We start from the raw sequence: 114754 nt of genomic DNA, 5'->3' as shown, positions 1-114754 counted from the left end.
CGCTCGGATTGTCAAATAGGAGTTGGAAGCTCCAAACATGATGCCCGTCTATTTTTCCAGACAGTTCGAAGTTTGTACCAGGAACGACAATACCCGCATCGCGTAGCCTTCTTGCATTTATGGAAATGAAATTCTGTATTGCGGAACTTCCTGTTTTGTTTGCTCCGATGTGAACTACTATCCTCTTTTTATTCAAAAGCCGCCTCCAGAATTGAAGAATATAGTGATGAATAATCATCTGCAATATTTTCTATCTTATATGATTTCGCAGCCTTGATGGCGGATGCGGAGTATTCTATTCTCGATTCTTCAGGCAGCATCAGTTCCATTGCGTTCTCTAGCGACTTGGTGAATCGCGCAGTATCGCGGACTGGCTCCAGTAGTATGCCAGTGGGGCGAGTATTTGGCGGCTCGATCATAGACGCAATCTCGCCGATGCGGGTCGAGATCACAGGGGTTCCGGTTTGCAGCGCTTGGATCACACAAAGTGGAAATGACTCGCCGGCGAAGCGTGTTGGGACAATTGCGACGTCACTTAGTCGGTAGAGACCATGAATATGCGACTGGTAACCGAGAAATGTAATGTTTGGGTCGGTGCCATGAATTTCCTTGTGGCGATCAGCCTGTTCACCCTCGCCGCACAGCAATAGATGGAGCTTGTGTTCTGGATGCCTGTCTCTCAGCTGCGCGAATGCGTTGATCGATGCCCTCCAGCCTTTTCGGGGAATGCCCCGAGCGACCAGAGTGAAGACGATCGCATCCTTTGGGATGCCCATTTGGGCTCGTGTCTGCGGGAAAGGCCTGTGGTCGATTGGCATGCCATTCTTAAGTTTGGTGCGATTTCCCTCCGGGAGTGGAACGGATTCGATTGGCGTCAAGTTCTTGTCGGCCGTGTACACCCAGTGTGTTACCCTTTGGACGATCTTCGACAGGCGCACCTTCTCCAAGCTACCAGACTCATAGGAGCCGTGCAGAGTAACAAGATAAGGAATCCTCGTCTGCATTCGGCATTGTTCAAACAAGAAAATCTCCAAAGAAACCATGTGCGAATGAATGAGTGATATTCCAGCCTCGGACAGGAAGCGGTCTGCACCGATCTCAGCGACCCAGGACGCATCGTAAACGGCGATTGCTGGGTTTAACGATTCCAGCATGTCGCGGTTCACATGACTCATGTCGAGGGCCAGCATGGAGACCTGGTGGCCCTTGGCGTATAATTCGTTCGCAAGATTGATCGGAAATACTTCGCCTCCACCGGAATGAAAGCCAAGAAAGGCCATAAGAATATGTGGCCTCTGGCGATCGATCGTCAGCAGCTTGTCTTTGTCGAGGTATTGTCTGAGCGGCCCCAGCTTCTTCTCCAGTTTGAAGTGCCGGTACTGAGTTTCGACCTTGGAGACAAACTTCTCGACGGTTGCGGCCGGCACACCCCAAGTGCTGCGAAGCAGGGCCATCAGCCGGTAGTGTTCCTCATAGTATTGCGGTGTAACGAAGGATGAAACCGAGGTGTTGGAGCCGTGCTGACGGAAATAGGCGATTGCGGCGGGGTCGAAGACAATCTGCCCCCCCTGCGCCAAATGGCAATACAAGAACCAATCACCGACAACGGAAAAAGTCTCGGCTTCCTCCCACACGGATGAAGGGAGGTCCTGGCGGCGCCAGATGCAGCCGCCGACATTGGCGATGACGTTATTAACACCAAACCCACCCACAAACCACCGATGCGCTGGTCTCACGAGGGGTTCGTTCCATATGCCGCCTTCAGCGCCTTCGCGGTATTGGTCGAGTCCGGCTTGTGGTTTCCCTTCGCTGTTGCAGAACTGAATACATCCAAAGGCAATATTCACGCTTCTATCGCGAAAATAGGGAACCAGATTTGCAAGAAAATCTGGTTCGCAGAAATCGTCGCTTTCGCAAATCCAAGCGAGGTCACCTTCGCTGTTCTCGACTCCTTTACGCCACTGGCGAAAGACATTTCCAGAATTCTTCTCGTTGAAGATCGCCCTGATCAGATTCGGAAATCTGGTGCGATAGCTTTCTATTATGTTCCGACTATCGTCACTCGAACAATCATCGAGAATGATGATCTCAAAATTGCGGTAACTCTGAGCAAGTATCGAGTCGATACGCCTTTCAAGAAAACGCGCATGATTGAAGTTTGGAACGATGACTGAAATTTTCGGCTGGAATTCCATTCTCTCCAGCCGCTTTTGATGCGGCAATGGAGAACGTTTTTCCCGCTGGCCGTGCAGAATATAGTGGACGAAAGGGTTTGTTCCAGCGCGCGCGATATCGGGATAGCGGCGCAGATAGAACAAGACCGAAAAATTTGTAGAAGGGTCTCGTCCTTCCCGCCAGCCCTGACACATGAAGTGCTCAAAAGGGTCAATCTTAGCTTGTGCTACGTCCGGATTGTTTTGGAGATAGTATTCGGAATCGAATGCGTTGCGTACACGATCGGCTTCTATTGGAGAGTAGGATTCCAGCATCTCCGCGAGACTGCTTGGATTGGAGAGCCTACCTTCGCGCAGCAGAGCGGGAAGACGCGTAATGCCTCTACGCATCGTTGATACAGTCAGTTGCCTTTCCCGAAACAGGTTCAAGGCTACAGCTGTTGCGGTGCGCAACTGGGTAGTCGTTTGTCTAATCGTCCGCATTGGTCGTGTTACGCGCCACGAGGCACTTGTCTGGATCGCTGACAGGGCTTGACGTGCATTGTCGCGCTCCAATGCAGCCTGCCTCGCATGTTTTATGGTAGTTTCGACACGGTCCTCTAGCGCGGCGTAGCGCTCTTGCAAATTGGCCGCTGCCTCCCGAGTTTCCGCCAGTTCCTGAGTGAGGCGATCTATGGTGCCTTTCTGTTGGCGCAGCTGGTGTTCTCGAATTGCGAGCTGTTGCCTCCAGGACTTCAGCACCTGAGATGCCTGGATATCCTGCTCAAGCATACCTCCATCAATTCGGGGCAACTCCTCATCGGAAGCCACACCTATGAGATACCGCGCCCTTGCTACTCCAAAGTCGGGGGATCTCGGCGCCTCCGATAGGTCGTAGTTGACGAATCGCGAGGAAGATCTTTCTGAGATTATTGCAGAGCCATATAGTATTCTTTGTCCGAAAACATCGAAATTCTTAAAATACCGTGACAACAACTCAAAGAAATCGCGCTTGTATAGCTCTTTTACATGGAAAGGATTGGAGTAGCCGGACTTTTCGGAATACTCTAGCTTGTCTGGGCTCGATACAATCAGAACTCCATCAGTGCGTAATACGCGCTTGATCTCCGACATCATTTGCTCATGTTCATCGTGATGCTCAATCGTTTCGAAACTCACGACCACATCAACACTATTGTTCTCTAGCGGGATTGAAGAACAAGAGCCAACATTGAATTCTATACCAGCTTCTGAGTATTTCCCGCGCGCGTGATCTACCGCCTCGGACGAGATGTCGACGCCGAAGACTTGAATTGCATGGCGAGCCAGAATTGCGCTTCCATACCCCTCGCCGCAGGCAATGTCCAAGACCGACTTATCTTTTACGAGTTGGCAAGCCAAGAGATACCGATGGATATGTTCTAACTCGATCTCGCCTTGCAATTCGGGAACATAGCGCTCTCCCGTAAATTGCATTTGGAGAATGTCGGCTTTCGATAAGGCCTCACCGGTCATGCGTTCTCCGTCCCCTTTTCATTTGCGCTCACCAGCCGCGCCACAACCACTTCCGTCGATCTCTCCCACTTCGGTGCCGTCCAACCGAACCCCCGCGCCAGCTTCCCCGTCGCCAGCCGTGAGTTGGCCGGGCGGTTGGCCTTGGTTGGGAAGTCGCTGGTGGCGATGTCCTTCACCGTAGCGCTTGCCCCCCCATAATGGCTGTTCGTTGCCAGAATGTGGCGGGCAAAACCGGCCCAATTCGTCTCGCCCGTACCGGCAAGGTGATTGATACCCCAAGCGTCGAAATCGGAGTCCTCGCGCAGCCGCGTGGCTACGTGCAATATGCCATCAGCGATGTCCAATGCCGAGGTCGGGTTGCCCCACTGGTCGGCAACGATCGTCAGTTCGTCGCGTTCGGCGGCCAACCCTAGAATGGTTTTGACGAAATTCTTGCCAAACGGGCTGTAGACCCAGGCCGTTCGCAGGATGAGGTGATGGGGGTTGGCGGCTGTGACTGCCTCCTCGCCGGCAAGCTTGGAGGCTCCGTAGACACCCTGCGGCGCAGGGCGGTCGTCCTCCGTATATGGCTCGGCCTTCTTGCCGTCGAAGACATAGTCGGTCGACAGGTGGATCACCGGTACGCCAAGGTCAGCCGCTGCCGCCGCGACATGGCCGGCGCCCGCTGAATTGACGGCGAAGGCCGTCTCCGGCTCGTCCTCGGCCTGGTCGACCGCCGTATAGGCGGCGGCCGAGACGACGATATCGGGCTGGACGGCAGCAATCGCCGAACGGATCGTATCGGGCTTGAGAAGGTCGAGTTCCGGCCGGCCCAGCGCAACGACCTCCATGTCGGGCCGGGCCTCGGCACGTTCCAGAAGGCTCTGGACGACCTGGCCTTGTCTACCGGTGACGGCGATCTTCATTGCGCCTCCGCCATTGCCTTGCCGAGGCGCTCGCCGCCATAATTTCCCTCGCGGATCGGGCGCCACCACCAGTCATTGTCGAGATACCAGCCGACGGTGCGGGCAAGACCGCTCTCGAAAGTCTCCTGCGGTTTCCAGCCCAGTTCACGTTCGATCTTGGAGGCATCGATCGCATAGCGCCGGTCGTGTCCCGGCCTGTCGGTGACGAAAGTGATCAGTTCGCGATAGCGTTTGCCGTACACGCGCGGGCGTATCCCGTCGAGGGTATCGCAGATCGCCTCGACGACCGACAGATTGGTGCGCTCGGCCCGTCCGCCGATATTGTAACTTTCGCCAAGCGCCCCTTTCGTCAACGCCAGTTCCAGGGCACGCGCGTGATCCTCGACATAGAGCCAGTCGCGCACATTGGCGCCTGCGCCGTAGACCGGCAGCGGCTTTTCCTCGAGCGCGTTGAGGATGACCAGAGGGATCAGTTTTTCGGGGAAATGATAGGGGCCGTAATTGTTGGAGCAGTTGGAAAGCACCACCGGCAGGCCATAGGTTTCATGCCAGGCGCGCACGAAATGATCAGATGCCGCCTTGGAAGCCGAATAGGGCGAAGACGGTGAATAGGGCGTCTCCTCGGTGAAGATGCCGCTGTCGAAGGGAAGATCGCCAAACACCTCGTCCGTCGAGACGTGATGAAAGCGGAATGCTTCCTGCCCCTCAGAAGATAGGTCGCGCCAATGGGAAAGCACTGCGTTCAACAGCCGGAACGTGCCCACGACATTGGTCTCGACGAAAGCGCCTGGCCCATCGATCGAGCGGTCGACATGGCTTTCGGCGGCCAGATGCATCACCGCGTCCACCTTCTCGGCGCGCATGATGGCGAGCATTGCCTGGTCGTCGCAGATATCGGCCTGATGGAAGACGTAATTGGGATGGTTCTCGATCGGCCTGAGCGAGGCGAGATTGCCGGCATAAGTCAGTTTGTCGACATTGACGACCCGAATCTCCGGCCTGTTCGCAAGATGGCGGCAGACCGCCGATCCGATGAAGCCCGCCCCTCCAGTCACCAAAATGGTCTTCATCAATCCCACCCGTCAATCGAACAGCTCGGCATCGCCGAGGATTGGCGCGTTCCTGTCCTTCTCGGACAGGGTCAGTTCACCGGCCGATAAGGGCCATTCGACACCGATCGCCGGGTCGTCGAAGCGAATCGACCGGTCGTGTTGCGGCGAATAGAAGTCCGTCACCTTGTAGATGACCTCCGTGTGGTCTTCGAGTGTGACGAAACCATGGGCAAAGCCCTTGGGGACGAAGATCTGGTTCCATTTTTCGGCCGACACGATCAGCGAGACCCATTTGCCTAAGTTTGGCGAGCTTTTGCGGATGTCGACCGCGACATCGAGAATGGAGCCGCGCACGACACGCACCAGCTTGTCCTGGGCGCGCGGCGCAAGTTGGTAGTGCAGGCCGCGCAGAACGCCGCGGGAAGCGGAATAGGAGTGATTGTCCTGGACGAAATCGACCTCAATTCCGGTTTCGGCGAAGCGCGCCTGATTATAGGTTTCGGAAAAGAAGCCGCGCTCGTCGCCGAATTTATTCGGCGCGATCTCGACGACGCCATCCAGGCCAAGGGGTGTAACGGTCGTCATGCTTCGAAGATTTCCCTCGCCCGCCGCCTGAGATAGGCGGCATATTCGGTCTTACCGAGCATATCGGCGCGCGCCAGCGCATTCTGCGGATCGAGCCAGCCCATTTCCATTGCGATCTCCTCGGGACAGGCGATCTTGATACCCTGGCGATGTTCGATCGTGCGTACGAAGGAAGAAGCCTCGTGCAGGCTGTCATGCGTGCCCGTGTCGAGCCAGGCATAGCCGCGCCCGAGTTGATGAACGTGCAGCGCGCCGCGCTCGAGATAGACGTTGTTGACGGCAGTGATCTCGAGCTCGCCGCGTTCGGACGGCTCGATCGAAGACGCGATGTCGACGACGTCGTTGTCGTAGAAATAGAGCCCGGTCACCGCCCAGTTGGATTTCGGTTTCTCGGGCTTCTCTTCGATCGAGGTAGCCTTTCCCGTAGACTTGTCAAATGCGACGACGCCGTAGCGCTGCGGATCATCCACATGGTAGGCGAAGACCGAGGCGCCGCTGGTTCGCCTGGCCGCTTCCTGGCAAAGGTTGGAAAGACCGTCGCCGTAATAGATGTTGTCGCCGAGGATCATGGCGACATCATCGTCGCCGATGAAGTCGCGCCCGATGATGAAAGCCTCTGCCAGCCCGTTCGGATACGGCTGTTCTGCATAGGACATCGTCAGGCCGAACTCGCTGCCGTCACCCAGAAGATCCCTGAAGCCACCGAGATCGCGCGGCGTCGATATCACCAGGATCTCGCGAATGCCCGCCAGCATTAGCACGCTCAACGGATAGAAGATCATCGGCTTGTCGTAGACCGGCAATATCTGTTTTGACACTGTCAGCGTGAGCGGGTAGAGGCGCGTTCCGCTTCCGCCTGCCAGAATGATGCCTTTCACAAAACCCTCCAATCGAACACGCGGGTCAATGGCGCTTCATCGATCCCCCCCATCGATATGCCGTCCATTAAGGTCTGCGACTACAGTCTTCCTAGATGGATTGCAACGCACAGCATGATATTCGGCGCCAATGTCTGGCGGTTCTCGCAAGAGATCGCCGACCTGCAATACGGCAACCTGTGATCAATCGGCCCCATGGTGCTCATAGAGCTCGTCCATGCTCAGCGATCCCAGATCGGCCAGCGGGGTCTGTCCTCTCACGCGACCCGCGCTCAGGATCACGACATCATCGCAAAATGAGATCGTGCTGCGGTGATGGCTGATGACGATCGTCGTGCGGCGGCCGGCCCTCGACCTCAGCGTCTCGACGATCGCGGCCTCGGACAGGCCGTCCATGGCATTCGTGGCTTCGTCCAGAATGAGTATGTCGGGGTCGCGGACCAAGGCTCTTGCCAGCGCGATTCGCTGCCGCTGCCCGGCCGACAGATTGACGCCCCGGTAGCCGACGACGGTTTGGTATCCCTGCGGCAGCTTTTCCACGAACTCATGCGCCTCGGCCAATATTGCGGCGCGCTCGGCCTGGGCTGCCGTGGCCTGTTTCCGGCCGTAGGTGATATTGTCCAGAATGGTGCCATCGACCAGTTCGAGTTCCTGGCTGGCGAGCGCGATCTGGCCACGCCATTGGACCGGATCGATCCGGCTCAGGGGCAGACCGTCGATGAGAATGCTTCCCTCGTCGGGCTCGATGAAGCGGCAAAGAAGATTGACGACGGTCGTCTTGCCGGCGCCCGAACGGCCGATGATCGCCGTCGAGCGGCCCTTGCGGATTTCAAAACGCGCCGAATGCAGCACCGCCGCGCGGGATCCGGAATCCGGATAGCGGAACGAAACGCCGTCGAATTTCACTGCCCGACTGAGGCCATGGAAGGGGAGGACGCCGGCGGGCGGTTCGGGTTTGTCCGACGGATCGAGCAGCCACCGGACTTCCTCCATCGACCCGCTCCACCCCTGCAACTGGCTCCAGGCCATTTGCAGGGATCGCATATGCGGCTGCAGCCTGTAGAGAAGCACGACGAATGCCACGATGACCGGGAAGCTCACACTGACGAACCAGGCGCCCACAACCACGCCCAGGAAGAGCATCGCATGGAGCACTTCCGTCAGCAGCGGCAGGGCACCCTGACGCGTCTGCAGGACGAAGCCGGCACGGCGAACGGCGTCGGATGCCCTGTCGAACACGGCCTTTTCCTGTTGCTCCTGCCCGAAAATTCGTATCAGCCGGCCGGCATGCACGAGATGGAGCATCTTCTATGCGAGCGCGCTGTTGTTGAAGGTAACGCTGCGGCTCGGCGCTTTCAGGCTGGCCGACAGAACGGCATGCGCGAGTTGGACCATGGCGAGGCCGAACGCGACCAGCAGCGTCATCTGCCAGGAAAGCAGCAGCAGGAAGATCAACAGAATGACGGCGGCCGAGGCATTCACGATTGCGCCAAGGACGGTCTGTACCGCATCCGAGGCGCGCCAGGATTCGTTGGAGATGATGTTGAGCAGCCGGCCGGGATCCTGTTTCAGGAAGAAGGGATAGCCGACCCTCAGGAGTTGTTCCGACAGGGCGCTGCGGATGGCATGGCTCGCCTTTCCATAGATGAATGTCGTCAGCACCGTGTTCGAGAATGCCAGGATGTTCTTCAGCACGATCAAGGCGAGGATGACGGCGGAAATCACGACCAGCCGCTCGCCGTTGTCGAGCCCTGATCCGACCTTCTGGAAGAAGGCGGAGAGGCCGCTCATCTGTGAACCATCCTCCTGGCCGACGATGATGCTCAGCATGGGGATGACCAGGCCGATACCGACACCTTCCAGTGTGGAGGCGACCAGGCCCAGAACCACCACGGCGGGAAGCAGATGCATTTGCCGCCCCAGCGCTTCGCGCAGCACCGGCAGTCCTGGCAATACTGATCGCAACATGGCGCGCGTCACCTCAACTCTGCTGTTGCTTGTTGCACCTGTCGCACCTTCGCGCGCTCGGGCCGCCTGGTGATCAGCAGCCCGACGAATCTTGCGGCTCCGAGCACATTCATGACCACGATCGGCCAATGAGACAGGTGCAGGTCGGGATCAAACCGCGGGCCGCCCACCAATTCCCTACAGGCCGATCGCACGGCCCAGCAGAAATGGAGAAGCAGCCAGGGCGCCTGGCGGACATGCTTCATGCAAAGTCCCCCATTGCCGAGGCTGTAGTCCCGGTGGAGCGTCTCGACCGCCTGGCGGGCGTTGCGGCGGTGATGATGGAAAACGGTCATGTCGGGCACATACTCCACCGGAATGTCGAGCAGATATGCGCGCAGGAGATAGTCCGTGTCCTCTGCCGAGCGCAGCGGACCGCCGGCGCCGAAGCGCTCGTCGAAACAGCCCACGAGAGCTGCAGCCTCGCGATGCATCGTCATATTGCATCCGAGCACGAAGCCGCCGGGATGGACGTCACGCGTGAGCCGGGCGCGTTTTGACGAGCGCTTGATCGTGAACGGCAGGTCCTTTGGATCGCCCAGTTCGACACGGCCGCCCCGGATGACGCACGTCTCGCCGCTTGCGTAATGGCGTTCCAGGTCGCGGAGATAGTTGCGGTCGATCTCGCAATCGTCGTCGACAAAGACGAGTATGCGGCCACGAGCCTTCTTCAGCCCGGCATTGCGCGCGGCGGCCAGTCCGGGCTTCGGTTCCGAAACGAGGGTGACTGCGATGTCCGACCTTGCCGCAATGCGTGCCAGATAGTCCGACGTCCCGTCGGTGGAGCCGTTGTCGACCACGACGAGCTCGGCCGTGACGGCGCGGTGCGATCGGCATGCGGCCTGAATGGACCTGATGCAGATGGGGTGATTGGGGTCTGAGCCAAGCCGAATGAGGCGGCTGCTTCTGTCGTGATGTGAGAACGTGGTCGATGTGGAATCGCCACAAACATCGGGAGGGAGCAGCCATGACGTACTTTGCCGGACTTGACGTGTCCTTGGAAGAGACTTCGATCTGCGTCGTCGACGAGAGCGGCCGGATCGTGAAGGAAGCACGAGCAGCGAGCGAGCCTGGGGCATTAGGCGAAGCCTTGCGGGAAGTTGATCTGCCGCTGGAGCGGATCGGGCTGGAAGCTTGCTCGCTGACGGCGTGGCTTCACGACGGGCTGCGTGCCGAAGGGCTGGCGGCGATCTGCATCGAGACGCGGCAAGCCAATGCGGCGATGAAGACGATGCCCAACAAGACCGATCGCAACGATGCCCGCGCGCTGGCGCAAATCATGCGCACCGGCTGGTACCGGCAGGTGCATGTGAAGAGCCGGCAATGCCGGTTGTGGCGCTCTTTGCTGGTCGCCCGCCGCACGGTGCTGAACGAGATGCGTTCGATCGAGAACGTCGTGCGAGCGATGCAGCGCGAGGCCGGCGTCAAGCTGGGTTTGCCGTCGCGGAGCGCCTTTGCCGGCCGTGTGCGCGAACTGGCCGGCGGTGACGCGGAGGTGATGGCGATGGTCGAGCCGCTGCTGTCGGTTCTTTCGACCATGCTGCGCGAGTTCGCCCGGCTGACAAATCGGGTCCTCGACATCGCGGGGCTTCTTTTGGTTCTGCGATCAATCTGGGCCGATAAGATGCGGGCTGTCTGCCGTTGCCTTTGCAATTGGCCGGCTAGTGGATTGAAACCGCAATTCACACCGTACCGTCGAGCGTGGCAAGCAACGCGGCCATCAGGCGACCACGCTCAGCGAGGCTTTCGATCACGATATGCTCGTCCAATGTGTGCGGGCCGTCGCCGCGCGCACCAAGACCGTCCAGGGTAGCGATTCCCATCGCGCCGGTGAAGTTCCCGTCCGACCCGCCGCCGGAACTCTGATGGGGAATCTCGAAACCCAATCCGCGCGCCAGCCCTGCGGCGTGCTCGTAGAGCGACCATGAAGCGTCGCTCGCCGTCCAGACCGGCCGCACCACATCGCGCGTCACGGCCACCTGTACATCCGCGCCGACCGGCTTCAAGGCGCTCATACACTCGGTCGCTTCAGCCAGCTTTTCGTCGGTCGTGGCGGAAACCAGCGCCTTGGCCCGACAGGTGGTCGACACGCAGTTCGACCATTGGCCGCCATTGATCACACCCACGCTGTAGCCCGCGTTGGCATCGGTCATCCCTTCAATGGCAATGATCTGGTGTGCCATTTCGCGAATTGCCGAAACGCCCTCGCCCAGTCGTAGTCCGGCATGGCTCGGGCGGCCGCGCGTCTCGAGCTCGAAGCGAGCAATCGCATAACGCCCAGTGACCACCCCGCCGTTCCTGCGGGCAGGTTCGGGCACCAGCACATAGCGATGACGCGCGGCCTCGGCCTCGATGAGTGCCCGCGTGCTGGGGCTGCCCACCTCCTCGTCGCTCGTAAAAAGGACCGTCACTGGCAGCGGCGTATCGAACCCTGCCCGGCGGAGCTGGCCGATCGCTTCGAGCGAAAGATAGTTGCCGGATTTCATGTCGAGCGCGCCGGGGCCGTAGCAGCGCTCGCCCTCCTCCCGCCATCCGAAGTGATCGAGCGTGCCGAGCGGATGCACCGTATCCAGATGTCCGAGAACGAGGATTCCGGGTTTCTCACGGCATGGATGCGCGAAGCTAGCCTTCACGCAATCGCCGTAACCGAGCGTCCCCGGAATACGCTGTATCTCGGCACCGAGGATGACTAGTTCGCGCGTGGCGACGTCCATCATACGATTGACTGCTGCACTATCATAGGTCGGGCTTTCTGTCTCGACCCACTTGCGCAATCCAGTCGTCATACTGCGGGCATCGAATGCAAGCTGCGTCACATCGATGTCTACTGCGGCGGAGGTTGTCATTGTTTGCGTATCGCTCTGCAATGTGATTACATTGCACGAATATAATGCAACGTATTCGTGATGGTCAAACCGAACCGGATTAACGTGGCACATGAGCAAGCCGGATGACTGGGCCAGCGCTAGGAGGAAAACGTGACTGCAAGCAATACCGGCGCATTGAAACCTCCAACCACAGAAACGGAAATGCTGGAACCAAAGAATGACCGGCTGTTCGTGGAAGCGCTCGCGCGTGGCTTCCGGGTGCTTGAGGCATTCGCCGACAATCCCGTTCCGATGTCATTTTCTGAAATCGCCGCAGCAACAGGGCTCGACAAGAGCGCGACCCAGCGTCTCGTCCACACGCTGGTGCATATCGGATATCTGGAAAAGACGCCCACCGGTGTCGCGCCCAGTCGGCGCATTCTCGAGCGTTCCTTCGACTATCTTCGCTCCAACCCCCTCGTCAACCGAGCTGTCCCTATCCTTGCCAACCTGCGCCGGACCATAAAGGAACGCGTCGACCTCAGCCTTTTCGACGATCTTTCAATGCTTTACGTGGTGCGCATGCAGAGCAAGCGAGACACGTTTTATGCTCATCTAATCGGTCGGCGCGTTCCGACATTCTGTACCTCCGGCGGCCGCGCAGTGCTCAGCCATCTTGACCATGAAAAGGTCCTCGACATCCTGCACCGTTCCAACCGGCGCAAGATCACACCGCGCACGACGGTCGAGATCGAGAAGATACTCGCCCGCATCGAGGAAGTGCGGGAGACGGGTTATTCGCTTGCAATTGAGGAGATTCTTATCGGCGAGATTGCCGTCGCGGCCGCAGTGCTCGACGGTGCGGGCCGACCGGTCGGCGCCATCCATGTCGCGGCCTCTCTGGCGGAATGGAAGCCGGATGAATTCGTTGCCCGCGCCGGCCCGCTCGTCACTGCCGCGGCCGCCGGATTGCAGCAGGTCTGACCAATGCAGTGCGGGAAGGCGCTTATCCAGCATTGGTTGACAATACAAGATACAGATACGTATATTGCCGATTGCAGTTCGACCGTATCGCACAACAATACGGATTGGGGAAATTGAATGACGGCAGTATCCAGCAGACGGACTCAGATCGGCCCGGCCGATGACATGCTGCTGCAGGTTTCTGGCCTGGCCTACGATTATTCCGGCGTCGGCGCTGTCTCCGACTGCTCGCTAGAACTACCCCGCGGCAAGATCGCGGCGTTGATCGGCGGCAATGGCGCGGGCAAGTCGACCAGCGTCAAGATGATAGCCGGCGCCCTCAGGCCGCGTTCTGGCAAGGTCGTCCTCGACGGACAGGACATCACGGCCATGCCGGCCCACAAAACCGTCGAACTCGGAATTGCTCTCGTGCCCGAGGGCCGTCTTGTCTTTCAGCACCTCACGGTGCGCGAGAACCTCACCTTGAGCGGGCATGTGCGGCGGGCACGCGAGAAATTCCAACAGAACCTTGAGCGGGTGTTCGACCTGTTTCCGCGGTTGCGTGAACGAGAGGCACAGAATGCGGGCTCGTTGTCCGGTGGCGAGCAGCAAATGCTGGCGATTGGCCGCGGCCTCATGACGAGACCGCGCATTCTAATTCTGGACGAGCCATCGCTCGGGCTCAGCCCCATTCTTGTTTCGCAGATGTTTCTCCTCATCCGCAAGCTCAACGAGGAAGGCATCAGCGTCCTACTCGTCGAGCAGAACGTGCACCACACATTGGCAATCGCAGATTACGCCTATGTGCTCGAGAAGGGGCGGGTCGTCCAGGAAGGTGAAGGTCGCGCTTTGCTCAAGGACCCAAAAGTTAAGGAAGCCTATCTCGGACTGGCCTGACAACCAATAAACACAGGGCCGAAAGCGCAATGGGAGTCGACAAATGAAAAGACGAACTTTTCTGCAGGGAACAACAGTCGCTATGATGGCTGGCGTGGCGCCGAAGCTCGCCTTCGCCCAGGACAACATGATCACTTTCGGCGGCTCTGTACCGATGACAGGAGCAGCAGCCGAGACCGGGCAGAACGTGCTCCAAGGCTATCAGTGCGCGGTGAAATTCATCAATGAGGAGATGGGCGGCGTCGAGATAGATGGCAAGAGCTATCAGCTAGGCCTCAACATCTTCGACGATGCGTCCGATCCGGCTCGCGCCACGACGCTCATCCAGCGTCAGGTCGACGAGGGCATCAATTTCTTCCTCGGGTCCTTCGGTTCCAACATCGTGCTGCCCACCTGCGCGATCACCGAAGGGGCGGGCCGCATCATGGTCCAGGCCGGTGGCGGCTCCGATCTGATCTTCACCCAGGGCCGCAAGCGCGTCTTTGGCATCTTTCCGCGGGCGTCGCTGCAATTCGTGTCGTCTGTCAACATGTTTACCAGTCTCGACCCGGCGGTGAAGACGGTGACGATCATCTACACGAACGACGCCTTCTCCGAATTTCAGGCAGAAGGGGCGCGCGCCAGCCTCGATGAAGCGGGAATCGAGGTAATTGACTATATCGCCCTTCCCGCCGAAGTCAGTGACGTGTCCAACGTTTTGTCCTCGGTCCGCAACAACCCGCCCGACGTTCTAGTCTGCACCACGCATGACCAGACGTCGATCCTCATCGCGCGTCAGATGGTCTCGACCGACACGAACGTGCCCATGCTTTATCAGACGCTCGGCCCGCAGACCTCGGCCTTTCGCGATGCGCTCGGCAACTATGCCAACGGGGTCGTCACCCAGGCCTACTGGTCGGAGCGCGCGCCATTCTCGGGCGACTATTTCGGCTCTGCCGCCGACTTCGCAGCATACTTCAGGGCGAATTTCGACCGCGAGCTGACCTACCATATGGCGAGCGGCGCCGCGTGTATCGTCGCTTACATCGAGGCTGCCAAACAGGCTGGGTCACTCGAGCTCGACGCCGTACGCGATGCGCTGGCCGCCCTCGATTTCGAGTGCTTCTATGGCCAGGTGCGTTTCACCGACGACGGCGATGGCGATGCCTCGCTGCTCGGGCCGTTGCTGATTCAGCGCCAGGACGGGGAAATGGAGGTTATCGCGCCGGCCGAGGGAGCCTCAGCCGATCCGATCTACCCTGCTCCGACCTGGGAAGAACGCGCCTGACGTCAGGCATGACCGCGGCAGCCGGCCACCGGCCGGACGCCGCCTCCATTCTAAATTGAAAAGTTATCGAGCGCAGCATGGCAGCACTTCCACTCTTGGAGCTTGGCCCCGATCCGCGCGAACGCGGTCGCATCCACGGGTCGACATTGGCGAACGCGATTAGGGACAATGTCGAAACTTATCTGGCGCGTTTCGAAGCGGCTGGCGCCAAGCGCGAGGCGATCCTAAAGCAAAGCGAAGGTTGGCTGGAATTCATCCGCGAGGACAACGGCGAATATGCCGACGAGATGGCCGCCATCGCCTCGGCCTCGGGTATTTCGCCGGTGGAAATAGCGATGCTGAACGCCCGCTACGAGATCACCTATCTCGCATTCGGGACCGAGGCTAACGTCGCCAACACACGGCTGGAGCAGGAGGGCTGCACGTCCTTCGGATTGCTTCCGGAGGCGACTGCCAACGGCCGAACCATCCTTTGCCAGAACTGGGACTGGCTCGCCAATGTGCGAGGACGTACATTCATCCAGCGTGTCAGCCGCGCGTCTTCGCCCGCCGAGGGCAAGCCGGATTTCGTTGGGTTTAGCGAGGCGGGGATTGTCGGCTCGAAGATGGGAATGAATGCAGCGGGGATTGGTCTTTGCGTCAATGGGCTCGTCACTCCGCGGGACGGAACCACTGGGATGCGCAAGCCTTTCCACGTGCGGTGCAAGGAGATCCTCGACGCCTGGAGATTCGACCAGGCGTTGTCGCCGATCGTCCAGACTGATCGCACAGCATCGAGCAACTTTCTGCTGGGCCATCGCGAGGGCGAGATTCTGGATATTGAAGCCACGCCGGAACATTGCGCCTATCTGTCGCCGGTCGACGGAGTCGTCGTGCACGCCAATCATCTTGTGAAGGAAACGCGCGCTACGTCGCAGATGGAGCGTATCGCGCCCAACACGCTTTATCGTGGTCCGCGTACCGAGCGCATGCTGCGGCGTCAACTCGGCCGCATCGATCGCAACGCCATCCAGGACGTGATCAACGACCACTTCTCCGCGCCCGCCTCGATCTGCCGTCACGCCGATCCGGCGCTGCCGCCGGAAAAGCGGGTCGTCACGGTGGCCGCCATCCTGCTCGATCTCGACGAGCGTGTGCTTTATGCGACCGACGGACCGCCTTGCGAAGCGCCGTTCCAGGCCTTTCCGCTCTACGCCGACGAAATCAGTACCGACGCAGCCTGAGGAGAAATCCCGTGGACGACATGACACCCATCGAATGGCCCAATGGCGCGCGCTGCGCGGTCATGCTGACTTTCGATTTCGATGCCGAAACGCTGTGGCTCTCGCGCAATCCTGACAATGCCCGCCGTCCCGGCGTTCTCTCCCAGGGCATCTACGGCGCCAAGACGGGCGTGCCCAAGATACTGGAACTGCTGCGCGAGGAAGATCTCAAGGGGACCTTCTTCGTGCCCGGCTGGACCGCCGAAAAATATACCGACCGGATGGAGGCGATCGTCGCCGACGACCATGAAGTCGGCCATCATGGCTATCTGCATGAATGGATCGATCCGGACTTTCCCGACAAAGAGCGCGAAGCGCTCGAAAAGGGTCTCGAAGCTCTAAAGAAGACGGTCGGTGTCAAGCCGCGGGGCTACCGGTCACCTGCGGGCGAGACATCGCAGAACATGATCGGCCTGCTGCAGGAATATGGCTTTATCTATGACAGCTCGCTGATGGACCAGGTCAGCCCCTACAGACATCAATTGCCCGACGGAGCGCATGGGCCTGTCGAACTGCCGTGGCACTGGAGCCTCGACGACGCCCCCTACGCACTTTTCGCGATCCAGTCTCCACGACCAATCCACACCAATGATCACATCCTGAACATCTGGAAACAGGAGTTTGCGGAGATCTATCGCTGGGGGGGACTGGTGAATATCGTCACCCATCCGCAGATCATCGGTCGGCCTTCGCGGCTGGCGATGCTGCGTGAATTCATCGCCTATATGCGCCGCTTTCCAGATGTGTGGTTTGCGAAGGGCGAAGAGGTAGCGACGGCCTGGGCCGCCAAGGAAAATGGCTAGAGGCTGCTCGTCACGATGACACTGTTCCTGCAAACAATCCTGAACGGCCTTGTGCTCGGCGGAATCTATTCGCTCGCCGCGGTCGGGTTCTCCCTCGTCTTCGGTGTGCTCGGCATCGTCAATCTGACGCATGGGATCTTCGTGATCGCAGGCGCTTATGGTGCCCTTCTCCTGTTCAAGCAGTTCGGGATCGACCCGCTCGTGGCTATCGTGCCGATCGGGCTAGTCCTGTTCGTGACGGGCTATGTATATCAGCGCACCATCATTCAATGGGCGGTTTCGCGCGCCTCTCTCGTCGCCTCGCTGGTCGTCACATTCGGCGTTGCCATGATGGCGCGCAACGGGTTGCAGCTCGTCTTCGGGCCGGATGTCCACACGATCACGCCCGCTTATAGTTTCATGAGCGTGACCTTCGGCCCCTTGCGCATCGACGTGGTGCGCATCGTCGCCCTTGGCGCGAGCCTCGTCCTGCTCGTCGTTCTTGCCCTGGTCCTTGCGCGGACGCATTTCGGACGGGCAATCCGTGCGACAGCCCAGCAGCCTTTGGCAGCCGAGCTGTCCGGGCTCAACGTCCGCAACCTGCACGGCCTTACCTTCGGGCTCGGCGCCGCGATGGCGGGCGCTTCCGGGGCTATCATCGGCATTGTTCAGCCCTTTACCGCGTCGAGTGAGGTCGCCTGGACCCTCAACGCGTTCATCGTCGTCGTGCTCGGTGGCATAGGCAGCCCGGCGGGTGCACTCGTCGGAGGGCTGCTGCTCGGGCTCATCAACGCTTTGACCGCACAATATGTCGGACCATCACTTACCCAGGCTGCCATGTTCTTGGTGTTGGTTCTGATGCTTCTGGTGCGACCCGCCGGGCTGCTTGGAAACGCGTTCGGAGAAAGCCGATGAACCGTACCCTCGCCCTTCTCCTGGGCGCGATCGTCATTATCGCGGCCGCGCTTCTGCCGATCTGGATCGGGCCTTTCTATACGCGTGTGATCCAGCTCTTCTTCTTTTCCGCCGGCCTCGCCATTGCCTGGAATATTCTCGGCGGCTTCAGCGGATATTGGAGCTTCGGCCATACCGTATTCATCGGCATGGGTGCCTTTGCCGCCGCCCACATCGCACCCAACCTTGGCCTCATCGGCACTGGTCCGATGTCGATGCTCGTGGCCATTCTTCTCGCTGGCCTCTTCTGCGGGTTGTTTGCCGCGATTCTCGCCTATCCGATCCTGCGCCTGCGCGGCATTTATTTCGCGATCGCCATGTTGGGCGTCAGCCAGGTCGCCGGCGAACTCGTCAACAATGTAGGCTGGTTCAAGGGCGGCATTGGCGTCTTTCTTCAAACGCCCCTTCCCGCCGGCATGGCTACGGAAGATTTCTTCTATTACATCTTCGGCGCGCTTCTGTTGCTGTGCTTCATCATCTCGATGGCGGTGCGCAATTCGCGTTTCGGCTATGCGCTTCTATCGATTCGCGAGGACGAGGACACCGCGATGATGCTGGGCGTAGCGACGGAACGCTACAAGATCATGGCCTTCGTGCTTTCCGCCACCCTCGTCGGCATATTGGGCGCCGTCTACGGTTACAGCGTCGGCTATTTCACGACCTATACTGTCTTCCGCCTCGACCTTTCCTTGAACCTGATCGTCTTCTGTCTGATCGGCGGCATCGGCACATTGTTCGGCCCGATCGTCGGAACGGCTATCATGCTCTTCATCACGCAGGTTCTTCTGTCGCGTTTCCTCGACATCCATCTTCTCATTACAGGCGCTATCGTGGTTGTCATCATCCTGCTGATGCCGGGCGGCATGATCGGCGCCTTGCGCAAATGGCGGCGCCCGAAGGAACGCAGCAGTACGGTAACCGCGGAGGCGAGTGCATGAGCGAGAATATCCTCTCCGGGCGCGGCGTCACCAAATCCTTTCGCGGCCTGACCGCCATTCAGGATGTCGATTTCGACGTTCCCGCAGGTGCAATCTTCGGACTGATCGGCCCCAATGGTGCCGGAAAGTCCACTCTCTTCAATCTCATTACGGGATATTATCCGCTGACCCGGGGGGAGATCCGCTTTAGCGGCGAGAGCATTTCCCCCTTACCGACATACCGACGTAACCAGATAGGCATTGCTCGGGCGTTTCAGATCTCGAAACCCTTTCCCGCACTCACGGTACGCGAGAATGTGCGCGTCGGCGCAATGTTCGGCAGGCCAGGCGGCAGCGATCCCGAAAAGGTGGTCGATGAGGCGCTCGCCATTGCAGGGCTCGAGGAACTGGCCGACCGCACAGCGGAAGGTCTGACCGTCGGGTCGCTTCGCAAACTCGAGATCGCGCGTGCCTATGCGACGCGGCCATCGCTCCTTCTCGCCGATGAGCCATGCGCAGGCCTCAACCCCACCGAGACCGAGGAAATGGTCAACTGCCTCCGTAAGGTGCGTGACCGGGGCACGACAGTATGGCTGGTTGAGCATGACATGAAGGCCGTCACCAGCATTTGCGACTGCATTCTCGTGATCGATGCCGGCCAGAAAATCGCCGAGGGAACGCCCCAGGAGGTCGTCGCCGATCCCAAGGTGATCTCCGCCTATCTCGGCGAACCGCTGGAGGAACAGGTCGACTGAAGGACGGCCCAGGCACGCACACACTGACATCGACCATCATGGACCCAAATGGCATGAACCACTTCGGCGGCGGAGGCAGCGGCACGAACCGCATCGGAGTCGAGATCGGCGGCACATTCACCGATCTTGTCTGGTCCGGACCTGATGGCCGGCTGCATACGGGCAAGACGCCCTCTACACCGGACGCCATTCACGAGGCGGTGCTGGCAGTGATTGCCGAGGCAGGTATGCCGCTCAGCGAGGTTGCCGGGATCACGCATGGCTCGACGGTCGCCACCAATGCGTTGATCATGCGCAAGGGGGCATCGGCCGGACTTCTGACCACGGCCGGCTTCCGTGACGTGGTGATCGTCGGACGCGGTGACCGTGACCACGGCATCTACGACATGCAATACCGCCGCCCCGCCCCTCCGATCCGGCGCAGCATGATCCGCGAGGTTTCCGAACGCATCGGGCCCGACGGCGAGGTGATCGTTCCGCTGGATCTGGCGGCGGCGTGGCGCGAGGTCGAGGCTTTTCTCGCGCAAGGGGTGGAGGGCATCGCGATCAGCCTGATCCATGCCTATCGAAACCCGGCGCACGAGAAGGCGCTGGCGGAGATGATCCGCGAGCGCGCACCGCAGATCGCCGTTTCGGCAAGCCATGAGGTGTCCCCGGAATTCCGCGAATATGAGCGAACCGTCACAACCGTCGTGAATGCCTTTGTCGGGCCGGTCGTGGAATCCTACATCAACCGTCTCGATGCCGGTCTGCGCGCGGACGATTATCGTGGCGTCCTGAAGATCATGCAGTCCAATGGTGGAGCCATGCCGGCGGAGGCGGCAGGTGCCAATGCGGTGCGCATGCTCCTGTCGGGCCCGGCGGCCGGCGTGCGCGCGGCAATGTGGTTTGCCGAGCGCAACGGGATCAAGGACGCCATCACGCTCGACATGGGCGGAACGAGCACGGATGTCGCGATTGCGCCGGGCCTCATTCCAAGCACGGTGCCCGAGCTGAAGATCGATGGGCTGCCGGTGCGCACGGCATCGGTCGACATGGCCACGATCGGCGCCGGCGGCGGCAGCATTGCGGCCATCGACCCCGGCGGCTTCCTCGCCGTCGGCCCGGAAAGCGCAGGCGCCCTACCGGGCCCGGTGTGCTACGGCCGCGGTGGCACGCGGCCGACCGTTACCGATGCGCAGGTGATCGCCGGCCTGTTGCAGCCGCAGCAATTCTTCGGCGGGAAGATGGAGCTTTCTAGCGCGGCGGCGGAAGCCGCGCTTGCGCCACTCGACCGGGACGGCAATGCCAGGTGTGCCGCCGACGCCGTGCTTCGGCTCGTCAACAGCAACATGGCTGCAGCCGTGCGGCTGGTGTCGACCGGCCGGGGGATCGATCCGCGCGATTTCACCCTTATCGCCTATGGCGGCGGCGGTCCCTTGCATGCGGCAATGGTTGCCGACGAGCTCGGCGTCTTCCGGGTGCTTGTGCCATGGTCGCCCGGCCTAGTCAGCGCTTTCGGCCTCCTGATTGCCGATACTCTAATTGACGTCGTCCAGAGCGATCTGCACAGGCTGGCTGAGACAAGCCTCTGCGCAGCGCACTGCGCCGATCTGCGCGTGCGCGGCTGCGATCTCGCCAAGGCTCACGGCGTGGGGGAAAGCAGCCATGAGGTCGAGATCGGCCTCGATATGCGCTATGCGGGACAGGCTTTCGAACTGACGATCTGGACGGAAGGGCGAGCGACCTCGAAAGAGGAACTACGCCGGCTCTTCGAGGACGAACACCGCGCACGATACGGATATGCGCGCTCAGGTCTGGATGTGGAAGTTGTCTCCTATCGCATCCGCGTGACGGCACGCTCCGACGCCCGGATCTCCACGCCGCTACCCACAGGCACCGGCGGCGTGCCGGAGCAAGTCCCGATCTCGATCGACGGCAATGATCTTGTAGCGCATGCGCTCTGTCGCGACAGCCTTGGCGTCGGCGGCAAAGTTTCCGGCCCTGCGATCCTTTCGGAACCGACCTCGACAACCGTCGTGCCGCCGGGATGGGAAGCGCAGTGCCTGGCGACCGGCGATCTCGTCCTGCGGAGGATATCATGAAAATCGACCGCACGCTGATGGTGATCCTGGCGCGCGCCCTGCAGGCGGCTGCCGACGAGATGGCGGCGAACCTTATTCGCTCGGCTTTTTCGGCCGTGGTCCGTGAGGCGCGCGACTGCTCCACCGCCCTGCTCGATTCGCAAGGTCGGGTCGTGGCACAGGCCGACATGATTCCCATGCAGACGGCGGCTCTCAGCGCCTCCTTCGCCGCTGCGGTCGAGCAACTCGATCTCTCAAATGCAGGGCCACGCAGCTTCGTCCTGATGAACGACCCCTACAGCGGCGGCCAGCATCTCAACGACATCATTCTGTTCACGCCGATCTTCTACGGCGAGGAACTTCTGGGCTGGAGTGGAAGTACGGCCCACCATCTCGACATCGGAGGCGGCTCCGCCGGCGTCAACACGACCGCTCACGAACTGATCCAGGAGGGCATCGTCATCCCGCCACTGCTGCTCGACATCGATCGCGACTGGCACGGCGGCATGACCGAGCGGCTGATCTTCGCCAATATCCGCACACCGGAGATCGGGATGGGCGACATGGACGCCCAGTTTGCCGCCAACCACGTCGGCGCGCAGCGCGTACGCGAACTCGCCGAGAGATACGGCGTTGAGACATTCCGCGACGCCGTGCGGGAAGCGCTCGACTATTCGGAGCGGCGCATGCGCGCGGCGATCGCCGAGATCCCTGACGGAAGCTGGCGCGGCGAAGCCTTTCTCGACAGTGACGGGCGCGAGCCTGCCGGCAAGCCGATCCGGATCGTCGCCACGGTCTCGATTTTGGGAGACGAAGCCACGCTCGATTTCACCGGCACCGATCCGCAGGTGCGCACCATGTTCAACGCGCCGCTTGCCAGCAGCATTGCCGGTGCCGTGACCGCATTGCGCAGCGTTCTCGGCGACACCGAAATGCCGGCGAATGACGGCTGCAACCGGCCGCTGACCATGATCTTTCCCGAAGGCTCGGTGCTCAATCCACGACCCGGCGCGCCGGTGCGGGCACGCGCGACGGCCTGTTGCCGCGCGCTCGACGCCGTTCATGACGCACTGGCCAAGGTGCTGCCGGATCGCGTGCCCGGCGAGGGCGCCAATTCCACGACAGGCTTCTTTCTCGCCCACAAAGGACCCGAGGGCGGCATCGCCATCCATCTCGACGTGCTCGGGGGCGGTTGGGGTGGGGCCAACGGATATGACGCCATCCACGCGACCGATCACGTCCTGTCCTCTTGCCGACTGACCCCGTCCGAGGCGATCGAGCAACTCAACCCGCACGTGCGCATCGAGGGGTTCGGGCTGATCCAGGATTCCTGGGGCGAAGGGCGATTCAATGGCGGACAGGGCATCTTCCGACGTTTCCGCATCCTCAAGGACGACGTCATGCTCAGCCTCTATTCGGATCGATTCCGGCTTGCGCCCCGCGGGCGTGCTGGAGGTCGCAACGGATGCAGCGCCGAGTTAACCGTGGAACGGAACGGCGAGTTGATCGAACTGGGCGCGACAAGCACTTTCGCGCTCCGGGCAGGCGACCTCGTTGAGATCCGCCTCCCGGGCGGCGGCGGCTGGGGCCCACCCGAGGAGCGCGACCGGAACGCGGTGCGGCGCGATCTGGTGGACGGCTTCATCTCATCTCACGTTGCGCGCAACGTCTACCGGCTGGACATACCGGATATCGCAGGCGCGGCCGCCTCCTGAAGCAGGATAACCAGATCGGGAAAGGGAAGACCCATGTCTGAGAAATTCGAACAGGATCTGCCGCGCGTGGACGAGATCGACACCGAGGCTCTAGTCGAGGGGATCGTGCGCTGGGTGGAGATGGAGACGCCCTCGGATCGGCCGGATCTGATCGACCTGCTTCTCGATCACGTCGAGAACTCGTTTTACGGACTGCCTGTAGAGATGCGCCGCATCGCTTCCCGCGACGGCTGTGGCGGCCAGCTTATCATTGAATACAGACCGGAGGGCTGCGAAGGCCAGCCGGCACTCCTTATGGGGCACATCGACACCGTCTGGAACGCCGGCACGCTCGCGGAGCGGCCGGTCAGGCGCGAGGGTGATCGCCTGCACGGGCCCGGCATTTTTGATATGAAGGCCGGCTCCTATCTGGCTACCGAGACGCTACGGCGCATCACCGAAGAGAGACGCGTGCCGCCGCGTCCGATTCGTGTCTACCTCAATGGTGACGAGGAGATCGGCAGTCCAACCTCGCGCGAAACGATCGAGGAACTCGCCTCCGACGCCGCCTTTGTCCTCGTCCCCGAACCCGCCTTCGAGGCGCCGGGCACAGTCATCACCGCGCGCAAGGGCTGGGCCCGCTTCTCGCTGACGGCTCATGGCGTCTCGGCGCACGCTGGCGGCAACCGCACGGACGGGCGAAGCGCAATCCACGAGATCGCCCGCCACATCATGGACATCGAGGCCATGAACGAGACCGAAGAGAGGGCAACCTTCAATGTCGGCACTGTGACGGGCGGAACCCGCACCAATGTGGTGCCGGACCTCGCCAGCATCGAGATCGACATGCGCGCTGACGACATGGCGGCGGTCGAACGCCACGTCGCGGCGATGCTGAAGCGCCAACCGATCGGCAAGGATATTCGTCTCGAGATCGAAGGCGGGCTGAACCGGCCGCCCTTCGTGCGTTCCGCCGAAGTTGCCAGGCTCTATGAAGCGACACGGGCGTTGGCCGGCTATCTCGGCCTGCCGATGGACGAAACCTCGCGCGGCGGCGTCTCGGACGGCAATTTTGCCGCAGCGCTTGGCCGCCCTGTGCTCGACGGGCTCGGCTGCAACGGCGCGGGCGCTCATGCAGTCCACGAACATATTCTGGTGTCTACCGTGGCTCCGCGGGCCGCGTTGATGCATGCCATGCTCATGTCGCGGCATTTCCAGAATCTTGCGACCGTCTAGTCTGGCCATTGCCAATTTCCAGTATCCAGAAGGAAGGTCCAATTGAGCGCGCTGTTTTCCCCGATCACCCTGCAGGGCCTGACGCTGGCCAACCGCATCGTCGTCTCGCCCATGTGCCAATACAGCGCCGAGGACGGCTCAGCGACGGACTGGCATCTCGCCCATCTCGGAACACTGAGTGCATCCGGGGCGGGACTGCTTGTTGTGGAGGCAACCGCCGTGGAGCGGGAGGGCCGCATAAGCCATGGCGATCTCGGCCTTTATGACGACGCCAACGAAGAGGCGCTGGCGCGCATTCTCGCCCATTGCCGCACGCATGGCACGGCGCGGCTCGGTATCCAGATCAGTCATGCCGGGCGCAAGGCTTCCGCACAGAAGCCGTGGGAAGGCGGACGCGCGCTGAGCGAGGACGGGAACCCCTGGACAACTTTCGCTCCAACCGCGCTTGCCTTCGGGGAGGGTTGGCATGTGCCGCGCGAAATGGACCAGACCGATCTCGAGCGCGTGAATGCGGCGCATGTCGGAGCCGCCCGCCGGGCCGAACGCCTAGGCTTCGACATGCTGGAGATTCACGCGGCGCATGGATATCTCCTGCACCAGTTCCTTTCACCTATCGCCAATCAACGCCGCGACGCCTATGGCGGGAGCGCGGAAAACCGCATGCGCTATCCCCTCGAGGTGGTGCGCGCCGTCCGGGCCGTCTGGCCGAAGGACCGGCCTCTCGGCTTGCGGATCACCGGGCGTGACTGGGTCGAGGGCGGCATCGAGCCGGAAGATGCCGTGGCCTTCGCCAGCCAACTGAAAGACGAGGGCGTCGACTTTGTCTGTGTGACGAGCGGTGGCGTAGTTACCAATGCCGTTCCCAAAATCGGGCCCGGCTATCAGGTAGCGTTCGCGGAGCAGGTGAAGCGCGAGACCGGCCTTCCCACACGCGCTGTCGGCCTTGTCGCTACCCCACGACAAGCCGACGCGATCATCTCGGAGGGCAAGGCCGATATGGTCGCGCTCGCCCGCGCCTTTCTGGATAATCCCCATTGGGGCTGGTCGGCAGCCCGTTCCCTCGGCGCCGAGATCGAGCGGCCTGTCCAGTATGGGCGGGCGGCGGACAGGCATTGGCCCGGCGCGGCTTATGCCATGCACTATTGACCCGTTTATCGACCTCCTCGAAGCTCGACTCGTGACCGACATGATGACGGTGGCGCTGTCACATTGTCTCTTTGGAGCCGGAACAAGATCGGTATGAAATCGATGGGTTGGGAGGCTCCCCGTCGGTAGCGTTCGAATGGCTTTCTACCGTTGGCATTGACCTCGCGAAATCCCGAGCGAGGAACGGAAGGAAGATTGATCCCATGAGGCGGCGGCCGAGGAATCTGATGCGAACGCCTTAAGGACGGATCGTTTCGGGTTGTGTGCGTCAAGTTCTGCACACTACCTCGTTTCGTGGGCCGCGACACTGCACTGGCAGCATTTATCGATATGCCGAAGCGAAGGCCCAGCGGAAAACCGAACGCCAATCTGCGTAGCTGTTCAGCTGAGGCAGGGTGCGAGGGCACTGGTAGCTCCATTCATATCCGTCGCCCGATCTCCCTACAACCTGACCACAAGTTGACGTGATATCGTCCGCCCGGCAGGAAACCTGTATTTCGACGCAAGAGTTACGACGGAGCCCGTTTACCTCACCGAAGTCGGTGCATAGCGGCTGCCGAGCGAATAGCGGCTGCCGGCATAGATGAGCCTGTTCACCGTCGCCACTGTTGGTCCCGACCAGGTACGGCGATGCAAAAGCAGGCAGGGTTCGCGCGGTTCGAGCATCAGGAGCCGAGCTGTCTCGGCATCGGCGGAAATGGCGGAAATGACGTGCTCGACCTCGGTCAGCGGCGTGGCCTGCTGCAGATAGTCGTAGGTGGTGATCGTCTCGAAATCCTGGCTCTCATAGTCGGGCACGAGTTCGGCGTTGACGAAGCGTTCCTCGAGTTGCACCGGCACGTCGTTCTCGCAGTGCACGATGACCGAGTGGCCGACGGATGCGCCGCTGGCGAACTCGAAGGCCGCGACGAGATCGGCCGGCGGTGCGATCTTTTCCAGAACGATCACCTTTGCCTTGTGCTGTCCGCCGCGCCGCTCGATCTCGGCGGCGATGTTGTTGATCTCGATCAGGGTGGATTGCGGCTTGGGCGGGGCAACGAAGGTGCCCACGCCCTGTATGCGCAGGAGATAGCCTTCAGAGGTCAGTTCGCGCAGCGCCCGGTGCACGGTCATGCGTGAGACGCCCAGCGCAGCGACCAGTTCGTTTTCCGACGGCAGCTTCTGGTCGCGATCCCAGCGCCCGCTGCCGATATTGGCCAGTACATAATCCTTGACCTTTTCATAGAGCGGGCTCGCCGAAGCCGGAAGTCCATCCGGGTCGGTGAAGTTACCGGTCGTTCCCCCGTTTTCGGCCATCAGCCCGCTTCCTCCATGCGGATGATCGTCTTCAGGCCGCGGCTTTGGCCCGCCAGCAGTTGGCGATAGGCGGCCGGAACCTCATCGAGGCTGATCTCGGCGTCGATCAGTTCGCCGAGTATCGGTGCGAACGAAGGCAGCATGGCCACCGCCTCAGGCAACTCGTCGGCAAAGGCATGGCACCCGACAAGCGCGATTTCACGTTCCACCAGCAGATTCGGATCGAAATCCAACCGTCCATGGGCAATGCCCACAAGAGCAAGAGATCCGCCGCCGGCCAGGAGTTCGAGCAGCGACTGCAGCGCGGCGACGCTGCCCGTTGCATCGAGCGCATAGCGCAATGGGACGCCGCCAAGTGCCTCTTCGATCGCACCCTGGTCGAGATCCACCACGCGCGCGCCGGTAACCCGGGCGACAAGTGCGGAGCGCAACGCGTTCCTGTCGGCAACGAGAAGCGGTCCTTCGTGCTGGCGCGCAAGAAGGAGCGCCGCCAGGCCGCCGATCGGGCCGCAGCCGGCAACGAGAACCGGTTCACCGGCAGGTACGGCCTGCTTGCGCAGCGCATGCAGCGCCACCGCCAGCGGCTCGGCCATGGCGGCAATGCCCGCATCAAGCGTAGAATCATGCTTGATGAGCAGACGCGACGGCAGCACTGTCGCCTCGGCAAAGCCGCCGTCACAGACCTCACCGACGAAGCCGAGATCGGCGCAGACATTGTGCCGGCCGCTGCGACACGCCGGACACTTACCGCACCAATAGCGCGAATCCGCGACGACTCTGTCGCCCGGTCGCAGCCCGTCGACTCCTTCACCAACCGCTGCAACGATGCCGGCGAATTCGTGACCGGCAACCGACGGCGCGCGGCTGATCCAGGCGCCGGTGCGGAAATTGTGCAAATCCGACCCGCAGATGCCGGCTGCGGAAAGCGTCACCAGCACTTCGCCAGGTCCGGGCCCGGCCGGCGGGTCGATATCCTCGACCCTCAGATCACCCGCTGCGTAAAGCCGTGCCGCCTTCATCCGCCCGCCTCACAGATAGGTCTTGCGCACATCGGAAACGGCGTGCTCGTGCGCGGAAAATCCCTCATAGCGGGCGAGCGTGCGGGCGTGTTTGGCAAACTCTGGATAGGCGGAGGCCGTCACATAGCCGATCGAGGAGCGCTTGACGAAATCGCCCACCGAGAGAGGCCCGAAGGTGCGCGCCCAGCGGCTCGTCGGCAGGACAGCGTTGGGCCCGAGGCCGAAATTGGCGATTGAGACCGGCGTGTGCGGTCCCATCAGGATCTCCGAGGCTTCGGTGATATGGCCGAGATGAGCGAAGGGATCGGTCGACAATATCTCGAGATGCTCCGGCGCGTAGTCGTTGACGAAGCGGTAGCTTTCCTCGAGTGAAGGCGTCAGCACGATGCCGCCATAGGGGCCGGACAGCACTGCCTCGGAGAACTCGACGCGTTGCTCGCTCATGCGCACCCAGTGATCGGGCAACGCGGCCAGCGCTTCCTCAGCCACACGGCGCGAATGGGTGACCAGCCAGGCCGAGGAATCGGGTCCGTGCTCGGCCTCGATCAGGAGATCGAGAGCCGCCAGGCCGCCCTTGACCGTATCGTCGGCGAAAATGATGGACTCAGAAGGACCGGCGGGCAGACCCGGATCGATGACCCCGGCCAGAAGCCGCTTGGCGGCCACCACCCAAGGGCTACCGGGGCCGACGATCTTGAGGGCCTTGTTTACCGTTTCGGTGCCGTAGGCGACGGCGGCGACGGCCTGCGCGCCGCCGCATTTGTAGACCGTTTCAACGCCGGAAAGCCGGGCCGCAACCAGCGTCGCCGCATCGACCGAGCCGTCCGGCGCCGGTGGCGTAACGATGGCGAGCTCCGGCACGCCGGCGACGACGGCCGGCACCGCCGTCATCATCGTGACGGATGGAAAGGCCCCCTTGCCGCGCGGTATATAGAGCGCGACCGAACGAATGGGCGTAAAACGGTCGCCGGCATAGGCACCAAGGCGCATTTCCTTCAGCCACATGGCTTCCGGTTTCTGCTCTTCGTGAAAGCGGCGGATATTGTCGATGCCGAACCGGATCGCCTCGATGACCTCCTCGTCTACCTTGTCGAAGGCGGCATCGAACTCCGCCTCGCTCGCTTTCAGGCCGTCGACCTCGACCTGCGACTTGTCGAAATCGCGCGCAAAGCGAACGAGCGCGGCGTCGCCTTCGCTCCGCACCGCCTTGATGATCGGCTGCACCTTGTCGATGAAGCCCGACAGATCGGCCTCGGAGCGGCGCATGAGGGCAGCGCGCCCCTCGGCGTCGAGCGTGTCGAGTTCGTAATAGGAGATGTCTGGCATTTCAATTTCCTGTCGGTTGGCCGGCCATGTCACTTCGATTTCAGGAACACATCGAGCCCCACCAGCCGGTCGAGCAACGCGACTGCGCCGGCCGCGCAGATGATGAACACCACCGAGATGGCGGCGAGATCGGGCGTGATGATGGAGCGGATGGAATTGTAGATATGCACAGGCAGGGTAACGATGCGCGCATCGACCAGGAGAAGGCTGACCAGGAACTCGTTGAGCGCCAGGATGAACATCAGCAAAGAGCCGCTGATGACCCCGGGCATGACGGCAGGCAGGGTAACATGAAAGAAGGTTTGCAGGGGTGGCGCGCCGCAATTGGCGGCCGCGAGCTCGAGGTCGGGATCGAGCGCCGACGCGCTCGCCGTCACCGCCCAGATCATGAAGGGCAGGTTGATGACGCAGCAGGCGAGGCCGACCGGCCAAAGCGAACCGAGCACCCCGGCATTGCCGAAGACCAGCATCAGCCCGATGCCGGAACCGATGAGAGGAATGGTGAAGGGCAGCAGCAGATAGGTTTGAATCGTCTTTTCAAACCGCACCCCGTATTTGGCGAGCGCGACACCGGCCACCGTACCGGCAGGGATGGAAATAATTGTACACACGGTGGCGACATAGACCGAGCGCAGGAATGCCTCCCACAGTGCGCGCGCCCCGGCAAGCTTGGCGTACCATTTGAGCGACAGCCCGTCGGGCGGGAAGGTGATGATATTGCCGGAGGTGAAGGAGGCACCCAGAACGACGATCGTCGGCGCCGAGAGCACGATGAGCGCAATGCCGATCAATAGCCACAGGGTCAGCGTCTTGCCGAGAGGAGCGTTCATTCACGCGCCCTCCCCATGGCCAGCGTGCCCGCGCCAAACAGGGTGAAGATCAGACCGACCAACAGCGACCCCACAGCCACCAGCATCAGTGCCAGTGTCGCGCCGAGACCCTGATCGGAGGTGCGGAAGAACTGGTCGTAGATGGCATTGGCAATGAAGTCCTGCGAGCCGCCGCCGAGAATGGCCGGCATGGCGAAATCGGTCAGCGACAGCGTGACCACGACAAGGCCTGCGCCCGTCAACCCCGGCCTGGCCAGCGGCAGGACCACATGGAAGAAGGTGCGCAGCCAGTCGGCGCCGAGCGAGCCCGCCGCCGCTTCCAGTTCCTCGGGAATGGCGGTCAGCGCCGGAGCAACCATGAGGACGGCGAATGGCAACATATATTGCACGAGGCCGAACAGGACCGCCGGGTAGTTGTAGAGAAGCCGCATCGGCTCCACCCCGACGAGCCCCAGAGCCTCGTTGACCATGCCCTGATTGCCGAGAATGATCAGCCAGCCATAGGCGCGCACCACCTGGCCAATGAAGAAGGGCAGGAAGAGCGCGATCAGCAGGAACTTGCGCAGGGCCGGCGATGAGGTGCGCACCATCACATATGCATAGGGAAAAGCGAAGACGAGCGTTATCGCCGTGACGATCAGAGCGCCGAGAAGACTGCGCGCGGCCACCGCCGCGAAAAGCGGCTCGGTGAAGGCGCGCTGGTAATTGGCCAGCGTATATTCTTCCGACAACAGGAAGGTGCTGGTGTCGAGCGTTCTCAGGCTGGTGTCGCCGATCTGGATCAGGCCGAGAACGAGCAGCCCGACGAGCAGCACTGCCGGCGCCAGCATCAGGTAGGGCACCGCGCGAGTCCAGTTCGCAGGCCACACCGTGGCCGCGAAGGCCTCCAGCGCATCCATGATGCGCCATGTCACCGGATAGGCTGTTCGCGCGCTTTGCATGAGGAATTCCCGGGACAGTCACGATTGGGCGCGCCGCCGCCCCACCCCGGGCAACTGCGCGTGCAGGCGGTCAACCCTGCATGATGGCCTTGAACTTGGCGAACCAGTCGCTTTCGTTCTCCACCTGGACCTTGGAGGAGATGCGGATCAGATCGGCGAAGTCCTCTTCCTTCGTCGGATAGGACGGATCGTCGACGAGATCCTCAGGCGGCGTGAGACCTGGAACGACGCCCGGCAGGCCGAGCCCGTCGAGCCAGACCTGCTGCGCATCCTTCGTCAGCGCGAAATTGATGTACTGCTTGGCCCAATAGAGCTCGTTTTCCGGCAGGCCCTTGGGGATCCACAATCCGTCAGTGTCGAACTTCGCACCTTCCTCCGGCACTACCCAGGCGATGTCGATGCCGTTCTTCTTGGCCTCGCGCGCATTGGTGGAAATCGTGCAGGCGGCGTCGATCTCGCCGTTCTGGAACCAGGTCGTGAAATCCGGGTCCTCGCCCAGCAGCGGCTCCTGCGCCTTGATCTCTTCTACGAAATCCCAGCAGGGCTGCATGTTGCCGGGAATATCGTCCAGGGAGCCGCCGCCGGCCACCTGGGCCGGGAAATGGAAGCCGATGCCGTCGTTATAGAGCGCGATACGGCCCTTGAATTTCGGATCGAGTAGGTCCTTCCAGGATTTCGGCGGGCCGTCCGGAAAGGCCTCTGGGCGATAGGCCAGCACATAGACATAGCCGTAGGTGTTGACGATCGGATAGCCGTCGAGCCCGACCGGCTTGGCGAGATCGGTCACATTGGCGAGATTGGGCAGGTCCGACAGGTCCTCGGTCACGCCACGCAGGGCCGACTTGGTGGCGTTGGTCGTCGTGTCCCAGTTGATATGGATCGGGGGGACGCGGTTCTGCGCCACGGCAGCCCAGACTTTGGGCTGGATCTCGTTGTCCTCGGTCAGGTCATGGCGCACGGCGATGCCGGTCATCTCGGTGAAGGGATCGGAGACACCCTTCTCGAGGCTTTCCACCCAGCTTCCGCCCCAGGCACGCACGATGATCTCACCAGGCTTCTCCGGTTCCTGGGCAAGTGCGTGCGGCAGCCCCAATGCGGTCAGCCCGGCAGCGGCGCCGGTCGCAGCCGTGCCGCGCAGGAAGCGGCGGCGGTCGAGCGGATAAGACAGAAAATCGCGTCTGGTCATTTCATTCTCCTCTGTTGGCTTGCCTGGTTTTTCTGCTTGGTGGTGCCTTGTGTCATGGATGGCCGGCCTCATCGTCGAAGACCAGCACGTCATCGGGATTCCAGCCGAGATAGACTTCATCGCCGACTGCGATCGTATCGTGCGGTCCATGGTCAAAGACACGCATGAGAGTATCCCCCAGATCAGGAAGGCGCACCTCGTAGACGACCCGCTCGCCCTCGAAGATGGCGTCCGACACGATACCGGCATGGCGGCTTCCTGCGCCTTCCAGTGCCCTGCCGTCCCGTGCGATCCGGATCTGTTCGGCGCGAATGGCGCCGCGGACCGGTGCGCCGACATTCAGCGGGCAGGCCTTATCACCGATCACGCCGGTCCATTCCGATTCGCCGACCCCGACAACGACCGTGTCGCCGGCAAGCGAGCGCGCGTCGCCCGCGATGAAGTTGGTTACGCCAATAAAACTGGCCACGAAGGCGTTGCGTGGGCTGCGATAGGTCCGGGAAGGTTCGGCCTTCTGCTGGATGACCCCATGGTCCATGACAATGATCTCGTCGGACACGACCAGGGCCTCCCGCTGATCATGCGTGACATTGATCGTGGTCACGCCGAGCTCGCGCTGGATACGCCGGAATTCGAGCTGCATTTCCTCGCGTAGCTTGCGATCGAGCGCGGCGAGCGGCTCGTCGAGCAGCAGGAGATCCGGCTCGAAGACCAGCGCCCTGGCGATCGCGACGCGCTGTTGTTGACCGCCCGAAAGTTCGTGAATGCGCCTTTGCCCAAAACCGCCGAGCTTCACCAGATCCAGATAACGATCAACGCGTTCCGGGATCTTGCGCGCATCAGTTCGCCGCATCTTCAGGGGAAAGGCGACATTCTCGGCCGCCGTCATATGCGGAAACAGAGCCAGGCGCTGAAACACCATGCCGATCGACCGCTTGTGTGGCGGCACGGCGTTGACGCTCGTTCCGTTGATCAGGATATCGCCCTTCGTGGGCTTCTGGAAACCGGCGATCAGCCGCAGCAATGTCGTCTTGCCCGACCCGGATGGCCCGAGAATGGTGAGGAACCTGCCCCGGGGAAGATCGAACGAGGCGTCCCTCACAGCATGGACGCCATCGTAGACCATGCTCACATCAAGAACGGAAACGGCGACCGGCTGGCTGCCCTGCGCCTCCCGCGCGCCGGCATCCGTGGTGGCATCATGCATTCTGTTCCCCTGTTTCGGACGACGGCACCGCCGGACAGCGCCTCGCCTGATAAAGTATATACAACCATGTACAACACGGGACAAGCATCGCACAAACGCTTCAGACTGATGCGAGATAGCCGCCGTCAACTGGAATGCAGTGGCCGGTCACATAGGCCGAGGCATCGCTGGCGAGAAACAGCACCGCACCGGCGAGATCCTGCATCTGCCCGAAGCGCTTCTGCGGGATCTTGGCCAGCATCGATGTCTGCCAATCCTCGTCCTGATAAAAGCCGTCAGTCATGGCGGTGCGGAAATAGCCGGGGGCAATGGCGTTGACGCGAATGTCATACGGCGCCCATTCGGCGGCCAGTGCCCGGGTCATGCCGAGTAGCCCTGTCTTTGACGAACCATAGGGAACCGCCGTCGGAATGCCGACATAGCTGGTCAGCGAGCACAGATTGATGATAGCACCGGGTCGCTCTTGCTGGCACATCTGGCGCGCGGCGGCCTGAGCGCAGAAGAAGGCGCCCTTCAGGTTGGTTGATACGATACGCTCCCATAGCGCCTCGTCGACCTCGAGCGACGGTCGGACTTCCTCATAGCCGGCATTGTTGACGATGATGTCGATCCCGCCGAGGGCCGTTGTCGCCGTATCGATTGCCTCGCCGCAGGCCGTGACATCGCGTACATCGAGCGCAAGGGGCTCGGCTCTCACACCGCTTGCCTCAATGCGCCGGCATGTCTCATCGAGAGAGACTTTCTCGCGTGCTGTCACCGCGACATCGGCGCCGGCCGTTGCCAATGTTTCGGCAATCGCCTGGCCGAGCCCGCGGCTCGCTCCGGTTACGATTGCCTTGCGACCCGTCAGGCCGAAGAGCCTTAAAATGTCCATGGCCCGTCTTGCTCACCTCGTGACATCTGGAGGGCATTCTGACGTAGTACGGTCGCGCGAAGGTCCCCAGATGTCCGCCAGCGACAAATAAGGCAATTGCGTGAGTTGTGGCAACCGATAATGGATAGTCGTGAAGCCTACCTGGTACGCTGACCGTGTCAGTCAGCCAGACGATGAGTGTCGCCCGCTGCTGGACTGCCAAGCGGTGAGAAACTACCCAAATAGCAGCGAGGCGGGGTATTTCCCCGCCTCGCTTGGTCGATCAGAATCGAAAGTTCAGTCCAACCTTGATCGCGTGGAAACTGACATCTTCGTCGATGGCAAAGGTACCGTCGTTGTAGATCGTGTCTTCGCCCAGATCGGTGCTGCCGTCTGATGTGCTGGACGTCCCGATGCCGGTCGATGCGGCCAGCCACCTGTCGCGCTGCCGGCGTGATGGGAAATGAGCGATCTCGGCCTTTCCCGGGTGAACAGCGCGCCCGAATTCCGATGAGCGCCGACATGACTCAAGGTTGCGCGCGCGGGATGTGGCCTTTCGAAAGCATGACGACGAAAGCCTACCGGGAGCAGGCAAGGCAATATCCGAGCGGAAACGCTCGCCTCGATCCACGACACTATTGACATCTCATAGGATGTTTCCAATATCTCCCGATGAGATTGGTCTTGGACACGAATGTGATCGTCGCGGCCTTCCGCAGCCGGAACGGCGCAAGCAATCTGCTCCTGCGATTTGCCGATCAGGATCTGGTTACGCCGCTTTGTTCGACGGCACTGTTTCTGGAACACGAGGCGGTGCTCAGCCGTATGGAGACGCGGGCGGCGACGGGGCACACGTTGAAGGATGTCGCGCAGGCCATGAGCGCAATTGCAGCCATCGCCGAGGGCGTCGACATCTCCTTTCGCACCCGGCCCATGCTCAGCGATGCCTCGGATGAGATGGTCCTGGAGGCTGCACTGAACGGAAACGCTGATGCCATCGTGACGCACAATGTCAAGGATTTCAGCCCGGCCGGCAAACTGGGCGTCACTGTTGCGACGCCGGCCGATATCGTGAGGAGGTTGAAGAAATGACCCAGGCCCAACGCTACAAATATCCGCTGCATCTGCCGCAGTCCTTGAAGGAGACGGCGGCGCGCATGGCGCAAGAGGACGGCGTGTCGCTCAACCAGTGGATCGTGGCGGCGGTCGCGCAAAAGATCGGCGCGGTGCAAACGGCGCAGGACTTTCTCAAAGCGCGCGCGTACAAGTCCGCGCGCGGCGATCTCACACGGCTGCTCGACAAGGCGCCCGACGTGCCGCCGTCACCGGAAGATGCTGTGTAGGCGGGATATGGCGGCTCAGCCGCCAGATGATTGGCGCGGAAGGCCGCATACCAAAGGTTTGCATGGCACCCAGCCTCTTGGCGCTACCGTCAAGTATCAACTTTCTTGCGCGGCCAGTGGCTACAGTCGTCCCAGAAAGATTGCAATACACAGCATGATATTGGCCGCCAATGTCTGGCGGTACATACCCGATCGGAGATAGCTGACGACCGCCCCGGCATGGCGGCTTGCCCTGATGGATTTGAACTGCGCCATGGTGGCGCGCGCTTCCTCGGTCAAAAGGTCCGCGCATTTGTCCAGCCCGCTCAGGTTCTCATCGTTCCACTTGGCGAAACGACCCGTCAACAGGCGCTTGAAGCGATCGGCGCGGGCACGCACGCTCATATTGTCGCCGACGAGATTGCCCGTGTGCTGGCGATAGCCGATCCGCGGCGTCGGGTCATAATGAACATAGCCGCCGGCACCCGAGATGAGCAGATAGCACCACCAGTCGTGGCTGACGAAGGACGTGCGCCGCGCGCTTTCAGCCATGAGCGACCACGCCCGGCGATTCAGGACCATGGTGTTGCCGCCGCCGATGCTTTGCACGATGGCGTTGCGGAAATGCGGCGGCCGGGCAAAGAGCGGCGACTGTCCGATAGTCTGGCCATCCTCGCCGATAATGCGTGTGCGCGAGCAGTATAGACCCAGGCGCTCATTGGCGTTGCTCTCCAGCACCGAAACCGCAGCGGAAAGCTTGTCCGGGTCCCAGATATCGTCCTGATCGCAAAATGCGAAATAATCCGCTTCAATGTCCGCATTGGCCATCAGGCTCCTAAAATTCTCGGCAAAGCCCTTCGACGGACCCGACATGATGTGAAAGGTCCCCTTCTCCCATTTGCTTTGCCAGTCATGGAGAATGGTGCGTGAACGATCCGTCGAGCCGTCATCGCTTACCCAGATATCGATGTGCTCGACCGTTTGCGCGGCGAGCGATTCAAGCTGCTCCTGCAGATATTTCTCGCCGTTGTAGACTGCGACTAGGATCGCAACCCGACATATGCCGGCAGGCCTTCCCGTAGCCGCCCGATATTCTGCCCCTTCCGTGCGACTGGTCTCTGGCCCGGCACCGGTCCGTGAGGCGTATCCGTTGGACAATTGCACTGCTTCGCCGCTCTGACTTCAATTTACCTTTGTGGCCAATACACATCCCTGTGCTGACCGTCGACGTCTCTGTTGATTTCGCGCTTTGGATCTCGAGAATGAAATGGTGGCTATTCGACGAAATTTTCGCAATACGAAACCGCACTGGTGGGCATGGTGATCACCCGATCGTCGACACGATCGGCGTAGGTACCCAGCGAATCTATACGTGACTGGGTACAGGATCGGCGAGCCGATCGCGCCAAGGCAGGCGAAATGTCCTCGTCGGATTAGCGATCGCGTATGGCGGAGAAAAGCAACTTCAACGAGCAGCCGGGGTCGCCTCGTCAACAGCCTTTGAAGGTGGATCAGGCGATGGTGACACTCAAAGCCATCATCGAGGTGAAGCGATTCTTCAAGGTAATCTGAAATGACTGCAAGCCCAGTTGGCGGTTACGTGGCCGCGAAGATCGCATTTCCAGATGGAACCATTGGTCTGCGCGCCTTGCGCCGCGAGCGCGACGCGGGTCGACTTGTCACGGAAATCATCGGCGATCGCGAGTTCCATTAAATGCGCGCCAATCTGGCCTTTTCGTTACCTGGCACATGAAGTCGCCGATCAGAGGTTCGGTGAAGCTCGGGCTCTTGCTCTAATTCAGAGAGGACAGGTTAGGGTCGCGTGGTTAAACAGCCTTGCCGCGCGTGCGTTCAGGTGCCTGCTTGGCTAGCTTTTTGTCGATGTACGCCGCGAGTTTTTCTTCAGCTCTTGCAGTCTCGCCATTGCCGCAGCCCGTGCTGTAGAGATTCGTTCCGTCTCTGATCCACCACCCGGCCGGGCTCCTGACTGTCCCGTCTTTCCGAATGCTTTTCTTTCGCCAGATGAGGCGGGCACCCTTGGCTGCACGCGGCATAGCTCGATCATCCTATCGATCGCCGCGAGGGTGACGTATTCCTTGCGCGCGATGATATGCGTTTCCAACCGCCCGGCGTCGCGTTCTCTGCGAAGACCCTTTGCGGTCATCGTTCCGTCCGGAAATGCGATTTTGACCGCCCTGTCAATGCGGATAAGCGCGTCCTTGTCAAAGTCGCAAATTGGTTCCACGGTCATTTCAAGTTCCCTTCATTGAACGCCGCCCTTTTGGTTCCACGCGTCATTGTAATCCTATGGCACGATCAGTTTTGGTCGATCCTCGGTGACGTCCCGGGACGTGTAGATTCGCCGAGGCCTGCCAAACGTGGCCTTCATGACCTCCCGTATGCCTTGCCGATCAGCGTTCCGTCGTGGCGGCAAAATGGTCTGTGCAAGGCAAGGTTTCATGCTGCGGCCTTGTCCGCATCGACCACAATGATTCGGATCGCGCCACCGTTGCTCGCTCCGGCATTGTCCGACGCAAGCAGGTTTTGTTCTGCCAGGAACATGGCGACCGTTCCGTTTCGTTTCGCATGGCGGAGCAGGGCACGGCGGATTTTCAATTTTCCTTCGGCGAGCCCTTGTTCGATCGCTTCAGATGCTTCCGGCGATCTGTTCAAGAAGGCTCGGAAGCTGGATAAGGAGATACGAAGAAACCCCGCCATTTCCTCTTGCGGACAATGAAGGCGAGCGAGATAGCGCAGCTGCCAAAGCATCTCGTCGGTCGCCTCGTTCGCGAAGCGTGGGCAGACGCGCGCCATACTTTTCCCGCCGGCATTCTTCTCGATTTCGGTCCCGCCATCCTGGTCGATCACGATTTGGATCGCACCGCGGCCGCCCGTTCCGGTCTTATCTGACTGGAGCAAGTAATTCTTTGCCAAGAACACGGCCATGCCGGAGTCTTTCTCCGCGACGCGGAACTGGGCACGACGGATTCTCACCTTCCCTTCGGCGATCCCCTGTTCGATTTCTGCAACCGCCTCCGGCAATTGCTCCAGGAAATCTTGAAAAGCCGATAGAGAGACCCCGAGCACACCCGCCATGGTATCTCGCCCCACCAGAAGGCGAGCGAGATAGCGCAGCTGCCAAAGGATCTCGTCAGTCACTTCGACCGCAATACGGCGCGCGCCGTACGCCTTTCTTCGCCCGGGGGCATTTCTGTGGATTTCGGTCCTCGACTTTATTTCGTCGTCGAGCATGGGCTTCCCTTACCTCGGACAATTGCGAGCCGTCGCGCCCAAGGCACGATCGTCTCTGGTTCAATTTGTTCCGGTGGTAGGTGCCCGCTTCCGAGGGCCAGAATGATCAGTAATATACAGATTTGTAGACCGCGCGCAAATGATTGTTCGTATTATGTTCCGCGCCCTCTTGTATCGTGCAGTGACCAATCCTTCCTGTCAGCTTGGCGGTCACCACTCGGACCTTAGGAACGCGCTAGAAGTTGGGAAGCGAGGTTCGGCGCGGCCCTGCTGCCCCGGTGCTCGTGGTCAGACTGGTTGGCGGGTCGTGGCAATGGCGCGCATCTGGTTGACCCCGCACGAGCATATCAATCGCCGGATGCGACGGTGATCCAAGGTCAAACCGGTGATCGCCCACATCGAAAACGATCACAGAATGGACTGCAGCCACCTCGCATATGTAAAAGGCGTTGCGGCCGACACCATCCTGGTCGGCGGCTACAATTTCTCTCCTGCTCAGCTGGCCGAAGGGCATTTTGCGGCTGATGGTCGCCGCGCCACCGCCCGAAAGCCACTCGCCACACATGATTGTTGCATTGGGTTTTGCACCGAATCACTCTTAAGGCTATGCGTTACTACGAGTTCATCAAGCATGACTTAACCAATAAGAACGATTTTGATGAAAATTTCATGAAATTAATGGTATCAAACAAGAAAGAAAGTCAGTGACCAAAAATTCCATCCCTCCAATGCGAAATGTAGAACCGCCATCACGAGGGGAATCCATTGTAATTCCGGACTATATCCAGGACGTGTTGGGACATGCACCGGTTATTTCAACCGAAGATGTTTCTCTCTATCGGGATTTTCTGACTCTGTTTGCGGTGGAATTTGATCCGCAGACACCAAGCGAATGGTTTCTCGTCAACGACCTTGTCAACGCAAATTGGGAAATTTTACGCTACCGCAGGGCAAAGACGACCCTCATCCGGCTTGCCTGCCCAGACCGCGCATCCGAGCTGATTGAAAATAGTGTCTTTCATCGCGATGGATTTTCGCATGGGCAGTTTCGATCTCAACCAACCGCTGTTGGACGGTCACAGGTAGCAGAGAAACGGCTCGCCGAGTACGGGCTGACGGCCGAGGACGTCGTTGATTCGGCCATGATCGAAAACCTCGACAAGGTCGAGCGTTACGACACAATGATCGAGAGGCTGGAGGATCGCCGGGAAAAGCTGTTCCGCGAGTTTCATGCCCACCGTTCTCTCAATCCTCAAACGGCGAAGCAGAAGGCCAATGCTATTGTTGACCAGTTTGCGGAATCTGTTGAGCCCGAAGAATCGTCTCGGTCATCGTCGCTGGCAACATGAACCGAATCCGACCCACCTCAAGTAGACCGCCACGGCCCAGTTCCCGAAATGCGACCAAGCATGGGCTGACGGCCCGTTTCGACATTTCTTTGGAGCGCCGGCAGGCAACATCGAAGTTGACGGATACATTTTCCAGGGGGAGTCGAAACCCCGAGATCCTGCGCGCTGCCGAACATCTTGCCGACCTTCAGTTGACCCTTGTGTCGATACGCCGCGCAAAGGCTTCCCTGATCAACAGTTCGATGAGTTCTGAGGGTTCCGAGCTTTCGCTGGAATCCCTTGAGGGAAATGCGATCGCCAACAGTCTCGAGAAACTGGCAACACTTGACACATACGAGCGACGCACGCTGTCGCGGCGACGCAAGTCTGGTTTTGCTCTGTTGCTGGCCCTCGAGCAGGCCTCCAAAAGGAACGAGTCACTTGTATGAGAATGGGGAAGCAACTATTGCTTGCATTTTGGCGAAACGCCGAGTACAGTCGTCCCAGATAGATTGCAACGCACAGCATGATATTTACGGCGAGCGTCTGGCGGTAACCGACTTCACCCTGTGCATGACGTCAGTCATCTCAAGTGTCAAGGTTGCGCCCTCCGGGAAGCGCTCATTCTTCCGATTGATGGAGGGCGTCCGAGGTTTCCAATGACCCCGAATGGGGACGGACGGGAGAGGCAAGGCCGGATGCGGGCGATGAGCTGAGCGCCTGTCGTAAGGCCGCGCGCTCGGTCGGGCTTGAAACGAACCACTAGGCTTCTGTTCCGCCAGGCTGACTGCACGCGAAGCCATTTCAGTGCCGTTGCAAACAAATGCACGGCCCGTTTCGGAGACACGGATTGCATTTCGAATCCGGCCGGGTTTCGCGGAAATGCCGTCGGTTATCGGCCCGCTGTACGAAACATGGCTCACGTTCCGCCAAAGCGCCCGGTGTGAGCCGCCCTCTACGAGCGGACTCACACCGGGACCGGCACCGGAAGGGCGGGGGCGGAGACCGGCACCGGTCATGAAATCTGTCGCGCTTTTGCGGCGCATGTCAGATGCCTTTTCGACGTAATGCCACCATCGAAGGGGCAATTTTGACGCGGCATTGCGTCACTTCCCTTCCCGGTTGGAGGTAAAAGGCTTGCAAAACAGGCGAATATGGCCTTTGGTGCGCCTGGGCGGGTTGGTGTTGTATTGTACGATTGCCAGCGTATGCCCATGCAAAACAGACGCTTTCACCTGCCGGTCATTGTCCAGCCGGGCCGTCTAGACCGTACCATCGTGGTCACCGACACGCGCAGCGCGGCCGACATTCTGGTTCGCCGCTGGCGCTGGCCGCGCACGCAGCGCTACATGCGCGCCGCCGAATGTTGCCTCGAGGTCGCCAAGGGCCGCAAGCCTCCCCATCTGGCGCGCCGCGCGTTCATTTCGGCTGCCAGGGAAGCCCGTATCCTGATCGACGATCGCCCCGACCAGAGCGCCTGAATGCCGCGGCACTCACGGCAATTTCATTATGCCGGTGCGCTAATGAAGCGCTATGATCGCCTTCCAGCACGGTATTCGTGCCTGCTTGTAGGGGAGCAGCGACATGCGCATTCAGGTCGCGCCGGCAAAACGCCTCGGCGTGAAGACGACCATTTTCAACGCACCGCTAGAACTTAACTCGATCGCCAATGGCAACAAGGAGGAGGTCGAGTTCAGCTTTTGCGCCGCAGGTGTGTACGATCCACGATCGAAATACCGCTACACGGTCAATCTGTCGCGCAATGAACTCGAGGCGCTGGCCGTTGTGAACGCGAACGCGGAGCAATTTGGCGATCGGTAGCGCGCGTTTGCTTCAAACGGAAACGTTTGAAGCGAAGTTATGCGCGGCAGATCAACATGCTGGAGCATGTATCTTTCGCTCAGACGATTCCATTTGAGCGGGACACAGCCTAGCGATAGCCGACGCGGTGTTAGAGCAATTCCAGGAGAAGTGGAAGCCGGTTCTCCGTCCGGAATTGCGTCAAATCAAAGAGTTGGATCGTTCATCGATTCCGTGAAGCGATGAACCGATCTAGGGCCGCAAGAACCCAATCTGAATCGGGCAGAATATCCTGCCAGGCAACGCGCACTGCCTGGACAGCCCCCCGGCCCTGCCTTGGGTGAATTTCGAAATCCGCACATTTTGACGCGTGATCGCTGTGTTCAACAATTTGCGCGTTTGCATACTTGACGAATATGCGTATTTGCCGCTTCGCTGCAATGCAGCATTACACGACAACGAGGATCTCCATGAGCATCAATGAAAGCACCGAGCGAAACAGTTTGATCATTCCGGCCCTGTCGGGACTCTATTCCAGCCTTCACACCACGGCGGAGACGCTGCTTCGCGTGGTCGCCGGTCTCGCGCTCGCCGTGCATGGCTCGCAAAAGATAGTCAATCCGTTCGGCGCGGCCGGAATGGTCGAAAGTCTCGGGTTCTATCCCGGTGAGTTCTGGTCGTTTGTCTTGTCCTGCACCGAGTTCTTCGGCGGCATCCTCATCGCCATCGGCCTTCTGACGCGCCCGGCGGCCTTTGCCGGCATGATCGTGCTTCTCGTCACGGTCTGGTTCCACTGGATCACCCAGGGCCAGGGCTACCCAGGCGCAGAAAAGTCGATCCTTTGGGCGGCGATCCTGTTCTTCTTCGTCATCCGCGGGGCCAACAGCCATTCGGTGGACGCGCGCATCGGCCGCCAGTTCTGACACGGCTCAAGGGATCCCCTGCGCCGCCGGTGCGGGGATATCCTGGATCGCTTCACGGAACCGGTGAAGCGATCCGATCTTTTGAATTGACGCAATCCCGGACGGAGAACCGGCGTCCACTTCTCCTGGAATTGCTCTTTGTTTCACGCAATCCCGGACGGAGAACCGGCGTCCACTTCTCCTGGAATTGCTCTACCGGACCTGGTCGAGCAGGCGCTTACACTCCAAGAGGTCGAACAGCGCCTCCTGGAGCAGGGCGCGATTGTCACGCGACAGCTTGCTGTCGCCGCCCTGAACGGGCCCCTCCTCCTCCGACTTGCCGAGACCGAAGAAGCGGCGGCTGGGCTTCGCCTTCGCCTCGCCCACCAGCATCTCGTCCTCGCCCGCCTTCCTACTCTCCGCGGCGGCTTCCTGCTGCTTGCGCTGGGCAATCGCCTCGACGGCAGCGAGATCGCCGCTGCCGATCGCGATCACGAACTGGTTGCCGTTTTCACGCAGGAGCTTCTGCACGCCCTTGATGGTGTAGCCCTGGTCGTAAAGCATGTGGCGGATGCCCCGGATGAGATCGACATCCTGGGGCCGATAATAACGTCGTCCACCGCCGCGCTTCAGCGGCTTGATCTGGTTGAAACGCGTTTCCCAGAACCGCAGCACATGCTGCGGCAGGTCCAGTTCCTCGGCCACCTCGCTGATGGTCCGGAAGGCGTCAGGGCTCTTTTCCATGACTTTCACCGTCGCAATGCACCGGAGCGCATTGAGAGCGAATGGGACGCAGCTCCGCTTCGCATCCCGCTCCCGTTGGCAGGCTCGGCCTCCCACAATCCGCGTCGCCCCGCTTCACAAGCTCAGGCGCGACCGAACCGATTCGCCTATATTTCACAGCTTTGAAGCGCTTTGCACAAGCCCTGGACGATGCCGCTCGAGGCGACGTATCTTCCAGCCGCGTCAGCCCGACTTGCCACGCGCGTTCTTGTGGGAGTCGAGGATACGGTTTTTCAGAACGTTGGACGCCTTGAACGTCATGACACGGCGCGGCAGGATCGGCACCTCCTCGCCGGTCTTCGGGTTGCGGCCGATCCGCTCGTTCTTGTCGCGCACGTGGAAGGTAGCGAAAGACGAAATCTTCACCGTCTCGCCACGCACAACCGCGTCGCAGATCTCGTCAAGGACCATTTCGACCAACTGGGCGGATTCGGTACGCGACAGGCCGACATTCCGGTAAACGGATTCGGCGAGATCGGCGCGAGTGATTGTCTTTCCCCCCATTCGACGGTCCGTTCTAAATTTGTCAATTGATACAAGGCGCTGAAACGTTAGGGAATTGGGCGTTGAAGGTCAAGGACGAAGCTTGCCGCCACGCGCGATTTACAACCTACCAGCGCAAGAGAACCGCGCCCCAGGTAAAGCCGCCGCCCATGGCTTCCAATAACACGAGGTCGCCCTTCTTGATGCGCCCGTCGCGCGCCGCCTCGCACAAGGCGAGCGGAACGGAGGCAGCGGAGGTATTGCCGTGCTTGTCAACGGTTACAACGACCTTTTCTTCGGCGATGCCAAGCTTCCTGGCAGAGCCGTCGATGATGCGCCTGTTGGCCTGATGCGGCACGAACCAGTCGAGATCGTCGGCCGTGATGCCGGCCTGCGAGAATGTCGATTCGATCACGTCGGTAATCATTGCGACAGCATGTTTGAACACTTCCCGGCCTTCCATGCGCAGATGGCCGACAGTTCCGGTCGTCGACGGCCCCCCATCGACATAGAGCTTTTCCTTGTGTGCGCCGTCCGAACGCAGGCTCGCCGCCAGCAGGCCGCGATCGGCGATGGTGCCCTCGCCTTCGGCCGCTTCGAGCACCAGCGCGCCCGCGCCGTCGCCGAACAGCACGCAGGTCGAGCGGTCGGACCAGTCGAGGATGCGTGAAAATGTCTCCGAGCCGATGACGAGCACGCGCCGCGCCATGCCGCCGCGAATATACATGTCGGCGGTGCTGACGGCATAGACGAAACCGCTGCACACGGCCTGCATGTCAAAGGCGAAGCCATGCCGCATCCCCAGGCGATCCTGGACCTCGACGGCGGTTGCGGGAAAGGTGTTGTTGGGCGTCGAGGTGGCAAGCACGATCAGGTCGATATCGTCCGGCGTCAGGCCGGCATTGGCGAGCGCATCGCGGGCGGCCGCCTCGGCCAGCGAGGCGGTGGTCTCGTCGTCCGAGGCTATATGGCGCTGGCGGATGCCGGTGCGCTGAATGATCCACTCGTCCGAGGTTTCGACAATGCCCTCGAAGTCGGTGTTTCGCATGATCTTTCGCGGCAGCGCACAGCCGACACCGCGGACAGTCGAACGAATCATGATTAGCCCCTGTTTGCCGCAAGCCACGGCCAAATCCTCATTTGCCGCCTTCGGCGGCCGCATCTTCCATAACCGGCCGCGGGTGCGGTTCGCGGGAATGGAACAGATCGATATCGACCCGGATTTTGTCGATCAGCCGATTGCGGACCATGTCATATCCGAGCTCGACGGCGGCGGCAAAGCCTTCGTCGTCCGTACCGCCGTGACTCTTGACCACGATCCCGTTGAGCCCGAGGAACACGCCGCCATTGATCTTGCGCACGTCCATCTTCTCGCGCAACCGGTCGAAGGCGCCCTTGGCCAGGACGTAGCCGATACGCGCCAGCAGGGTCCGGCTCATGGCGGCGCGTAGATATTCCGAGATCTGCCGGGCGGTACCCTCGGCGGATTTCAGCGCGATGTTGCCCGAAAACCCTTCAGTCACCACGACGTCGACCGTGCCCTTGCCGATGTCGTCACCTTCCACGAAGCCGTGATAATCCATCGTCTTCAAGGCGACGTCGCGCAGCATCTGGCCGGCCTCGCGGACCTCTTCCTGGCCCTTGATCTCTTCTACCCCGACATTGAGCAAGCCAACGGTCGGCCGCTCGACCTGGAACAGGGCGCGCGCCATTGCGGCGCCGAGAATGGCGAAATCGATGAGCTGATGGCTGTCGGCGCCGATCGTCGCACCGACATCGAGCACGATGCTTTCACCGCGGATGGTCGGCCATATGGCGGCAATGGCCGGCCGCTCGATGCTGGCCATGGTACGCAGGCTGAATTTCGACATCGCCATCAGCGCGCCGGTGTTGCCGGCCGAAATGCAGACCTCGGCCTGGCCGCTCTTGACGGCCTCGATGGCCTTCCACATCGAGGACTTCCAGCGCCCCTGGCGCAGCGCCTGGCTCGGCTTGTCGTCCATGCGCACGGCAACGTCGCAGTGCACCAGCTCGGAAACGGCCGCCACGCGCGGGTGCCTCGCCAGTTCCGGCGCGACGCTGTCCTCGCGGCCGAATATCAGGAAACGTAGATCCGGACGGCGTTCGACGACCTTCTGCAAGCCGGGTATGACGACGGAAGGGCCATGGTCGCCGCCCATGGCATCGATTGAAATTGTGATCACGCGCTTCCCATTCTGTTGCCGGGCCCGTGGCCCCATCCGAAAGCCCGGCGAAAATAGCGTTTTTGCGCCGCCGTACAACCGTCTTTGCGTTGAAGCATGATTGTTCAGGAATTCTTCTTGAGCTGCCGCAGCTTGGCGAAGGGGCTCTCCGGCGCCTTTTCGGCCTCCGGCTCCGTGCTCACCGCGACTGCGGCCCCGGATGCGCCGGGCGCGCGCGGATAGGGATCGATGCCGAGTTCCATGAATTCCTCCGCCAGCGCGCCGACATCGATCGTTTCCCCTTCGAACGTCTCGGGCAGATCGGGTCCGTCGGGATCGACCATGATCTCTTCCTGGCGCAGCGCCTCACGGCGCGCCAGTTTCGAATTCTCCGGCACGAAGACAGCCTCGACGGCCTCGCGAATGGTCGACCTCAGCGGTTCGAGCGTGGCCACGCATGCCTGCACGATGTCGGCCTCGACGGTGCCGCTGACCTTTACCCCGTCGCGCTTCCATTTCTCGACCTTCAGTTCGGCGGTGAACCGGTCGACCTCGACAAGTTCGTGCTCGCGCGCCAATGCCTCCAGTTGCTCAGGTGCGGCTTCAATGCGCACCGGCAGGCCCTTTTGCGGCAGCCGGGCAACATTGACGCGGAACGATACGGGACTTTCGGAGGTCGGTTTCATATGTCCTTCTCCTCGCGGGCCGACGCGGTGGGAAACGCCAGCCGCCCTTGCAGGAAATCCTCAACGGGCTGTCGGTTCAAGGCTTCGCTGGCTTCAAGCGTGTATCGCGCCAGCGCCTCGGACTGCGGCCAGTCGGCGCTTTCCGGCATCACATTGCGCCGCAGCGCCTCTCCCAGGGCCGTAACATCGCCGGCGTCGACTGCGCCGCCATAAGAAGCGGTCCGGCCGTAGAACATGCGCGCCAGTTTCTTCATGCGTTTGGGGATGCCCATATCGCCAATGCCCAGCGCGCGCAGCGAATCATCGACTTCGGCGAAAAACCGATCCGTGAGATCCTGCGCCAGGTCGCGCACCTGGCCCTCCTCGCCCTTGACGCGGTGCAGGAAGAGGAACATGTGCAGCGACAGCATTTCGAAGCGCCCGAGCGGCGTATCGGGCACCTGCCAGGCGGCGTAAAGCTCGGGTTGCCGCGCAGCCGCCACGATATCACCGTAGAGTGCATCAATGATCGGCTGGTTTGCGTTGCGGCCAAGGCCGAACAGCTTCTTGAACATGTCGGTTATTCTCTTGATTGGCCGCATATCGAGCGGCCTGGTTGCATCGGCGCCGAAGCTGGTTTACCGAGTTCGCGTTCAGGCGCAAGCCGAACAGGGCCAGATCCTATGGAGATGTCGTTGCCGTCGCCTGTTTTCAATATGCATTTGAGCCGTCGTAGAGGAATCCTCGTTGCCGCCCTGGCGGGACTGGCACTGTCGGGATGCAATGCCGGCAGCACGCTGTCGCCCACCGAGACGATCACACAGGGCTATGTCATCGACGAACAGCAGCTCGAGCTGGTTCCGCCCGGATCGAGCCGCGAGCAGGTCCTGCTTGCGCTCGGAACGCCCTCGACCACGGCCACCTTCGACAACGAGGTCTTCTACTACATATCGCAAAAGCGGGTGCGCCCGGTCGCCTTCATGAACCCGCGCATCGTCGACCGCAAGATCCTGGCCGTCTATTTCGGCGAGGACGATCGCGTGACGCAGATCGCCAATTACGGCCTGCAGGACGGCAAGCTCTTCGACTTCATCTCGCGCACGACGCCGACGGCCGGCAAGGACACCAATTTCATCGGCCAGATGCTGACCGGGCTGTCGGGCACGCCGCAATTGCCCGGCTCGCAGGGCGGCCCGCCGCGCTAGCGCGCATTCGCTTCAAACGGAAACGTTTGAAGCAAAGATATGCGCGCCAGTTGGAGCATGTACGTTCCGTGCCGCCCTCCACGGTGCAAAATGAAACCCGCGGAGCCGACTGCCCCGCGGGTTCTTGGTTTTAGGCTCCGCGTCCCGGTCAGTGCGCCAGCACGGCCAGCAGCAGGAGCGCCATGATGTTGGTGATCTTGATGGCCGGATTGACGGCCGGTCCGGCGGTGTCCTTGTAGGGATCGCCGACCGTGTCCCCGGTGACGGACGCCTTGTGCGCCTCCGATCCCTTCTCGTGCTTGACCCCATCCTTGTCGGTAAACCCGTCCTCGAAACTCTTCTTGGCATTGTCCCAGGCGCCGCCGCCCGAGGTCATGGAGATCGCCACGAAAAGCCCATTGACGATAACGCCGAGAAGCGTCGCGCCGAGGGCGGCAAACGCCGCCGACTTGGAGCCTGAGATCAACAGCACGCCGAAATAGACCACCAGCGGCGCCAGCACCGGCAGGAGCGACGGCACGATCATTTCGCGGATCGCCGCCCTGGTCAGAAGATCCACGGCGCGCGCATAGTCTGGCCGTACCTTGCCTTCCATGATGCCGGGGTTCTCGCGGAACTGGCGGCGCACCTCCTCGACGATCGCGCCCGCCGCCCGGCCCACCGCCGTCATGGCGATGCCGCCGAACAGATAGGGAATGAGGCCGCCGAACAGCAGACCGGCCACGACATAGGGGTTGGACAGGGCAAAGGAGACGTCTCCCATACCGGCGAAATAGGGAAACTGATCCGGATTGGCGGCGAAATATTCCAGATCGTAGGAATAGGCGGCAAACAGCACCAGCGCTCCGAGCCCGGCCGAACCGATCGCGTAGCCCTTGGTGACGGCCTTGGTCGTGTTGCCGACGGCATCCAGGGCGTCAGTCGACTGGCGCACCTCCTTGGGCATCTCCGACATTTCGGCAATGCCGCCGGCATTGTCCGTCACCGGTCCGAAGGCGTCGAGGGCGACGATCATCCCGGCAAGGCCGAGCATGGTGGTGACGGCGATCGCCGTACCGAACAGGCCGCCGAGCTGAAAGGTCGCCAGGATGCCGCCGATGATGACGATGGCAGGCAGGGCGGTGGCTTCCAGCGACACGGCCAGCCCCTGGATGACGTTGGTGCCGTGGCCGGTAACGGACGCCTGGGCGATGGAATTGACCGGCCGCTTGTTGGTGCCCGTGTAGTATTCGGTGATGACGACGATCAGCCCGGTGACAACGAGGCCGACGATGCCGCAGGTGAACAGATCCCAGCCGGTGATGGACACGCCGTTGATCGTGCCGAGCGCGCCCCAGCCGACGGTGAGCGAGGTCGCCGCCGCGATGCCGATGATGGTCAGCGCCCCGGTCACGATGAGCCCCTTGTAGAGCGCTCCCATGATCGAGCCGTTGGTGCCGAGCTTGACGAAGAAGGTGCCGATGATCGAGGTGATGATGCAGGCGCCGCAAATGACCAGCGGATACATCATGGCGGCCGAAAGCATTTCGGAACCGGCGAAGAAGATCGCGGCGAGCACCATGGTCGCGACCACGGTGACGGCGTAGGTCTCGAACAGATCCGCCGCCATGCCCGCGCAGTCGCCGACATTGTCGCCGACATTGTCGGCAATGGTGGCCGGATTGCGCGGATCATCCTCGGGAATGCCGGCTTCCACCTTGCCGACGAGATCGCCGCCGACATCCGCGCCCTTGGTGAAGATGCCGCCGCCGAGGCGGGCGAAGATGGAGATGAGCGAGGCTCCGAAGCCGAGCGCCACAAGCGAGTCGATCACGGTGCGGTCGGACGGCAACAGGCCCATGGGGCCGATGAGGACAAGGTAGTAGACCGACACGCCGAGCAGCGCGAGGCCGGCCACCAGCATGCCTGTAATGGCACCCGACTTGAAGGCGATGTCGAGACCGGCGGCAAGGCTGTTGGAGGCGGCTTGAGCAGTGCGCACATTGGCGCGCACGGAGACGTGCATGCCGATGAAGCCGGCAGCACCCGAAAGCACTGCCCCGATTGCGAAGCCGACGGCCGCCGCGCTCGACAGGAGCAGCCAGGCAAGAATGAAGACGACGACGCCGACAATGGCGATCGTGGTGTACTGACGCGTAAGATAAGCCTGCGCCCCCTCCCGGATGGCGCCGGCGATTTCCTGCATGCGTGCACTGCCCTGGTCGGCCGCGAGGACCGACTGCGTCGCCCAAATGGCATAGAGGACAGAAAGCAGGCCGCAGGCGATGACGACGTAAAGCATGGTCATTGCCGATTATCCCTGGGTTAGGTCCGAAAATCCCCTCCCGGACCGTTCTTTATATGCGGGCCGGATAGTGCTGGAACGCACTGCGAGACCGGCCCGTCACCGGGGATTAAGGCGACACCATGCCGCAGCGTCAAGATAGGACAGCGCTTTTGCCCTGTTTTCGCCTGCAGCGGCAAGCCGGCACAAGCTTCTCGCCGACCCGCACCGGGTTACTTGCGCTTGACCTGGACGACGCCGCCGCCATTGGCGCTCGATCGGCGCAGCTCGACCTTTTTCATCGCTTCCATGAGATTGCTCAGTTTCCTGAAGCCGTAGTTGCGCGGGTCGAATTCGGGCATGCGCTTGGTCAGGATCTGGCCGACTTCGCCCAGATTGGCCCAGCCGTCCTCGCCGGAGGTGTCCTCGACCGCGGTCAGGATCTCGTCCGACGGCAGGTCGGCGTCCTCCACCTCTGCCGCCGCCTCCTCGCGGCGCTCCTCCTTCAGCAGGCGGTCGCAATAGAAGAACCGGTCGCAGGAGCGCACATAGGGTTGCGATGCCTTCTGCTCGCCGAAACCGTAGACGGAGACGCCGTCTTCGCGGATGCGGCTCGCCAGGGTGGTGAAGTCGCTGTCGCTCGAGGCGATGCAGAATCCCTCGATCTGGCCGCGATGCAACAGGTCCATCGCCTCGATCGCCAGCTTCATGTCGGTGGCGTTCTTGCCGACCGCTGCCGGCGGGATGTGCACCGGCGTCAACGCGTAGTCATGAACCAGCGGCTGCCAGGCGTTCATCGATGAGCTGCCGAAATGGCCGTAGACCCGTTTGACCGTGACCGTTCCCAGCGCCGAGGCCTCGCGCACGATGATCGGCAGGAAATCGGCCCGGATGTTGTCGGCGTCGATCAGCAGCGCGAGTCGCGCGCGCCGCGGCTGAAGGTCGGTGGACATGGCGCCTCTCTGTTTGCACGTGCGGGAGTAAACCACGTTCGCGCCGCTCGGGCCAACCCGTACCAACGGATCCTGCACCGCCACGGGGCGGCAAGGCTCATTCGGCCGGGATACGGCGGCGCCTGCGGACGGTCGCGAGCCCGCCAAGGGCGGCCAGGCAGAGCACGCACACCGGCAGCACGATCCAGTTCAGCATGTCCCAGCCCCAGGCGTTGTAGACCTGGCCCGACAGGAGCGAGCCCAGGGCGACCGAGCCGAACAGCATGAAGTCGTGCACGCCCTGCACCTTGCCCTTCTCCGCCTCATTGTAGGTCTCCGACACCATGGCGGTGGCACCGATGAAACCGAAGTTCCAGCCGATGCCGAGCAGAATGAGCGCCGTCCAGAACTGCCAGAGGGCGATGCCGGAAAGCGCCACGACCGCGCAGCCGACAAGCAGCATCAGACCGACCGCGACGATGGTCTCCTTGCCGAAGCGGGCGATCAGGCGCCCGGTGACAAAGCTCGGCGCGAACATGGCCATGACGTGCCAGGAAATGCCGAGCGCGGCTTCGTCGGGCGTGAACCCGCAGCCCACCATGGCGAGCGGCGCACCGGTCATGACGAAACTCATCAGCGCATAGGACCCGACGGCGCACAAAAGCGACACGATGAAGCGCGGCTGGCGCAAGATACTCCCGAGCGGCCGGGCCTGGGGCTGGACCCGATCCGCATCCGCCTCCGTGTGCCTGACCTGCCTGGCCGGCAGACGCAGGAAGGACAGGATGACCGCCCCGAGCATCGCCAGCACGATGATGGCCGCGAAGGAGCCTGCAAACATGACGGGCGCGAAAAGCTCGCGCGTGAAGATGGCGACCTGCGGACCGATGATGGCCATGGCGACGCCACCGGCAAGAACGGTCGAAATGGCCTTGGCCTTGAAGGCCGCCGGAGCACGATCGGCGGCAGCGAAGCGATATTGCTGAACCGAAGCGCCGCCGACGCCGACCACCAGCAATCCCAGGGCGAAAAGCCAGAATGCGCCGTTGAACAAGCCAAGCGCGGCCACGAAGCCGCCGGCGGCGGTCGCCACAGTGCCCGAAAGAAATCCGTTGCGCTGGCCGAGCCGGCGCACCAGGAAGGCAAGCGGGATCGCGCCGAGCGCGACACCGACATTGTAGGCCGTGACAGGCAGCGTCGCGAGCGACTTGTCCGCACCGAGCAGGTAGTCGCCGGCCAGCGCGCCCATGGAGATCGAGATCGGAGCGGCGGAACCGACCACGGCGTTCGACGCGGCCAGGATCAGCGCGGCGCGGCGCGCCTCCCTCTCAACCGAACTCATCGCGCGCCCTTGCCGCCTTCTTCCTTGCGCACGCTGCGGGCGACGCGGTCGAGCACGGCATTGACCAGTTTCGACTCCTCGCCGTCATAGAACGCCTTGGCGATGTCGACATATTCCGACACGATAACGGCGATCGGCACGTCGAAGCGCAGCATCAGCTCGTAGACGCCGGCGCGCAGAATGGCGCGCAGCGTGGAATCGATGCGCGACAGCGGCCAGTCGTCCAGAAGCGCCTGGCGGATTACCGGATCGACCTTCTTCTGGTTTTCCACCACACCGGCCAAAATGGCGCGGAACCATTGCGGATCGGCCTCGCGATAGAGCGCCCCGTCGACCTCCTTGCCGAGACGGAACGCCTCATACTCGGCCGTCGTCTCCAAGAGCCCGGTTCCGGCGACATCCATCTGATAGAGCGCCTGCACGGCGGCAAGGCGCGCCGTTCCGCGCTTGTTGGCAGGGCGCAGCGGTTTGTCGGTGCTGTCGGGGGCGGGCGTCAAGGTATCAGGCTCCAAGTTTTCTTCGCAGCGCGATCATGGTCAGCGCCGCACGTGCTGCAAACCCTCCCTTGTCCCCCTCTTCGCGCCTGGCGCGTGCCCAGGCCTGCGCCTCATTGTCGACGGTCAGGATGCCGTTGCCGATGGCCGCCGATTCCTCCACCGACAGCTCCATCAACGCGCGCGCCGATTCATTGGCCACGATCTCGAAATGATAGGTCTCACCACGGATCACGCAGCCGAGCGCGACAAAACCGTCATAATCCGGGCCGTCACCTTCGGCCCCGTCGAGCGCGAAGGAGATGGTGGCGGGTATCTCCAGTGCGCCCGGCACGGTGACGACATCATAGCCCGCACCCACTTCCTCGAGCGCCGCCTTGGCGCCATCGAGCAGCGCGTCGGCAAGGTCGTCGTAGAAACGCGCCTCGATGATCAGCAGGCGAAGGGGCTTGGTCATGTCAGTCTCCGGCGAACCGGTCCATTAGGCCGATCCGGCGCACTCCGCAAGGCGCAGAATGGCATGGCCGATCTTTTTCGACTCGATGGCCCGATGGCGCAACGGGGGTGAGCTGAAGATTGACCGACACTAAAGTCCCTGCTCCGAAGCCTCCTTCAGCCTGGCCGCATAGCGCGCCATGGTGTCGATCTCCATATTCACCAGATCGCCGACTTGGCGCTCGCCCCAGGTCGTCACTGACAGCGAATGCTGGATCAACAGCACGTCGAAGCGCGTTCCCTCGACCGAATTGACGGTGAGCGACGCGCCGTCGAGGGCGACAGAGCCCTTGGGCGCGATGAATTTCGCCAGATGGCGCGGCACTTCCAGCGTGAAGCGGACGGCGTCGCCTTCTGCCTCGCGCGCAACGATTTCCGCCGTGCCGTCGACATGGCCGGAGACGATGTGGCCGCCCAGTTCGTCACCGATCTTCAACGCCCGCTCCAGGTTGATGCGCGTTCCCTCGCCCCACTGCCCGGCCGTCGTCAGCCTCAGCGCCTCCTCCCACGCCTCGACCTCGAACCAGCGCTGGTTGGAACCCGCCTCGGGCAGGCCGACCACCGTCAGGCAGACGCCGGAACAGGCGATCGAGGCGCCGATGTCGATGGTTGCCGGGTCGTAGTTTGTCTCGACGCGCAGCCGCATGCCTTCGTCGAGCGGGATGAGCGTATTGACCGTTCCAATATCGGTGACGATACCGGTGAACATCAGTCCTGCCTCACATATTCGCGATAGTGATCGTCGCCGAAGCGCGCTTGGCGCAACAGCCGGAAACCGGCCGGCACCGGATCGCCGGTGAACGGCGCAGGCACGCCTCCCTCTCCGATCTCGTTCGGCCCGGTGAAAAGCGCGATGCGGTCGACCAGCCCCTCGTCCAGGAAGGCGCGGGCCGCCTCCGCGCCGCCTTCGACGATCAGGCTCGCAAAGCCTTTGGCCGCCAGATCCTCCAGCAGCTCCGGCAACGCGATCCTTCCGTCATAACGCTCCGTGGCCAGCACATCGACCCCCGCCGCCTCCAGTGCGGCTCTTGCCGCGGGGTCCGCGTCCTCACCCACCGCGAGCATCAACGGCACAGCGCCGGCCGAGCGCACCAGCCTGGAGCCGAGCGGCAGCCTGGCCCTGGAATCGAGCACGATACGCGCCGGCGACCGGCTTTCGAGCCCCGGCAGCCGACAGGTGAGTTCGGGATCGTCGGCCAAAACCGTGCCGATGCCGACGAGAATGGCATCGGCCTCGGCGCGCATGACATGCACCTGCGCCCTGGAGACGGAGCCGGTGATGGCGAGTTGCCCCTCGCCCCGGCGGCCGATCATGCCATCGCTCGATACCGCAAGTTTCAGAATCACTTCCGGCCGTTTTTTCACATGGCGCGCGAGGTAGCCCGCCATCAGATCCGCCGCTTCCCCGGCCAGCACGCCTTCGACGACCTCGATGCCGGCATCGCGCAGGATCGTGTAGCCGCGCCCGCTCACCCGGTCGTCGGGGTCGCTCGCCGCACCGACCACGCGGGCAATGCCGGCACTCACCAGCGCCTCCGCGCAAGGCGGCGTGCGGCCGTGATGCGCGCAAGGCTCGAGGGTCACATAGGCCGTGGCGCCGCGCGCCCTCTCGCCGGCCTCGGCCAGGGCCTGCGGTTCCGCATGCGGGCGCCCGCCGATGGCGGTCACGCCGCGGCCGACGATCACCGGGCCCGAGCCGTCATCGGCGACGATCAGCGTTCCCACGGACGGATTGGACGCCGTACGGCCGAGATGACGACGCGACAGGCGGATGGCGGCGGCCATGTAGCGGCGATCGGCTGCGGCTTGCAGCTCGATATCGCGCCCCGCCGGCGTGGCTGTCACTGCTCGACCTCCTCGCCGTCGCCGAGCTCGCCGAGCAATTCCTTGAAATCCTTGGCCTCGCGGAAATTGCGATAGACCGAGGCGAAGCGGACATAGGCGACGTCGTCGAGCGACTTGAGCGCTTCCATGACCAGCCGCCCCACCTCGTCGGAAGCGATCTCGGTCTCGCCGGAACTTTCGAGCTGGCGCACGATGCCGGAGACTGCGCGTTCGACGCGTTCGGGCTCCACATTGCGCTTCCTGAGCGCAATGTTGAAGGACCGCATCAGCTTGTCGCGGTCGAACGGCACCCTGCGGCCCGATTTCTTGACCACCACGAGATCGCGCAGTTGAACGCGCTCGAAGGTGGTGAAGCGGCCGCCGCAATCGGGGCAGACGCGGCGGCGGCGGATCACGGCGCCGTCCTCGGCCGGCCGGGAATCCTTCACCTGCGTGTCTTCAGACTGGCAGTAAGGGCAGCGCATGTGTTCCCTTCGATTCCGACTGCGAGGTCTCTGTTTAGCCCAGATGCGGGTAGAGCGGGAAGCGGTCGGTGAGTGCAATCACCTTCTTCTTGACCGATTCTTCGACCGCGGCATTGCCCTCGTCGGAATTCACCGCCTTCAGCCCGTCGAGCACTTCGGTGATGAGATTGCCGATCTCGCGGAACTCGGCCTGGCCGAAGCCGCGCGTGGTGCCGGCCGGCGTACCGAGCCGCACACCAGAGGTGACGAACGGCTTTTCGGGGTCGAAGGGAATGCCGTTCTTGTTGCAGGTGATGTTGGCGCGCCCAAGCGCGGCCTCGGCGCGCTTGCCGGTGGCGTTCTTGGGCCGCAAATCGACCAGCATGAGATGGTTGTCGGTGCCGCCCGATACGATGTCGAGCCCGCTTTCATCGAGGCTTGCGGCCAGCGCCTTGGCATTGGCCACGACATTCTTGGCATAGGTCTTGAAATCGGGACGCAGCGCCTCGCCGAGCGCCACCGCCTTGGCGGCGATGACATGCATCAGCGGGCCGCCTTGAAGGCCGGGGAAGACGGCCGAGTTCATCTTCTTGGCGATATCCTCGTCATTGGTCAGGATCATGCCGCCGCGCGGCCCGCGCAGCGACTTGTGCGTCGTCGTGGTGACGACGTGGGCATGGGGCAACGGCGAAGGATGCACGCCGCCGGCGACCAGGCCGGCGATATGCGCCATGTCGACCATCAGATAGGCGCCGACCGCGTCGGCAATGGCGCGGAAGCGCTGCCAGTCCCAAATGCGCGAATAGGCCGTGCCGCCGGCGAGGATGAGCTTGGGATTGTGCTCATGCGCCAGCCGCTCCACCTCGTCCATGTCGAGAAGATGGTCGTCGCGGCGCACGCCGTAGGAGATCGGCCGGAACCATTTGCCCGACATGTTGACCGGCGAGCCATGGGTGAGATGGCCGCCTGAATTCAGGTCCAGACCCATGAAGCTGTCGCCGGGCTGCAAGAGCGCCAGGAAAACGGCCTGGTTCATCTGGCTGCCGGAATTGGGCTGAACATTGGCGAACTTGCAGTCGAAGAGCTTCTTGGCGCGCTCGATCGCCAGGTCCTCGACGATGTCGACATACTGGCAGCCGCCATAATAGCGCCGGCCCGGATAGCCCTCGGCATATTTGTTGGTGAGCACCGTGCCCTGCGCCTCCATGACGGCGCGGCTGACGATGTTTTCCGACGCGATCAGCTCTATTTCGTGACGCTGGCGGCCGAGCTCCTTGCGCACGGCGCCAAAGATTTCCGGATCCAGCTCTTCGAGCGGCAGATCGAACGGGTTGGCGGTCGCGGAAGCGGCGGTGGCTGTTGCCATGATATCTTGATCCTCAGCGTTTGGGGGTGGATTCAGACAGGGCGCGCATTAACACAACTCGTCTCCGACTGCCACGTCGCCTGGCGAAATTTGCTGGCCGCCTTGCGCCAAATGCCGTGGCCGGCGCCATCTCGGCGTCCGCGCCGCGACCCGCCGAAAGGACATATTTCACATTCGCCCGCAAATGGATCAGGCATGTTGTCCTCGGGTCGTATTGCGGACGTGACGTCGATGACAAGTACATCGATCAGGCGTCGTCACAATTTGCAGCGCGCAGCTTCCGGCGTGTTCTTATTTGCACGTCTGCATGATAGTATCCGCGCCCGGTAGGGAACCACGATGGAACACAGGCTTGCCGCCGTACTGGCTGCCGACATGGCGGGTTATTCCCGCCTCATGGAAGCGGACGAAAAGGGCACGCTGGCGCGGCTGCGCACCCATCGCATAGAACTCATCGACCCGGCCATCGCCAAGAATCACGGCCACATCATCAAGACCACCGGCGACGGCATGCTGGTGGAATTCCAGAGCGTCAGCGACGCGGTGCACTGCGCAGCGGAAATCCAGGACAGGATGCGCCGGCGCAATGCGGACGTTCCCGAAGACGGTCGCATTCAGTTCCGCATCGGGATCAATATCGGCGACATCATATTCGATGACGGAGACATCTACGGCGACGGCGTCAACATCGCCGCACGGCTCGAGCAGCTCGCCGATGTCGGCGGCATCTGCGTGACGCAGGCCGTCCACGACCAGGTCCTGGACAAGGTCGGCCTGTCTTTCGAAGACCTGGGCGAGAAAAGTCTGAAGAACATCTCGCGCCCGGTGAAAGTCTGGCGCGCCGTCCTCAACGGGCAAGCGGGAACCACGAAGACCAAGGCCGACGGGATGAAGGGCACGACGAGCGCCCGCACCTCGATCGCGGTTCTGCCCTTCGCGAATATGAGCGGCGATCCGGAGCAGGAATTCTTCGTCGACGGCCTGACCGAGGACATCATCACAGAACTGTCGCGCCGCCACGAACTCTTCGTCATCTCGCGCAACTCGAGCTTCGTCTACAAGGGCCGGGCGGTGAACATACGCGAGGTGGCGCAAAAGCTCGGCGCGCAATATCTGGTCGAAGGCAGCGTGCGCAAGTCGGGCGAGCGGTTGCGTGTCACCGTCCAACTCATCGACACCGCCAGCGATGCCCATATCTGGGCGGAACGCTATGACCGCAAGCTCGACGACGTCTTCGCCATCCAGGACGAGGTGACGGCGGCGATCGTGGCCACCTTGCCCGGCCGCGTGGAGGCGGCGCAGCGCGACCAGATCGCGCGCAAGACCCCGGCCAACCTCGCCGCCTATGAATGCGTGCTCGCGGCCAAGGTGCTGCATCACCGGTCCACCCACACCGACAACAAAGAAGCACAGAAGCTGATCGGCCGGGCCGTCGAACTCGATCCCGATTATGCGCACGCCCATGCCTGGCGCGGCTGCATACTCGGCCAGGCTTGGGTCCATGGCTGGTGCGACGACAAGGACGCCGTCTTCGAGCAGGTCGTCTCGGAACTGGAAACGGCGCTGTCGCTCGACGATAATGACGCCGACGTGCACCGCATCCTGGCGGCCATCGCGGTCAACCAGAATGATCTGACCCGGGCGCGCCACCACCAGGAACGCGCACTGGCGCTCAATCCGAACTACGACCTCGTCGTCGTCCAGCAGGGCGAACTGCTCACCTGGCTCGGCCGACCGCAGGAAGGCATCGAGTGGATCTTGAAGGCGATGCGGCTCAACCCGCACCATCCGGAGCGGTTCTGGAGTCATCTCGGCAAGGCGTATTTCAATGCCCGCCAATATGGAGACGCCATCGAGGCGTTCATGCATCTTTCGACCATGGACGCCTTCCAGCACGCCTTTACGGCCGCAGCCTATTCATGGCTCGGTGACGAGACCGCGGCCGCAGCCCATGCGGCACGGGCAAGACAGGCCGATCCGGCGTTCACCTTCGAGACGATGCACGCCACGCTGCATTACGGCAAGGAAGAGGACGTGGACCACGTGCGCGAGGCACTGGTGAATGCCGGCATTCCCATAGGTTGAACGACCGCGGCACCGCGCGGAGAAGAAACGCGCGGTGCCGACTTACGCCCCCCAAAAGGCGATCCAACTCATTGCTTGTCAGCAATTCCACACGGAGAACCGGGGGCCACTTCTCCTGGAATTGCTCTTTGTCTCACGCAATTCCGGACGGAGAACCGGGGGCCACTTCTCCTGGAATTGCTCTTTGTCTCACGCAATTCCGGACGGAGAACCGGGGGCCACTTCTCCTGGAATTGCTCTATCCGCCAAACTTGTAGCGGAAGCCCACGGAAATGATGTCGACGCTGCCCTCGGCCGTACCGGCATAGCGGATGCCGGCCGTCGTCTCGTCAATCGGGCCGTCATCGACGAACAGATGCGAATAGCCGAGGTCGAGGGACAGCTTTTCGTTCCAGTCGTAGCTCGCCCCCACGCTGGCCCAGATGCGGTCGGCGTCGGGCAGGCGAATGGAGCGGTGCTCGTCCTCGGTCGGGGCGATCTCGTAGCCGACGCCGGCGCGCAACGTCAGCTCGGGATTGTACTTGTATTCGCCGCCAAGCGAGAAGAACCAGCCGTCCTCGTAATTGAGCGCCAGATCCGCGCCGACGGGCGAGCCCTCGAACGGAACCGTCTGGATGCGGCTCCAGTTCGTCCATTCCATGCCGGCCATCATGGTGAAGCTCTCGGTGATACGCTGGCGCAGACCGACCGAGATGGTTTCGGGCAGGTCGATATCGGCGCCGATCGGGTAAGAACCGGCGGGAACCAGCCCGCCGCCGACGGGAATGTCGAAGGACTGCGTTCCTTCGAGCGACTGCTTGATCATCGAGCGGTAGCCGATGCCGATCGTCGTGCCGTCCATCGGCGTGAAGGTCAGGCCGGCCACGAAGCCGATGCCCCAATCGTCGCCCGAAACACGCTGTTTGGGCGGCCCGGCGATCGGCGCCAAGGCCGACTTGATGTCGACGTCGAAATACTGCACCTGCAGACCCACCGCGATGCTCAGCATGTCGTTGATCTTGACGCCGACGATGGGCGTGGCGTTGAACGACACCGCCTCGGCCTCGAGATGGCTGATCATGCCGACCCACGGCGCATCCGACGTCGTGGCCAGGCCGTAGGGCGCGTTGATGCTGAGACCGAAATACAGCCTGTCGTTGACCGGCATGGCGAAATAGGCCGTCGGCACCACACCGATCTCGCCGACATTGCCGCCATTGCCGAAACCAAGTGGCGCCAACGTCGAACGGGTCGGCTCCACGTCCAGTTTGGAACGCGGGAAGATGCCGGTCACATTGCCTTCCACGACGATGCCGTCGACGATCGTCACCGCGGCCGGATTCCAGAACATCGAGCTGATCGAATCGCCCGGCGCCGCCATGCCGGCAAAGCTCGAACCCTGACCGTAGGCCGACTGCTCGCGAACCGCAAAGCCGCCCGCATCAGCCGTTGCAATCCCCGCCACCATTGCGGCCAATGCAGTCGATGCAAAAAGAGAAGCGCGCATGCGTCTTCACCCTCCCTCAATTGCTGTCCATACGCCATCAGGCGATGGGCCGTCCTCCGAATTGATGGGCAGCTTGCACCAAAGTTTGGCGGCCAACAATTGCCGTCACCGAGGTGTCGGACCGGCCATCGGCCGGCCGTGTCGACTATGCCGTTACGTCAAAACCGGTTCGAATTTTCAATGAATTCATCGATGTGATCGAAATCGCTGGCATGGCGCGCAATGCTGGCCACACGGGACGGCGCAGACGGCGGGGCCCACGCATTTCTGCCGTACGTTGCAAAAACGTCACATTTGCCGAGCGCTGAAGCCCACCCTCGTCACCGGGAGCCCGGCATGGCGATTCGGCGCAACGCATTCGGCGGCGACGCCGCCTGGCGTCATCGCCCCTTGCCTCGCCGCGCTCGTGCAACCGGCGCGGCGGCGCAGCCTGACCTCAAAGCGCCGAGGAGATCTTCAGCTCTTCCACCCCGTCGCGGCCATAGATGTCGTCGCGGAAATGGACCACGCGATTGCCGGTCGACCAGGCGGAAACATAGGTGAAGTGGACGGGAACGGGTTTGGCCAGTTGGACCGGCACGCTTTCGCCGGTCTTGATGGTCTGCTCGAAACGCTGGCGCGACCAGCCGTCGGTGTCGCGCAGCAGCCAGGTCACGAGGTCGCGCACGTTCTGCACGCGCACGCAGCCCGAGGAATCGAACCGCATCAACTCGTTGAACAGGCCCTGCTGGGGCGTGTCGTGCATGTAGACGGCATGCGTATTGGGGAAATTGATCTTGACCGAGGCCATGGCGTTGATGGCGCCCGGATCCTGCCGGAACCGGTAGTTGACAGCCTCGTCGGTCGACCAGTCGATCGTTTCGGGCGCAACCTCGTTGCCATTGCCGTCGATCAACCGAATGTGGTTATTCGTCAGATAGCTCGGGTCCTTGCGCATCAGCGGAATGATGTCCCTGCGGACGATCGACACCGGCGCATTCCAATACGGATTGACGATGATCTCGTTGATCTTGGAGTCGAGGATCGGCGTCTGGCGGTCGACCTTGCCGACAATGGCGGTATGGCGCAGCGTCACACGGCCGTTCTCCACCGCCTCGATCTGGGCGGCCGGGATATTGACCATGACATAGCGATCGCCCAGCGGTTCGGGCGCGTTGCGCAACCGCTCCAGATTGGTCTGGAGCTGGCCGAGCCGCACACTAGCGCCGACATTCATCGCCTTGTAGGTGTATTCGCCCATGACGCCGTCGGCCGGCAGGCCATGGCGCGCCTGGAAGCGTTTCACCGCCGAATCGACATAGGAATCGAAAGCCGGCGACATCCCGGCACTCGTCGACAGATCGCCGGAAATCATCAGCCGGCGGCGCAGGATCTCGACGTCGGGATCGGTGACGCCGAGCTGCAGCTTCTTCGTCGCCGGCACGACCGGCCAGCCGCCCTGGGCGACGATCCCCGAATACTGGGTGATTGCCTGCTCCACATAGGCGATGGTCTGCGCGCTGAAGATCGGCAGCCTGGACGACACCTGATCGCCATCGGAGGCGCGTGCGTCGAACTGCTCGTCCCAGGCGCCGCGGCGCGGTGCCTGGATCAGCTCGCGGATAATGTCCTGTGCACGCACAGAACCGGAAACCGCGGTTGCAGCAATGGCGGAAGCGCCGGTGAGGAAGAAACGTCTGCTTGTCTTCATCTGTCCCGTCAGCCAGTTGGTCGGGGCGCTCGTGCGCGCCGGATCATTGCCTGATGCGGGAAGCTTACGCCGGCGCTGTTAACAAATTGCCAACCATATTCCCGCGCCGGCACGGCATGGATCATGACCGTGCCGACTACTCAGATACGCATCACTCCAAAACTGAGCGTTCCTAGCCATCGGATTATGGCCGCAACATGACCCGACCATCGGCGAAGCCCGCACGAAGATGTGAAGACCAAACCGCTCACATCAACACCTACATGCGATAGGCGATGGTGTCGTTCCAGAAGCGGTCGAGCCTGAGCAGAGCCTTGTTCATCTGCTGAAACTCGTCGACATTGATGCCGCCGACCTGCTCGATGGAGCCGACATGCCGGTCGTAGAGCCCGCCGACGATCTCGGCCACTTCCTGCCCCTTCTCGGTCAGCGAGATGCGGACCGAGCGTCGGTCGATGCGCGAGCGCTGGTGATTGACGAAACCGAGATCGACAAGCTTCTTAAGATTATAGGACACGTTGGAGCCGAGATAGTAGCCCCTGGAGCGCAACTCGCCCGCCGTCAGCTCGGAATTGCCGATATTGAACAATAGCAGTGCCTGGATGGCATTGATGTCGGAGCGGTCGTTGCGCTCGAACTCGTCCTTGACGACATCGAGCAGCCGGCGGTGCAGACGCTCCACGAGCTGCAGCGATTCAAGGTAAAGCGCGCGCAGTGCGTCCGCGCGGTCGACATGATTCGGATTGGCCCTGGGGGCCTGTCTTGAAGTGACCATGGGTATTCGCCTCTCGTTTGACGCCGGTGAATTGTTTTTCGTTTTCACCTTGGCGCCAGATTAGCGAATGCCTCTAAAATTCGACTTAAACACCAGCCTTAACAAGGCCTTACGCAGGCCGGATCAATATCTGCGTGAATCTTGGGTTAACGCCTGCTCCTTGCGCCGCTCGAAATGAATGGCGACACGGAAGGCGATGTAGAGGGCCGCCACGAGCACATGCGCGACAACCAGTGCCGACTTGTGTCCGAACAATTCGGGAAAACCGGCATACATGGCCGCCTCGATGGCGGCGCACAAAAACCAGATCACCGGTCCCCAGGACGCCATCATCCACAGGCCGATGCCGGCGAAGGGAAAGAGCACGGCCAGCGACACCGCAGCCACCTGCCAGTGCACCGGCATCGTGTCGAAGCGCCATTGCAGCCCATCGTAAAAGCCGACCAGGCGCACCCAGTATAGAATGCCGAAGACGAGGCAGAAGGCGGCAACGATGCGCAAGAACCAGACGAAGGCGGAATCGACCAGCGTCGGTCCGAGACGCGGCGTCTCCAGGCCGTCTTCCGTCACAATGCCAGTTCCTTTTCGCCAAGGGAGGCGAAATAGGCGTCGATGCCGGCCGGTTCAACGTCCTCCAGACGCGCCGGCCGCCATTGCGGCGTCGCCGCCTTGTCGATCAGTGCCGTACGGATCCCCTCGTAGAAATCATGCCCGGCAAGCATCCGGCTGACGATGCGGTATTCCATGGCCATGCATTCGGCCATCGTCAGCTTCGCGCCGGACGATATCTGGCGCATCGTCACGTTGAGACTTGTCGGCGAGCGTTCGGCAAGCGTCTTTTGTGCCGATGCGGCGAAAGCCTCGCCCTTGGCGGCCGCATCCCGCAGGCTCTGCAGGACATCCTCCAGCGAGGCGTGACCGAAATGTCGCGCAATCGCTGCAAACACCGCCTCTTCAGTCTCCGGCGCCGGTGTCGCGGCATGTTTGTCGAGCACGGAATCGACGGCTCCCGTCTCGGCCAGTTCGGTCTCGATGGCGTCAAGGTCGGCCTGCGCGGCGGCGTGGGTCGCCACGCCCGCAAACAGCGCGTCGCCATATTTGATACGGTTGCCGGTCAACCCCAGCCAGAAACCGTATGCATCCTTCAGCCGCGGCAGGAAATAGCTGCCGCCGACATCGGGGAAGAAGCCGATGCCCACTTCCGGCATGGCGAAGGCGGCATTCTCGGTCATGACGCGATGGCTGCCGTGAACCGAGACACCGACGCCGCCGCCCATGACGATGCCGTCGATCAGCGCGACATAGGGTTTCTTGAATTCTGAAATGCGCAGGTTGAGACGGTATTCGTCGGCGAAGAAGCGGTAGTCCGGCCGGCCCGCCCTGCCCGTCTCATAGATATGCAGGATGTCACCGCCGGCCGAAAACGCCCGGCCCTCGCCCTTGATGATGACGAGATCGACCGCATCGTCGCCTTCCCAGGCGTCCAGTGCCCGCGCGAGCGCCAGCACCATTTGATGGGTGACGGCGTTCAGCGCCTTGGGCCGCGTCATCGTGACGATGCCGGCGCGCCCCCGGCGCTCGAACCGGATCTGGTCGCCGCCGCCGAAGTCCATCCACACTACTCCTCGATTCCCATCCGTTCGGAGGGTTAAGCGGCGGGCCCGGCAAGGTCAACAAGGAAGGCGTGTCGGCGGCGTGGCACACCCCGTTCGCCTGCGACGGCAGGTCCTTTGTCGCCCGTGCCCGAGCGTGCTAACACTCTGCCGATCAAGGAGAACACCCATGAACAGGATGTTGCGCGAGCGCCATGGCGCGGCCCGCACGGTCGATGAGATCACCGGCTCACGCCGCCTGCGCCGCATGCGCAAGGCCGGCTGGTCACGGCGGCTGGTGCGCGAAAACCATCTGACGGTCGACGACCTCATCTGGCCGATCTTCGTCATCGACGGAGAGAACCGGCGCGAGGAGATCGAAGCCATGCCGGGCGTCTGGCGCCTGTCCCCGGATCTGGCCGCACGCGAGGTGGAAAAGGCGGCAAGGCTCGGCGTGCCGGCAATTGCCACCTTTCCCAATGTCGATCTGTCGCTGCGCGACGAGAGCGGCTCGCATATTCTCGCCGCCGACAACATCATCAACAAGGCGACCCGCGCCATCAAGCAGGCGGTGCCGGAGATCGGCATCATCACCGACGTGGCGCTCGACCCCTTCACCAGCCACGGCCATGACGGCATCCTGCGCGACGGCGTCATCGTGAATGACGAAACGGTTGCGCAGATCGCCGAGGCCGCAGTGCTGCAGGCGCAGGCCGGCGCCGACATCATCGCGCCGTCGGACATGATGGACGGGCGGGTCGGCGCCATCCGCGAGGCGCTCGACGCGGCCGGCCACCACGACGTCGCCATCATGTCCTATGCGACGAAGTTCGCCTCCGCCTTCTACGGCCCCTATCGCGAGGCGATCGGCACCGGCGGCCTGCTCAAGGGCGACAAGAAGACCTATTATGTCGATCCGGCCAATTCGCACGAGGCCGTGCGCGAGGCCGAGCAGGATCTGCTCGAAGGCGCCGACATGCTGATGGTCAAGCCCGGCCTGCCCTATCTCGACATCATCCAGAGGCTGAAGGACGAGTTTTCCGTGCCGACCTTCGCCTATCAGGTGTCGGGCGAATATTCGATGATCCGCGCGGCCGCCGCCAATGGCTGGATCGACGGCGAAAAGGCGATGATGGAATCGCTGCTCGCCTTCAAGCGCGCCGGCTGCGACGGCATTCTGACCTATTTTGCGCCGGAGGCGGCCGCGTTGCTGTCGGCAGGAGCATAGCACTTCTGCAATGGCCCGCGGCCGGTCACGGCACGGTGTCGAGATCGGTCTGCCTGAATTCGTCGTCGGTCGCCAGAATCGGGACGCCGTAATGCTTGGCGCAGGCATAATGGAGGCAATCGCCGAGGTTGAGGCCGTGACGTCCCGAGCGGTATCGATGCGCCGCCGACAAGGCGAGGCTGACAGTGTCCCTGGCCGGCGGGAGGTCTGTGATCTCGATGCCGCGATCTTCCAGAAACTCCACGACGATGGGTTCCACCGTGGCCACCGGCAGGTTGAATTTGTCGGCTCGCGCAAGCCCCAGGACAGCCTCCAACACCGCGACGGGCGAGGTCATCCGGTCATTCGCGGCCGCAATCGCATCCGAGACCCTTTGCGCTTCCGGTTCATCGGCAAGCAGCGCGATGATGGCGCAGGCATCGACATACATCAGCCTTCGTTCCACATCTCGTCAAAGGCGTCTTTCGCGAGCGGCTTTTTAGCGCTGTCGTGCAGGACCACACCGTGCTTCCGGCGAATTCTGGCCGCGGTCTGAATCGGCGTTTCGACACGGCGACGGCGCTCGATCGCCTCTTTCATGGCAATCACGATCGCATCGGTAATGCCCACTCCGGCAATGCGGGCAAATGTGCGCGTCAGCTCATCGGCCTCCCGATTGTTGACGTTGATCGTCATGGCGATCTCCATGTTGATAATATCGCCATCAATGTAGATGAATTTGTCTACATCAACAAGCTTCCCCGGCGATGCCTGCGTTGACGTGGCAGGCTTACCCCACCCTCCCAGCCACTTGAATTCCCCTTCGCCCTCACCATCTGGACAGGATGACAACCGGACGCTCAAGGTAGCGGAGCACATGAACACCAGCAGTTCGCATGGCACGATCCTCGACGGCGAGGTTCTCAATTCGCGTCTCGACGACTGGCGGACCTTCGAGGGCGTGAGGACGCGGCGCGCCTTCGCCTTCTTCCTCGACTATCTGATCATCGGCCTATTGATCATTCCATTCGCCATACTGGTCGCCATTTTCGGCCTCATCACGCTGGGGCTGGGATGGTTCCTGTTCGGCATTCTGGGACCCGCCGTGGCGCTGATCTATGTCTGGAACACGCTCGGCGGCAGCAGCCAGGCGACGGTCGGCATGCGCATGATGGGCATCCGGCTGGAGCGCCTCGACGGCGCACCCGTCGACGGCATGCTGGCCGTCGTCCATACCGTGCTTTTCTGGGCCGGCAATGCGGTGCTGACACCGCTCATCTTGTTGGCGACGCTGTTTCTCGACCGCAAACGCACCGTCCACGGCCTGCTTTTGGGCACGGTGGTGACACGCGCCGACGCATAGCCATCGGCGCGGCCCGCACGGCATTGCCGAAGCAAATCTGTTCGCGCAATTCTTCAATCCCGCGATACGGCACGGCGTTGCGGATGGACTCTGGAGTGCGGAAGAACTAGGTTAGCACTAGGTATTACCACGTGATACGAGGTTGCCATGGCAACGTCTCTCAAGATCGACGACACGCTGAAAGGTCGCGTCCGGCAACTCGCCAGCCAGCGCCGCCGCTCGCCGCATTGGATCATGCTCGAAGCCATCAAGCAGTATATTGAGCGCGAGGAAGCCAGCGAGAGCTTCAAGCAGGAAGCCCTGGCGTCCTGGACGGCCTACAAGGAAACCGGCCGCCACCTGTCCGGCGAAGAAGTCCGCGCCTGGTTGAACAGCTGGGGCACCGATGATGAAAAACCGGCACCAGGGTGCCACACGTAATCGTCACCGAAGGTGCCGCGGAAGGCCTGGAACGATGCCGGCGGTTCCTGGCGACCAAGGCCCCGGAAGCCGCCAAAGGGGCCGGCCAGGCCATCGAGCAGCAATTCCTGCTGCTGGAGGCCGCCCCCGAGATTGGCCGACCACACCCTGAGGTGCCCGAATTGCGCGAGTTGGTGATTGCCTTCGGGGACTCCGGCTATGTGGCTCTGTATCGCCACGAACCGGCCGACAATGCGGTGTATGTCCTGGCCTTCCGGCACCAGAAGGAGGCGGGATATTGATCGAGCATAGCCCGCTGATTGCGCGAGAGATTGGTCAACGGTGAGCATCGTGTCCAACCATCAGCTCCGATGCATCAAGCGCTATTTGCCCTTGACCTTTTCGCCACTGCGTCCAAGCTGTTGGGGATTTGAGATTCCGATCGCACCATGACGCAGCACCAGGTCCAGTCGCCGCAGTTCTTTTTGACCGCGCCATCGCCCTGCCCCTATCTGGAAGGGCAGTTCGAGCGCAAGGTGTTCACGCATTTGGTCGGCGACAAGGCTCCCGAGCTCAACGATCTTCTCACCCAGGGCGGCTTCCGCCGGTCGCAGAACATCGCCTACCGGCCGGCCTGCGAGACCTGCCGCGCCTGCGTCTCGGTGCGCATTCTGGCCGGCGAGTTCCGCCCGTCGAAGAACATGAAACGGGTGAAGAAGATCAATTCCGACCTGATCGGCGTCATGCACGATGCCGAACCGTCGACCGAGCAATATTCTCTGTTTCGCGCCTATCTGGATTCGCGCCACCGGCGTGGCGGCATGTCGGACATGACGGTGCTCGACTATGCCATGATGGTCGAGGACACGCATGTCGACACCAAGGTCATCGAGTATCGCCGGCGCGGACCCGACAGCTTCGTGACCGGGCGCGGCGAGGGCGAACTGCTCGCGGTCGCGCTGACGGACCGGATGGCGGACGGATTGTCGATGGTCTATTCCTATTTCAGCCCCGAAATGGAGGAGCGCTCCCTCGGCACCTACATGATCCTCGATCATATCGAGCGGGCGCGCGCGGCCGGTCTGCCCCATGTTTATCTCGGCTACTGGGTCAAGGGGTCCCCGAAGATGGCCTATAAGATGCGTTTCAGGCCGCAGGAGCATCTCGGTGCGAAGGGGTGGGAACGCTACGAAGGCGAAACTTCGTAACGAAGAATGCCGGCGGCTTCCGCATCATACAGCCATGTCTCGTGGGGCCGTCGCCGTTGTCCGAACATTCCTCGCATCATGCCAAGGGCCTCGTCCTGACCGCCATTGGCGGACTGACGCTTACCGTCGACATTCCGCTCATCCGGCTGGCCAATGGCGATCCATGGTCCATCCTCATGCTGCGAAGCGGCGCGACGGTCATCTCGGCCATTGTGGTCTGGACTGCCTGGCGGCTTTGGCGGGGCAATGCGCCGGCACTGATACCCGGGCGGGCCGGCCTCCTCGTGGCCAGCCTCTACTCGCTGGCATCCATCTGCTTTCTGATGGCGGTGTTCTACACGTCGACCGCCGACCTCGTCTTCATCCTGGCCTTCAACTCCATGTTCGCCGCGCTGCTTTCCTGGTTCTTCCTCGGCGAGCGCCCGCGGCCGCAGACTCTGGCAGCGATGGCGCTGGTGGTGATCGGCGTGGCCGTCATCGTGGGAAGCGGCATCGGAACAGGCAATCTGTTCGGCAATGTCCTGGCGGTTTTGACGGCCCTGCTCATCGCCTCGGCCATCACGGTGACGCGCGCCACCGGCAAGGACATGGGTTTCACGGCGCTGGTCGCGGTGTCGCTGCCATTCGTGGTCGCGGCGTTCATGGTGTCTCGAACCGGCTACCAGGTCGAGGCGCCATGGTGGATCCTGCTCAACGGCGCCATCGTCATACCGATTGCCTTCTTCCTCCTCGCATCGGGTCCGAAATACATTACGGGACCCGAGGTGGCGATGTTCTACCTGCTCGAAACCGTGCTTGCGCCCATCTGGGTCTGGCTGATTTTCTCGGAAGCCCCCGGCACGGCCTCGCTGGCCGGCGGGGCCTTGATCATCCTCACCCTGGTGGCCCATTCGCTGTGGCAGGTGCGTGAAGGCCGCAAGCGCCGCGCCACGCCTGCCCTGCGCCACCCGACCTGACGTGACGGCCGGCGGCCGCGCTTGATGCCAGGTGGCTGCTTCGGCATGCTCCTTCCGGCTGCTATTGTCGTGGCGGACGAACCGATCTGATCTCAGAGGCGCTTTTCATGCTCGACATGATGGCGACATTGCTCGCCGCCCTGCCGCGGGCGCTGAATCTCGGCGTTGACGCGATGAGCTTCGACGCAACCGCGTTCCATCGTGTCGGCAATGCCGTGGGCGTAAATCCGCTCGCCCTGCTGGTGGTCGTTCTCGCCGGCCTTTCCCAGGCCGTCGGCCAGGGCGTCGTGTTGCTGCTCAACCGGGTGCCGAAGCCGCGTTTCGCGCTGAGCCTCGTGCTCATGGGCGCCATCTACGTGGCCGCCGCCACCGTGACAGCCGTCACGACGATGATTGCCGCCGATTTCGCCTTCGCCAGCAACGTCGCCTTCTGGCCGACGATCGGCGTTGTCGCGCTGGCGCACGCGCCGCGCCTCCTCGGCGTCTTCACCCTGGCACCCTATTTCGGCGACGGGCTCAACAGGCTGCTCGACATATGGGTCTTCGTCCTGGTGCCGTACGGATTGCATTACGGCCTCGCTCTGCCGGTCGCCGCCGCCCTGTTGTCGGCCCTGATCGGTTGGCTGTCGACGCGGATCCTTTGGTTGCTGTTCGGCCAACCGCTGACCCGCCTCATCACCTTCCTGCGCCACTTCATCGCCGGCGGCGCCCTGCCCATAGACCGGCAGAACCTGGTGGAGTTTCTCAAGGCGAAGGCGAAGGAAGCGGTCGAGATGCGGGGTCCCGGCAAATGACCGAAATCGCCTGGCACCTGATCTGGGTGGCGCCACTGGTGCTGATCGTCTCGATGGCGCTTGCACCCCTGGAATCGCTCGGCTGGTGGGCCGGCTGGCTGGGGCCGGGAGCAGAGCCGGACGAAACCCCGCTGCCGGCGGGCAGCGGAGCCCACCGGTCGGCGGCCGTACAGCCGGAGTTCTATGTCGTCTTTCTGTCGGGAATCGGCTCGATCTCCGGCGACGAATTGCTGGCGCGGGAATCGGATTTTCTCGACCGTCTGCAGCGCGATCTGCCGCAGGCCAGGATCGTGCGCGACGTCTTCCCCTACGCGCCGTCCGGGCGTTCGCTCCTGACCGGCCAGCGCTTCTTCACCTGGTTCTGGCGCCGGGTGCGCCAATGGCGGCTGAGCGGCACGCTGCTGCTCCCAGCCATCCTCAATCTCCGCAATCTGTTTCAGGTCCTGGTTTCGGCGGACCGCCGCTACGGCCCGATCTACAGTTTCGGCATTTCACGCGTCGTTCTCGAACGCCTCGCGGCGGCCGGATACCGCACGGGCTCTCCCTGCCCGCTCGTTCTCGTCGGGTCCAGCGGCGGCGCGCAGATCGCGCTCGGCGCGGCTCCCTATCTGCGCGCGGCGATCGAAGCGCCACTGCATGTCGTCGCGATCGGTGGCGTGATGGCATCCGACCGCGGGCTCGATGACGTGGACAGCGTCGTCTCGCTGCGCGGCAGTGCCGACAGAATCTACGAACTCGGGCGCATCGCCTTTCCCGGCCGATGGTCGATGTCGATCAGTTCGCATTGGAACCTGGCCCTGCGCGAGGAGCGGCTGATCGAGCGAACCATCGGCCCATTCAACCATTCCGGCGGCGGCGGCTATCTCGACCCGACCGCCTCCGGCGCCAAGCCGATCGTTGAGATCACGGCAGGCGAGGTCGCCCGCGCCATTCGCGAATTGGTCCGCCCGACCGCAACCATGGTGACACGCACTGTCAGCTAATTGACAGCAATGCGGGCTCCGCCTGACGCCGGGCGATTTTGTTCCAGGTCCGCATTTTTTATCCTTTTCAAAGGGTTAAGATATTTTGCCGTTCGGCCGGCGGGGCGAGCCGCATTTCAACTGCACAATCGGCCAGTTGCCTGTTTGGGCACAATGCGCTTCATTGGTCGTTGGTATGCGGACGATTACCGGTCGACCTGCCCGCAGCGCCCGCCGATATCATCACAAGAAAGCTCTTTTACCGAAATTTGCTGAGGTCTTCATGACTGCGACTGCGAACGGATTTCCTCTGTCGTGGCACCGCGCACGAATCGGACGGCGCGCGGCCGAGAGGAAAGGAATCGGAATTCTGGCCGGCATCTTGGCACTTGCGCTGAGCCCGACGGCGTCGTTGGCGCAAGACGATCTGCCGGTGGTGACAGCCGCAAAACCCGTGGTGCGTGAGATCGTCGAAAGCGATCCATTCATCGGCCGCTTCGAGGCGATGGACGAGGTCGACGTCCGGGCCCGGGTGAACGGCTATCTGGAGGAAGTCCATTTCCGTGACGGCGCCATGGTCGAGAAGGGCGATCTTCTCTTCACGATCGACAAGCGGCCCTACCAGGCCGCCTTCGACGCGGCCAAATCGCAAGTCGACGTGGCGACCAGCGCACTGGAATTCGCCCGCAGCCAGTTGGAGCGGGCGAAGTCCCTGTCCGACACGGGCAATGTCGCAGCCTCCGTTCTCGATGACCGGAGGCGCGAATATCTGGCCGCAGAAGCCAATCTGCAAGGCGCCAGGGCAGAGCTTCGCACGACGCGCCTGAACCTCGAATTCACCGAAGTCAGGGCGCCCTTGTCCGGCCGGATCGACCGGCGTCGCGTTTCGACCGGCAATCTCGTGCAGGCGGACGAGACGCTGCTGACGACCATCGTCTCGCTCGATCCGATTGACTTCTATTTCGACATCGACGAGCGCTCGGCATTCGCCTATGCGCGCGACGCCAGGCAGCGCGGCAACACGCTACAGGAGGGCGCGGGCGGTCTCGACGTCGTCGTGCGCGTGCACGATTACCAGCCGGTCTATTTCAACGGCAAACTCGATTTCGCGGAAAACCGGCTCGACGACGAGACCGGCACGATGCGCCTTCGCGCACGCTTCGCCAATCCGCAAGGCGTCCTGCAGCCGGGCATGTTCGGCCGCATCCGCATACCGGGCTCGCTGCCCTATGAAGGCGTTCTGGTGCCCGACGAGGCGATCGGCGCCGATCAGGACCGGCGCATCGTCTATGCGATCGATGATTCGGGAACCGTCTCGGCCAAGCCGGTGCGGCCGGGTCCGGAACGCTACGGCTATCGCATCATCCGCGAAGGGCTAACGGGCGATGAGACGATCGTCGTCGAAGGCCTGTTGAGGGTCCGGCCCGGCGTCAAGGTCAAGGCCGAGATGACTACACTCCCGCCTGAAGGCGAACTTGCCGGATTGCCGAAATGAGATTTGCACATTTCTTTGTCGACCGACCGATCTTCGCGTCGGTCCTGTCGATCGTCCTGCTGCTTGTCGGATCGATCGCCTATACGCAATTGCCTGTGGCGCAGTATCCCGAGATCGCCCCGCCGACCATCGTCGTGCGGGCGCAATATCCGGGCGCCGACGCCCAGACGGTGGCGGCCACTGTCGCCACGGCGCTGGAACAGGAAATCAACGGCGTGGAGGACATGCTCTACATGTCCTCCTACTCCTCGGGCGACGGGTCGATGGCGCTTACCATCACCTTCCGTCTCGGCACCGATCTCGACCAGGCCCAGGTCCTGGTGCAGAACCGCGTCGCCATCGCCCAGCCGCGCCTGCCCGAAGAGGTGCGGCGTCTCGGCGTGACCACCACGAAAAGCTCGCCCGACCTGATGATGGTCATTCACATGCTGTCGCCCGACGACAGCTACGACCAGCTCTACGTGTCGAACTATGCCCGTTCCAACGTGCGCGACGTGCTCATGCGGCTCGACGGCGTGGGCGACCTGATCATATTCGGCGAGCGCGAATATTCGCTGCGCGTGTGGCTCGATCCCGACAAGCTGTCGATCTACGGGATGACGGCCGGCGACGTCGTCGAGGCATTGCGCGAGCAGAACGTGCAGGTCTCGGGCGGCTCGATCGGCGCACCGCCGGTCGATGACGGCAGCGCTTTCCAGTATACCGTTACCACCCAGGGGCGCTTCGACGAGGCGCGCGATTTCCGCTACGTGATCGTGAAGTCGACCGAGGACGGGCGCCTGGTGACGCTGGAGGACGTGGCGCGCATCGAGCTCGGCGCGCGCAGCTACGTCACCAATTCCTATCTCAACAACAATCCCGCCGTGGCGCTCGCCATCTTCCAGCGCCCGGGCACCAACGCGCTGGAATCGGCTGCCGAGATCGAGGAAACGATCGCCGAACTGTCCGAGAGCTTCCCGCCCGGCATCGGCTACGAGATCATCTACAATCCGACCGAGTTCATCTCCGAATCGATCAACGAGGTCTACAAGACGATCCTCGAGGCCATCGCCCTGGTCGTCATCGTCATCGTCGTCTTCCTGCAATCGTGGCGCATGGCGATCGTGCCGATCGTGGCGATCCCGGTATCGCTGATCGGCACGCTGGCGGTGCTGCTGGCCTTCGGCTTCTCCCTCAACATGCTGACGCTGTTCGGCCTCGTGCTGGCGATCGGCATCGTGGTCGACGACGCGATCGTGGTGGTGGAGAATGTCGAGCGCAACATCATGCTCGGCCAGACCCCGCGCACCGCCGCGCACCGCACCATGGACGAGGTGGGCTCGGCGGTCATATCGATCGGGCTGGTGCTTTCGGCGGTGTTCGTGCCGGCGGCCTTCATTCCCGGCATCACCGGGCAGTTCTATCTGCAGTTCGCCATCACCATCGCAGTCGCCACGATCATCTCGGCGTTCAACTCGCTGACGCTGTCGCCGGCTCTGGCCGCCATCCTGTTCAAGTCCCATGCCGAGGCGATGCGTCCGCCGCGCACCGGTATCGGCCGCTTCGGCAAGGCGCTGGCGAACGGCTTCAACGCCGGCTTCGACCGGTTGGCCGGCTGGTATGCGGCAATCGTGCGGATGATCGTCAGCACGAAGGCGGCGCTGATCGCCATGTTGGCCGTCTTCGCCGGGCTGCTTTACGGGACCTATTACATGATCGACACGGTGCCGCGCGGCTTCATCCCGGTCATGGACCAGGGTTATGCCATCGTCGTGGTGCAACTGCCCGAGGCGGCATCGCTGTCGCGCACGGACAAGGTCATCCGCGAGGCCTCGCAGATCGTGCGCGAAACGCCGGGGGTCGAGAACGCCGTGTCGTTCGCCGGTTTTTCCGGTGCCACCTTCACCAATGCCACCAATGCCGGCGTGATCTTCGCCCCGTTCAAGCCGTTCGAGGAGCGGCTCGCCGCCGGGCTCAACCAGGACCGGATCATCGGCGACCTCTACGGTCGGCTGCAAAGCGTGCGCGAGGCTTTCATCATCGCGCTCCCCCCACCGCCGATCAGTGGCATCGGGACGTCGGGCGGCTTCAAGCTGCAGCTTCAGGAGCGCAACAGCACGGATGTCGAGAAAATCCTCGAACTGGCCCATCAGATCTCGGCCAAGGCCAACGAGACGCCCGGGCTGACCGGCGTCTTCACGACCTTCTCGGCCTCCAGCCCGCAATATTTCCTGGACATCAACCGCGACAAGGCGCGCATGCTGAACGTGCCGATCCCCAACATCTTCGAGACGCTGTCGATCAATCTGGGTGCGGCCTATGTCAACGACTTCAACGCCTTCGGCCGCATCTACCAGGTGCAGGCGCAGGCCGACCAGGCGTTCAGGCTCGAACGCGAGGACATTCTGGACCTCAAGGTGCGCTCGGCCACGGGCGCGCTGGTGCCGCTGGGAACGCTGGTCGACATCAAGGATGTCACCGGACCGGAACTGGTGCAGCGCTACAACATGTATGTCTCGGTGCCGGTCCAGGGCAGTGCCGCGCCCGGCGTGGCGACGGGAACCGCACTGGCGCAGATGGAAGGCATCGCCGAGGAGATCATGCCGGACGGCACATCCTATGAATGGACGGAACTGGCCTTCCAGGAACGCAACACCGGCAACACGGCGGTCTTCATCTTCGCGCTGTCGGTGGTCTTCGTCTTCCTGGCACTCTCGGCGCAATATGAGAGCTGGCTGTTGCCGCTCGCCATCGTGCTGATCGTGCCGCTCGGCGTGCTCGCCGCACTTGTCGGGGTCACCATACGCGGGCTCGACAACAACATCCTGGTGCAGATCGGGCTCATCGTGCTGATCGGGCTGGCGGCCAAGAACGCGATCCTGATCGTCGAGTTCGCCCGGCAGGCCCAGGATCGCGGCGCCTCGGTGGTCGATGCGGCCGTGGAGGCGGCGCGGCTGCGCCTGCGTCCAATCCTGATGACGGCGTTTGCCTTCATCCTTGGCGTGGTGCCGCTGGTGATCGCGCGCGGGCCGGGCGCCGAGATGCGCCAGTCGCTCGGCACGGCGGTCTTTTCAGGCATGCTCGGCGTGACCTTCGTCGGGCTGTTCCTGACGCCGGTGTTCTATGTCGCGCTGCGCTCGCTGATACCGGCAAGGCCGAGCGAGACACCGGAAAGCGCCGCACCGCTCGAGGGACCGGCGGAGTAGCATCCTGCTCCGCCGCCCCCGCCCCCGGAGGCCCAAAGGGCTATCCGGGGGCTGTGGCGCGCCCATTCCACTTCCCTCCCCTTGAAGGGAGAGTTGAGGGTGAGGGTAATGCAATGATTGTTCTGCGGACGACGGCAGGCCGCGGCTATCCCCTCACCCGAACTTGCCGGTGCGCGGAAAACCCTTCGGCACGAGGCGTCCGGCCGACGCCCGGGCACCCATCCAGTCGCGCAGTTCCTCTTCGCTCCGGGTGAACGTGCGGTCGGCCGAATCCTGCCAGGACAGGCCGTCCGCCAGGATAAAGGTCTTGATGTCGGAGATCCCGCCGCCCTTGTATTTCTGCAACCTCACGCCCTTGCCGCGCGCCATCACCGGCACGTCGGACAGCGCGAAGACGAGCAGCTTGCGGTTCTCGCCGACGATCGCCACGTGGTCGCCATCGACGGGCATGCATATGCGCGCCTCGTCCGGCGCCTTGACGTTCATGACCTGCTTGCCCTTGCGGGTGTTGGCCGCCACGTCCTCTTCGGCCACGACGAAGCCGTTGCCCTGCTGCGAAACGAGCAGCAGCTTGCGGGCCGGATCGTGGATGAACGCCGTCACGATATCCTGGCCATTGTCCATGTCGACCATAATGCGGATCGGCTCGCCATGGCCGCGGCCACCGGGCAGCCGGTCGACGCCGATCGTGTAGAACTTGCCGCCGGTGGTGAAGATCAGGATCTTGTCCGTCGTCTGGGCATGGAAGGCGAGCTTGAGCTTGTCGCCTTCCTTGAAGGAAAGACTGCCGAAATCCGACAGATGGCCCTTCATGGCGCGCAGCCAGCCTTTCTGGGAGACGACGACGGTCACCGGCTCCTTCTCGATCATCGCCTGATGAATGTGCTCCTCGTCATGCTCGGGCGCCTCTGCGAAGTGGGTGCGCCGGCGGCCGAGTTCGGTGCGCGAGCCGAACTGGTCGCGGATGCGCTCCACCTCCCAGCGGATCGCCTTCCACAGCCGCTCGTCGGAGGCCAGGAGCGCCTCGATCTGCGCCTTTTCCTCGGTAAGGCCATCGAATTCCTTGCGGATCTCGAACTCCTCCAGCCGGCGCAGGGCACGCAGGCGCATGTTGAGGATGCTTTCGGCCTGCAGGTCGGTGAGGTCCCAGCGCGCCATCATGACGGGCTTGGGCTCATCCTCCTCGCGGATGATGCGGATGACCTCATCGATATTCAGATAGGCAATCAGCAGCCCGCCCAGCACTTCCAGACGCCGCTCTATCTCGGCCAGCCGGTGGCGCGAGCGGCGCACCAGCACCTCCTTGCGATGCTCCAGCCATTCCTGCAGCGCGTCCCTGAGCGACAGCACGTTCGGGATCCGTCCGCGCGACAGGACGTTCATGTTGAGCGGGAAGCGGTTTTCGAAATCGGTCAGCTTGAACAGCGATTCCATCAGGATCGTCGGGTCGACCGCGCGGCTCTTGGGTATCAGGACAACGCGCACGTCTTCCGCGCTCTCGTCGCGGATGTCTTCGAGCAGCGGCAGTCGGCGAGCCAGCAGCAATTCGGCCGTCTTCTCGATCAGCCTGGATTTCTGCACGCCGTAGGGTATTTCGGTGACCACCACCTGCCAGGTGCCGCGCCCGAGGTCTTCGCGCTGCCATTTGGAGCGCACGCGAAACGTTCCGCGGCCGGTCTTGTAGGCATCCAGGATGCTGTCCCACTCGTCGACTACGATGCCGCCGGTCGGAAAATCCGGACCGCGCACCATGTTCTCGTCGTCATCCTCGGGATGGGGATGGCGCGTCATCAGGTCTTCGACCGAAGCGTCCGGATGGTCGATCAGATGCAGCGCCGCCTTGCAGAGCTCGGCGACATTGTGCGGCGGGATCGAAGTCGCCATGCCGACCGCAATGCCGGAAGAACCGTTGGCCAGCAGGTTGGGAAAGGCGCTCGGCAGCACGATGGGCTCTTCGTGCGCCTCGTTGTAGGTCAGGCGGAAATCGACCGCGTCCTCCGTGATGCCTTCCAGAAGCGAGGTCGCGGCCTCCGTCATCCGCGCCTCGGTGTAGCGCATGGCCGCCGCGCTATCGCCATCGATATTGCCGAAATTGCCCTGACCGTCGACCAGCGGATAGCGCACGGAAAAGGACTGCGCCAAGCGCACCAGCGCGTCGTAGATCGACTGATCGCCATGCGGATGGAACTTGCCCATGACCTCGCCGACGATCGCAGCGCATTTGGCGAAACGCTGGTCGGGATTGAGGCGGAGCAGACGCATGGCATGCATGATGCGCCGATGCACGGGTTTCAAACCGTCGCGCACATCCGGCAGCGCACGGTGCATGATGGTGGAGAGGGCATAGGCGAGATAGCGCTCTTCGAGCGCCTTTTTGAGGTCTACGGTCTCGATATCGCCACCGTCACCTGCCCCCGGCGGATTCTGGCTTTTTCCCATGGCTTTCCGATAGTCCAACCGGCGATTCGCGGCAAGCCTCGCCTTTCGGCTTGTCAAACAGATTCAAGGAACAGATCGATATGTCGCACCTCTTTCCACTGTCGAGGGTTGTGCGATTGACCCGATAATAGGGCTGGAGGAATATCGCTTGGACGGCCCTGCATTCCAGGTGGAATATTTCACAGTTGACTGATATGCGCCGTGCCATTGCGGTAAGGCCGTTGGGCGGTCTATTCCGCACAGCGCCGCGACCCGACCAACCGAACTGGGGAAGGAACCCAATGACCAAGCATCAATCCGTCGTGCGGAGCATCGCCATCGCCGGCACCATTTTGGCTGCATGGCCGCAGTTTGCCCTCGCCGCCGACGCGGAAGCGGTCGCGGCGCGCCTCAAGGCCGTCGTCGAGAAGCAGGGCGGCCTCGAACTGGACTGGAGCGCCGTTTCGGGCGACGGAACCGATGCCGTGCGCATCGAAGGCGTCAAGCTGACGAATATCGAGCTGCAGAATACGATCGGCCTTGGCGACATTGCCATGAGCGGCATCGAGGAGGTCGACGGCGGATTTGCGGTCGACGAGATGACCGTCGCGCCGAGCATCTTCGACGTCGAGGGCGCTGAAGTGAACATGGACGAACTCACGCTTACCGGTGTCGCCATCCCCGGCGAAGACACCGATGCGTCCAGTCTCGATGTGCTGATTTACGATACGTTGGCCTTGCCGAAGCTGTCCGTCGATTTTGCCGGAAAGCAGGTCTTCGCGCTGACCAACCTGAACGGAGAAATCAGCGAGGAAGACGCAGGCGAAAAGCTGCGCATGACCGGCGGTGTCGAAAGTTTCTCCGCCGATCTGTCGCTGATCGAGGATCCCAAGGCCAAAGACGCGATCGATGAGCTCGGGTTCACCACGCTCAGCGGCAACCTCGCCGCCGAGGGCTGGTGGACGCCGGAAGACGGCCGTACCGTCCTCGAGCGCTACGACATCACCGTCAACGATGCGGGCACTCTCGGCCTGACGATGGATCTTGGCGGCTATACGCCTGAGTTGATCGCCTCCCTCCAGGAGTTGGGCGCCAAGATGGAAAGCGCAACCGAGGAGGAAAAGTCGGCCGCCGGCCTGTCCATGATGGGTCTCTTGCAGCAACTCACCCTCCACGGCGCCAAGATCCGGTTCGACGACAATACACTGACCGACAAGGTGCTGGCCTATATCGCGGCTCAGCAGGGCGTGGAGCCGAAGGACATAGCCAATCAGGCGAAGGCGATCCTGCCTTTCGCGCTGGCCGCGCTGCAGAACTCGAACTTGACGACGGCCATCAGCGAGGCAGTCAACGCCTATCTCGACAATCCGGACAATCTGGAAATCGGCGTCGAACCGGAAAAGCCAGTGCCGTTCGCCATGATTGCGGCGAGCGCGATGGCCTCGCCGCAATCGCTGCCGGAACAATTGAACCTGACGGTCAAGGCCAACCAGTAGCCCGCCCGCGCTGGAGCAGGTCCCGCTCAATGAGCGAAAGGTATATGCCCGGCCTCGCGCCGGGCATTTTTTCTCAATCGCCCTTGTGCCAGGCGGCGCAGCAGGCCGAGACGATCGCCGCCGCGCCGGCAGCCAATTGCGCGTCATTCAAACTGGATGCGGGCTCAGTACCCGTCAGCGGCACATGGATGAAGCCGCTCATTGCCGGCGTGAAATCCTCGCAGGCATGTGTCCGCGACAGCGTGAAGACCATGTTGCAGAGATAGCCGCCCGCATCGTCGGACCATTCGACCGGCAGCCGAGTGGCCGTCAGCCGATCGAAAATCTCCGGCAGCGGCAGGTTCGAGGGCAAGAGCCCCGGTCCCCGGCAAATGGCGCCCTCAGCCTTGAGCTCTCCGGTGTTGTCGGGCCGGTCGGCGGCGAAGCGGTTGCGCGCCAGGCGTTCGAGCCGGAAGCCGCCGCATTCGAGCGCCAGGCCGAAATGGATCGCGATGTCGGGGGAAAATTCCCGGCCGATCTGCGACAGTCGCGGTCCGACCGCGGCATAATCCACCGGCAGCACCTCGGCACGAAAGGCGCCCATGCCGTCAATCGCGGGAGGGCTTTGGCGCAGGCGGGAAACGAGCGCCTCGGTCGGATTGACCGGGGCGCCCGGAAAGGGTTCGAAACCGGTGACGAGGACGCGAGGCGAAGCGTTTGCTTGCGGTCGTGCCATGCCAGCCTCGCCGGTAACCTCCTCAGGCGTCCGCTTTCGGCGGGATCACCCGCAGGGAAAGCTCGCGCAGCTGCTGCGCGGCGGCCTCCGCCGGCGAACCCATGAGCAGATCCTGGGCCTGCTGGTTCATCGGGAACATCGTCACCTCGCGCAGGTTCTTCGCGCCCACCAGCAGCATGATGATGCGGTCGATGCCGGCCGCCATGCCGCCATGCGGCGGCGCGCCATACTGGAAGGCCCGATAGAGCCCGCCAAAGCGTTCCTCGACATCCTCGCGCGAAAAGCCGACGATCTCGAACGCCTTGACCATGGTCTCGGGCAAATGGTTGCGGATGCCGCCCGACGCGATCTCGAAGCCGTTGCAGACGAGGTCGTACTGGAAGGCCTTGATGGTCAGCGGATCCTCGCCGTTGAGCGCATCGATGCCGCCTTGAGGCATGGTGAAGGGGTTGTGGCCGAAATCGACGCGCTCCTCGTCCTCGTTCCATTCGTAGAACGGGAAGTCGACGATCCAGGCGATCTCGAAACGGTCGCGGTCGACGAGGTTCAACTCCTCGCCTGCGCGCGTGCGCGCCGCACCCGCAAAGGCGACGAATTTCTTCGGATCGCCGGCAGCGAAGAAACAGGCGTCGCCGTCCTGCAGACCGAGTTGGACCCGGATCGCCTCGGTGCGCTCCTCGCCGATGTTCTTGGCGATCGGGCCGGCGCCTTCCAGCTTCTCGCCTTCCTTGCGCCAGAAGATGTAGCCCAGCCCCGGCTGGCCCTCGCCCTGCGCCCAGGAGTTCATGCGGTCGCAGAAAGCCCTGCTGCCGCCTGTCGGCGCCGGGATCGCCCACACCTCGGCCTTGGGATCGTTGGCCAGGATGCCGGCGAAGACCTTGAAGCCGGAACCGCGGAAATGCTCCGAAACGTCCTGCATCTCGATCGGGTTGCGCAGGTCCGGCTTGTCGGAGCCGTATTTGCGCATGGCGACGTCATAGGGGATGCGCGGGAAGGTCTGCGTCACCGGTTTGCCGTCGGCGAAGGTCTCGAAGATGCGACGCATCACCGGTTCCATGGTCTGGAACACGTCCTCCTGCTCGACGAAGCTCATTTCGAGGTCGAGCTGGTAGAACTCGCCCGGCAGACGGTCGGCGCGCGGATCCTCGTCACGGAAGCAGGGCGCGATCTGGAAATAGCGGTCGAAGCCCGAGACCATGATGAGCTGCTTGTAGATCTGCGGCGCCTGCGGCAGCGCGTAGAACTTGCCGGGATGGATGCGGCTCGGCACCAGGAAGTCGCGCGCGCCCTCGGGGCTAGATGCCGTCAGGATCGGCGTCGAATACTCCGGAAAGCCCGCCTCGCCCATCGCGGTGCGCATCTCGGCGATGATTTTGGTGCGCGCGACGATGTTGTCGTGCAGCGTCTCGCGGCGCAGGTCGAGGAAGCGGTATTTGAGGCGAATGTCCTCGGGATAGTCCGGCTCGCCGAAGACCGGCAGCGGCAGTTCCTTGGCCGCCGAAAGCACTTCCAGGTCGCGGGCGAAAATCTCGATCTCGCCGGTCGGCAGGTTCGCATTGACCGTCTCGTCCGTGCGCGCCTTGACCTCACCGTCGACGCGGATGACCCATTCGCCGCGCACGGTCTCGGCCGTCGCAAAGCAGGGCGAATCGGGATCGGCGACGATCTGCGTGATGCCGTAATGATCGCGCAGGTCGATGAACAGGAGCCCGCCATGGTCGCGGACGCGATGCACCCAGCCCGCGAGGCGGACGGGGGAACCGACATCGGATTTTCTCAGTTGTGCGCAGGTATGGCTGCGATAGCGATGCATGGACGAATATCCGCTTGGCTTGAAATTCAACGGCAAGCGGGCCGCCGCGCGAAACGGCCGCCCCTTAAAACCGGCGGGAAAAGCGCACGCGCGATGCGTTTTGTCAAGGCAGCGGGCGGCAGCATGTCCGTCACCGGACCGAAAAGGCGAAGAACGTGCAGCGCGGGGAACGACAGGCTTGGCATTCGAACAGCCCGCAAGTCCGATTTGTTCGCGCGCACGCCGGATCAATCTGCCCGGCGCGGTCAGTCCGCCCGCCCGCTCCGGTCCAGTATCTCCCCAAGTCCCAGTTGCCTCAGTATACCGACGAAATAGGCGCGAAGCTCGTCTTCTCCATCCTCGCCGGGAATGAGCAAGAGCCGATACATGATGGCGCCGCTCATCATGGCCTGGAAGAGATCCGGATCGGTCTCCGGCGGCAGGTGGCCCTCCTTGCGCGCGCGCTCGACGATGGCCGAAAACGCCGCGCGGCGCGGCTCGCCGTATACGTCCCAGAACACGTCCAGCAGGCGCGGCGCATCCGGCTGCGAACCAATGATGCGGGCAAGCAGTCGCCTGGCGTCATAGTCCACCCACCCTTTCGGCCCGTGCTCGACCATCATCTGAACGAGGGTCTCGAACGGCATTTCCTCCCAGCGCCCGACCGGCGCCTCGGCCTTTTCCTTCAGCCGCCCGAGTGCGCGCGCGATCATGTCTTCGCGATCCGACCACCGACGATAGATGGTCGCCCGCGTAACCCCAGCCTTGCGGGCCACGGCCTCGAAACTGACACCGCCGATGCCGTGGGCGATAAAAAGCCCGAGCGCGGCAGAAAGTATCGCGTCATCCGTCTCCGGCCGACGTGGCCGGCCCGGGTTTCGGGTGGTCGTGTCTTCTCCCAAGATTGGAACCGTACCTCGCGTTTCGACTTGTTCCGACGTCATGGCGATTGTAGAGGAGCGATAATATCGATACAATACACGTCTGTATTTTAATTTGCAGGATCGACAACCGGCCAAAGGATTGACCCGTGAAGGTTGCGCGCATTCTCATTGCCGCCTTTGTTCTCGCCGGCGCGGCCGCGGGCGGCTACTGGTACGTCACCCGCCCCGCCGCCGTCGCAACGGTGACGCCGACCCGCGGCGAGGCTGCGGCGATCGTCTATGCCGCCGGCGTGGTCGAGCCGCGCACCTGGGCCAAGGTAACGTCGCTGGTGCGCGAACGCATCGTGTCCATATGCGGCTGCGAGGGCAGCAGGATCGAAAAGGGCGACGAGCTGGCGCGCCTCGACGACACGGAGGCACAGGCCGTGCTGACCGAACTCAAGGCGCGCCACCGCCTGGCGGTCGACGATCGCGACAGGATCGCATTGCTGGTGGAACGCAATGTGGTCAATACGACCCAACTCGATCGGGCACAAAGCGAAGTCAACCAGATCGAGGCGCTGATCGCCGGTCAGGCGGCGCGGCTGGAAAATCACATCCTGCGCGCGCCGAGCGACGGCGTCGTGCTGCGCCAGGATGCCGAAGTCGGCGAGATCGCCGAACCCGGGACCGCGCTTTACTGGGTCGGACGGCTGAGGCCGCTGATCGTCGTGGCGGAAGTCAACGAGGAAGACATCCCCCGCGTCGAAGTCGGGCAGACGGCGCATCTCACCTCCGACGCCTTTCCCAGCCGCACGCTCGAGGCGCAGGTCGACAGCATCACGCCGAAGGGGGATCCCGTGTCGAAGACCTACCGGGTCAAGCTGCGGCTGCCCGACGACACGCCGCTGATGATCGGCATGTCCGTCGACGCCAACATCGTCACCCGGCTGGTCGAGGATGCGCTCCTTGTCCCCTCGCCCGCCCTGCGCGACGGTAAGCTCTTCGTCATCGAGAACGGCCGTGCCGCCCGCCGCGCCGTCGAGACGGGCATACGCGGCACGGTCAATACGCAAATCCTGTCCGGCCTCGGCGACGATGCCCGCATTGTCAGCCCCTACCCCGAGGAATTGGCCGATGGGGCGAGAGTGACGACAGAGACGCGATAGCCATGCCGCTCATACTCGACATCGCCTTTACCCACATTGCCGGCCGTGCCCGGCAGACGGTCGTGGCCGTCATCGGCGTTGCCGTGGGGGTCGGCTTTTCCATCGCCATGGCGGCGCTGATGCAGGGCGGGCAGGACGATTTCGTCGAGCAGCTGATCGACACGATGCCGCATGTGCAGATCACCGACGAGCGCCGGAGCGCGGCGCGGCAGCCGGCCGAGCAGATCTACCAGGCCGTGGAGATCTCCGGCCTGCGGCCACGAGACGACCGCCGCGGCATCATCAATCCGACCGCCGCCACCGCCTGGCTCGATGCCTGGGTGCCGGGAACCTTCTCGGCCACCCTGCGCGCGCAGGGCGTCATGCGCTACCGCAGCCGCGAGGCCAGCGCATCGATCATCGGGGTCGAACCTGAAGACGAGCGCGCCGTTTCGCCGATCGTCGGCGAGTTCGTTCGCGGTAGCTTCGATGCGCTCGCCTCGGGCGGCAACAACGTCGTTATCGGCGACCGGATGGCCGAGCGCCTCGGTGCCAAATTCGGCGACACGATCACCGCCGTCTCGTCGACCGGCCTTACGCGGAGCTTTCGCATCGTCGGCCTGTTCCACACCGGCACGACGGCGCGCGACGAAGGCGAGGCCTACATGCTGCTGAAGGACGCGCAGATCCTCGCCGAACGGCCCAACATCATAAACGACGTCACCGTCAAGCTGCGCAATCCATACGCTTCGCCGGCGGTGGCGCGGCGGATCGAAGCCGAACTCGGCTACAAGGCCGTTTCGTGGCAGGAAGCCAATGAGGGCATCATGGAAGCCTTCATCGTCCGCAACATCATCATGTACACGGTGGTTGCGGCGATCATGGTGGTGGCGGGCTTCGGCATCTTCAACATCATCTCCACCATCACGCATGAAAAGGCGCGCGACATCGCCATCATGAAGTCGCTCGGCTTCGGCCAGGGCGACATGCAGCGCATGTTCGTCATCGAGGCCGTCGCAATCGGCGGTGCCGGCGCGGCGTTCGGCTGGCTGCTCGGATTCGGTCTCACCTACGCCTTGGCGTCGATCCGCTTCGAGCTCGATGCCGGCGGCCAGGAGATCACGGAACTGCCGATCGCCTGGAGCGTGCTGCATTACCTCATCGCATCGGCCTTCGCACTCGGCTCGGCCGCCGTCGCGGGATACCTGCCGGCAAGGCGCGCGGCCCGGCTCAATCCAGTCGACATCATCAGGGGCGCGACATGAGCGACCTGATCGCCACCCGGAACCTGACCCGCGTGCTGCCCGAAACGGTGCCGGTGACGCTGGTCGAGGAAATCACCTTGTCCATCGGCAAGAACGAGTTCGTCGCCATTACGGGGCCATCGGGTTCGGGCAAATCGTCGCTTCTCTACCTGCTCGGCCTGCTCGACAGGCCGACCGGCGGCGAACTGGCGGTCGGCGGACAAGACGCCGGTTCCATGAGCGAACGGGAGCGCGCCCGCACCAGGCTCGCCATGATCGGCTTCGTCTTCCAGTTCCATTTCCTGCTGCCGGAATTTTCCGCCCTCGACAATGTCGAACTGCCGATGCGCAAGCTTGCCTCGCTGTCTCGCCCGCAAATGCGCGAACGGGCAGCGGAAATCTTGTCCTCGCTAGGGCTGGCCGAGCACATGAAGAAGCGGCCCGACCAGCTATCCGGCGGCCAGCGGCAGCGCGTGGCGCTGGCCCGGGCGCTGGCCAACGATCCACCCCTGGTGCTGGCCGACGAGCCGACCGGCAGTCTCGACAGCGCCAGTTCCGAGCAGGTGTTCTCGATCCTGGAGGCAATGGTGCGCGAGCGCGGCAAGACGGTCGTGGCGGTCACCCATGACGTCGACATGGCCAACCGGATGGACCGGCGCCTGCACCTGATCGACGGCCGGCTGGCCAACGCCGAGGCGACAGCGTAGCGGGTTCAATCCCACTTCCTCAACGAGGTACGGGGCAGATACAGGGCAGACACAGGGCGCGGAATGCCGTAAAGACGCCATCATGCATCTCATCACGACTCAATCCGAACTGACCGCCATCATTGCCGAACTCTCGAAGTCCGAATTCGTCACGGTCGACACCGAATTCATCCGCGAAACAACGTTCTGGCCGGAGCTTTGCCTGATCCAGATGGCCGCCCCCGGGGTGGAGGCGCTGATCGATCCCCTGTCCAAGGATATCGACCTGCAGCCCTTTTTCGACCTCATGGGCAATGAAGGCGTGGTGAAGGTCTTCCATGCCGCGCGCCAGGACATCGAGATCATCTTCCACGGTGGCGGACTGATCCCGCATCCGGTCTTCGACACCCAGGTCGCGGCGATGGTGTGCGGTTTCGGCGACAGCGTTTCCTACGACCAGCTGGTGCGCAAGGTGACGGGCGAACAAATAGACAAGTCGTCGCGTTTCACCGACTGGCGCCGCCGTCCGCTGTCCGACAAGCAGCTCACCTATGCGCTGGCCGACGTGACCCATCTGATCGAGGTCTATCAGCACCTCAAGGGCGAGCTGGAACGCGAGGGACGGGCCCATTGGCTGAAGGAGGAAATGGACGTCCTCACGGCGCACGAGACCTATGATCCGCATCCCGAAGATGCCTGGAAGCGGCTCAAGATGCGGCTGCGCAAGCCACAGGAACTCGCCGTCATGCAGGCGGTGGCCGCCTGGCGCGAGCGCGAGGCGCGCCAGCGCAACGTGCCACGCGGCCGGGTGATCAAGGACGACGCGGTCTACGAGATCGCCCAGCAGCAGCCCCGCAACACCGAAGCGCTCGGCAGGCTGCGCGCGACGCCCAAGGGCTGGGAACGATCGCAGACGGCGGCCAGCCTGCTTGCAGTCGTCAATGCCGCACTCGACCTGCCGAACGACCAGATGCCCCGCCTGCCGCGCCAGAACCACGCACCCGAAGGGTCGCAGGCGGCGAGCGAATTGTTGAAGGTGCTGTTGAAGCTGATCGCCGAAGAGGAAGGCGTGGCGCCGAAGGTGCTGGCGACGAGCGACGATATCGAGCGCATCGCCGCCGAAGGCGAGAAGGCGGACGTGGCGCCGCTCAACGGTTGGCGCCGCGAGGTTTTTGGCGAAAAGGCGCTCGACCTTGTGGCCGGGCGCCTCGCCTTCCAGTTCAAGAACCGCAAGGTGACGACGTTCCGTCCGCAGGAATAGGCGGGGCGGCCCGCAAAGACTATTGCGGGAACACCTGCTTCCAGTCGTCCTTGATGCTGATGAGCGTCCAGCCTTCGTCAGGTGCGAGGTCGAGCCCCTTGTCGAGCTTGCCGAAAGAGGACTCACGGTCATAGGCGACTTCGCGTTCCGCGTCGTCGTGGTGGACGATGGCCGCGAACCGGCGGCCCGGACCCGAGGTCGCCCACTGGATCATCTGGATATCGCCGTCCGAATTGCCGAAGGCGGCAATCGGCTTCCTGCCGATATGGCTCTGGATGCCCACCGGCTTGCCCGGACCGTCATCGATGAAGTCGATCTCGGCCTGCCGGAAAAGGGTCGGCACACCGTCTTTCATCTGGAATTTCAGCTTGATCGAGGAGCCGACGACGTTTTCCGGCGGAATTCCGTAGACCCTGTCCGTCCACGGACGCATGAACTCGATGCCGCCGCCGGACACGATATAGATCTCGAAATCATTGGCGCGCAGATAGTCGAGAAGCTCCAGCATGGGCTGATAGACCATCTGCGTATAGAGCTTGTCCGTTCGCGGGTGCTTGGCTGTTGCGATCCAGTCCGCGGCAATCTTGGCGAATTCGTCCGACGTCATGCCGGAATGGGTGGCCGCCACGAGTTCGACAACGCCCTTCTCGCCCGACGCCGCAACACCTTTCAGATCGCCCGCCAGCACCGACTTATAAGGCTCCTTATCGGTCCACTCCGGATGATCGGGCGCCATGGTCTTGATGCGATCGAGCACGAAGGCGAGCTGCACATACATGGGCTGCTCGCTCCACAGCGTCCCGTCATTGTCGAAAGTTGCAATGCGGTCGGTCGGCGCGACGTAGTCGGGCCCGCCCTCGGTCGTCACCGCGGTGACGAAATCGATGATGGCGTTCCTGGTGGCGCCGTCGTTCCAGGACGCAAGATCCTGCGCCGCCGCCTGCCATATCGGTGCGACCGCCAGCATCGCGGCCATGGCTATCCGCCTTGCCGTCCATCCCAAGAAGTTCATGCGACATCTCCATTCGTGAGCAAGGGCGACCGCCGGAGCATGCTCCGGCGGTCGCGGCTGATGCAGATCAATTGCCAGACGGCATTCCGAGGCTGAATCCGTCTTCCTCCAATGCCTTGCGGATATATTGGAACCGCTGGTACTGGGTGAGCGTGATCGGGCCGGAATAGCCCTCGCTCTGCAGCTTGCGCGGCGGATGCTCGACATAGGTCTTCATGAGTTCCTTCACCTGATCGTTGATCACCGGCAGATACCAGGTGTGCTCGGTATAATTGTTCATGAAGATGTCGTAGCGTTCCTGCGGGTCCTGCAAGAGGTCGAAAATCTGGGGAACGGTGGCGACATATTTTTCGGCGCCCTTCCAGCCGAGATTGGTATCGACAGCCATGCCGCCTGTGGAAGCACCGTCGTCGCCACGCAGGTTGAATACCGCCTTGTAATGGCCGACACGCGCCGCGCCGGGCGTCAGTTCGTTCTCGGTGAAGTAGAACCAGGCGTTGCGCTCGGATTCGCCCGTGCCTTCCCAGACCGGCGTCATGTCGTAGCTGTCGAAGATGATCGGTTCACCCTCGCGGTCCTCGGTCGGCAGATCGATGCCGGCGACTGAGGCAAAGGTGGCCATCAGGTCCAGACCGCCGACGATGGCCGCGCTCTTGGTGTCCGGCTCGATATGGCCCGGCCAGCGCACGATGGCCGGCACCCGGTTGCCGCCTTCGCGAACCGTACCCTTGGTGCCGCGGAAAGGCGTGTAGCCGGCGTCGGGATAGACGTCCTGCCAGGCGCCGTTGTCGGTCGTCCAGAAGACAATCGTATTGTCGGCCATCCCGAGCTCGTCCAGCTTGGCCAGGATGTTGCCGATCCGGGTGTCCATCTCGACGAATGAATCGGCGAACTTGCTCTTGGCGATCGACTTCCCCTGGAAATCCGGGTGCGGCATGCTTGGCTGGTGCATCTTCATGAAATTGACGTTCAGGAAGAAGGGCGCGTCGCTTTCGGCCGCCTGCTCCAGATAGTCGGTCGCCGCTTTCTCAACATAGCCGTCGAAATAGGGAATGCCCACCACGCCCTCGTCCGGCGTATCGACATACTGGCCGTTGATCTTGAAATCCTCCGTCGCCTTCTCGCCGGCCTTGCCGGACAGGGCACCGACAGTGACGTTCTTGAACATCTCGCGCAGGTCATCCGGCATGTCCGGGAACCAGGTGTCATCGGCATAGGTGTAGGCATTGAGGTGGTAGAGGCCGACATATTTCATGTCGTCATAGCCTTGCGCGTTGGGCAGCGCGTAGTCCGCCTCGCCAAGATGCCACTTGCCGGTGAAGAACGTCTCGTAGCCGCCGGTCTTCAGCACCGACGCCAGCGTCCATTCCGCCGCGGGCAGGCCGCCGCCCTGTCCCTGGAAGGCCACCGTGGTCATGCCGGAGCGGTTGGGTATGCGCCCGGTCTGCATGGCCGCACGGCCGGGCGTGCAACTGGCCTGGGCGTAGAATGAGGTGAACATCATTCCCTCGTCGGCCAGCTTGTCGAGGTTGGGGGTCGGCATTCCCCGCGCCTCACCGCCCAGATAGGCGCCGGTGTCGCTGTATCCGATGTCGTCGGACATGATCAGCAGGATATTGGGCTTCTGCTCATCCTGGGCGACGGCAAGGCCGGTCGCCGCCATTTGTGCCAGGCCGAATGCGAACGCCGCCGCACACAGTCTGGAGATCAGGGCTGAAGATTTCATCGCTGCCTCCTGTTTCGAGGCCCGAAACAGTCCGCGCCTCCTGCAAGCGCGGATGTTCTTGATAAGTTGACGAAAAGTAAAGTTGGACCTTGGGGCAACGATGCGGGAAACGGCACCGCGACGCAATCCGCGCCCTGCCGGCTTATGCCACCTCAGTCCACCCGGAATGCCAGCGGTTTTCCGGCGAGCTTGGCAAGCTGCTGCAGGCGGCCTTCCGGTCGTTCGCCCAACAGGTCGGCATGGGAACGGGGAATGCGCAGCGTCAGCGTTCCGTCCGCCTCCTCGCGCCAGCGCATCAGGGGAATGAGACCCGGCATAGAGGCCGAGAACAGGTAGACGACCCTGAGCAGCCCCCCCAGAAGCCGCGCCCGCTCGAGCAGACGCGGCGTGGCCAGCGCCTTGATCGCCGGCGCCGCCTCGTCATTGTACAGCCCCTCATGGCGATAGAGGTTGGCCAGGGCGATAAAGGCCCTGCCGGGATGATCGAGGCCGATGAAGGAGCCGTGCGCGATGATGTTGAGCGATTGCGTGCCGCGATAATCGGGGTGCGCGCGCCAGCCGATATCGGCCAGGAGGCAGGCCGCGCGGCGATAGCGCGCCTCGTCCTCGCTTTCCTCCAGGCCCAGCGCGGCGAAGGAATGGCCGGTCCATTCGGTCAGCTCATGCGCATGGCTGACCGAGCGCGCCCGCAGGACGGCGAGTTCCTCGGCCGCCGAAATCAGCGGATCGGTGGTGCGCTCGGCCTCCTGGAGCAGCGAGTAGAGATAGCCTTCCCGCACGCCGAGCGCCGAAATCAGGATCTTCGACGGCTGCATCGTGCGCACGATCTGCTGCAATACCGCAGCGCCATAGGGCAACAGCGCCCGCCGGTTCTTCGACACATGCGCGATGCCGCGCATCTTGTCGATGTCGCCGCGGGCGACCCGCTTGAGGAAGTCGGCCGACTGCTCGACGTCCATCTCGTAATGATGCATGACGTGCAGCGGATAATCGGTGGCGAACATGTGCAGCCGCGCCAGATTGCGCCAGGTGCCGCCAACACAGTAGAACGGCCTGCCGGCGCCGTACTGCAGCAGCTTGGCGCGGGCGATTTCCTTGCGGGCGATGCGCTCGGCGGTCGGAAACGAGCCCTTCGACATTTCCTGCAGGCGCAACCCGCCCAGCGGCAGCGTGATGCCGTCGCCGATCGTGTGGTCCTTGACGTCGACCAGTTCGAGGCTGCCGCCGCCGAGATCTCCGCCGATCCCATCGGCCGGAAAAAAGCCCGACATGATGCCGAGTGCGGAGTAATAGGCCTCCTCGCGTCCGCTCAGGACGCGGACCTCGGTGCCGAGGATCTCTTCTGCGCGATGGATGAAGTCGGCCCCGTTCTCGGCCTCGCGCGCGGCGGCCGTGGCGATGACATGGAGTTCTTCCGACCCCGCCTGCTCCGACAGCGCCCGGAACCGGCCGAACTCGGCCACCGCGCGCTTGACGGCCTCGGGGTCCAGCCGGCCGGTCCTCACGATGCCCTTGCCGAGGCCGGCCAGCATCTTTTCGTTGAACAGGACGGTGGGCGCGCGCGCCACCCCCTCATACACGACCAGGCGTATGGAGTTGGAACCGATGTCGATGATCGACAGCGGGCGACGGCCCTTCAGCCGCCCCTGCGAGACGGCTTTCATTCGGCGGCGGCCGGCTTCGCCTTCCTGCGCCGCAACTGCTGGGCAATCCGCTTGGGCGCGTTGGACTTCAGCGCTTCGCCCCGGCCGGACAGACTCGGATTGGTCATGAAGTATTCCTGTGCGTTGAACGGTTCCTCGCCCTCGTCCGGCGTCACGCGCCGGGAGGTCCCGTCAGGCAGTACTTCGAAACTCTGCTGGTTGTCCATGATGTTTCCGAGCATGATCTGGTCGAGCACCTGCGCATGCACGGTCGGATTGGTAATCGGCACCATGGTTTCCACGCGTCGGTCGAGATTGCGCGGCATCAGGTCGGCCGAGCCGATATAGGCGATCGCCTCGTCGGACGGCAGGCCGTGGCCGTTGCCGAAGCAGAAGATGCGGCTGTGCTCCAGAAAACGCCCGACGATGGACTTGACCCGGATGCTGTCTGACAGGCCCGGCACCTGCGGCCGCAGGCAGCATATGCCGCGAATGACCAGATCGATCTCGACGCCGGCCCGGCCGGCCTCGTAGAGCGCGTCGATGATGGCCGGATCGACCAGGGAATTCATCTTCATCCAGATCTGCGCCGGCCGGCCGGCTCGCGCATGGGCAATCTCCTCGCGGATATGGCTAAGGATGCGCTCGCGCAGCGTGAAGGGCGAGACGGCGATGCGCATCTCCTCGGCCGGCTCGGCATAGCCGGTAATGAAATTGAACACCTGGGCGACGTCGCGCGCAAGCTCGGGATCGGTGGTGAAATAGGACAGGTCGGTATAGATGCGCGCCGTGACGGGATGGTAATTGCCGGTGCCCAGATGCACATAGTTGCGCAGCCTGCCGTCCTCGCGCCGCACCACCAGCGACATTTTGGCGTGCGTCTTCAGTTCCAGGAAGCCGAAGACCACCTGCACGCCGGCACGCTCCAGGTCGCGCGCCCAGCGGATATTCGCCTCCTCGTCGAAGCGCGCCTTCAACTCGACCAGTGCGGTGACCGATTTGCCGGCTTCCGCCGCGTCGATCAGGGCGCGCACGATCGGACTGTCGTTGGAGGTGCGGTAGAGCGTCTGCTTGATGGCAACGACTTCCGGATCGGACGCCGCCTGGCGCAGGAACTGCACGACGACGTCGAAGGATTCATAAGGGTGGTGGACGATGATGTCCTTTTCGCGGATGGACGCGAAACAGTCGCCGCCATGGTCGCGGATACGTTCGGGGAAGCGCGGATTATAGGGCCGGAACTTCAAATCGTCGCGCGGCACCGACACGATCTCGGAGATCTGGTTCAGCGCCAGCGGAGCTTTCAGCACGCTGACGCGGGAAGACGACACCCCCAACTCGCCGGCGACGAAGTTGCGCAGATCCTGCGGCATCTCGTCGTCGAACTCGATGCGGATGACCGATCCGCGACGACGCCGCTTGAGCGCCGATTCGAACAGCCGCACCAGATCCTCGGCCTCTTCCTCGACCTCGATGTCGCTGTCGCGAATGATACGGAAGGTGCCCGATCCCTGCACTTCATACCCGGGAAACAGCGAGCCGATGAACAGCTCCACCGTATCCTCCAGCGAGATGAAGCGAATCGACCCGCCGCCGTCGGGGAAGCGCACGAAACGCTTCAGCGCCACCGGCAAGCGCAGCAGCGCCGTCATCTCCTCCTTGTCGCGCCGGTGGCGCAGATGCAGGGCAATGGAGAAGCCGAGGTTGGGAATGAATGGAAAGGGATGCGCCGGATCGATGGAAAGCGGCGTCAGGACGGGATAGATCGCCTCGGCGAAATGCGTCTCGAGCCAGGCCCGTTCAGCCTCCGTGATGGCGTCTGCGCGCACGATTTCGATGCGTTCGGATTGCAGCAGCGACGACAGCGTCGAAAAGCTCGCTTGCTGATCGGCCTGCAACTGCTCGACCTCGACAAGCAGCAATTCGAGCTGTTCTTCGGGCGTGCGTCCGTCGGCACTGGTGGTGGCGATGTTTTCGCGCACCTGGCCGGCGAGCCCGGCCACGCGGACCATGAAGAATTCATCGAGATTGGCCGCCGAGATCGACAGGAAGCGCACGCGCTCGAGCAGCGGATGGCTGACGTTCTGCGCTTCCTCGAGAACGCGGCGATTGAACTGCAGCCACGAGAATTCACGGTTGACGAAACGGTCCGGCATCCCTTCGGCCATTTCCGGGCCGGAAGAGACTTCGCGCTGAAACTCGCTCTGGACAGGCTTCATCTCGTTCATCGAACATTCTTCCCGCTAGGCCGATCCCACCATTCCCATGCCGGTTTCGTCCTGACATGCGATTGCGACAGTTTGATATCACCATCTTGCAATGAACCCTATAATGTTACAAACGCTGCGGCGACGGTAGCCGCACCACGTAGTCCTGCAGGAGATATCCATGGCCGGCCATTCCATTCCCCACTTCCAGAACGATGCGGGCCATGCCGCAGTCGAGATCGGCGTGAAGGAGTTCATGTGCGTGGGCGCCTCCCAGCCGTTCGACCATCCGCATGTCTATCTCGACATGGGCGATGACGAGGAAATCGTCTGCCCCTATTGCTCGACGCTCTACAAGCACGACCCGAGCCTCAAGGCCGACGAGACCCGCCCCGCGGGCTGCGCCTATCACGACGAGGCCGCCTGACGGTCGCCTCCAACGGGCCCGGAGGCCGCGGTAGCGATCATTGGTCAAAACTGGAACCGAGCGAACCATTGTCATAGCCGGCGCCGGCATTGCCGGCCTGGCGGCGGCGCTGTGCTTTGCCCGACGCGGCTTTCATGTCCGCGTCTTCGAGCAGGCCAATGAACTCCAGGCGGTCGGCGCCGGCATTCAGCTCTCGCCCAACGCGACCCGTATACTGGCCGGCCTCGGCGTGCTCGAGCGATTTGCCAGCAATGCCGTGCAGCCGCAGGCCATCGTCCTGCGCGAGTCCCGGCGCCTGGGCGAGATCGGCCGGGTGCGGCTCGGCGATTTCGCCGAGCGACGCTGGGGCGCGCCCTATCTCGCCATCCATCGCGCCGATCTGCATGCCGCGCTGGCGCAAGCCGCGCATGCGACACCCGGTATCGAATTGAATCTCGGGGCCGAGGCGCTGGAGGTCGAGACGCTACGCGATCACGTCCGTCTCATCCTTAAAACCGGCGGGCGCGAGCAAACCGTTAACGCCCGGCTCGTGGTCGGGGCGGACGGCGTGTGGTCGCAACTGCGCAGCGGCGTGGCCGGCGCCGCCCGATCGCATTTCACCGGTCTCATCGCCTGGCGGGCCACCGTTCCGGTCGACCCCGACCAGGCAGACGGCACCGTGCCGCTGCACGACGATTGCGTCAGCGCCATTCTCGACAGCGAGTTCCACATCGTGGCCTATCCGCTGCGCGGCGGCTCGCTGTTCAACCTTGTCGCCGTCACGCGCGGGCGGGAATTGGGACAAGGATGGTCCGAAGCCGCCAGTGTCGAGGGGTTGCAGAAGGCACTCGCACGTGCCGACCGCCGGCTCTTGCAACTGGTTTCGCAGGCCGCGCCATGGACGCGCTGGCCGTTGCACTGCGTCGATCCGGCAGGTCGCTGGACCGAGGGCGGCGCCGTCGCGCTGATCGGCGACGCCGCGCACGCCATGACGCCATTTGCCGCCCAGGGCGCAGCGATGGCGATCGAGGACGCCGCCATGCTGGCCCATCTGGTGAACCGGTCCGACGACATTCCGACCGCGCTGGCCCTTTACGAGAAGCTGCGCCGCCCGCGCGTGACGCGCGTTGCCCGGCGCGGGGCGCTGAACCGCTTTGTGTGGCATGCCGGCGGTCCGGTGGCTGCCTGCCGCAACGCCGCGCTGTCGTTCATGTCGCCGGAACGCCTCGCCGCCGGCTTCGACTGGCTCTACGGCTTTGACGTCGAAGACGGCGAATGAGAGCCCCGACGTCGTCTGCCGGGTGCACCCGCCGCGAAAGCCTCAATGCAGGATCTGGCTGAGGAACAGCTTGGTGCGCTCATGCTGCGGATTGTCGAAGAACTCCGCCGGCGTGTTCTCCTCGACGATCTGGCCCTGGTCCATGAATATTACGCGGTTGGCGACCTGACGGGCAAAGCCCATCTCGTGCGTCACGCAGATCATGGTCATGCCTTCCTCGGCCAGCGACACCATCGTCTCCAGCACTTCCTTGATCATTTCGGGATCAAGCGCCGATGTCGGCTCGTCGAACAGCATGATGCGCGGGTTCATGCACAGCGAGCGGGCGATCGCGACGCGCTGCTGCTGGCCGCCCGAGAGCTGGCCGGGATATTTGTGCGCCTGCTCGGGAATCTTGACGCGCTCGAGGAAATGCATGGCGACCTCGTCGGCCTGCTTCTTGGGCATCTTGCGCACCCAGATCGGCGCCAGCGTGCAATTTTCCAGGATGGTCAGGTGCGGAAACAGATTGAAGTGCTGGAAGACCATGCCGACTTCCCGGCGTACCTCGTCGATCTTCTTGAGATCGTTTGTCAATTCGATCCCGTCGACAATGATCTTGCCTTTTTGATGGTCCTCGAGCCGATTGATGCAGCGGATCATCGTCGACTTGCCCGACCCCGACGGGCCGGCAACGACGATGCGCTCGCCGCGCATGACTTTCAGATTGATGTCCTTGAGCACATGGAAGTCACCGAACCATTTGTGCATGCCGACGATCTCGATCGCGACATCGGTCTCGGAGACCTGCATTCGCGAGCGGTCAACCGCGATCTCATCGGCGCGTACCGCGTTCTCGGTAGCCATCGAACTTCCCCTTTGTTCTTACGTCGTGGCCCTTGTCTAGCGTTTATGCCCGGTATCGAGCAGCCTTTCCATAAAGATCGAATAGCGCGACATGCCGAAGCAGAATATCCAGAAAATGAATCCGGCGAAGACCAGCCCCGTTATCGCGGTCTGCGGCGAGGCCCAGGTGGCGTCGGAGAAATTCTGGCGCACGATGCCCAGCAGGTCGAACATGCCGATGATGGAGACAAGGGTGGTATCCTTGAACAGGCCGATGAAGGTGTTGACGATCCCCGGGATGACCAGCGTGAGCGCCTGCGGCAGGATGATCAGCCTCATCTTCTGCCAATAGCCGAGGCCGAGCGAATCCGCGCCCTCATACTGCCCCTTCGGGATCGCCTGCAACCCGCCGCGGATGACCTCGGCCATATAGGCCGAGGCAAACAGCGACACGCCGACCAGGGCACGCAGGAACTTGTCGAAATTGACACCGGCCGGCAGGAAGAGCGGAAACATCACGCTGGCCATGAACAGCACGGTGATCAGCGGAACGCCGCGAATGGTCTCGATGAAGATGACGCACAGCATCTTGACCACCGGCATGTTGGAGCGTCGCCCGAGCGCCAGCACGATGCCGAAGGGCAGCGAGACCGAGATGCCGACGAAGGACAGGACCAGGGTCACCAGCAACCCGCCCCAAAGGGGCGTCTCGACATATTCCAGGCCGAACCAGCCGCCGACCAGCAGGAAGAAGGCGACGACGGGAAAGACGAGGAAGAACAGGACCGAGTTGAGACCCTTGCGGGGTATGCGCGGGATGAGGAGCGGCACGAGAAGCACCACGAACATCGCCGCGACCAGCACGACGCGCCAGCGCTCGTCGAGCGGGTAGCGGCCGAAGATGAACAGTTCCATCTTTGCGCGCACGAAGGCCCAGCAGGCGCCGGACCAGCCGTCGGGCTGCACGCCGCCCTGGGCCACGGTGGCGCACACGCTGCGATCCGCACCGCTCCATTGGGCGCTGAGGAATGCCCAGTTGAGCAGGGGCGGAACGACCATGGCGACGATGACGAGGCCGATGAAGGTGAGAACCGTGTCGCCCGGCGTGGCGAAGAGGTTTGTGCGCAACCAGCGCACGAGCCCCTTCTCGCCGCTGGGCGGCGGCTGATCGGCGACCAGTTCGGTGCGGACGAAGGCAGAGTTCTGCTGCTGCATGGCCTACCGCTCCACCAGCGCCATCCTGGCGTTGAACCAGTTCATGAATGCCGAGGTCGACAGGCTCAACCCCACATAGACCATCATCCAGATCGCAACCACCTCGATCGACTGGCCGGTCTGGTTGAGGATCGTGCCGCCCACGGCGACGAGATCCGGATAGCCGATGGCCACCGCCAGCGAGGAGTTCTTGGTCAGATTGAGATACTGGTTGGTCAGCGGCGGAATGACGATCCGCATCGCCTGCGGAACGATGACCAGCCGCAGCGTCTGACTGTTGCGCAGGCCGAGCGCATACGAGGCCTCCGTCTGCCCTTTCGACACGCCGAGAATGCCGGCGCGCACGATCTCGGCGATGAAAGAAGCCGTGTAGAAGGACAACGCCAGATACAGGGCGATGAATTCCGGCTTGATTGTCCAGCCGCCCGTCAGATTGAAGGTTCCAAGGGTGGGACGTTCGAAGCTGATCGGGAAACCGGTGACGACGAGAGCCAGGAGCGGCAATCCTACGATGAGCCCGACGGAGGCCCACAGGACCGGAAATGTCTGGCCGGTCGCCATCTGGCGTGCATGGGCGCGGCGCGCCACGAACCAGGACATGGCAATGGCGGCGAGAAGGGCCACCGGAACCAGCCATGCCCCCTCGCCCCAGATCGCCTTGGGGAAGAAGAAGCCGCGACTGTTGAGGTAGCTGCTGAACGGCAGTTCGATCGAATCGCGCGGCAGCGGCAGCACCGACAGAACGCCGAGGTACCAGAAGAAGATCACCAGCAGCGGCGGGATGTTGCGGAATATCTCGATATAGACGGTGCAGATGCGCGCGATCAGCCAGTTCTTCGACAACCGGCCGATGCCGACGAGGAAGCCAACAATGGTCGCCGTGAGGATCCCGACCGCCGCAACCAGTATCGTGTTGATCAGGCCGGAAAGCAGGGCCTGGCCGTAGGTCGAATCCGAGGTGAACGGGATCAGCGAAACGGCGATGTCGAAACCGGCGCGCTGGCCGAGGAAGTCGTATCCGGAGGAAATGTTTGCGCGGCGCAGATTGTCGATCGTGTTGTTGACGATCCAGCCGACAAACAGGACGAGACCGGCGAAAACGACGATCTGGTAAACGATGCCGCGTATCTTGGGGTCATATAGTAGTGATGCGCGGCCAACCCCATCGTCGCGAAGGGTTTCCTGGGAAGCCATCTGAGAGCTTTCGAGCTAGGCCGAGGGGCACGTGTGCGCCCCTCGGAAAACCGGTCGGATCAATCAGCGGATCGGCGGCGCGTAGAGGATGCCGCCCTTGCTCCAGAGCTGGTTGATCCCGCGCGAGATCTTCAGCGGCGAATCCTGGCCGACATTGCGCTCGAAGCTTTCGCCGTAATTGCCAACGCCCTTGATGATGTTGACGACCCATTCCTTTTCGAGGCCAAGATCCTCGGCCAGGCTGGAATCGGCTTCCGTGCCGAGCAGCCGTTTGATCTCCGGATTGTCGGAGCTCTTCATCTCCTCGACATTGGCCTGGGTGATGCCGAGTTCCTCTGCGATGATCATCGCATTGAGCGACCACTTGACTATGTCGAACCACTGGTCGTCGCCCTGGCGCACGGCCGGACCGAGCGGCTCCTTGGAGATGATCTCCGGCAGCACGACGTGATCGTCCGGCGCGCTCAGCGTCAGACGGATCGAATAAAGGCCCGACTGGTCGGTCGTGTAGACGTCGCAACGGCCCGAGTCATAGGCCGCATTGACCTCTTCCAGCTTCTCGAAGACGACCGGATTGTACTCCATCTTGTTGGCCCGGAAGTAGTCGGCCAGATTGAGCTCGGTCGTGGTGCCCGTCTGCACGCAGACGGAAGCGCCGGAAAGCTGCAGGGCCGAGTTCACGCCGGGAAGGTTCTTGGCGTTGATCATGAAACCCTGGCCGTCATAGTAGTTGACGCCGGCGAAGTTGAAGCCGAGCGCCGTGTCGCGGCTCAGCGTCCAGGTCGTGTTGCGCGACAGCATGTCGATCTCGCCCGACTGCAGCGCCGTGAAGCGCTCCTTTGCCGTCAAGGCCGTATACTTGACCTTCGACGCGTCACCGAGGACCGCGGCGGCCACCGCCCTGCAGACATCAACGTCCAAACCGGACCAATCGCCCTTTTCGTCAGGAGCTGAAAAACCGGCCAAACCGGTGCTCACGCCGCACTGGATGAAGTCCTTGGCCTTCACGTCGTCGAGCGTAGCGGCCGAAGCTCCGAATGCGCTCAGCCCGAGAACGCCCGCACCCAGCACGCCGGTCAAAATTGTCGTTTTCATACCTGAAACCCTTTTCATTATCCGGAGGTCGCCCTCCGTTTTGTTACCCTCATGGAGTGAAGCGACACTTCCGGTACCCACCCGGACCGGCCGCCACCCGTTCGGGGCGACCGCGCCTCGTTCCCCGGCGCATCGAAGGCGATATTTTCCGGCCGGTCAAGGGACAATGGCCTGAAAGGTTTGTCTGCCAAGGATTTTTCCCCGCTCGAGGTCGGCGAGGAGCGGGGTCGGCGATTCAGGCACCGTCGCCTGACCGGGCCCGGGCCGGCGGCCCGGCGGGGACCGGGATCTGCCCCGCCGACGGCAACCGGAAGGCGATGTGATGCCGGGCGAGCAGACGGGCCAGCCACAGGGTGAAGACGAGACCGATCGAATATCCCGCAACCACATCCGACAGATAATGGTCGTTCGCCGCCACCCGCGACACGGCCAGCAGGACACCGGCCGCCAGGGCGGGCAGACGCAGCGGCCGGAAATAGATGGCGAACAGCATCGTCAGTGCGCCGGCGGTCGTCGCATGCCCGGAAGGAAAGCTCCAATAGGCATCGTGAAAAGCCGGCGCATCGAAACCGAATGGCCCTGCATCGGCGATCAGTGGCGGGCGCGGCCGGCCGAAAACGATCTTGACCACGCGCACGCAGAGCTGCGCGCCACCGATCGAAGCGATGACGAACAGGCTGTGCGCGAAGAGCCGCGCCATCATGATGCGATCTGCCGGCGCATGCTTGCGCCAGTCCATCAGCGAAAGAAGGATGACCACCAGCATCGCCGGGACCAGGTACCATTGCACGAGAGCGGCGTCGGTCACGGCGCGCAGCAGCTGGACGAAATAGCCGTCGGCTGCAACGGCCCATCGTGCCAGCGGCGCATCGAATGGCAGTGCGGTCAGCACCAGAAGGACCGCGATGAGCGCAGCCACGCTCATGTGTCGCGTCCAGGCCGGCCCGCCTTGCTCTTTCGGGCGGCGCCAGCGCCCGGCGAGCACCGACCAGATCGTATGTCGCCGCGCTGCCTGTCCGGCTGCATGCCTGCGCTTCTGGTCCGCCGTCCTCACCTTTGGTCCAACCCGCTTTCCAACTGCGATATTGCCTGGCCGGCGACGGCGCTTTATGCCTTGCCGCGGCAAATCATGATCGGAGGCGATATGTCGGACGCCAAGAACAGTTTCAAGGGCATCAACACGCGGCTTGCCCACTCGGGCAACAACCCGCGGGATTTTCACGGCTTCGTCAACCCGCCGGTCGTGCATGCCTCGACCGTTCTGTTTCCCGACGCCGCGACCATGGCATCGCGCAACCAGAAATACACATACGGCACGCGCGGCACGCCGACGAGCGAAGCCCTGGCCGTGGCGGTCGACGAACTGGAAGGCTCTGCAGGAACGATCATCGTGCCCTCGGGCCTGGCGGCGGTCACGGTGCCGCTGCTCGCCTTCCTGTCGGCCGGCGATCACGTGTTGATCGTGGATTCCGTCTATTCGCCGACGCGCAACTTCGCCAACACCATGCTGCGGCGCCTCGGCGTCGAGGTGCAGTATTACGAGCCGACAGCGGGCGGGGAAATCGCCTCGCTGATGAAGCCCAACACCAAGGTCGTGTTCACCGAAGCGCCCGGCTCGAACACGTTCGAGATGCAGGACATTCCGGCGATCGCCGAAGCGGCCCACGCCGGCGGCGCAATCGTCATGATGGACAACACCTGGGCCACGCCGATCTTCTTCAAGCCGCTCGATTTCGGCGTCGACGTCTCCATCCACGCCTCGACCAAATATCCCGCCGGCCATTCCGACGTGCTGCTGGGCACCGTGTCGGCCAACGAAAAATGCTGGCCGCAATTGCACGACGCCTTCCTGGCGCTCGGCGTGTGCGCGGCGCCCGACGACGTCTACCAGGTGCTGCGCGGCATGCGCACGATGGGTATCAGGCTCGAGCGCCATCAGGAGAGCGCATTGGCGATCGCGCGCTGGCTGGAAGGCCAGGACGGCGTGGCGCGCGTGCTGCACCCCGCCCTCGAAAGTCATCCGGGCCACGCGCTGTGGAAGCGCGATTTCTCCGGCTCGAGCGGCATCTTCTCGATCGTGCTGTCAGGTGGCGGCCCGCGCCAGGCACACGCCTTCCTCGATGCGTTGCAACTGTTCGGGCTCGGCTATTCCTGGGGCGGTTATGAAAGCCTCGCCGTCCATGTCTATCTGGGCGACCGCGAGATCGCCAAGGGTCCCTACGAAGGCCCGCTGATCCGGCTGCAGATCGGGCTGGAGGACGTCGCCGACATCAAGGCCGACATCGAGAGAGGGCTCAAGGCAGCGCGCGGCGCCCGGGAATGAACTTACGCGAGGGTGGGGATGACTGAACGCGAAAAGACAATTCACAACGAGCGAACCAAGCTGCTGGCAAACGGGATCGACAGGGCTTCTACCGCCTGTCTCGCTGTCGGCGTCTTGGGGCCGGCCGTTGCTACCCTATATGGTAATGGGGGCATTGAAGTTCCCCATTTGATAATCGGCTTCGGGACATTGAGTTGGTTGGCGGCTGCCTCCGTGTTACATTTGTTGGCCCGCTGGGTTCTTGGGAGCGTGAGATGAGCGAATTCTGGCTGTTTTCATATGTGGCGCTCCCGCTTCTCGTCATCGCAATGGCGTTTGGCGCCGCCTATTGGCATCGCCACCGCGATGACGGCAAGCAGCACCGCTTGCACCCCGGCGAGTAACCGCTTGGCACACTCGGTCCGGCGTTCTGTTTCGGATGCGCCACTTCACACTCAGATCAGCGCGCCTTGGGCCAGCAGCCGTTTCTGCACGCTCGCCGCGTCGATGCGGTGGTCGCCGTCGACATAGTCGGCCGCGGCCACGCCGGCCGCTTCACCGGTGGCAAAGGCCGTTCCCATCACGCGCACCGAGCCATAGGCCTGCGGGTCGGCGCCGATCAGCCGGCCGCCATACCAGAGATTGTCCAGCGAGGCGGCGCGGATCGCATCGTAAGGCACCTGGAAATAGCCGCGTCCTCCGACCGGCGTATAGACCGGCTTGCCGGCCTCGCCGTGCAGTTCGCTCGGCCAGGCGGCGCGCGCCATGCTCGTCGGCGACTGCGTGCCTTCCAGCACGTCCCTCGCCGTCAGTTCCAGCCGTGCCTGCGGGTGGCGTGTCTCGCGGATGCCGACCTGCGGACCGGTGGCCACAAGATAAGCGTTTTCGAAACCCGGCATCCCCTTTCGCAACAGGTCGAGGTAGTCGTGCGCCATGGCGCGCCCTTCCATCTCGGCCCGGCTGAAGCTTTCGGACTTCAGGTTCGAGATCGCCAGATCGACCGTCATCCACCACATGTCGCGCGACAGCGGCAGGCGGATGATGATGCCGCCGTCGGTGCGCTGGATGGGATAGGCGCCCTGCTCGTTATACGCGGCGATGAGGCTTTGCAGCCGCGCTCGGTCGATCTTCAGGTCCGGCGCGATGCCGCCGATACGGATCGGCATGGTCAGTGCCTGCAGCCGACCTTCCAGATCGCCGACGCGATAGTCCACGCCGGCCAGCATGGCCAGATTGGCGTCGCCCGAGGCGTCGACGAAGGCATCGGCCACGACATGCTCGCGTCCGTCCATGCCTGCCAGCGTGACCGCCTCGATGCGCTTGCCGGTGCGGGTGGCCGCCGCCACACGCGTGTGCAGGCGCACGTCGATGCCGTGGCGCAGCACCAGGCGATCGAGCGAAAACTTGAGCACTTCCGGGTCGAGCAGGACGATCCAGTTGCCCGTCGTCTCGGAGCGGAACGCCTCGCCGTCGAGCCCGCCCGTCTTCAGTTCGTCGACCAGGTCCTGCGCCACGCCGGCAACGGCCCGCACGGGCTCATGTCCCTGCTGGAACAGGCCGCAATAGGCCAGCACCTGCGAGGTCGTGGCCGCCCCGCCGAGGAAGCCGTATTTTTCCACCAGGCACACCCGCGCGCCCGCCTTGGCCGCCCCGACCGCGGCGCCGATGCCTGCCGCGCCGCCGCCGCACACGACGACATCGAAATCCGCTTCGATCCTGTTCTTCATGTTCACCTTTCAGAACGGGTGGAACCGCTTATGTCCGCCAGCTGAGGAAATAGCGCTCGGCACGGCCGATCAGCCAGCCGATGATCAGGCCGAGCGCCGATAGCAGTGCCACGCCGGCTATGAGCTGGTCGGTGGCGAACAGCGCGCCGGCCATCAGCACATAGGCGCCAATGCCGTATTCGGCGCCGATCATCTCGGCCGCAACCAGGAGCACGATGGCGATCGAGGACGAGATGCGGAAGCCGGAAAGAATGGCCGGCATGGCACCGGGAAGGATGATCTTGCGCACGATCGACAGCCAGGAAAGGCCAAAGGATTGGCCCATGCGGATCAGGTTGCGGTCGACATTGTCGACGCCGCCATAGGTCGCGATCACGGTCGGAAAGAAGGTTCCGAACAGGATGGTGGCGACCTTGGATCCCTCGCCGATGCCGAACCAGATGATGAAGAGCGGCAACAGCGCGATCTTCGGGATCGGGAACAGCGCCGAGACGAGCGGCAGGAGACCGGCGCGGGCGAGCGAAAACAGCCCGATGAACAGGCCGACGGCCACCCCCAGCAGGCTGCCTAGCGTCCAGCCGACGACGAGACGGAAGAGGCTTGCTTCCAGATGCTTCCACAGCATGCCGGTCTTGACCAGATCGACGAGCGCGGCCAGGGCCTGCGACGGTGCCGGCAGCGCTATGTCGCTGATGAAGCCGGTGCGCGAGCCAAGCTCCCACAAGAGGATGATGGTAATGAAGACCAGCGGCGAAACGAGGCCGAGCGGCCTGTGGCGAAAGCCGCCGCCGCGGAAAGGAACCTGCGTCGCGGCAGCCTCGGCGCCGACGGGCGCGGCGGCCCGTTCCTGAACGACTTCATGCGACATCGGAAATCTCCATGTCCGCAGCGCGCGCCTCTTCGCGCATCAGCTCCCAGATACGGCGCTGCATCGTTTCGAGTTCGGCGAGCCTGTCGACCCGCTCGGCCAACGGCATGTCGATCTCGACGATTTCGCGGATCCTGCCGGGACGACGCGACAGGACAATGATGCGATGGCCGAGACGCACCGCCTCGGCGAGATTGTGGGTGACGTAGCAGGCCGAGAAGCGCTCGCGCGTCCAAAGGTCCACCAGGTCGTCCATCAACAACTCGCGCGTCTGGCTGTCGAGGGCCGAAAGCGGTTCGTCCATCAGCATGACCGCCGGCTTCACACTGAGCGCGCGGGCAATGGCCACACGCTGCTTCATGCCGCCGGAAAGCTGGCGCGGCAGGGCCGTGCGGAAATCGCTCAGCTTGGTGCGCGCCAGCACGTCATCGATGATGGCGCGCGCCTTGTCGCCGCGAATGCCGTGATCCTCGAGCACCAGGCTGACATTGCCCTCGACCGTGCGCCACGGCAAAAGCGCGAAATCCTGGAAAATGTAGGTGAGCGGATTGAGCGAGTCGGCCGGGGGCCTGCCTGCAAGCAGCACCTGTCCGCGGTCGGGCCGCTCCAGACCGCCGATGAAGCGCAACAGGGTCGACTTCCCGCACCCCGACGGGCCGACGATGCAGACGATCTCGCCATCGCTCAAGGAGAAGGAAATGTCGTTCAACACTTCCGTCGAGCCATAATGATGCGAGATGGAATCGAGAGTTATCTTCATTGGTTTTCTGCCTTTGCGCGGCGACGACCGCCTGTTCGGGCCGTCATGGAGCCGCCGGGTCTTCTCCCCGCCCTTCGACAAGCTCGGGATGCGGGGAGAGCGCCTGCCAGGGCGGTGAGGGCAGCAGACGATCCACTAGACCATGTCCCGCTCAAACGGAATCGTTTGAGCGAACGCGCGCAAGGGACCGCCTGCAGCACCGCAATGTCAGAACGTCTCCACGAAGCTCGCGTCGACGAGGTTGTCCATGGACGCCGTCTCGGGCACGAGACCTTCCGACTTGAACCATTCGAGCTGGTCGCGGACGCTTTCAAGATTCAGTTTCGCATTGGCGTTGATGCGCATGGCACCGGCACGAATGCGCGGATCGGCCTTTTCGAGCGGCTGGTCGGCATAGACATATTCGTGGATCATGGCGACGATCTCGGCCGTCTCCTCCTCGCTCATCGTCTTGTCGACCAGCGCGGCGTTGTAGTCGTCGACGCCCTTGGCAAAACCGGCGAGGAAGCGCTTGACCAGATCCGGCTTGTCGCCGGCATTGGCCGTCGAGGTGAAGACGGTCGTCACCTGATAATTGTCGATATAGTCGGCAACCTTGCCGATCTCGACCACTTCGCCGCCCTTGGTCAGCGCGCCGGCAATGTTCGGCACGATCGACCAGGCGTCGATCTGGCCGCTCTTCAGCGAGGCGATGACGGCCGGCACCTTCTGCATCGGCTTGAGGTGCAGTTCGGCACGATCGAAGCCTTCCTTGTCGGCGATCTTGTGCGCCATGTAGTGGAAGGACGACCCGGTGGTGGTGATGCCGTAAGTGCGACCCTTGAGATCGGCCGGCGTCGTCACGCCGTCGTCATGGGCGGCCTTGGAAACGAGAATCTTCTGGCCGTCGATGTCCGGATATTCCTGCAGCGCGCCGCCGATGATCTTGATGACGCCCTTTTCGGCCAGGCTGACGAGACCGCCCGAGATCGCGGTGACGCCAAAATCCACGTCGCCCGAGGCGATAGCCACGGCCATCGGCTGGGCGGCCTGGAAGGACACGAACTCGACATCGAGGTCCTGGTCGGCGAAATAGCCCCTGGCTTCGGCAATGATGCTCGGCGAATGCGAGGTCAGCGACAAAAGCCCGACATTGATGGTGTCGGCGGCAGAGGCCATGACCGTGCCCGACATCATCGTGCCGGCCGCAAGGGCGCCGCTCAGGGCCAATCCGCCCAGTCTTCTTCGTGTAATAGAGAACATGCTGTTCCTCCCTTTCAATATCGTTGGTGGTCGTGAAACCCGCCGCCGGGCCTGCCGGGGGCGGGCTGCATTCCAGGTCCGTCAACTCTTGAGCGAGCCCAGTATGTCATCGGACAAGGCGGACGCGGCGGCTTCCTCGTCCCTTGCCAGAACGGCAGCAACGATCGCGTCATGCGCCTGCCGGCTGGCGGCGAAATCGATGCGGCCTTCACGCAATGCCGCCAGGCGGAAGCGCCGGCTCTGGTTGTAGAGCCTGGCCTGCGTGTCGATCAGGCGCGGCGAGCCGCATGCAGCGATGAGGTTTGCATGAAAGGCCCGCCCCGCCTCGTCCCATTCGAGCGCAAAGGCGTCCATATCCCCGGCCACCTTGTCTTCGGCCCGCCAGAGTGCGTGATTGGCGGCGATTATCGCGCCTTCCCATTGCACATCGCCATTCTGCATCGACCAGCGCAACCCCAGGGTCTCGATCTCGACACGCAGCCTCGTAATGTCCTCGAGATCCGCCTGGGTGGCCGAGGCCACGCGAAAGCCGCGCTGGGCACTTGCCTCGACGAGGCCGTCGGCCGCCAGCAGCGTCAGCGCCTCACGGAAGGAATGCGCGCTGCCGCCATAACGCTGGCGCAATTCCTCAATCTTCAGCTTGGTGTCCGGCGGAAGGCGGCCAAAGGATATGTCGCGGCGCACCTGTTCGGCGAGCAGACGAACCACCGTCGCATTGTCTTCTCCTCCCCGGCTGAACACGCTTCCTCCAAGACAATCAAAAATCTTCAACATTTTTCCGTTTATTCGACTATAAGCCAGCGAGTCAACCGAAACGGCCGCGACGAAGAAAACATCAGGGAGAGCTTGCATGGATGAAGGATTGCGGGTCACCGGCAAAAGCCGCGTCATTTTCCTGATCGGCACGCCCGTGGCGCAGACGGAGTCGCCAGGTCTCTTCAACCGGCATTTTGCCCAGACCGGCATCGACCGCGTCGTGACGCCGCTCGATCTGAAACCGCCGCATCTCGGCGCGTTCTTCGCCATGGTGCGGGATGCGGAAAACTGCGACGGGGTGATCCTGACCGTGCCGCACAAGCAGGCCACCCTTCCCCTCGTCGACGAAGTGAGCGAACGCGCCCGGGCGCTCGGCTCGGTCAATGTGGTCCGCCGCAACGCCGATGGCGGGCTCGCGGGCGACATGACCGACGGTCCGGGCTTTTGGGCGGGAGCACGCGCCCATGGCTTCGACCCGGCGGGAAAGCGCGTCGTCATCGCCGGCGCGGGCGCTGCCGCCACGGCCATAGCGCATGAATTCGCCGTCCAGGGCGGCGGCCATCTGACCATCGTCAACCGCAATGCCGACGAGACCGAGAGGCTGATGCAGAAACTCGCCGGCCATGGCCTTCGCCTCGACGCCGGCATGCCGGAAAGCCTGTCTGCCTACTACATGGCGATCAACGCCACGCCGCTCGGCATGGCCTATGCACCGGGCACGCCGTTCGACCGGGCGCTGCTTGCGACTTTACCCGCCGGCGCTTTCGTCGCGGATGCCGTGACCGAGCCGGTCGAAACTCTTCTGCTTGGTGATGCGCGGGCGCTGAAATTGAACGCACTGCCGGGCGCTGCGATGACGCGCGGCCAGTTCGAGATGCTGGGCCACGCACTCGGCGTGCTATGAGCGGCAGCCGTCCCGGAGGAGATCAGCAGGCGGTGCCACGCCGGCGATAGGCCGACTTGCCGGTCGAAACGAACCGCGCCTTCGTCATCAGCGCGCCGATCACATTGGCCTTGCCGGCATGCAGTGTGCGGGACAGATCGGCCAGCATGTCGGTGGGCGTCCGGCCCCATTCGACGACCACCAGAACGGCGTCGAGCGCTGCGGCGGAGACGAGATGCTCGCCTCCCGAAGTCAGCGGCGGGAGGTCGACAATCACCATGTCGTAGTGCGTTTCACGCAGATAGGCTTTCATCTGCTTCTGGTCGACAAGGCCTTTCGCCGTGGCTCCGTCGCGCACAAGCAGATCGAAAGAGCCTCCTGCCGAGGCCAGGACGTCGGGGTCGCTGGTGCTTTTCCACGGGAATTCCGATGCATAGCGGCGCGAGGGTGGCGCCAGTCTGCTTGTCAGCACGCCGTGCTCCAGATCTGCATCGACGAGCATGGTACGCACGCCGCACTGCGCATACAGCGTCGCCAGATTGGCCGCACAGAAGCTCTTGCCATCCGACGGCAGGCAAGAGGTGATACCAAGCGTTCGAACAGGGCGGGACGGATCGGCCAGACTGATGGCGGTGCGCACCTCGCGCAACTTTTCGCTCAACCCGGACCGGGGATAGCGGATCACCGCATCGTACACCGCGTCCCCGCCCTTGCGCCGGCCGAGAGGCGGCAATTGAGCGATACACTCCACGCCGAGGCCGCCTCCGAACTGGTCCGGTGAACGCAGGGTTGCATCCAGCATGCTGCGCAGGAACGCGATGCCGACACCGAACATCACGCCTGCGACCATGCCGAAGGCGATAAACAGCTTGCGGCGCGGCGCGCTCGGCGCCAGGGGCGGTGTGGCGGGGGTCAGCACGCGCGCGTCGGCAACAGGATAGGATTGCTGCGTCACGGAATTCGTGTAGGCCTGCAGAAAGCTCTCATACATCTTGCGATAGGTTTCGGCATTGGCTTCCAATTCCTCCAGCGTCGGCTCCCCCGGCTCTTCCGCACCGCCGGCGCGGTCGATGGCGTAGTCATGCCTTGCCCGGAATTCCTGCGCGATCTGCGTCGCTTCGTTCATCTGCGTGCGCAGTTCCTTGAGCCGAATTTCGAGCCAACGCCCGCCCTGGCGCGCCGATTCCGCCTTGGTCTCGATCTGTTCCTCGATGAATGACGACGCGATCGCATTGGCGATTTGCGCCGAAAGATCCGGATCCGGCGAACTGAAGGTGATACTGATGGCGTAGGATACACCGACGCGGCGCACATCGAGACCGCCCTGGAGCAGCCACATGGTCCGCCGTGCGCGTTCGAATGGCGTCAACTGCCCATCCGCGGCCACCTCGGGCGGATCCTCTCCCGGCTCTGCACTCGTCGATCCCAACCATCCGCCGACAACGGCCTTGAGCCTTGTGAACCGGTCCTTCATCGTCGGCTTGCGCGGCTGAGTGAATACGGGATCTTCGGTCAGGCCGAGCTCGTCGATAACCACCTGAGCGATATTTTCCGACTGCATGACGGCGATCTGACTTTCGACCTGCGCCGTATCGAGCGACAGGTTGACCTCGGCCGCCTGCTGCTGAAGCAACTGCGGTATCTTCGGCTGGATGAGAATCTGGGTGGTGGCCGTATAGGTGGAATCCGTGGTGGTCACATAGGCCCAGGAGAGAAGCATCGCCACGAACACGCACCCGACGATGGAGCGCATGTAAAGCCTGAGAAACAGGATGATGTCGGACAGGGCGATGAATTCGCGTTCCACCGCATCGGTCTTGCCGAGATAGCTGAACCAGGGCGAGGTAAGCTGCCGGTTCATCGCCGCACCTCGCCGGTATGGCCGGACCACCCCGGCCACAAGCCGCAAGGCTGCCCGGGCGCAAGCCCGGCCCACGATGGCCTGTGCACGTGGTCTGTTTGCGATCGCATCTACGAATCCGCCGCCCAATCGATTTGATCTCAAGAGCTTACGCGTGATGCGCGGCGGGTAAACGCCGTCAATCGGCGTATCGCACTACCCCCGAAGTGGTGATTTCGACGGTTTCGCGGCATTCGGCGGAACGGCGCAGCACAGCGAGCCCGAACGTTCCAGACAGTCCCGCTGCCGGTTTTGTGAAATCCGCTACAGAGATAAATCGCCCGACAGATACAATATACCAACTCACATTATTTCAGGCGCTCTAATAAACATAACTATAAATTGCAATTATACGCGAGAACGAACTGAAATTGGGGCCATACCCAAACAGACGATGGGTGCGAGGGCAGGACGAAAGGAAATCACCATGACTCTCATGTTCCAAACCCACGGCGGAAAAGAGAAATCATCGACACTTCAGGAGGCGATCCTCGAGGCCGTCACTCCGGCTGCCGGCGACATCGCGGTCGATGAGCAGGCGGATTTCGGCTATCTGGTGCCGCCGCTCGACGCACCTGAAAATTACCTGCCCGAGACGGGTGAGACACTGGGCGAACTGGACGAGCTGGGCAACCTGATGGTCGAGGCGGCAGAGACGTCCGACAATGATTCCACCATGCCGCCGGTCATGACCTATTGGGGCCAGTTCCTCGATCACGAACTGACCGCCCGCACGGATCGCGAAAGCAGCATTTCGAGCATCACCAGCGCCCATCCGCCCGTGGCTTCCTCAACCGTCGAGAGCCAGCTTCGCAACGCACGCACGCCACGCTTCGACCTCGACAGCGTCTATGGCGGCGCGCCAACGGGCTCCGGCATCAATACCGATGTCGTCAAGGTCATCTCGGGCATGCGCCACCCGACCCACATGAACAAGATGCGCGTGGGAACCACGGTCGACCCGGGCCCCCTCCCCGACGACCTGGACCGGCACCGCGACCTGCCGCGCTACGTTCAGGTGCAGTCATCCGTGCGCAACGCGGCGCTCAACCTGGCGCAGAGTTCGATGCCGGCGGACGATTTCGCGGCGTTTTCCGACAAGCTGCCGCAACGGGCCCTGATCGGCGACATGCGCAATGACGAAAACCTCGTCGTGGCGCAGTTCCATCTGAGCGTGCTGCGGTTCCACAACAAGGCGGTCGACTACCTCGCCGGACACGACACGGGCTGGATCCCCGATTTCGCGTCCGCCCAGCAGCTCACCCGCCTGCACTATCAGTGGCTGATCGTCGAAGGCTATCTGAAGACGGTCTGCGACGAAGCGGTGGTCGACCAGGTTATCGCCGATCGCGCATCGCACTTCTTCAAGTTCCGGGCCGAATACGACGCCCGCAAGACCAACATGCGCCTGGGCAACGCGCTGCCGCTTGAATTCTCGGTGGCCGCCTTCCGTTTCGGCCATTCGATGGTCCGCGCAGTTTATGACTACAACAAGAATTTCGGACGCCCCGCCGGGCAGGCGGATTTCAATCTCCTGTTCGGCTTCACCGGGGGCGGCGGCAATCTCGACGGCAGCAAGCGGCTGCCCAAGAACTGGGTCATCGACTGGCGGCGCTTTGTCGGCGTGGAGCCGCATGATGCGTCGGATGGTGGTCCGGCACGGTTCGCCCGCAAGATCGACACCGCGCTCGCCCCGCCGCTCAACGACATGGTCAACCAGGGCAACGACGTCCAGGACGCCCAGTTGAAGGCGCTGTTCAAGAGCCTGGCCCGGCGCAACCTGCGGCGCGGCTACAATCTGCGCCTTCCCACCGGCCAGGCCGTGCATGCCCATCTGAAGCAGAACGGCGCGGTCCAGTCGGCTCCCATCGCCGATGTCTCCACACTGTTTGCGTCCAAGCCGGCCTTGCGCGATTTCCTGGCAAACGGCAGCGCCGGATTCCACCAGCGCACGCCGCTTTGGTTCTATCTGCTGGCGGAAGCTGAAGCCGGCGGCGGCAACCGGCTCGGCGAGGTCGGAAGCCGACTGGTCGCCGAGACCTTTATCGGCGTGCTGCTCGACGATCCGGACTCGGCCCTGTCGCGCAACTTCGAGCCGAGCCAGAGCCCCCTGCGCATGGCCGATGACAGCCCGATCGATTCGATCGCCAAATGGATGCGCTTTGCGGCCGTGATGGAATAGGCGCGCCGCACGAGCCGGGGACGATGCCCAGCATACCTCCCCGGCTCGTGCGCACGCAAGATTTTCCCCTGGTCTCCATATGCGAAGACGACCGGCTTCAAATCCCGGTGATGGATGCACCTTCGGCGTTTCGCTTGTGATATCTTAAAGTGGAATTCACGGAGGCCGGACCATGAACGTCGTTTGGTTTTCCAAACCGGTGCCGATCTCGGAAGGGATCATCGGCGACATTCGATACGTATCGAATGCGCAACAGGCCATAGAAGCGCTCAACAGCAATTGGCGCGAACAGGGAAGCGCAAAGTTTCACGCCGCGGTGCTCGCCTGCCAGCGGTCGATAAGCGGCGCGGTGTCTCCCGAGGCCGCCAGGAGCGCATTCGTCGAGGCGGCATCGGAAGCGCGTGTGCTGTTCGAGTGAGCAGGCTCCCCCGGAACCGCCCCTGCGGATTGCGGGAACGGGGGCAACCGGGGCGAACGGGGGCCCGCTGGGATACCGGAGAAGACGGCGGCATGTGCGACACAAGACGCAGCCGGCAAGAAAAATTGAAAGCGATGGACCGTGCATACAGGGCGATGCTGCTGGCGCTCGTGGTGCTGGGTTTGCCCACCCTGTTCGTCCTTTCGTGTGGATTGGCGCGAGCGGGCCAGCCAACGGCAGACTGGCTGTTGCATAAAATGCTCGCCATATGCTGACCCGTGGCCTGTTCAGGATCGATGCCAAGCCAGGAAGGCCAGGAGTGCAGCCAGCATCCAAGGTATCGCGGCGAGCATGGCGAATTCTGAATCAAGGAAACTGATCGGGCACTTTCCGTCCGTGCGATACCCGCAGGCAAGGCCGCTCACATAGAGCCAGAAAAGGACCGGAGCGATGAACAGGAACGCTGCGACCGTGTAGAGCGTGATTCTCACGACCATCCTCGCCGCACCTCCTTCCTGGGCCTCATCGTCGCCGAATTTGCGTTCGTGGACGTTGCCAATCGCGACCTCGGCAGATCTTCGGAACAGGCGCATCCAATAAGTATATGATGTCCTTCCCGAGAGAAGGGTGACAGTTCATTCCGGAGACATGGGTAACACTTCTTGGCCTTTGCGAGGAGAGCAAAGGTGCCTTGG

106 protein-coding genes and 2 pseudogenes (1 of these 108 cut by a window edge) are annotated in these 114754 nt (G+C 62.6%); 45 read left to right on the top strand and 63 right to left on the bottom strand.

Annotation, left to right across the window (positions count from 1 at the left end):
* From GM909_RS02805 to GM909_RS02770, 8 genes and pseudogenes are all read right to left on the bottom strand, one after another.
* Positions 1-196, bottom strand: partial view of a hypothetical protein gene (locus tag GM909_RS02805; RefSeq protein ID WP_157014692.1) — the 5' end (the start) only. Its footprint begins 791 nt before the window's first position; 196 of the gene's 987 nt are visible here — the first part of the coding sequence; it begins with the start codon at positions 194-196; the stop codon falls past the left edge of the window.
* The gene (locus GM909_RS02800; RefSeq protein ID WP_157014691.1) at positions 189-3668 is read right to left on the bottom strand and encodes a glycosyltransferase; all 3480 of its coding nucleotides are present in this window, start codon (positions 3666-3668) and stop codon (positions 189-191) included. The genes GM909_RS02805 and GM909_RS02800 overlap by 8 nt, the downstream gene beginning before the upstream one ends.
* Entirely contained in the window at positions 3665-4573 is a 909-nt protein-coding gene (gene rfbD / locus GM909_RS02795) for a dTDP-4-dehydrorhamnose reductase (protein ID WP_157014690.1), read from the bottom strand. Before rfbD ends, GM909_RS02800 begins: the two co-directional genes overlap by 4 nt.
* Positions 4570-5643 (bottom strand): dTDP-glucose 4,6-dehydratase, encoded by a 1074-nt coding sequence (gene rfbB / locus GM909_RS02790; protein ID WP_157014689.1) that lies wholly within the window; start codon positions 5641-5643, stop codon positions 4570-4572. The genes rfbD and rfbB overlap by 4 nt, the downstream gene beginning before the upstream one ends.
* A 12-nt stretch (positions 5644-5655) precedes the next feature.
* Complete coding sequence (rfbC, locus tag GM909_RS02785; protein WP_157014688.1) at positions 5656-6210, bottom strand: dTDP-4-dehydrorhamnose 3,5-epimerase; 555 nt, start codon at positions 6208-6210, stop codon at positions 5656-5658.
* Positions 6207-7088: a glucose-1-phosphate thymidylyltransferase RfbA gene (gene rfbA, locus GM909_RS02780; protein WP_157014687.1), complete on the bottom strand. Its 882-nt coding sequence runs from the start codon at positions 7086-7088 to the stop codon at positions 6207-6209. The genes rfbC and rfbA overlap by 4 nt, the downstream gene beginning before the upstream one ends.
* Positions 7089-7271: 183 nt before the next feature.
* A pseudogene (locus tag GM909_RS02775) lies at positions 7272-9056 on the bottom strand (ABC transporter ATP-binding protein).
* 8 nt (positions 9057-9064) lie between these two features.
* On the bottom strand, positions 9065-9988 hold the full coding sequence (locus GM909_RS02770; protein ID WP_235911628.1) for a glycosyltransferase family 2 protein: 924 nt from the start codon (positions 9986-9988) through the stop codon (positions 9065-9067).
* A 74-nt stretch (positions 9989-10062) separates the two neighbouring features.
* Between GM909_RS02770 and GM909_RS02765 the strand changes: the two are divergent.
* A pseudogene (locus tag GM909_RS02765) lies at positions 10063-10764 on the top strand (IS110 family transposase); the annotation flags it as partial.
* Between the two features lie 13 nt (positions 10765-10777).
* Here GM909_RS02765 and GM909_RS02760 read toward each other — a convergent pair.
* Entirely contained in the window at positions 10778-11917 is a 1140-nt protein-coding gene (locus tag GM909_RS02760) for a M20/M25/M40 family metallo-hydrolase (RefSeq protein ID WP_157014940.1), read from the bottom strand.
* Positions 11918-12124: 207 nt separating this feature from the next.
* On the opposite strand from GM909_RS02760, the gene GM909_RS02755 reads away from it, so the two are divergent.
* From GM909_RS02755 to GM909_RS02700, 12 genes are all read left to right on the top strand, one after another.
* A complete protein-coding gene (locus GM909_RS02755) occupies positions 12125-12886 on the top strand; it encodes an IclR family transcriptional regulator (RefSeq protein ID WP_157014686.1) in 762 nt (253 codons plus the stop codon).
* Between the two features lie 165 nt (positions 12887-13051).
* Positions 13052-13762, top strand: coding sequence for an ABC transporter ATP-binding protein (locus GM909_RS02750; RefSeq protein WP_157014685.1), 711 nt, complete (start codon positions 13052-13054; stop codon positions 13760-13762).
* Between the two features lie 43 nt (positions 13763-13805).
* Positions 13806-15029 carry an amino acid ABC transporter substrate-binding protein gene (locus GM909_RS02745; protein WP_157014684.1) on the top strand — a complete coding sequence of 408 codons (1224 nt, stop codon included), beginning with the start codon at positions 13806-13808 and terminating at the stop codon, positions 15027-15029.
* A 77-nt stretch (positions 15030-15106) separates the two neighbouring features.
* Positions 15107-16252: a C45 family autoproteolytic acyltransferase/hydolase gene (locus tag GM909_RS02740; protein ID WP_157014683.1), complete on the top strand. Its 1146-nt coding sequence runs from the start codon at positions 15107-15109 to the stop codon at positions 16250-16252.
* A 20-nt stretch (positions 16253-16272) separates the two neighbouring features.
* Positions 16273-17094 (top strand): polysaccharide deacetylase family protein, encoded by an 822-nt coding sequence (locus GM909_RS02735; RefSeq protein ID WP_198174123.1) that lies wholly within the window; start codon positions 16273-16275, stop codon positions 17092-17094.
* Between the two features lie 15 nt (positions 17095-17109).
* On the top strand, positions 17110-17988 hold the full coding sequence (locus GM909_RS02730) for a branched-chain amino acid ABC transporter permease (RefSeq protein ID WP_157014682.1): 879 nt from the start codon (positions 17110-17112) through the stop codon (positions 17986-17988).
* Positions 17985-18965 carry a branched-chain amino acid ABC transporter permease gene (locus GM909_RS02725; RefSeq protein ID WP_157014681.1) on the top strand — a complete coding sequence of 327 codons (981 nt, stop codon included), beginning with the start codon at positions 17985-17987 and terminating at the stop codon, positions 18963-18965. The genes GM909_RS02730 and GM909_RS02725 overlap by 4 nt, the downstream gene beginning before the upstream one ends.
* Positions 18962-19699, top strand: a complete 738-nt coding sequence (locus tag GM909_RS02720; protein ID WP_198174101.1) for an ABC transporter ATP-binding protein — start codon at positions 18962-18964, stop codon at positions 19697-19699. Before GM909_RS02725 ends, GM909_RS02720 begins: the two co-directional genes overlap by 4 nt.
* A gap of 53 nt (positions 19700-19752) precedes the next feature.
* Positions 19753-21783 (top strand): hydantoinase/oxoprolinase family protein, encoded by a 2031-nt coding sequence (locus GM909_RS02715; RefSeq protein WP_198174100.1) that lies wholly within the window; start codon positions 19753-19755, stop codon positions 21781-21783.
* On the top strand, positions 21780-23477 hold the full coding sequence (locus GM909_RS02710; protein WP_198174099.1) for a hydantoinase B/oxoprolinase family protein: 1698 nt from the start codon (positions 21780-21782) through the stop codon (positions 23475-23477). Before GM909_RS02715 ends, GM909_RS02710 begins: the two co-directional genes overlap by 4 nt.
* A gap of 33 nt (positions 23478-23510) precedes the next feature.
* The gene (locus GM909_RS02705; protein WP_157014678.1) at positions 23511-24692 is read left to right on the top strand and encodes a M20 family metallopeptidase; all 1182 of its coding nucleotides are present in this window, start codon (positions 23511-23513) and stop codon (positions 24690-24692) included.
* Between the two features lie 42 nt (positions 24693-24734).
* On the top strand, positions 24735-25838 hold the full coding sequence (locus GM909_RS02700) for an NADH:flavin oxidoreductase/NADH oxidase (RefSeq protein ID WP_157014677.1): 1104 nt from the start codon (positions 24735-24737) through the stop codon (positions 25836-25838).
* A 525-nt stretch (positions 25839-26363) separates the two neighbouring features.
* Here GM909_RS02700 and hutC read toward each other — a convergent pair.
* From hutC to GM909_RS02655, 9 genes are all read right to left on the bottom strand, one after another.
* Entirely contained in the window at positions 26364-27134 is a 771-nt protein-coding gene (hutC, locus tag GM909_RS02695; protein WP_157014676.1) for a histidine utilization repressor, read from the bottom strand.
* Positions 27134-28153 (bottom strand): zinc-dependent alcohol dehydrogenase, encoded by a 1020-nt coding sequence (locus GM909_RS02690; RefSeq protein ID WP_157014675.1) that lies wholly within the window; start codon positions 28151-28153, stop codon positions 27134-27136. Before GM909_RS02690 ends, hutC begins: the two co-directional genes overlap by 1 nt.
* A gap of 9 nt (positions 28154-28162) precedes the next feature.
* Complete coding sequence (gene hisD, locus GM909_RS02685; RefSeq protein ID WP_157014674.1) at positions 28163-29479, bottom strand: histidinol dehydrogenase; 1317 nt, start codon at positions 29477-29479, stop codon at positions 28163-28165.
* A 29-nt stretch (positions 29480-29508) separates the two neighbouring features.
* A complete protein-coding gene (locus tag GM909_RS02680; protein WP_157014673.1) occupies positions 29509-30309 on the bottom strand; it encodes an ABC transporter permease in 801 nt (266 codons plus the stop codon).
* Positions 30306-31250, bottom strand: a complete 945-nt coding sequence (locus GM909_RS02675; RefSeq protein ID WP_157014672.1) for an ABC transporter permease — start codon at positions 31248-31250, stop codon at positions 30306-30308. Before GM909_RS02675 ends, GM909_RS02680 begins: the two co-directional genes overlap by 4 nt.
* A gap of 70 nt (positions 31251-31320) precedes the next feature.
* On the bottom strand, positions 31321-32436 hold the full coding sequence (locus GM909_RS02670) for an ABC transporter substrate-binding protein (RefSeq protein WP_157014671.1): 1116 nt from the start codon (positions 32434-32436) through the stop codon (positions 31321-31323).
* A 52-nt stretch (positions 32437-32488) separates the two neighbouring features.
* A complete protein-coding gene (locus GM909_RS02665) occupies positions 32489-33643 on the bottom strand; it encodes an ABC transporter ATP-binding protein (RefSeq protein WP_235911594.1) in 1155 nt (384 codons plus the stop codon).
* A 100-nt stretch (positions 33644-33743) separates the two neighbouring features.
* The gene (locus GM909_RS02660; protein WP_157014670.1) at positions 33744-34517 is read right to left on the bottom strand and encodes an SDR family NAD(P)-dependent oxidoreductase; all 774 of its coding nucleotides are present in this window, start codon (positions 34515-34517) and stop codon (positions 33744-33746) included.
* 262 nt (positions 34518-34779) lie between these two features.
* Positions 34780-35127 carry a hypothetical protein gene (locus GM909_RS02655; protein ID WP_157014669.1) on the bottom strand — a complete coding sequence of 116 codons (348 nt, stop codon included), beginning with the start codon at positions 35125-35127 and terminating at the stop codon, positions 34780-34782.
* A gap of 41 nt (positions 35128-35168) precedes the next feature.
* On the opposite strand from GM909_RS02655, the gene GM909_RS02650 reads away from it, so the two are divergent.
* Together GM909_RS02650 and GM909_RS02645 are read left to right on the top strand one after the other, a co-directional pair.
* Positions 35169-35588, top strand: coding sequence for a putative toxin-antitoxin system toxin component, PIN family (locus GM909_RS02650; RefSeq protein ID WP_157014668.1), 420 nt, complete (start codon positions 35169-35171; stop codon positions 35586-35588).
* A complete protein-coding gene (locus tag GM909_RS02645) occupies positions 35585-35839 on the top strand; it encodes a toxin-antitoxin system HicB family antitoxin (protein ID WP_157014667.1) in 255 nt (84 codons plus the stop codon). Before GM909_RS02650 ends, GM909_RS02645 begins: the two co-directional genes overlap by 4 nt.
* 120 nt (positions 35840-35959) lie before the next feature.
* Here GM909_RS02645 and GM909_RS02640 read toward each other — a convergent pair whose 3' ends face one another.
* Positions 35960-36976: a glycosyltransferase family 2 protein gene (locus tag GM909_RS02640; RefSeq protein WP_235911591.1), complete on the bottom strand. Its 1017-nt coding sequence runs from the start codon at positions 36974-36976 to the stop codon at positions 35960-35962.
* A gap of 288 nt (positions 36977-37264) precedes the next feature.
* On the opposite strand from GM909_RS02640, the gene GM909_RS26225 reads away from it, so the two are divergent.
* Positions 37265-37390, top strand: a complete 126-nt coding sequence (locus GM909_RS26225) for a hypothetical protein (RefSeq protein ID WP_268890726.1) — start codon at positions 37265-37267, stop codon at positions 37388-37390.
* 295 nt (positions 37391-37685) lie between these two features.
* Here GM909_RS26225 and GM909_RS02635 read toward each other — a convergent pair whose 3' ends face one another.
* Together GM909_RS02635 and GM909_RS02630 are read right to left on the bottom strand one after the other, a co-directional pair.
* The gene (locus tag GM909_RS02635) at positions 37686-38069 is read right to left on the bottom strand and encodes an excisionase (RefSeq protein WP_157014666.1); all 384 of its coding nucleotides are present in this window, start codon (positions 38067-38069) and stop codon (positions 37686-37688) included.
* Between the two features lie 206 nt (positions 38070-38275).
* Positions 38276-39070 carry a hypothetical protein gene (locus GM909_RS02630; protein ID WP_157014665.1) on the bottom strand — a complete coding sequence of 265 codons (795 nt, stop codon included), beginning with the start codon at positions 39068-39070 and terminating at the stop codon, positions 38276-38278.
* 704 nt (positions 39071-39774) lie between these two features.
* Between GM909_RS02630 and GM909_RS02625 the strand changes: the two genes are divergently transcribed.
* From GM909_RS02625 to GM909_RS02605, 5 genes are all read left to right on the top strand, one after another.
* Positions 39775-40419, top strand: a complete 645-nt coding sequence (locus tag GM909_RS02625; RefSeq protein WP_157014664.1) for a hypothetical protein — start codon at positions 39775-39777, stop codon at positions 40417-40419.
* A 116-nt stretch (positions 40420-40535) separates the two neighbouring features.
* Complete coding sequence (locus tag GM909_RS02620) at positions 40536-40847, top strand: hypothetical protein (protein ID WP_157014663.1); 312 nt, start codon at positions 40536-40538, stop codon at positions 40845-40847.
* 765 nt (positions 40848-41612) lie between these two features.
* Complete coding sequence (locus GM909_RS02615; protein WP_198174098.1) at positions 41613-41879, top strand: DUF982 domain-containing protein; 267 nt, start codon at positions 41613-41615, stop codon at positions 41877-41879.
* Positions 41880-41982: 103 nt separating this feature from the next.
* A complete protein-coding gene (locus tag GM909_RS02610; protein ID WP_157014661.1) occupies positions 41983-42219 on the top strand; it encodes a hypothetical protein in 237 nt (78 codons plus the stop codon).
* 449 nt (positions 42220-42668) lie between these two features.
* Entirely contained in the window at positions 42669-43121 is a 453-nt protein-coding gene (locus tag GM909_RS02605) for a DoxX family protein (protein WP_157014660.1), read from the top strand.
* Between the two features lie 192 nt (positions 43122-43313).
* Here GM909_RS02605 and GM909_RS02600 read toward each other — a convergent pair whose 3' ends face one another.
* The 6 genes from GM909_RS02600 to GM909_RS02575 all read right to left on the bottom strand — a co-directional run bounded on the left by GM909_RS02600 (position 43314) and on the right by GM909_RS02575 (position 47789).
* Positions 43314-43844, bottom strand: coding sequence for a MerR family transcriptional regulator (locus GM909_RS02600; RefSeq protein ID WP_157014659.1), 531 nt, complete (start codon positions 43842-43844; stop codon positions 43314-43316).
* A 222-nt stretch (positions 43845-44066) separates the two neighbouring features.
* Positions 44067-44387, bottom strand: coding sequence for an integration host factor subunit alpha (locus GM909_RS02595; protein ID WP_157014658.1), 321 nt, complete (start codon positions 44385-44387; stop codon positions 44067-44069).
* A 106-nt stretch (positions 44388-44493) separates the two neighbouring features.
* The gene (locus GM909_RS02590; protein ID WP_157014657.1) at positions 44494-45465 is read right to left on the bottom strand and encodes a beta-ketoacyl-ACP synthase III; all 972 of its coding nucleotides are present in this window, start codon (positions 45463-45465) and stop codon (positions 44494-44496) included.
* 37 nt (positions 45466-45502) lie between these two features.
* Complete coding sequence (plsX, locus tag GM909_RS02585) at positions 45503-46570, bottom strand: phosphate acyltransferase PlsX (protein WP_198174097.1); 1068 nt, start codon at positions 46568-46570, stop codon at positions 45503-45505.
* A gap of 104 nt (positions 46571-46674) precedes the next feature.
* Positions 46675-47235, bottom strand: a complete 561-nt coding sequence (locus GM909_RS02580; RefSeq protein ID WP_157014655.1) for a YceD family protein — start codon at positions 47233-47235, stop codon at positions 46675-46677.
* Complete coding sequence (locus tag GM909_RS02575; RefSeq protein ID WP_157014654.1) at positions 47232-47789, bottom strand: ubiquinol-cytochrome C chaperone family protein; 558 nt, start codon at positions 47787-47789, stop codon at positions 47232-47234. Before GM909_RS02575 ends, GM909_RS02580 begins: the two co-directional genes overlap by 4 nt.
* Positions 47790-47897: 108 nt before the next feature.
* Between GM909_RS02575 and GM909_RS02570 the strand changes: the two genes are divergently transcribed.
* Positions 47898-48419 carry an outer membrane protein assembly factor BamE gene (locus tag GM909_RS02570; protein ID WP_157014653.1) on the top strand — a complete coding sequence of 174 codons (522 nt, stop codon included), beginning with the start codon at positions 47898-47900 and terminating at the stop codon, positions 48417-48419.
* Between the two features lie 148 nt (positions 48420-48567).
* Here the strand turns inward: GM909_RS02570 and GM909_RS02565 are convergent, their stop codons facing one another.
* The 9 genes from GM909_RS02565 to glyA form a co-directional block, all read right to left on the bottom strand.
* A complete protein-coding gene (locus GM909_RS02565; protein WP_157014652.1) occupies positions 48568-50706 on the bottom strand; it encodes a sodium-translocating pyrophosphatase in 2139 nt (712 codons plus the stop codon).
* 209 nt (positions 50707-50915) lie between these two features.
* On the bottom strand, positions 50916-51635 hold the full coding sequence (locus tag GM909_RS02560; RefSeq protein WP_157014651.1) for an NYN domain-containing protein: 720 nt from the start codon (positions 51633-51635) through the stop codon (positions 50916-50918).
* Between the two features lie 97 nt (positions 51636-51732).
* The gene (locus GM909_RS02555) at positions 51733-52956 is read right to left on the bottom strand and encodes an MFS transporter (RefSeq protein WP_157014650.1); all 1224 of its coding nucleotides are present in this window, start codon (positions 52954-52956) and stop codon (positions 51733-51735) included.
* Positions 52953-53360 carry a transcription antitermination factor NusB gene (nusB, locus tag GM909_RS02550; protein ID WP_235911627.1) on the bottom strand — a complete coding sequence of 136 codons (408 nt, stop codon included), beginning with the start codon at positions 53358-53360 and terminating at the stop codon, positions 52953-52955. The genes GM909_RS02555 and nusB overlap by 4 nt, the downstream gene beginning before the upstream one ends.
* A 97-nt stretch (positions 53361-53457) precedes the next feature.
* A complete protein-coding gene (locus GM909_RS02545; protein WP_157014648.1) occupies positions 53458-53907 on the bottom strand; it encodes a 6,7-dimethyl-8-ribityllumazine synthase in 450 nt (149 codons plus the stop codon).
* A gap of 129 nt (positions 53908-54036) precedes the next feature.
* Entirely contained in the window at positions 54037-54654 is a 618-nt protein-coding gene (locus tag GM909_RS02540) for a riboflavin synthase (RefSeq protein ID WP_157014647.1), read from the bottom strand.
* Positions 54654-55730, bottom strand: a complete 1077-nt coding sequence (gene ribD, locus GM909_RS02535; RefSeq protein WP_157014935.1) for a bifunctional diaminohydroxyphosphoribosylaminopyrimidine deaminase/5-amino-6-(5-phosphoribosylamino)uracil reductase RibD — start codon at positions 55728-55730, stop codon at positions 54654-54656. Before ribD ends, GM909_RS02540 begins: the two co-directional genes overlap by 1 nt.
* A gap of 56 nt (positions 55731-55786) precedes the next feature.
* Positions 55787-56254, bottom strand: coding sequence for a transcriptional regulator NrdR (nrdR, locus tag GM909_RS02530; protein WP_157014646.1), 468 nt, complete (start codon positions 56252-56254; stop codon positions 55787-55789).
* Between the two features lie 34 nt (positions 56255-56288).
* Positions 56289-57599: a serine hydroxymethyltransferase gene (glyA, locus tag GM909_RS02525; protein WP_157014645.1), complete on the bottom strand. Its 1311-nt coding sequence runs from the start codon at positions 57597-57599 to the stop codon at positions 56289-56291.
* 339 nt (positions 57600-57938) lie between these two features.
* On the opposite strand from glyA, the gene GM909_RS02520 reads away from it, so the two are divergent.
* Positions 57939-59684, top strand: a complete 1746-nt coding sequence (locus GM909_RS02520; RefSeq protein ID WP_157014644.1) for an adenylate/guanylate cyclase domain-containing protein — start codon at positions 57939-57941, stop codon at positions 59682-59684.
* A 238-nt stretch (positions 59685-59922) separates the two neighbouring features.
* On the opposite strand, the gene GM909_RS02515 is transcribed toward GM909_RS02520, so the two are convergent.
* From GM909_RS02515 to GM909_RS02495, 5 genes are all read right to left on the bottom strand, one after another.
* On the bottom strand, positions 59923-61170 hold the full coding sequence (locus tag GM909_RS02515) for an OmpP1/FadL family transporter (RefSeq protein ID WP_157014643.1): 1248 nt from the start codon (positions 61168-61170) through the stop codon (positions 59923-59925).
* A 436-nt stretch (positions 61171-61606) separates the two neighbouring features.
* Complete coding sequence (locus GM909_RS02510; protein WP_157014642.1) at positions 61607-62860, bottom strand: L,D-transpeptidase family protein; 1254 nt, start codon at positions 62858-62860, stop codon at positions 61607-61609.
* A gap of 259 nt (positions 62861-63119) precedes the next feature.
* Entirely contained in the window at positions 63120-63635 is a 516-nt protein-coding gene (ldtR, locus tag GM909_RS02505) for a transcriptional regulator LdtR (RefSeq protein ID WP_157014641.1), read from the bottom strand.
* Between the two features lie 123 nt (positions 63636-63758).
* Complete coding sequence (locus tag GM909_RS02500) at positions 63759-64205, bottom strand: DUF6163 family protein (protein ID WP_157014640.1); 447 nt, start codon at positions 64203-64205, stop codon at positions 63759-63761.
* Complete coding sequence (locus GM909_RS02495) at positions 64202-65248, bottom strand: enoyl-CoA hydratase/isomerase family protein (protein ID WP_157014639.1); 1047 nt, start codon at positions 65246-65248, stop codon at positions 64202-64204. The genes GM909_RS02500 and GM909_RS02495 overlap by 4 nt, the downstream gene beginning before the upstream one ends.
* A gap of 169 nt (positions 65249-65417) precedes the next feature.
* On the opposite strand from GM909_RS02495, the gene hemB reads away from it, so the two are divergent.
* A complete protein-coding gene (hemB, locus tag GM909_RS02490) occupies positions 65418-66455 on the top strand; it encodes a porphobilinogen synthase (RefSeq protein WP_157014638.1) in 1038 nt (345 codons plus the stop codon).
* Between the two features lie 25 nt (positions 66456-66480).
* Here hemB and GM909_RS02485 read toward each other — a convergent pair whose 3' ends face one another.
* Both GM909_RS02485 and GM909_RS02480 read right to left on the bottom strand, forming a co-directional pair.
* Complete coding sequence (locus GM909_RS02485) at positions 66481-66885, bottom strand: type II toxin-antitoxin system VapC family toxin (RefSeq protein WP_157014637.1); 405 nt, start codon at positions 66883-66885, stop codon at positions 66481-66483.
* Positions 66885-67130: a type II toxin-antitoxin system VapB family antitoxin gene (locus GM909_RS02480; protein ID WP_157014636.1), complete on the bottom strand. Its 246-nt coding sequence runs from the start codon at positions 67128-67130 to the stop codon at positions 66885-66887. Before GM909_RS02480 ends, GM909_RS02485 begins: the two co-directional genes overlap by 1 nt.
* A 181-nt stretch (positions 67131-67311) precedes the next feature.
* Here GM909_RS02480 and GM909_RS02475 point away from each other — a divergent pair, with 181 nt between their 5' ends.
* The 9 genes from GM909_RS02475 to GM909_RS02435 all read left to right on the top strand — a co-directional run bounded on the left by GM909_RS02475 (position 67312) and on the right by GM909_RS02435 (position 76796).
* Positions 67312-67797, top strand: coding sequence for an RDD family protein (locus GM909_RS02475; RefSeq protein ID WP_157014635.1), 486 nt, complete (start codon positions 67312-67314; stop codon positions 67795-67797).
* 147 nt (positions 67798-67944) lie between these two features.
* The gene (locus tag GM909_RS02470) at positions 67945-68217 is read left to right on the top strand and encodes a CopG family ribbon-helix-helix protein (protein WP_157014634.1); all 273 of its coding nucleotides are present in this window, start codon (positions 67945-67947) and stop codon (positions 68215-68217) included.
* Positions 68205-68498, top strand: coding sequence for a type II toxin-antitoxin system RelE/ParE family toxin (locus GM909_RS02465; protein ID WP_157014633.1), 294 nt, complete (start codon positions 68205-68207; stop codon positions 68496-68498). The genes GM909_RS02470 and GM909_RS02465 overlap by 13 nt, the downstream gene beginning before the upstream one ends.
* A 147-nt stretch (positions 68499-68645) precedes the next feature.
* Complete coding sequence (locus GM909_RS02460; RefSeq protein WP_157014632.1) at positions 68646-69404, top strand: arginyltransferase; 759 nt, start codon at positions 68646-68648, stop codon at positions 69402-69404.
* Positions 69405-69460: 56 nt separating this feature from the next.
* Positions 69461-70360, top strand: a complete 900-nt coding sequence (locus GM909_RS02455; protein WP_157014631.1) for a DMT family transporter — start codon at positions 69461-69463, stop codon at positions 70358-70360.
* A 107-nt stretch (positions 70361-70467) separates the two neighbouring features.
* Positions 70468-71154 carry a hypothetical protein gene (locus GM909_RS02450; protein ID WP_157014630.1) on the top strand — a complete coding sequence of 229 codons (687 nt, stop codon included), beginning with the start codon at positions 70468-70470 and terminating at the stop codon, positions 71152-71154.
* Complete coding sequence (locus tag GM909_RS02445) at positions 71151-72137, top strand: hypothetical protein (RefSeq protein WP_157014629.1); 987 nt, start codon at positions 71151-71153, stop codon at positions 72135-72137. The genes GM909_RS02450 and GM909_RS02445 overlap by 4 nt, the downstream gene beginning before the upstream one ends.
* A 262-nt stretch (positions 72138-72399) precedes the next feature.
* The gene (locus tag GM909_RS02440) at positions 72400-73611 is read left to right on the top strand and encodes an efflux RND transporter periplasmic adaptor subunit (RefSeq protein ID WP_157014628.1); all 1212 of its coding nucleotides are present in this window, start codon (positions 72400-72402) and stop codon (positions 73609-73611) included.
* Complete coding sequence (locus tag GM909_RS02435; protein ID WP_157014627.1) at positions 73608-76796, top strand: efflux RND transporter permease subunit; 3189 nt, start codon at positions 73608-73610, stop codon at positions 76794-76796. The genes GM909_RS02440 and GM909_RS02435 overlap by 4 nt, the downstream gene beginning before the upstream one ends.
* A gap of 153 nt (positions 76797-76949) precedes the next feature.
* On the opposite strand, the gene parC is transcribed toward GM909_RS02435, so the two are convergent.
* Positions 76950-79235 (bottom strand): DNA topoisomerase IV subunit A, encoded by a 2286-nt coding sequence (parC, locus tag GM909_RS02430; protein ID WP_157014626.1) that lies wholly within the window; start codon positions 79233-79235, stop codon positions 76950-76952.
* 281 nt (positions 79236-79516) lie between these two features.
* Between parC and GM909_RS02425 the strand changes: the two genes are divergently transcribed.
* On the top strand, positions 79517-80710 hold the full coding sequence (locus GM909_RS02425) for a hypothetical protein (RefSeq protein WP_157014625.1): 1194 nt from the start codon (positions 79517-79519) through the stop codon (positions 80708-80710).
* Between the two features lie 73 nt (positions 80711-80783).
* Here the strand turns inward: GM909_RS02425 and GM909_RS02420 are convergent, their stop codons facing one another.
* The 3 genes from GM909_RS02420 to GM909_RS02410 form a co-directional block, all read right to left on the bottom strand.
* Complete coding sequence (locus tag GM909_RS02420; protein WP_157014624.1) at positions 80784-81425, bottom strand: pyroglutamyl-peptidase I family protein; 642 nt, start codon at positions 81423-81425, stop codon at positions 80784-80786.
* Positions 81426-81447: 22 nt separating this feature from the next.
* A complete protein-coding gene (gene aspS, locus GM909_RS02415) occupies positions 81448-83238 on the bottom strand; it encodes an aspartate--tRNA ligase (protein WP_157014623.1) in 1791 nt (596 codons plus the stop codon).
* A 245-nt stretch (positions 83239-83483) separates the two neighbouring features.
* Positions 83484-84119, bottom strand: a complete 636-nt coding sequence (locus tag GM909_RS02410) for a TetR/AcrR family transcriptional regulator (RefSeq protein ID WP_235911588.1) — start codon at positions 84117-84119, stop codon at positions 83484-83486.
* Positions 84120-84247: 128 nt separating this feature from the next.
* Here GM909_RS02410 and GM909_RS02405 point away from each other — a divergent pair, with 128 nt between their 5' ends.
* The 4 genes from GM909_RS02405 (at position 84248) to rnd (ending at position 88419) form a co-directional block, all read left to right on the top strand.
* On the top strand, positions 84248-85249 hold the full coding sequence (locus GM909_RS02405; protein ID WP_157014621.1) for an efflux RND transporter periplasmic adaptor subunit: 1002 nt from the start codon (positions 84248-84250) through the stop codon (positions 85247-85249).
* A 2-nt stretch (positions 85250-85251) separates the two neighbouring features.
* Positions 85252-86493 (top strand): ABC transporter permease, encoded by a 1242-nt coding sequence (locus GM909_RS02400; protein WP_157014620.1) that lies wholly within the window; start codon positions 85252-85254, stop codon positions 86491-86493.
* Positions 86490-87179 (top strand): ABC transporter ATP-binding protein, encoded by a 690-nt coding sequence (locus GM909_RS02395; protein WP_157014619.1) that lies wholly within the window; start codon positions 86490-86492, stop codon positions 87177-87179. The genes GM909_RS02400 and GM909_RS02395 overlap by 4 nt, the downstream gene beginning before the upstream one ends.
* 82 nt (positions 87180-87261) lie before the next feature.
* Positions 87262-88419: a ribonuclease D gene (gene rnd, locus GM909_RS02390; RefSeq protein ID WP_157014618.1), complete on the top strand. Its 1158-nt coding sequence runs from the start codon at positions 87262-87264 to the stop codon at positions 88417-88419.
* Positions 88420-88438: 19 nt separating this feature from the next.
* Here rnd and GM909_RS02385 read toward each other — a convergent pair whose 3' ends face one another.
* The 4 genes from GM909_RS02385 to GM909_RS02370 form a co-directional block, all read right to left on the bottom strand.
* Complete coding sequence (locus GM909_RS02385; RefSeq protein WP_157014617.1) at positions 88439-89431, bottom strand: HAD family hydrolase; 993 nt, start codon at positions 89429-89431, stop codon at positions 88439-88441.
* 67 nt (positions 89432-89498) lie between these two features.
* Entirely contained in the window at positions 89499-91157 is a 1659-nt protein-coding gene (locus GM909_RS02380; protein ID WP_198174096.1) for an arylsulfatase, read from the bottom strand.
* A 152-nt stretch (positions 91158-91309) separates the two neighbouring features.
* On the bottom strand, positions 91310-92821 hold the full coding sequence (gene ppx / locus GM909_RS02375; protein ID WP_157014616.1) for an exopolyphosphatase: 1512 nt from the start codon (positions 92819-92821) through the stop codon (positions 91310-91312).
* Positions 92818-95028 (bottom strand): RNA degradosome polyphosphate kinase, encoded by a 2211-nt coding sequence (locus tag GM909_RS02370; RefSeq protein ID WP_157014615.1) that lies wholly within the window; start codon positions 95026-95028, stop codon positions 92818-92820. The genes ppx and GM909_RS02370 overlap by 4 nt, the downstream gene beginning before the upstream one ends.
* A 160-nt stretch (positions 95029-95188) precedes the next feature.
* Here GM909_RS02370 and GM909_RS02365 point away from each other — a divergent pair, with 160 nt between their 5' ends.
* Together GM909_RS02365 and GM909_RS02360 are read left to right on the top strand one after the other, a co-directional pair.
* A complete protein-coding gene (locus GM909_RS02365; RefSeq protein ID WP_157014614.1) occupies positions 95189-95434 on the top strand; it encodes a zinc-finger domain-containing protein in 246 nt (81 codons plus the stop codon).
* Between the two features lie 40 nt (positions 95435-95474).
* Positions 95475-96692 (top strand): FAD-dependent monooxygenase, encoded by a 1218-nt coding sequence (locus GM909_RS02360; protein WP_157014613.1) that lies wholly within the window; start codon positions 95475-95477, stop codon positions 96690-96692.
* Between the two features lie 42 nt (positions 96693-96734).
* Here GM909_RS02360 and GM909_RS02355 read toward each other — a convergent pair whose 3' ends face one another.
* From GM909_RS02355 to GM909_RS02335, 5 genes are all read right to left on the bottom strand, one after another.
* Entirely contained in the window at positions 96735-97538 is an 804-nt protein-coding gene (locus tag GM909_RS02355; RefSeq protein ID WP_157014612.1) for an amino acid ABC transporter ATP-binding protein, read from the bottom strand.
* Between the two features lie 36 nt (positions 97539-97574).
* Positions 97575-98732 (bottom strand): amino acid ABC transporter permease, encoded by a 1158-nt coding sequence (locus GM909_RS02350; protein ID WP_157014611.1) that lies wholly within the window; start codon positions 98730-98732, stop codon positions 97575-97577.
* A 3-nt stretch (positions 98733-98735) separates the two neighbouring features.
* Positions 98736-99926, bottom strand: coding sequence for an amino acid ABC transporter permease (locus tag GM909_RS02345; RefSeq protein WP_157014610.1), 1191 nt, complete (start codon positions 99924-99926; stop codon positions 98736-98738).
* A gap of 63 nt (positions 99927-99989) precedes the next feature.
* Positions 99990-101021 carry an amino acid ABC transporter substrate-binding protein gene (locus GM909_RS02340; RefSeq protein ID WP_157014609.1) on the bottom strand — a complete coding sequence of 344 codons (1032 nt, stop codon included), beginning with the start codon at positions 101019-101021 and terminating at the stop codon, positions 99990-99992.
* Between the two features lie 235 nt (positions 101022-101256).
* Positions 101257-101946 carry a phosphatase PAP2 family protein gene (locus GM909_RS02335; protein ID WP_198174095.1) on the bottom strand — a complete coding sequence of 230 codons (690 nt, stop codon included), beginning with the start codon at positions 101944-101946 and terminating at the stop codon, positions 101257-101259.
* A gap of 219 nt (positions 101947-102165) precedes the next feature.
* Here GM909_RS02335 and GM909_RS02330 point away from each other — a divergent pair, with 219 nt between their 5' ends.
* Both GM909_RS02330 and GM909_RS26220 read left to right on the top strand, forming a co-directional pair.
* Positions 102166-103344, top strand: a complete 1179-nt coding sequence (locus GM909_RS02330) for a cystathionine beta-lyase (protein ID WP_157014607.1) — start codon at positions 102166-102168, stop codon at positions 103342-103344.
* Positions 103345-103598: 254 nt separating this feature from the next.
* Positions 103599-103727, top strand: coding sequence for a hypothetical protein (locus tag GM909_RS26220; RefSeq protein WP_268890725.1), 129 nt, complete (start codon positions 103599-103601; stop codon positions 103725-103727).
* 51 nt (positions 103728-103778) lie between these two features.
* On the opposite strand, the gene GM909_RS02325 is transcribed toward GM909_RS26220, so the two are convergent.
* The 5 genes from GM909_RS02325 to GM909_RS02305 all read right to left on the bottom strand — a co-directional run bounded on the left by GM909_RS02325 (position 103779) and on the right by GM909_RS02305 (position 108661).
* Positions 103779-105050 (bottom strand): FAD-dependent oxidoreductase, encoded by a 1272-nt coding sequence (locus tag GM909_RS02325; protein ID WP_157014606.1) that lies wholly within the window; start codon positions 105048-105050, stop codon positions 103779-103781.
* A 28-nt stretch (positions 105051-105078) separates the two neighbouring features.
* Entirely contained in the window at positions 105079-105918 is an 840-nt protein-coding gene (locus GM909_RS02320; RefSeq protein ID WP_157014605.1) for an ABC transporter permease, read from the bottom strand.
* The gene (locus tag GM909_RS02315; RefSeq protein ID WP_157014604.1) at positions 105908-106678 is read right to left on the bottom strand and encodes an ABC transporter ATP-binding protein; all 771 of its coding nucleotides are present in this window, start codon (positions 106676-106678) and stop codon (positions 105908-105910) included. Before GM909_RS02315 ends, GM909_RS02320 begins: the two co-directional genes overlap by 11 nt.
* A gap of 207 nt (positions 106679-106885) precedes the next feature.
* Positions 106886-107920, bottom strand: coding sequence for an ABC transporter substrate-binding protein (locus GM909_RS02310; protein ID WP_157014603.1), 1035 nt, complete (start codon positions 107918-107920; stop codon positions 106886-106888).
* Positions 107921-108001: 81 nt separating this feature from the next.
* Positions 108002-108661 carry a GntR family transcriptional regulator gene (locus GM909_RS02305; protein ID WP_198174094.1) on the bottom strand — a complete coding sequence of 220 codons (660 nt, stop codon included), beginning with the start codon at positions 108659-108661 and terminating at the stop codon, positions 108002-108004.
* Between the two features lie 109 nt (positions 108662-108770).
* On the opposite strand from GM909_RS02305, the gene GM909_RS02300 reads away from it, so the two are divergent.
* Positions 108771-109580, top strand: a complete 810-nt coding sequence (locus tag GM909_RS02300; protein WP_157014601.1) for a shikimate dehydrogenase family protein — start codon at positions 108771-108773, stop codon at positions 109578-109580.
* A gap of 22 nt (positions 109581-109602) precedes the next feature.
* On the opposite strand, the gene GM909_RS02295 is transcribed toward GM909_RS02300, so the two are convergent.
* Positions 109603-111420: a GumC family protein gene (locus GM909_RS02295; protein WP_157014600.1), complete on the bottom strand. Its 1818-nt coding sequence runs from the start codon at positions 111418-111420 to the stop codon at positions 109603-109605.
* Positions 111421-111886: 466 nt separating this feature from the next.
* Between GM909_RS02295 and GM909_RS02290 the strand changes: the two genes are divergently transcribed.
* Positions 111887-113641, top strand: a complete 1755-nt coding sequence (locus GM909_RS02290) for a peroxidase family protein (protein WP_157014599.1) — start codon at positions 111887-111889, stop codon at positions 113639-113641.
* 172 nt (positions 113642-113813) lie between these two features.
* Complete coding sequence (locus GM909_RS02285) at positions 113814-114059, top strand: DUF982 domain-containing protein (RefSeq protein ID WP_157014598.1); 246 nt, start codon at positions 113814-113816, stop codon at positions 114057-114059.
* A 287-nt stretch (positions 114060-114346) separates the two neighbouring features.
* On the opposite strand, the gene GM909_RS02280 is transcribed toward GM909_RS02285, so the two are convergent.
* Entirely contained in the window at positions 114347-114652 is a 306-nt protein-coding gene (locus tag GM909_RS02280; RefSeq protein ID WP_157014597.1) for a hypothetical protein, read from the bottom strand.
* Between the last annotated feature and the right edge of the window lie 102 nt (positions 114653-114754).

The organism is Mesorhizobium xinjiangense (genome assembly GCF_009749525.1).
GTDB lineage: Bacteria > Pseudomonadota > Alphaproteobacteria > Rhizobiales > Rhizobiaceae > Mangrovimarina > Mangrovimarina xinjiangensis.
This window is presented reverse-complemented; position numbering and strand designations above follow the sequence as displayed.

What these genes read in the sequence shown, in the direction of transcription:
- GM909_RS02385 (WP_157014617.1), bottom strand. Translation starts at nt 89,431, where the DNA reads ATGAACTTCTTGGGATGGACGGCAAGGCGGATAGCCATGGCCGCGATG.
- GM909_RS02475 (WP_157014635.1), top strand. Translation starts at nt 67,312, where the DNA reads ATGAACACCAGCAGTTCGCATGGCACGATCCTCGACGGCGAGGTTCTC.
- hemB (WP_157014638.1), top strand. Translation starts at nt 65,418, where the DNA reads ATGAACAGGATGTTGCGCGAGCGCCATGGCGCGGCCCGCACGGTCGAT.
- GM909_RS02520 (WP_157014644.1), top strand. Translation starts at nt 57,939, where the DNA reads ATGGAACACAGGCTTGCCGCCGTACTGGCTGCCGACATGGCGGGTTAT.
- GM909_RS02605 (WP_157014660.1), top strand. Translation starts at nt 42,669, where the DNA reads ATGAGCATCAATGAAAGCACCGAGCGAAACAGTTTGATCATTCCGGCC.
- GM909_RS02440 (WP_157014628.1), top strand. Translation starts at nt 72,400, where the DNA reads ATGACTGCGACTGCGAACGGATTTCCTCTGTCGTGGCACCGCGCACGA.
- rfbD (WP_157014690.1), bottom strand. Translation starts at nt 4,573, where the DNA reads ATGAAGATCGCCGTCACCGGTAGACAAGGCCAGGTCGTCCAGAGCCTT.
- GM909_RS02645 (WP_157014667.1), top strand. Translation starts at nt 35,585, where the DNA reads ATGACCCAGGCCCAACGCTACAAATATCCGCTGCATCTGCCGCAGTCC.
- GM909_RS02340 (WP_157014609.1), bottom strand. Translation starts at nt 101,021, where the DNA reads ATGAAAACGACAATTTTGACCGGCGTGCTGGGTGCGGGCGTTCTCGGG.
- GM909_RS02690 (WP_157014675.1), bottom strand. Translation starts at nt 28,153, where the DNA reads ATGAAGGCGGCACGGCTTTACGCAGCGGGTGATCTGAGGGTCGAGGAT.
- GM909_RS02425 (WP_157014625.1), top strand. Translation starts at nt 79,517, where the DNA reads ATGACCAAGCATCAATCCGTCGTGCGGAGCATCGCCATCGCCGGCACC.
- GM909_RS02290 (WP_157014599.1), top strand. Translation starts at nt 111,887, where the DNA reads ATGACTCTCATGTTCCAAACCCACGGCGGAAAAGAGAAATCATCGACA.
- GM909_RS02420 (WP_157014624.1), bottom strand. Translation starts at nt 81,425, where the DNA reads ATGGCACGACCGCAAGCAAACGCTTCGCCTCGCGTCCTCGTCACCGGT.
- aspS (WP_157014623.1), bottom strand. Translation starts at nt 83,238, where the DNA reads ATGCATCGCTATCGCAGCCATACCTGCGCACAACTGAGAAAATCCGAT.
- GM909_RS02570 (WP_157014653.1), top strand. Translation starts at nt 47,898, where the DNA reads ATGGAGATGTCGTTGCCGTCGCCTGTTTTCAATATGCATTTGAGCCGT.
- GM909_RS02285 (WP_157014598.1), top strand. Translation starts at nt 113,814, where the DNA reads ATGAACGTCGTTTGGTTTTCCAAACCGGTGCCGATCTCGGAAGGGATC.
- GM909_RS02515 (WP_157014643.1), bottom strand. Translation starts at nt 61,170, where the DNA reads ATGCGCGCTTCTCTTTTTGCATCGACTGCATTGGCCGCAATGGTGGCG.
- GM909_RS02445 (WP_157014629.1), top strand. Translation starts at nt 71,151, where the DNA reads ATGACCGAAATCGCCTGGCACCTGATCTGGGTGGCGCCACTGGTGCTG.
- GM909_RS02555 (WP_157014650.1), bottom strand. Translation starts at nt 52,956, where the DNA reads ATGAGTTCGGTTGAGAGGGAGGCGCGCCGCGCCGCGCTGATCCTGGCC.
- GM909_RS02450 (WP_157014630.1), top strand. Translation starts at nt 70,468, where the DNA reads ATGCTCGACATGATGGCGACATTGCTCGCCGCCCTGCCGCGGGCGCTG.
- GM909_RS02565 (WP_157014652.1), bottom strand. Translation starts at nt 50,706, where the DNA reads ATGACCATGCTTTACGTCGTCATCGCCTGCGGCCTGCTTTCTGTCCTC.
- GM909_RS02350 (WP_157014611.1), bottom strand. Translation starts at nt 98,732, where the DNA reads ATGCAGCAGCAGAACTCTGCCTTCGTCCGCACCGAACTGGTCGCCGAT.
- GM909_RS02725 (WP_157014681.1), top strand. Translation starts at nt 17,985, where the DNA reads ATGAACCGTACCCTCGCCCTTCTCCTGGGCGCGATCGTCATTATCGCG.
- GM909_RS02800 (WP_157014691.1), bottom strand. Translation starts at nt 3,668, where the DNA reads ATGACCGGTGAGGCCTTATCGAAAGCCGACATTCTCCAAATGCAATTT.
- nrdR (WP_157014646.1), bottom strand. Translation starts at nt 56,254, where the DNA reads ATGCGCTGCCCTTACTGCCAGTCTGAAGACACGCAGGTGAAGGATTCC.
- GM909_RS02600 (WP_157014659.1), bottom strand. Translation starts at nt 43,844, where the DNA reads ATGGAAAAGAGCCCTGACGCCTTCCGGACCATCAGCGAGGTGGCCGAG.
- GM909_RS02745 (WP_157014684.1), top strand. Translation starts at nt 13,806, where the DNA reads ATGAAAAGACGAACTTTTCTGCAGGGAACAACAGTCGCTATGATGGCT.
- GM909_RS02755 (WP_157014686.1), top strand. Translation starts at nt 12,125, where the DNA reads ATGCTGGAACCAAAGAATGACCGGCTGTTCGTGGAAGCGCTCGCGCGT.
- GM909_RS02730 (WP_157014682.1), top strand. Translation starts at nt 17,110, where the DNA reads ATGACACTGTTCCTGCAAACAATCCTGAACGGCCTTGTGCTCGGCGGA.
- GM909_RS02320 (WP_157014605.1), bottom strand. Translation starts at nt 105,918, where the DNA reads ATGTCGCATGAAGTCGTTCAGGAACGGGCCGCCGCGCCCGTCGGCGCC.
- GM909_RS02485 (WP_157014637.1), bottom strand. Translation starts at nt 66,885, where the DNA reads ATGTATGTCGATGCCTGCGCCATCATCGCGCTGCTTGCCGATGAACCG.
- GM909_RS02400 (WP_157014620.1), top strand. Translation starts at nt 85,252, where the DNA reads ATGCCGCTCATACTCGACATCGCCTTTACCCACATTGCCGGCCGTGCC.
- GM909_RS02370 (WP_157014615.1), bottom strand. Translation starts at nt 95,028, where the DNA reads ATGAACGAGATGAAGCCTGTCCAGAGCGAGTTTCAGCGCGAAGTCTCT.
- GM909_RS02510 (WP_157014642.1), bottom strand. Translation starts at nt 62,860, where the DNA reads ATGAAGACAAGCAGACGTTTCTTCCTCACCGGCGCTTCCGCCATTGCT.
- ldtR (WP_157014641.1), bottom strand. Translation starts at nt 63,635, where the DNA reads ATGGTCACTTCAAGACAGGCCCCCAGGGCCAATCCGAATCATGTCGAC.
- GM909_RS02280 (WP_157014597.1), bottom strand. Translation starts at nt 114,652, where the DNA reads ATGCGCCTGTTCCGAAGATCTGCCGAGGTCGCGATTGGCAACGTCCAC.
- GM909_RS02670 (WP_157014671.1), bottom strand. Translation starts at nt 32,436, where the DNA reads ATGACCAGACGCGATTTTCTGTCTTATCCGCTCGACCGCCGCCGCTTC.
- nusB (WP_235911627.1), bottom strand. Translation starts at nt 53,360, where the DNA reads ATGGATGTCGCCGGAACCGGGCTCTTGGAGACGACGGCCGAGTATGAG.
- GM909_RS02330 (WP_157014607.1), top strand. Translation starts at nt 102,166, where the DNA reads ATGTCGGACGCCAAGAACAGTTTCAAGGGCATCAACACGCGGCTTGCC.
- GM909_RS02595 (WP_157014658.1), bottom strand. Translation starts at nt 44,387, where the DNA reads ATGGGGGGAAAGACAATCACTCGCGCCGATCTCGCCGAATCCGTTTAC.
- GM909_RS02750 (WP_157014685.1), top strand. Translation starts at nt 13,052, where the DNA reads ATGCTGCTGCAGGTTTCTGGCCTGGCCTACGATTATTCCGGCGTCGGC.
- GM909_RS02665 (WP_235911594.1), bottom strand. Translation starts at nt 33,643, where the DNA reads ATGCATGATGCCACCACGGATGCCGGCGCGCGGGAGGCGCAGGGCAGC.
- parC (WP_157014626.1), bottom strand. Translation starts at nt 79,235, where the DNA reads ATGGGAAAAAGCCAGAATCCGCCGGGGGCAGGTGACGGTGGCGATATC.
- ppx (WP_157014616.1), bottom strand. Translation starts at nt 92,821, where the DNA reads ATGAAAGCCGTCTCGCAGGGGCGGCTGAAGGGCCGTCGCCCGCTGTCG.
- GM909_RS02735 (WP_198174123.1), top strand. Translation starts at nt 16,273, where the DNA reads ATGACACCCATCGAATGGCCCAATGGCGCGCGCTGCGCGGTCATGCTG.
- GM909_RS02495 (WP_157014639.1), bottom strand. Translation starts at nt 65,248, where the DNA reads ATGGACTTCGGCGGCGGCGACCAGATCCGGTTCGAGCGCCGGGGGCGC.
- GM909_RS26225 (WP_268890726.1), top strand. Translation starts at nt 37,265, where the DNA reads ATGGCGGAGAAAAGCAACTTCAACGAGCAGCCGGGGTCGCCTCGTCAA.
- GM909_RS02295 (WP_157014600.1), bottom strand. Translation starts at nt 111,420, where the DNA reads ATGAACCGGCAGCTTACCTCGCCCTGGTTCAGCTATCTCGGCAAGACC.
- GM909_RS02630 (WP_157014665.1), bottom strand. Translation starts at nt 39,070, where the DNA reads ATGCTCGACGACGAAATAAAGTCGAGGACCGAAATCCACAGAAATGCC.
- GM909_RS02345 (WP_157014610.1), bottom strand. Translation starts at nt 99,926, where the DNA reads ATGGCTTCCCAGGAAACCCTTCGCGACGATGGGGTTGGCCGCGCATCA.
- GM909_RS02300 (WP_157014601.1), top strand. Translation starts at nt 108,771, where the DNA reads ATGGATGAAGGATTGCGGGTCACCGGCAAAAGCCGCGTCATTTTCCTG.
- GM909_RS02315 (WP_157014604.1), bottom strand. Translation starts at nt 106,678, where the DNA reads ATGAAGATAACTCTCGATTCCATCTCGCATCATTATGGCTCGACGGAA.
- GM909_RS02575 (WP_157014654.1), bottom strand. Translation starts at nt 47,789, where the DNA reads ATGTTCAAGAAGCTGTTCGGCCTTGGCCGCAACGCAAACCAGCCGATC.
- GM909_RS02720 (WP_198174101.1), top strand. Translation starts at nt 18,962, where the DNA reads ATGAGCGAGAATATCCTCTCCGGGCGCGGCGTCACCAAATCCTTTCGC.
- GM909_RS02540 (WP_157014647.1), bottom strand. Translation starts at nt 54,654, where the DNA reads ATGTTCACCGGTATCGTCACCGATATTGGAACGGTCAATACGCTCATC.
- GM909_RS02740 (WP_157014683.1), top strand. Translation starts at nt 15,107, where the DNA reads ATGGCAGCACTTCCACTCTTGGAGCTTGGCCCCGATCCGCGCGAACGC.
- ribD (WP_157014935.1), bottom strand. Translation starts at nt 55,730, where the DNA reads ATGGCCGCCGCCATCCGCCTGTCGCGTCGTCATCTCGGCCGTACGGCG.
- GM909_RS02480 (WP_157014636.1), bottom strand. Translation starts at nt 67,130, where the DNA reads ATGACGATCAACGTCAACAATCGGGAGGCCGATGAGCTGACGCGCACA.
- GM909_RS02715 (WP_198174100.1), top strand. Translation starts at nt 19,753, where the DNA reads ATGAACCACTTCGGCGGCGGAGGCAGCGGCACGAACCGCATCGGAGTC.
- glyA (WP_157014645.1), bottom strand. Translation starts at nt 57,599, where the DNA reads ATGGCAACAGCCACCGCCGCTTCCGCGACCGCCAACCCGTTCGATCTG.
- GM909_RS02380 (WP_198174096.1), bottom strand. Translation starts at nt 91,157, where the DNA reads ATGAAATCTTCAGCCCTGATCTCCAGACTGTGTGCGGCGGCGTTCGCA.
- GM909_RS02365 (WP_157014614.1), top strand. Translation starts at nt 95,189, where the DNA reads ATGGCCGGCCATTCCATTCCCCACTTCCAGAACGATGCGGGCCATGCC.
- rfbC (WP_157014688.1), bottom strand. Translation starts at nt 6,210, where the DNA reads ATGACGACCGTTACACCCCTTGGCCTGGATGGCGTCGTCGAGATCGCG.
- GM909_RS02660 (WP_157014670.1), bottom strand. Translation starts at nt 34,517, where the DNA reads ATGGACATTTTAAGGCTCTTCGGCCTGACGGGTCGCAAGGCAATCGTA.
- GM909_RS02560 (WP_157014651.1), bottom strand. Translation starts at nt 51,635, where the DNA reads ATGTCCACCGACCTTCAGCCGCGGCGCGCGCGACTCGCGCTGCTGATC.
- GM909_RS02435 (WP_157014627.1), top strand. Translation starts at nt 73,608, where the DNA reads ATGAGATTTGCACATTTCTTTGTCGACCGACCGATCTTCGCGTCGGTC.
- GM909_RS02650 (WP_157014668.1), top strand. Translation starts at nt 35,169, where the DNA reads ATGAGATTGGTCTTGGACACGAATGTGATCGTCGCGGCCTTCCGCAGC.
- GM909_RS02615 (WP_198174098.1), top strand. Translation starts at nt 41,613, where the DNA reads ATGCAAAACAGACGCTTTCACCTGCCGGTCATTGTCCAGCCGGGCCGT.
- GM909_RS02675 (WP_157014672.1), bottom strand. Translation starts at nt 31,250, where the DNA reads ATGCAAAGCGCGCGAACAGCCTATCCGGTGACATGGCGCATCATGGAT.
- GM909_RS02680 (WP_157014673.1), bottom strand. Translation starts at nt 30,309, where the DNA reads ATGAACGCTCCTCTCGGCAAGACGCTGACCCTGTGGCTATTGATCGGC.
- hutC (WP_157014676.1), bottom strand. Translation starts at nt 27,134, where the DNA reads ATGGCCGAAAACGGGGGAACGACCGGTAACTTCACCGACCCGGATGGA.
- GM909_RS02395 (WP_157014619.1), top strand. Translation starts at nt 86,490, where the DNA reads ATGAGCGACCTGATCGCCACCCGGAACCTGACCCGCGTGCTGCCCGAA.
- GM909_RS02545 (WP_157014648.1), bottom strand. Translation starts at nt 53,907, where the DNA reads ATGACCAAGCCCCTTCGCCTGCTGATCATCGAGGCGCGTTTCTACGAC.
- GM909_RS02470 (WP_157014634.1), top strand. Translation starts at nt 67,945, where the DNA reads ATGGCAACGTCTCTCAAGATCGACGACACGCTGAAAGGTCGCGTCCGG.
- GM909_RS02460 (WP_157014632.1), top strand. Translation starts at nt 68,646, where the DNA reads ATGACGCAGCACCAGGTCCAGTCGCCGCAGTTCTTTTTGACCGCGCCA.
- GM909_RS26220 (WP_268890725.1), top strand. Translation starts at nt 103,599, where the DNA reads ATGAGCGAATTCTGGCTGTTTTCATATGTGGCGCTCCCGCTTCTCGTC.
- GM909_RS02590 (WP_157014657.1), bottom strand. Translation starts at nt 45,465, where the DNA reads ATGATTCGTTCGACTGTCCGCGGTGTCGGCTGTGCGCTGCCGCGAAAG.
- GM909_RS02335 (WP_198174095.1), bottom strand. Translation starts at nt 101,946, where the DNA reads ATGAGCGTGGCTGCGCTCATCGCGGTCCTTCTGGTGCTGACCGCACTG.
- rnd (WP_157014618.1), top strand. Translation starts at nt 87,262, where the DNA reads ATGCATCTCATCACGACTCAATCCGAACTGACCGCCATCATTGCCGAA.
- GM909_RS02635 (WP_157014666.1), bottom strand. Translation starts at nt 38,069, where the DNA reads ATGACCGTGGAACCAATTTGCGACTTTGACAAGGACGCGCTTATCCGC.
- GM909_RS02580 (WP_157014655.1), bottom strand. Translation starts at nt 47,235, where the DNA reads ATGAAACCGACCTCCGAAAGTCCCGTATCGTTCCGCGTCAATGTTGCC.
- GM909_RS02705 (WP_157014678.1), top strand. Translation starts at nt 23,511, where the DNA reads ATGTCTGAGAAATTCGAACAGGATCTGCCGCGCGTGGACGAGATCGAC.
- GM909_RS02355 (WP_157014612.1), bottom strand. Translation starts at nt 97,538, where the DNA reads ATGGCTACCGAGAACGCGGTACGCGCCGATGAGATCGCGGTTGACCGC.
- GM909_RS02310 (WP_157014603.1), bottom strand. Translation starts at nt 107,920, where the DNA reads ATGTTCTCTATTACACGAAGAAGACTGGGCGGATTGGCCCTGAGCGGC.
- GM909_RS02710 (WP_198174099.1), top strand. Translation starts at nt 21,780, where the DNA reads ATGAAAATCGACCGCACGCTGATGGTGATCCTGGCGCGCGCCCTGCAG.
- rfbB (WP_157014689.1), bottom strand. Translation starts at nt 5,643, where the DNA reads ATGAAGACCATTTTGGTGACTGGAGGGGCGGGCTTCATCGGATCGGCG.
- GM909_RS02610 (WP_157014661.1), top strand. Translation starts at nt 41,983, where the DNA reads ATGCGCATTCAGGTCGCGCCGGCAAAACGCCTCGGCGTGAAGACGACC.
- GM909_RS02325 (WP_157014606.1), bottom strand. Translation starts at nt 105,050, where the DNA reads ATGAAGAACAGGATCGAAGCGGATTTCGATGTCGTCGTGTGCGGCGGC.
- hisD (WP_157014674.1), bottom strand. Translation starts at nt 29,479, where the DNA reads ATGCCAGACATCTCCTATTACGAACTCGACACGCTCGACGCCGAGGGG.